The 109043-nt window shown below is 63.5% G+C and carries 131 protein-coding genes, 1 tRNA gene and 2 pseudogenes (1 of these 134 running past the window's edge); 105 read left to right on the top strand and 29 right to left on the bottom strand.

Translation table 11 applies throughout. The features are described 5' to 3' along the window. From H0523_RS02480 to H0523_RS32480, 36 genes are all read left to right on the top strand, one after another. Positions 1-482, top strand: partial view of a hypothetical protein gene (locus H0523_RS02480; protein ID WP_306670180.1) — the 3' portion only. 151 nt of this gene lie to the left of the window's left edge; only the last 482 of its 633 coding nucleotides appear in the window; the start codon falls outside the window, past its left edge; it ends in the stop codon at positions 480-482. Next, positions 479-658, top strand: coding sequence for a hypothetical protein (locus tag H0523_RS02475; protein ID WP_054435391.1), 180 nt, complete (start codon positions 479-481; stop codon positions 656-658). Before H0523_RS02480 ends, H0523_RS02475 begins: the two co-directional genes overlap by 4 nt. Further along, complete coding sequence (locus H0523_RS02470) at positions 655-1029, top strand: hypothetical protein (protein WP_054435389.1); 375 nt, start codon at positions 655-657, stop codon at positions 1027-1029. The genes H0523_RS02475 and H0523_RS02470 overlap by 4 nt, the downstream gene beginning before the upstream one ends. After that, entirely contained in the window at positions 1026-1229 is a 204-nt protein-coding gene (locus H0523_RS02465) for a hypothetical protein (protein WP_180180015.1), read from the top strand. The genes H0523_RS02470 and H0523_RS02465 overlap by 4 nt, the downstream gene beginning before the upstream one ends. Then, the gene (locus H0523_RS02460; RefSeq protein ID WP_180180014.1) at positions 1222-1578 is read left to right on the top strand and encodes a hypothetical protein; all 357 of its coding nucleotides are present in this window, start codon (positions 1222-1224) and stop codon (positions 1576-1578) included. The genes H0523_RS02465 and H0523_RS02460 overlap by 8 nt, the downstream gene beginning before the upstream one ends. 855 nt (positions 1579-2433) lie before the next feature. Beyond that, on the top strand, positions 2434-3000 hold the full coding sequence (locus H0523_RS02455; RefSeq protein WP_054435418.1) for a terminase small subunit: 567 nt from the start codon (positions 2434-2436) through the stop codon (positions 2998-3000). After that, positions 2987-4246 carry a PBSX family phage terminase large subunit gene (locus tag H0523_RS02450; RefSeq protein ID WP_054435412.1) on the top strand — a complete coding sequence of 420 codons (1260 nt, stop codon included), beginning with the start codon at positions 2987-2989 and terminating at the stop codon, positions 4244-4246. Before H0523_RS02455 ends, H0523_RS02450 begins: the two co-directional genes overlap by 14 nt. Positions 4247-4452: 206 nt before the next feature. Further along, positions 4453-5793, top strand: coding sequence for a DUF1073 domain-containing protein (locus H0523_RS02445; protein WP_180180013.1), 1341 nt, complete (start codon positions 4453-4455; stop codon positions 5791-5793). Beyond that, on the top strand, positions 5786-6589 hold the full coding sequence (locus tag H0523_RS02440) for a phage head morphogenesis protein (RefSeq protein WP_197287931.1): 804 nt from the start codon (positions 5786-5788) through the stop codon (positions 6587-6589). The genes H0523_RS02445 and H0523_RS02440 overlap by 8 nt, the downstream gene beginning before the upstream one ends. 235 nt (positions 6590-6824) lie before the next feature. Beyond that, a complete protein-coding gene (locus tag H0523_RS02435; RefSeq protein WP_082385819.1) occupies positions 6825-7160 on the top strand; it encodes a hypothetical protein in 336 nt (111 codons plus the stop codon). Continuing rightward, complete coding sequence (locus tag H0523_RS02430; protein WP_054435408.1) at positions 7157-8527, top strand: DUF2213 domain-containing protein; 1371 nt, start codon at positions 7157-7159, stop codon at positions 8525-8527. Before H0523_RS02435 ends, H0523_RS02430 begins: the two co-directional genes overlap by 4 nt. Further along, a complete protein-coding gene (locus H0523_RS02425) occupies positions 8528-9013 on the top strand; it encodes a structural cement protein Gp24 (protein WP_054435374.1) in 486 nt (161 codons plus the stop codon). 4 nt (positions 9014-9017) lie between these two features. Then, positions 9018-10043 carry a major capsid family protein gene (locus H0523_RS02420; protein WP_054435370.1) on the top strand — a complete coding sequence of 342 codons (1026 nt, stop codon included), beginning with the start codon at positions 9018-9020 and terminating at the stop codon, positions 10041-10043. A 64-nt stretch (positions 10044-10107) separates the two neighbouring features. After that, on the top strand, positions 10108-10446 hold the full coding sequence (locus tag H0523_RS02415) for a hypothetical protein (RefSeq protein WP_054435368.1): 339 nt from the start codon (positions 10108-10110) through the stop codon (positions 10444-10446). A 9-nt stretch (positions 10447-10455) separates the two neighbouring features. Beyond that, positions 10456-10887: a DUF4054 domain-containing protein gene (locus H0523_RS02410; RefSeq protein ID WP_054435366.1), complete on the top strand. Its 432-nt coding sequence runs from the start codon at positions 10456-10458 to the stop codon at positions 10885-10887. Then, complete coding sequence (locus H0523_RS02405; RefSeq protein ID WP_054435365.1) at positions 10875-11327, top strand: hypothetical protein; 453 nt, start codon at positions 10875-10877, stop codon at positions 11325-11327. The genes H0523_RS02410 and H0523_RS02405 overlap by 13 nt, the downstream gene beginning before the upstream one ends. A gap of 612 nt (positions 11328-11939) precedes the next feature. Continuing rightward, positions 11940-12317: a hypothetical protein gene (locus H0523_RS02400; RefSeq protein ID WP_082404828.1), complete on the top strand. Its 378-nt coding sequence runs from the start codon at positions 11940-11942 to the stop codon at positions 12315-12317. Then, positions 12314-12847 (top strand): phage neck terminator protein, encoded by a 534-nt coding sequence (locus H0523_RS02395; RefSeq protein WP_054435360.1) that lies wholly within the window; start codon positions 12314-12316, stop codon positions 12845-12847. The genes H0523_RS02400 and H0523_RS02395 overlap by 4 nt, the downstream gene beginning before the upstream one ends. A gap of 4 nt (positions 12848-12851) precedes the next feature. Next, on the top strand, positions 12852-14330 hold the full coding sequence (locus tag H0523_RS02390; RefSeq protein ID WP_180180012.1) for a DUF3383 domain-containing protein: 1479 nt from the start codon (positions 12852-12854) through the stop codon (positions 14328-14330). Between the two features lie 12 nt (positions 14331-14342). Continuing rightward, on the top strand, positions 14343-14774 hold the full coding sequence (locus H0523_RS02385) for a phage tail fiber protein (RefSeq protein WP_054435354.1): 432 nt from the start codon (positions 14343-14345) through the stop codon (positions 14772-14774). Positions 14775-14796: 22 nt separating this feature from the next. After that, positions 14797-15213 (top strand): hypothetical protein, encoded by a 417-nt coding sequence (locus H0523_RS02380; RefSeq protein WP_231691933.1) that lies wholly within the window; start codon positions 14797-14799, stop codon positions 15211-15213. Between the two features lie 168 nt (positions 15214-15381). Continuing rightward, entirely contained in the window at positions 15382-17067 is a 1686-nt protein-coding gene (locus H0523_RS02375; RefSeq protein ID WP_180180011.1) for a phage tail tip lysozyme, read from the top strand. Next, positions 17067-17705 carry a hypothetical protein gene (locus tag H0523_RS02370; protein ID WP_180180010.1) on the top strand — a complete coding sequence of 213 codons (639 nt, stop codon included), beginning with the start codon at positions 17067-17069 and terminating at the stop codon, positions 17703-17705. The genes H0523_RS02375 and H0523_RS02370 overlap by 1 nt, the downstream gene beginning before the upstream one ends. Continuing rightward, positions 17702-18001: a phage baseplate plug family protein gene (locus H0523_RS02365; protein WP_180180009.1), complete on the top strand. Its 300-nt coding sequence runs from the start codon at positions 17702-17704 to the stop codon at positions 17999-18001. The genes H0523_RS02370 and H0523_RS02365 overlap by 4 nt, the downstream gene beginning before the upstream one ends. After that, complete coding sequence (locus H0523_RS02360; RefSeq protein WP_180180008.1) at positions 17998-18861, top strand: baseplate hub protein; 864 nt, start codon at positions 17998-18000, stop codon at positions 18859-18861. The genes H0523_RS02365 and H0523_RS02360 overlap by 4 nt, the downstream gene beginning before the upstream one ends. Continuing rightward, a complete protein-coding gene (locus H0523_RS02355) occupies positions 18854-19588 on the top strand; it encodes a Gp138 family membrane-puncturing spike protein (RefSeq protein ID WP_180180007.1) in 735 nt (244 codons plus the stop codon). Before H0523_RS02360 ends, H0523_RS02355 begins: the two co-directional genes overlap by 8 nt. Then, positions 19588-19938: a contractile injection system sheath initiator gene (locus H0523_RS02350; protein ID WP_180180006.1), complete on the top strand. Its 351-nt coding sequence runs from the start codon at positions 19588-19590 to the stop codon at positions 19936-19938. The genes H0523_RS02355 and H0523_RS02350 overlap by 1 nt, the downstream gene beginning before the upstream one ends. 7 nt (positions 19939-19945) lie before the next feature. Next, entirely contained in the window at positions 19946-21154 is a 1209-nt protein-coding gene (locus tag H0523_RS02345) for a baseplate J/gp47 family protein (RefSeq protein ID WP_180180005.1), read from the top strand. Then, on the top strand, positions 21151-21828 hold the full coding sequence (locus tag H0523_RS02340; protein WP_054435336.1) for a DUF2612 domain-containing protein: 678 nt from the start codon (positions 21151-21153) through the stop codon (positions 21826-21828). Before H0523_RS02345 ends, H0523_RS02340 begins: the two co-directional genes overlap by 4 nt. Further along, on the top strand, positions 21815-22762 hold the full coding sequence (locus tag H0523_RS02335; protein WP_180180004.1) for a gp53-like domain-containing protein: 948 nt from the start codon (positions 21815-21817) through the stop codon (positions 22760-22762). Before H0523_RS02340 ends, H0523_RS02335 begins: the two co-directional genes overlap by 14 nt. A 15-nt stretch (positions 22763-22777) precedes the next feature. After that, positions 22778-22972 carry a hypothetical protein gene (locus H0523_RS02330; RefSeq protein WP_156351049.1) on the top strand — a complete coding sequence of 65 codons (195 nt, stop codon included), beginning with the start codon at positions 22778-22780 and terminating at the stop codon, positions 22970-22972. Between the two features lie 54 nt (positions 22973-23026). Continuing rightward, a complete protein-coding gene (locus H0523_RS02325) occupies positions 23027-23371 on the top strand; it encodes a putative holin (RefSeq protein ID WP_054461359.1) in 345 nt (114 codons plus the stop codon). Between the two features lies 1 nt (position 23372). Further along, positions 23373-23672, top strand: a complete 300-nt coding sequence (locus H0523_RS02320; RefSeq protein ID WP_054461361.1) for a phage holin family protein — start codon at positions 23373-23375, stop codon at positions 23670-23672. Beyond that, positions 23672-24163: a hypothetical protein gene (locus H0523_RS02315; protein WP_054461362.1), complete on the top strand. Its 492-nt coding sequence runs from the start codon at positions 23672-23674 to the stop codon at positions 24161-24163. The genes H0523_RS02320 and H0523_RS02315 overlap by 1 nt, the downstream gene beginning before the upstream one ends. Continuing rightward, complete coding sequence (locus tag H0523_RS02310) at positions 24160-24561, top strand: hypothetical protein (RefSeq protein WP_054435079.1); 402 nt, start codon at positions 24160-24162, stop codon at positions 24559-24561. Before H0523_RS02315 ends, H0523_RS02310 begins: the two co-directional genes overlap by 4 nt. After that, positions 24503-24661 (top strand): hypothetical protein, encoded by a 159-nt coding sequence (locus H0523_RS32480; RefSeq protein ID WP_476760516.1) that lies wholly within the window; start codon positions 24503-24505, stop codon positions 24659-24661. Before H0523_RS02310 ends, H0523_RS32480 begins: the two co-directional genes overlap by 59 nt. Here the strand turns inward: H0523_RS32480 and H0523_RS02305 are convergent. From H0523_RS02305 to H0523_RS02255, 11 genes are all read right to left on the bottom strand, one after another. Then, positions 24658-24876 (bottom strand): hypothetical protein, encoded by a 219-nt coding sequence (locus tag H0523_RS02305; RefSeq protein ID WP_054435083.1) that lies wholly within the window; start codon positions 24874-24876, stop codon positions 24658-24660. The genes H0523_RS32480 and H0523_RS02305 overlap by 4 nt on opposite strands. Positions 24877-25075: 199 nt before the next feature. Continuing rightward, complete coding sequence (locus H0523_RS02300) at positions 25076-26161, bottom strand: tyrosine-type recombinase/integrase (RefSeq protein WP_054435085.1); 1086 nt, start codon at positions 26159-26161, stop codon at positions 25076-25078. Between the two features lie 202 nt (positions 26162-26363). Next, a complete protein-coding gene (locus tag H0523_RS02295; protein ID WP_054435087.1) occupies positions 26364-26747 on the bottom strand; it encodes a hypothetical protein in 384 nt (127 codons plus the stop codon). Next, positions 26744-27022 (bottom strand): hypothetical protein, encoded by a 279-nt coding sequence (locus H0523_RS02290; RefSeq protein WP_054435090.1) that lies wholly within the window; start codon positions 27020-27022, stop codon positions 26744-26746. The genes H0523_RS02295 and H0523_RS02290 overlap by 4 nt, the downstream gene beginning before the upstream one ends. Next, on the bottom strand, positions 27015-27824 hold the full coding sequence (locus H0523_RS02285) for a hypothetical protein (RefSeq protein ID WP_054435093.1): 810 nt from the start codon (positions 27822-27824) through the stop codon (positions 27015-27017). Before H0523_RS02285 ends, H0523_RS02290 begins: the two co-directional genes overlap by 8 nt. Beyond that, entirely contained in the window at positions 27821-28030 is a 210-nt protein-coding gene (locus H0523_RS02280; RefSeq protein ID WP_054435096.1) for a hypothetical protein, read from the bottom strand. The genes H0523_RS02285 and H0523_RS02280 overlap by 4 nt, the downstream gene beginning before the upstream one ends. Continuing rightward, on the bottom strand, positions 28027-28272 hold the full coding sequence (locus H0523_RS02275) for a hypothetical protein (protein WP_054435098.1): 246 nt from the start codon (positions 28270-28272) through the stop codon (positions 28027-28029). Before H0523_RS02275 ends, H0523_RS02280 begins: the two co-directional genes overlap by 4 nt. Further along, positions 28269-28532, bottom strand: a complete 264-nt coding sequence (locus tag H0523_RS02270; protein WP_156350604.1) for a hypothetical protein — start codon at positions 28530-28532, stop codon at positions 28269-28271. Before H0523_RS02270 ends, H0523_RS02275 begins: the two co-directional genes overlap by 4 nt. A 602-nt stretch (positions 28533-29134) precedes the next feature. Continuing rightward, on the bottom strand, positions 29135-29980 hold the full coding sequence (locus H0523_RS02265; protein WP_156350606.1) for a hypothetical protein: 846 nt from the start codon (positions 29978-29980) through the stop codon (positions 29135-29137). Continuing rightward, a complete protein-coding gene (locus H0523_RS02260; RefSeq protein WP_156350608.1) occupies positions 29977-30699 on the bottom strand; it encodes a hypothetical protein in 723 nt (240 codons plus the stop codon). Before H0523_RS02260 ends, H0523_RS02265 begins: the two co-directional genes overlap by 4 nt. A gap of 104 nt (positions 30700-30803) precedes the next feature. Then, a complete protein-coding gene (locus H0523_RS02255) occupies positions 30804-31211 on the bottom strand; it encodes a helix-turn-helix domain-containing protein (RefSeq protein ID WP_082404805.1) in 408 nt (135 codons plus the stop codon). Between the two features lie 299 nt (positions 31212-31510). Here H0523_RS02255 and H0523_RS02250 point away from each other — a divergent pair, with 299 nt between their 5' ends. After that, positions 31511-32191: a KilA-N domain-containing protein gene (locus H0523_RS02250; RefSeq protein WP_054435104.1), complete on the top strand. Its 681-nt coding sequence runs from the start codon at positions 31511-31513 to the stop codon at positions 32189-32191. Positions 32192-32264: 73 nt separating this feature from the next. Here H0523_RS02250 and H0523_RS02245 read toward each other — a convergent pair whose 3' ends face one another. Next, a complete protein-coding gene (locus H0523_RS02245) occupies positions 32265-32471 on the bottom strand; it encodes an ECs_2282 family putative zinc-binding protein (protein WP_156350610.1) in 207 nt (68 codons plus the stop codon). A 173-nt stretch (positions 32472-32644) separates the two neighbouring features. After that, positions 32645-33295 carry a DUF4145 domain-containing protein gene (locus H0523_RS02240; protein WP_082404808.1) on the bottom strand — a complete coding sequence of 217 codons (651 nt, stop codon included), beginning with the start codon at positions 33293-33295 and terminating at the stop codon, positions 32645-32647. Here H0523_RS02240 and H0523_RS02235 point away from each other — a divergent pair. The 10 genes from H0523_RS02235 to H0523_RS02190 all read left to right on the top strand — a co-directional run bounded on the left by H0523_RS02235 (position 33294) and on the right by H0523_RS02190 (position 39836). After that, on the top strand, positions 33294-33500 hold the full coding sequence (locus tag H0523_RS02235; protein WP_156350612.1) for a hypothetical protein: 207 nt from the start codon (positions 33294-33296) through the stop codon (positions 33498-33500). The genes H0523_RS02240 and H0523_RS02235 overlap by 2 nt on opposite strands. Then, the gene (locus tag H0523_RS02230; protein ID WP_054435113.1) at positions 33497-33757 is read left to right on the top strand and encodes a hypothetical protein; all 261 of its coding nucleotides are present in this window, start codon (positions 33497-33499) and stop codon (positions 33755-33757) included. The genes H0523_RS02235 and H0523_RS02230 overlap by 4 nt, the downstream gene beginning before the upstream one ends. A 100-nt stretch (positions 33758-33857) precedes the next feature. Continuing rightward, positions 33858-34199, top strand: coding sequence for a hypothetical protein (locus H0523_RS02225; protein ID WP_156350614.1), 342 nt, complete (start codon positions 33858-33860; stop codon positions 34197-34199). Between the two features lie 8 nt (positions 34200-34207). Beyond that, on the top strand, positions 34208-35296 hold the full coding sequence (locus H0523_RS02220; protein WP_180180003.1) for a replication protein: 1089 nt from the start codon (positions 34208-34210) through the stop codon (positions 35294-35296). Further along, positions 35293-37071, top strand: coding sequence for a toprim domain-containing protein (locus tag H0523_RS02215; protein ID WP_054435120.1), 1779 nt, complete (start codon positions 35293-35295; stop codon positions 37069-37071). The genes H0523_RS02220 and H0523_RS02215 overlap by 4 nt, the downstream gene beginning before the upstream one ends. Beyond that, positions 37068-37298 (top strand): hypothetical protein, encoded by a 231-nt coding sequence (locus tag H0523_RS02210; protein ID WP_054435123.1) that lies wholly within the window; start codon positions 37068-37070, stop codon positions 37296-37298. Before H0523_RS02215 ends, H0523_RS02210 begins: the two co-directional genes overlap by 4 nt. A gap of 191 nt (positions 37299-37489) precedes the next feature. Then, the gene (locus H0523_RS02205) at positions 37490-37867 is read left to right on the top strand and encodes a hypothetical protein (protein ID WP_054435125.1); all 378 of its coding nucleotides are present in this window, start codon (positions 37490-37492) and stop codon (positions 37865-37867) included. Continuing rightward, the gene (locus H0523_RS02200) at positions 37860-38450 is read left to right on the top strand and encodes a hypothetical protein (protein ID WP_054435128.1); all 591 of its coding nucleotides are present in this window, start codon (positions 37860-37862) and stop codon (positions 38448-38450) included. The genes H0523_RS02205 and H0523_RS02200 overlap by 8 nt, the downstream gene beginning before the upstream one ends. Before the next feature lie 201 nt (positions 38451-38651). Further along, a complete protein-coding gene (locus H0523_RS02195) occupies positions 38652-39707 on the top strand; it encodes a RelA/SpoT domain-containing protein (protein ID WP_082404812.1) in 1056 nt (351 codons plus the stop codon). A 55-nt stretch (positions 39708-39762) separates the two neighbouring features. Further along, a tRNA-Gly gene (locus tag H0523_RS02190) sits at positions 39763-39836 on the top strand. A gap of 721 nt (positions 39837-40557) precedes the next feature. On the opposite strand, the gene H0523_RS02185 is transcribed toward H0523_RS02190, so the two are convergent. The 3 genes from H0523_RS02185 to H0523_RS02175 form a co-directional block, all read right to left on the bottom strand. Continuing rightward, positions 40558-41253, bottom strand: coding sequence for a hypothetical protein (locus tag H0523_RS02185; RefSeq protein WP_156350616.1), 696 nt, complete (start codon positions 41251-41253; stop codon positions 40558-40560). A gap of 303 nt (positions 41254-41556) precedes the next feature. Beyond that, positions 41557-41856, bottom strand: a complete 300-nt coding sequence (locus tag H0523_RS02180) for a hypothetical protein (protein ID WP_054435199.1) — start codon at positions 41854-41856, stop codon at positions 41557-41559. A gap of 132 nt (positions 41857-41988) precedes the next feature. Then, positions 41989-42273 carry a hypothetical protein gene (locus tag H0523_RS02175; RefSeq protein ID WP_054435135.1) on the bottom strand — a complete coding sequence of 95 codons (285 nt, stop codon included), beginning with the start codon at positions 42271-42273 and terminating at the stop codon, positions 41989-41991. An 88-nt stretch (positions 42274-42361) separates the two neighbouring features. Here H0523_RS02175 and H0523_RS02170 point away from each other — a divergent pair, with 88 nt between their 5' ends. The 28 genes and pseudogenes from H0523_RS02170 to H0523_RS32120 all read left to right on the top strand — a co-directional run bounded on the left by H0523_RS02170 (position 42362) and on the right by H0523_RS32120 (position 64414). Continuing rightward, the gene (locus H0523_RS02170) at positions 42362-43051 is read left to right on the top strand and encodes a hypothetical protein (protein ID WP_054435138.1); all 690 of its coding nucleotides are present in this window, start codon (positions 42362-42364) and stop codon (positions 43049-43051) included. A 17-nt stretch (positions 43052-43068) separates the two neighbouring features. Then, positions 43069-43266 carry a hypothetical protein gene (locus H0523_RS02165; protein WP_156350618.1) on the top strand — a complete coding sequence of 66 codons (198 nt, stop codon included), beginning with the start codon at positions 43069-43071 and terminating at the stop codon, positions 43264-43266. Positions 43267-43555: 289 nt separating this feature from the next. After that, positions 43556-44161 carry a hypothetical protein gene (locus tag H0523_RS02160; protein ID WP_054435143.1) on the top strand — a complete coding sequence of 202 codons (606 nt, stop codon included), beginning with the start codon at positions 43556-43558 and terminating at the stop codon, positions 44159-44161. Continuing rightward, entirely contained in the window at positions 44103-46271 is a 2169-nt protein-coding gene (locus H0523_RS02155) for a phage terminase large subunit family protein (protein ID WP_082404816.1), read from the top strand. The genes H0523_RS02160 and H0523_RS02155 overlap by 59 nt, the downstream gene beginning before the upstream one ends. Positions 46272-46282: 11 nt before the next feature. Next, entirely contained in the window at positions 46283-46531 is a 249-nt protein-coding gene (gene gpW / locus H0523_RS02150) for a gpW family head-tail joining protein (RefSeq protein WP_054435147.1), read from the top strand. Beyond that, complete coding sequence (locus H0523_RS02145) at positions 46531-48162, top strand: phage portal protein (RefSeq protein WP_197287406.1); 1632 nt, start codon at positions 46531-46533, stop codon at positions 48160-48162. Before gpW ends, H0523_RS02145 begins: the two co-directional genes overlap by 1 nt. After that, positions 48163-49050 carry a S49 family peptidase gene (locus H0523_RS02140; RefSeq protein ID WP_054435150.1) on the top strand — a complete coding sequence of 296 codons (888 nt, stop codon included), beginning with the start codon at positions 48163-48165 and terminating at the stop codon, positions 49048-49050. Positions 49051-49071: 21 nt separating this feature from the next. Next, positions 49072-49641: a hypothetical protein gene (locus H0523_RS02135; protein WP_156350620.1), complete on the top strand. Its 570-nt coding sequence runs from the start codon at positions 49072-49074 to the stop codon at positions 49639-49641. 33 nt (positions 49642-49674) lie between these two features. Continuing rightward, a complete protein-coding gene (locus tag H0523_RS02130; RefSeq protein WP_054435156.1) occupies positions 49675-50355 on the top strand; it encodes a head decoration protein in 681 nt (226 codons plus the stop codon). A gap of 80 nt (positions 50356-50435) precedes the next feature. After that, entirely contained in the window at positions 50436-51422 is a 987-nt protein-coding gene (locus H0523_RS02125) for a major capsid protein (protein WP_180180002.1), read from the top strand. Further along, positions 51355-51519: pseudogene (locus H0523_RS32470) on the top strand (head-tail joining protein); the annotation flags it as partial. The gene H0523_RS02125 and the pseudogene H0523_RS32470, both read left to right, overlap by 68 nt. After that, positions 51516-52067, top strand: coding sequence for a hypothetical protein (locus tag H0523_RS02120; protein WP_054435168.1), 552 nt, complete (start codon positions 51516-51518; stop codon positions 52065-52067). The pseudogene H0523_RS32470 and the gene H0523_RS02120, both read left to right, overlap by 4 nt. Positions 52068-52076: 9 nt before the next feature. Next, the gene (locus H0523_RS02115; protein ID WP_054435171.1) at positions 52077-52286 is read left to right on the top strand and encodes a DUF2635 domain-containing protein; all 210 of its coding nucleotides are present in this window, start codon (positions 52077-52079) and stop codon (positions 52284-52286) included. Beyond that, positions 52287-53816, top strand: a complete 1530-nt coding sequence (locus tag H0523_RS02110; protein WP_054435174.1) for a phage tail sheath subtilisin-like domain-containing protein — start codon at positions 52287-52289, stop codon at positions 53814-53816. Between the two features lie 62 nt (positions 53817-53878). After that, positions 53879-54247: a phage tail tube protein gene (locus tag H0523_RS02105; RefSeq protein ID WP_054435177.1), complete on the top strand. Its 369-nt coding sequence runs from the start codon at positions 53879-53881 to the stop codon at positions 54245-54247. 1 nt (position 54248) lies between these two features. Continuing rightward, positions 54249-54578 carry a phage tail assembly protein gene (locus H0523_RS02100; RefSeq protein ID WP_054435179.1) on the top strand — a complete coding sequence of 110 codons (330 nt, stop codon included), beginning with the start codon at positions 54249-54251 and terminating at the stop codon, positions 54576-54578. A 138-nt stretch (positions 54579-54716) separates the two neighbouring features. Continuing rightward, positions 54717-56702, top strand: a complete 1986-nt coding sequence (locus tag H0523_RS02095; RefSeq protein WP_054435182.1) for a phage tail tip lysozyme — start codon at positions 54717-54719, stop codon at positions 56700-56702. Then, positions 56699-58123: a DNA circularization protein gene (locus H0523_RS02090; RefSeq protein ID WP_054435185.1), complete on the top strand. Its 1425-nt coding sequence runs from the start codon at positions 56699-56701 to the stop codon at positions 58121-58123. Before H0523_RS02095 ends, H0523_RS02090 begins: the two co-directional genes overlap by 4 nt. Continuing rightward, entirely contained in the window at positions 58120-59238 is a 1119-nt protein-coding gene (locus H0523_RS02085) for a phage baseplate assembly protein (RefSeq protein WP_156350622.1), read from the top strand. Before H0523_RS02090 ends, H0523_RS02085 begins: the two co-directional genes overlap by 4 nt. Before the next feature lies 1 nt (position 59239). Further along, entirely contained in the window at positions 59240-59854 is a 615-nt protein-coding gene (locus H0523_RS02080; RefSeq protein WP_054435190.1) for a phage baseplate assembly protein V, read from the top strand. Then, complete coding sequence (locus H0523_RS02075; RefSeq protein ID WP_054435192.1) at positions 59851-60303, top strand: phage GP46 family protein; 453 nt, start codon at positions 59851-59853, stop codon at positions 60301-60303. The genes H0523_RS02080 and H0523_RS02075 overlap by 4 nt, the downstream gene beginning before the upstream one ends. A gap of 1 nt (position 60304) precedes the next feature. Beyond that, entirely contained in the window at positions 60305-61468 is a 1164-nt protein-coding gene (locus tag H0523_RS02070) for a baseplate J/gp47 family protein (RefSeq protein WP_054435194.1), read from the top strand. A gap of 15 nt (positions 61469-61483) precedes the next feature. Further along, positions 61484-62074 carry a YmfQ family protein gene (locus H0523_RS02065; RefSeq protein WP_231691929.1) on the top strand — a complete coding sequence of 197 codons (591 nt, stop codon included), beginning with the start codon at positions 61484-61486 and terminating at the stop codon, positions 62072-62074. Then, positions 62075-62887, top strand: a complete 813-nt coding sequence (locus H0523_RS02060; RefSeq protein WP_180180001.1) for a gp53-like domain-containing protein — start codon at positions 62075-62077, stop codon at positions 62885-62887. Between the two features lie 9 nt (positions 62888-62896). Further along, complete coding sequence (locus H0523_RS02055; RefSeq protein ID WP_054461173.1) at positions 62897-63094, top strand: hypothetical protein; 198 nt, start codon at positions 62897-62899, stop codon at positions 63092-63094. A 95-nt stretch (positions 63095-63189) separates the two neighbouring features. After that, a complete protein-coding gene (locus H0523_RS02050; RefSeq protein WP_054432480.1) occupies positions 63190-63375 on the top strand; it encodes a phage holin family protein in 186 nt (61 codons plus the stop codon). Continuing rightward, positions 63375-63929: a lysozyme gene (locus H0523_RS02045; RefSeq protein ID WP_054432479.1), complete on the top strand. Its 555-nt coding sequence runs from the start codon at positions 63375-63377 to the stop codon at positions 63927-63929. The genes H0523_RS02050 and H0523_RS02045 overlap by 1 nt, the downstream gene beginning before the upstream one ends. Next, on the top strand, positions 63908-64414 hold the full coding sequence (locus H0523_RS32120) for a lysis system i-spanin subunit Rz (protein ID WP_051429173.1): 507 nt from the start codon (positions 63908-63910) through the stop codon (positions 64412-64414). Before H0523_RS02045 ends, H0523_RS32120 begins: the two co-directional genes overlap by 22 nt. 83 nt (positions 64415-64497) lie before the next feature. Here the strand turns inward: H0523_RS32120 and H0523_RS02035 are convergent, their stop codons facing one another. From H0523_RS02035 to H0523_RS02020, 4 genes are all read right to left on the bottom strand, one after another. Beyond that, a complete protein-coding gene (locus H0523_RS02035; RefSeq protein WP_082404580.1) occupies positions 64498-65049 on the bottom strand; it encodes a type II toxin-antitoxin system VapC family toxin in 552 nt (183 codons plus the stop codon). Then, a complete protein-coding gene (locus tag H0523_RS02030; protein ID WP_155257658.1) occupies positions 65036-65842 on the bottom strand; it encodes a hypothetical protein in 807 nt (268 codons plus the stop codon). Before H0523_RS02030 ends, H0523_RS02035 begins: the two co-directional genes overlap by 14 nt. Before the next feature lie 531 nt (positions 65843-66373). Continuing rightward, positions 66374-66922 (bottom strand): hypothetical protein, encoded by a 549-nt coding sequence (locus H0523_RS02025; protein ID WP_156350172.1) that lies wholly within the window; start codon positions 66920-66922, stop codon positions 66374-66376. Continuing rightward, on the bottom strand, positions 66923-67300 hold the full coding sequence (locus H0523_RS02020; RefSeq protein ID WP_054432477.1) for a hypothetical protein: 378 nt from the start codon (positions 67298-67300) through the stop codon (positions 66923-66925). 594 nt (positions 67301-67894) lie between these two features. Between H0523_RS02020 and H0523_RS02015 the strand changes: the two genes are divergently transcribed. The 7 genes from H0523_RS02015 (at position 67895) to H0523_RS01985 (ending at position 74599) form a co-directional block, all read left to right on the top strand. After that, on the top strand, positions 67895-68440 hold the full coding sequence (locus H0523_RS02015; protein WP_054432476.1) for a hypothetical protein: 546 nt from the start codon (positions 67895-67897) through the stop codon (positions 68438-68440). Positions 68441-69347: 907 nt separating this feature from the next. Continuing rightward, a complete protein-coding gene (locus tag H0523_RS32170) occupies positions 69348-70001 on the top strand; it encodes a tyrosine-type recombinase/integrase (RefSeq protein WP_306670182.1) in 654 nt (217 codons plus the stop codon). Between the two features lie 396 nt (positions 70002-70397). Continuing rightward, positions 70398-70859, top strand: a complete 462-nt coding sequence (locus tag H0523_RS02005) for a GNAT family N-acetyltransferase (RefSeq protein ID WP_082380608.1) — start codon at positions 70398-70400, stop codon at positions 70857-70859. A 321-nt stretch (positions 70860-71180) separates the two neighbouring features. Further along, positions 71181-71489 (top strand): hypothetical protein, encoded by a 309-nt coding sequence (locus tag H0523_RS02000; protein WP_054461144.1) that lies wholly within the window; start codon positions 71181-71183, stop codon positions 71487-71489. A gap of 450 nt (positions 71490-71939) precedes the next feature. Continuing rightward, entirely contained in the window at positions 71940-72272 is a 333-nt protein-coding gene (locus tag H0523_RS32430) for a class I SAM-dependent methyltransferase (protein ID WP_082404578.1), read from the top strand. A gap of 314 nt (positions 72273-72586) precedes the next feature. Then, a complete protein-coding gene (locus tag H0523_RS01990; RefSeq protein ID WP_054432473.1) occupies positions 72587-72877 on the top strand; it encodes a hypothetical protein in 291 nt (96 codons plus the stop codon). Between the two features lie 579 nt (positions 72878-73456). Further along, entirely contained in the window at positions 73457-74599 is a 1143-nt protein-coding gene (locus H0523_RS01985) for a glycosyltransferase family 4 protein (RefSeq protein ID WP_054432472.1), read from the top strand. Between the two features lie 124 nt (positions 74600-74723). Here the strand turns inward: H0523_RS01985 and H0523_RS01980 are convergent, their stop codons facing one another. Next, the gene (locus H0523_RS01980; protein ID WP_054432471.1) at positions 74724-75644 is read right to left on the bottom strand and encodes a glycosyltransferase family 9 protein; all 921 of its coding nucleotides are present in this window, start codon (positions 75642-75644) and stop codon (positions 74724-74726) included. A gap of 121 nt (positions 75645-75765) precedes the next feature. Between H0523_RS01980 and mdtD the strand changes: the two genes are divergently transcribed. Next, positions 75766-77154, top strand: coding sequence for a multidrug transporter subunit MdtD (gene mdtD / locus H0523_RS01975; protein ID WP_054432470.1), 1389 nt, complete (start codon positions 75766-75768; stop codon positions 77152-77154). Between the two features lie 14 nt (positions 77155-77168). On the opposite strand, the gene H0523_RS01970 is transcribed toward mdtD, so the two are convergent. Then, on the bottom strand, positions 77169-78353 hold the full coding sequence (locus tag H0523_RS01970; protein ID WP_054432469.1) for an acyltransferase family protein: 1185 nt from the start codon (positions 78351-78353) through the stop codon (positions 77169-77171). 472 nt (positions 78354-78825) lie between these two features. Here H0523_RS01970 and H0523_RS01965 point away from each other — a divergent pair, with 472 nt between their 5' ends. From H0523_RS01965 to H0523_RS32425, 10 genes and pseudogenes are all read left to right on the top strand, one after another. Next, complete coding sequence (locus H0523_RS01965; RefSeq protein WP_054432468.1) at positions 78826-79056, top strand: hypothetical protein; 231 nt, start codon at positions 78826-78828, stop codon at positions 79054-79056. Beyond that, positions 79053-80480, top strand: coding sequence for a hypothetical protein (locus tag H0523_RS01960; protein WP_054432467.1), 1428 nt, complete (start codon positions 79053-79055; stop codon positions 80478-80480). Before H0523_RS01965 ends, H0523_RS01960 begins: the two co-directional genes overlap by 4 nt. Then, positions 80477-81079 carry a hypothetical protein gene (locus H0523_RS01955; RefSeq protein ID WP_054432466.1) on the top strand — a complete coding sequence of 201 codons (603 nt, stop codon included), beginning with the start codon at positions 80477-80479 and terminating at the stop codon, positions 81077-81079. The genes H0523_RS01960 and H0523_RS01955 overlap by 4 nt, the downstream gene beginning before the upstream one ends. A gap of 245 nt (positions 81080-81324) precedes the next feature. Beyond that, positions 81325-81849: a hypothetical protein gene (locus H0523_RS01950; RefSeq protein WP_054432496.1), complete on the top strand. Its 525-nt coding sequence runs from the start codon at positions 81325-81327 to the stop codon at positions 81847-81849. Further along, positions 81789-82664 carry a Flp pilus assembly protein CpaB gene (cpaB, locus tag H0523_RS01945; protein ID WP_231689966.1) on the top strand — a complete coding sequence of 292 codons (876 nt, stop codon included), beginning with the start codon at positions 81789-81791 and terminating at the stop codon, positions 82662-82664. Before H0523_RS01950 ends, cpaB begins: the two co-directional genes overlap by 61 nt. Then, positions 82661-84022: a type II and III secretion system protein family protein gene (locus H0523_RS01940; protein ID WP_054432464.1), complete on the top strand. Its 1362-nt coding sequence runs from the start codon at positions 82661-82663 to the stop codon at positions 84020-84022. Before cpaB ends, H0523_RS01940 begins: the two co-directional genes overlap by 4 nt. A gap of 4 nt (positions 84023-84026) precedes the next feature. Beyond that, positions 84027-85682, top strand: coding sequence for a TadA family conjugal transfer-associated ATPase (locus H0523_RS01935; protein WP_054432463.1), 1656 nt, complete (start codon positions 84027-84029; stop codon positions 85680-85682). Next, complete coding sequence (locus H0523_RS01930) at positions 85679-86524, top strand: type II secretion system F family protein (protein WP_054432495.1); 846 nt, start codon at positions 85679-85681, stop codon at positions 86522-86524. Before H0523_RS01935 ends, H0523_RS01930 begins: the two co-directional genes overlap by 4 nt. A gap of 12 nt (positions 86525-86536) precedes the next feature. Then, positions 86537-87280, top strand: coding sequence for a type II secretion system F family protein (locus H0523_RS01925; RefSeq protein WP_082385547.1), 744 nt, complete (start codon positions 86537-86539; stop codon positions 87278-87280). Beyond that, a pseudogene (locus tag H0523_RS32425) lies at positions 87220-87510 on the top strand (DUF192 domain-containing protein); the annotation flags it as partial. The gene H0523_RS01925 and the pseudogene H0523_RS32425, both read left to right, overlap by 61 nt. A 6-nt stretch (positions 87511-87516) precedes the next feature. On the opposite strand, the gene H0523_RS32165 reads toward H0523_RS32425, so the two are convergent. Continuing rightward, positions 87517-88320 (bottom strand): BPSS1780 family membrane protein, encoded by an 804-nt coding sequence (locus H0523_RS32165; protein ID WP_054432462.1) that lies wholly within the window; start codon positions 88318-88320, stop codon positions 87517-87519. 65 nt (positions 88321-88385) lie between these two features. Beyond that, the gene (locus H0523_RS01915) at positions 88386-89354 is read right to left on the bottom strand and encodes a homoserine kinase (RefSeq protein WP_054432461.1); all 969 of its coding nucleotides are present in this window, start codon (positions 89352-89354) and stop codon (positions 88386-88388) included. Positions 89355-89539: 185 nt separating this feature from the next. On the opposite strand from H0523_RS01915, the gene dusA reads away from it, so the two are divergent. Then, positions 89540-90556 (top strand): tRNA dihydrouridine(20/20a) synthase DusA, encoded by a 1017-nt coding sequence (gene dusA, locus H0523_RS01910; protein WP_082404576.1) that lies wholly within the window; start codon positions 89540-89542, stop codon positions 90554-90556. 135 nt (positions 90557-90691) lie between these two features. Here the strand turns inward: dusA and H0523_RS01905 are convergent, their stop codons facing one another. Next, positions 90692-91150 carry a CBS domain-containing protein gene (locus H0523_RS01905; RefSeq protein WP_006387928.1) on the bottom strand — a complete coding sequence of 153 codons (459 nt, stop codon included), beginning with the start codon at positions 91148-91150 and terminating at the stop codon, positions 90692-90694. 31 nt (positions 91151-91181) lie between these two features. Then, positions 91182-92495: a YihY family inner membrane protein gene (locus H0523_RS01900; protein ID WP_054432459.1), complete on the bottom strand. Its 1314-nt coding sequence runs from the start codon at positions 92493-92495 to the stop codon at positions 91182-91184. A 17-nt stretch (positions 92496-92512) separates the two neighbouring features. On the opposite strand from H0523_RS01900, the gene H0523_RS01895 reads away from it, so the two are divergent. Beyond that, on the top strand, positions 92513-92884 hold the full coding sequence (locus H0523_RS01895; RefSeq protein WP_054432458.1) for a DUF2069 domain-containing protein: 372 nt from the start codon (positions 92513-92515) through the stop codon (positions 92882-92884). Continuing rightward, entirely contained in the window at positions 92881-94368 is a 1488-nt protein-coding gene (locus tag H0523_RS01890; protein ID WP_054432457.1) for a protein adenylyltransferase SelO, read from the top strand. Before H0523_RS01895 ends, H0523_RS01890 begins: the two co-directional genes overlap by 4 nt. On the opposite strand, the gene H0523_RS32160 is transcribed toward H0523_RS01890, so the two are convergent. After that, positions 94302-94766 carry a hypothetical protein gene (locus tag H0523_RS32160; protein ID WP_231691907.1) on the bottom strand — a complete coding sequence of 155 codons (465 nt, stop codon included), beginning with the start codon at positions 94764-94766 and terminating at the stop codon, positions 94302-94304. The genes H0523_RS01890 and H0523_RS32160 overlap by 67 nt on opposite strands. Between H0523_RS32160 and H0523_RS01885 the strand changes: the two genes are divergently transcribed. Beyond that, entirely contained in the window at positions 94650-95306 is a 657-nt protein-coding gene (locus tag H0523_RS01885) for a response regulator transcription factor (RefSeq protein WP_225856727.1), read from the top strand. The genes H0523_RS32160 and H0523_RS01885 overlap by 117 nt on opposite strands. Here the strand turns inward: H0523_RS01885 and H0523_RS01880 are convergent. Further along, positions 95288-96826, bottom strand: a complete 1539-nt coding sequence (locus H0523_RS01880; RefSeq protein ID WP_054432456.1) for a sensor histidine kinase — start codon at positions 96824-96826, stop codon at positions 95288-95290. The two genes, H0523_RS01885 and H0523_RS01880, sit on opposite strands and share 19 nt — an antisense overlap. A gap of 8 nt (positions 96827-96834) precedes the next feature. Continuing rightward, positions 96835-98808, bottom strand: a complete 1974-nt coding sequence (locus H0523_RS01875; protein WP_231689965.1) for a bifunctional diguanylate cyclase/phosphodiesterase — start codon at positions 98806-98808, stop codon at positions 96835-96837. 533 nt (positions 98809-99341) lie between these two features. Here H0523_RS01875 and H0523_RS01870 point away from each other — a divergent pair. The 8 genes from H0523_RS01870 to H0523_RS01835 all read left to right on the top strand — a co-directional run. Then, positions 99342-100808, top strand: coding sequence for a putative bifunctional diguanylate cyclase/phosphodiesterase (locus tag H0523_RS01870; protein WP_054432454.1), 1467 nt, complete (start codon positions 99342-99344; stop codon positions 100806-100808). Positions 100809-100845: 37 nt separating this feature from the next. Then, positions 100846-101913, top strand: coding sequence for a chorismate synthase (gene aroC / locus H0523_RS01865; RefSeq protein ID WP_054432453.1), 1068 nt, complete (start codon positions 100846-100848; stop codon positions 101911-101913). A 42-nt stretch (positions 101914-101955) separates the two neighbouring features. After that, positions 101956-102795, top strand: coding sequence for a M48 family metallopeptidase (locus tag H0523_RS01860; protein ID WP_054432452.1), 840 nt, complete (start codon positions 101956-101958; stop codon positions 102793-102795). 260 nt (positions 102796-103055) lie between these two features. After that, positions 103056-104459 (top strand): 3-isopropylmalate dehydratase large subunit, encoded by a 1404-nt coding sequence (gene leuC, locus H0523_RS01855; protein ID WP_054432451.1) that lies wholly within the window; start codon positions 103056-103058, stop codon positions 104457-104459. 22 nt (positions 104460-104481) lie between these two features. After that, the gene (leuD, locus tag H0523_RS01850; RefSeq protein ID WP_006394018.1) at positions 104482-105132 is read left to right on the top strand and encodes a 3-isopropylmalate dehydratase small subunit; all 651 of its coding nucleotides are present in this window, start codon (positions 104482-104484) and stop codon (positions 105130-105132) included. Between the two features lie 37 nt (positions 105133-105169). Then, positions 105170-106246, top strand: coding sequence for a 3-isopropylmalate dehydrogenase (leuB, locus tag H0523_RS01845; protein ID WP_054432450.1), 1077 nt, complete (start codon positions 105170-105172; stop codon positions 106244-106246). A 231-nt stretch (positions 106247-106477) separates the two neighbouring features. After that, positions 106478-107608: an aspartate-semialdehyde dehydrogenase gene (gene asd / locus H0523_RS01840; RefSeq protein WP_049075090.1), complete on the top strand. Its 1131-nt coding sequence runs from the start codon at positions 106478-106480 to the stop codon at positions 107606-107608. 251 nt (positions 107609-107859) lie between these two features. After that, the coding region (locus H0523_RS01835) for a type IV pilus assembly protein FimV (RefSeq protein ID WP_180180000.1) at positions 107860-109043 on the top strand (1184 nt) is incomplete at its 3' end.

Genomic DNA, 109043 nt, shown 5'->3' with positions numbered 1-109043 from the left:
CCACGCTGCCGGAGTTCGTGAAGCTGTGCTGCCCCTGGATGGCGCCGGAGGTGGCGTACCACGAGGCGGTGCGCGGCATGTCCGCCCGCAAGCGCGGCGAGATCGGCATCTGGTCGCATCCCGCCGTGTACTGGGCCGCGGTCGGCGTCAGTACCGTAGATCTGCTCTCTAGCACGTACGGCTCGATCAAGGCGCGCTGGGAGAAGACGTTGAGCGACGAGCTGGCGAAGGGCGCGTGGCCGGACATCCCCGAGCCGCGGCAGGCGCTGCCGGCGCCGGGCCAAACCTTGGCCACTAAGGCGGAAGCTGCCGCCGCCCTGAAGAAAATGGGCGCGGATAAGGCGCTGGACCAGACCGGCCGCAACGCACGTCGCTGGATCGAAAAGTGGGACGAACGCATCGCCAAGGGCGAGCAACCCACGCCCGCAATCGCGGCGATGCTGAAGCGCGCCAAGGGCGAAACCAGCGAGGCTTCGGCATGAGCGCTTTCATTTGGGTGGTGCTCACCTTCACCGTGATCGAGATCTTTTGCAAGCTGGTGCTGCTGGCGACCGACTCATGGCGTCGCCCCAGCAGGCTCACCGCGATCTTGGATATCGTGCTCAACATCACCATGTCGGGCTGGGCCTTTGCGCTGCTCGCAAAGGCGGCTGCATGAACCTCGACCGACTGACCATCCGCCTGCCTTGGCCAGACACCAGCCTGATGGCGAACCGCAAGAGCGGGAAGCACTGGGGCTCAACTCATGCGGCGAAGGTGCGCGCCCGCGAATCCGCATTCTTCGCCGCCAAGGAAGCACTGGGCCGGAACAGCCTGGCTTCTGCCGGTCGGCTTCCGGTGTCGATTACCTGGGTAGCGCCCAACCGGATCCGCCGAGATCTGGACGGCCTCCTGCATGCCGAGAAGCCCAGGCTGGACGGCATTGCCGCGGCGCTGGGCATCGATGACAGCCAGTTCAGACCAATGACGCTGGATGGCGCCTTGGACGTGGAGAAGAAGGGCTTCGTGCTCGTGGAGATCGGACGATGACAGTCGACCTGTGCAAATGGCAATTCCGAGATCCGATGCTTGTGCTGATGAGCAAGCAGCAGGCTGCACTGAATCGCTCGTGTACTGGCTGCGCGCACGCCAAGACGATAGAGACGCCTTTCGGCGACACGATCACGCGCTGCTTGAAGGGCAAGCCCTATGGGAAGAAATGCAACCGCTACGAGGTGGCCGATGAATAGCCTGACTGGCGATGACTTGCTTTGGAATTGGAGCCGCTGGGTATGGTCTGGCGCCACGGTCGGGAACATGACCCCCTATGTGTCCTGGGAGGACGACCACCGCCCCATCTTGGTGGATCACGCTCTGGTAGTGGATAGCATGCATGCGGCGTTGCCGTGGCATGAGCGCATGGTGATCATCGCCGAATACCCGCAGAAGCGCCCCATGTTCGGCCACCTTGACGCCCGGGGCCGGGTCAAGGCTGCGCGGGAATGGATCGCCAACACCACCGGCGTGGCGCTGACCGAAACCGAATACAAGCTGTATCTGGGGCTCTTCCGTAGCCGGGTCGAAAGGAGGCTGGCGTGAAGTACGCGCACGAGGTGATTGATCTACTGGGCTGCTACCCGGGTCGCGAATTCCGGATGGCGGAGATTTTGCGCCACGTCAGCAGAGGGATGGCGCAGTCGGAAACCGCGCAGATGGCAATGCGTCGCGGCGTTCTCCGGGTGCTGGACCAGCTCATAGATTCCGGACAGGTGGTCCGCTTGGGTGGATCAACCAAGGCCGCGTTGTATTCCTGGCACCTTCCAGCCAGTCAAATGTCGCAATCACGGCCAGAATTGCGACGGGATATGAGACACTACGTCCGACCTCTTGCGTCTTGAGGAAACGGAGCCCCGGCCATGCGCTGGGGCTTTTGCATTGGAGCTGCCATGTTCTATCGCTGCACCCATGCAGACGGACGAGCCGTCCTGACAGACGAGATCGAAGGCCATAGCGCCTCTCCTGTCCCGGGCGACACATGGCAGGAAGCCCGCGACCGAATTGATATGGGGCGGCTCACCTATGTTCCTGGCCACGGCTGGTACTGGGATTGCTTCCTTCCGCCCAAGTAATACCCCCCCATGAGTCGCCTCAGCAGGCCTGGCGCCCGAGCAGGGGCAAATGCGCGGGACACTTCTTCCGGTCTTGTCGCCGGCGGCCAGCACGACGAGAACCGCCGCGCCCAGCCCTGATGGGTAGCCGGATGAGCGCAACTCTTTCCGATCCAAAGGTGACAGATGGTTCGTCCGATTCAGCGCCCGCGCGGCCCAATGGGCTTCAGCCCGGCGTATGCCGGACTTGGGTGGCCTTCGGACACAACTGCCGAAGATCGTGCGCGCTGGCGCCAACAGTATGAAACGAACAATCTTGGGCCGCTGCCCAGGGCAAGGAATGACGATGGCGCTGACAGACAAACAGCGCCGCTTCGTGGATGAGTACCTCGTTGACCTCAACGCCACGCAAGCGGCGATAAGGGCGGGGTATAGCCAGAAGACTGCTGGCCAGATTGGCGAGCAGAACTTGAAGAAACTTGAAATCGCTGCGGCGGTTCAGGAAGCGCAAGCCGCTCGCGCAAGGCGGACCGAGATCACTCAGGACATGGTCCTGCGCGAGTTGGCCAAGATCGGCTTTAGCGACATCCGGAAGATCGTGCGCTGGGGCAAGACGGAGCTTCGGGTTACGGACGCCGGCGACGATGAGGGTGAGGTGACTGAGGCCTATCACGGCCTTGCACTGGTCAGCGCCGACGACATCGACGACGACACCGCGGCGGCCATCTCCGAAATCTCGGAGGGGCGGGAAGGCCTGAAGGTCAAGTTGCACGACAAGAAGGGCGCGCTGGTTGACATCGGCCGCCACCTTGGCATGTTCAAGGATCGGGTAGAACACTCCGGCCCTGACGGCGGTCCGATTCCCACGATGCCCACCACGATCCAATTGGTTGCTCCAGGTGACGACGGCTAGACTCGAAATCCCCCCGAAGCTGATCCCGGTGTTCTCCGGGCCAGCGCGATACCGGGGGGCTAAGGGTGGCCGTGGTTCAGCAAAGACACGCACTTTCGCCAAGATGACTGCCGTGCGGGCATACATGTTCGCCGAGGCTGGCGTCTCCGGCGTGATCCTTTGCGGCCGGGAGTACATGAACAGCCTGGAAGACTCCTCGATGGAGGAGGTCAAGCAGGCCATTCGCGCCGAGCCCTGGCTGGATGCCTATTTCGATATCGGCGAGCGGTTCATCCGTACCCGCAACCGCAGGGTGTCTTACACCTTCGCTGGTCTGCGCCACAACCTGGACAGCATCAAGTCGAAGGCTCGGATTCTGATCGCGTGGCTCGACGAAGCCGAGAACATCAGCGAGGTTGCATACCAGAAGCTGTTGCCGACTGTCCGGGAAAGCGACTCCGAAGTTTGGCTGACCTGGAACCCTGAGGTGGACGGCAGCCCGACGGATCAGCGATTCGTGAAGAGCCCGCCAGCCGGCGCCAAGATTGTCGAGCTGAACTATACGGACAACCCGTGGTTCCCGGACGTGCTCGAGCAAGAGCGTCTGGCGGACCGGGAGCGGTTGGACGACCAAACATATGCCTGGATCTGGGATGGCGCCTATCGCGAGAACAGCGAAGCCCAGATTCTGGCCAACAAGTACCGGGTCGCAGAGTTCGAGCCCGCGGCTGGGTGGGATGGCCCGTACTACGGTCTGGACTGGGGTTTCAGTCAAGACCCAACGGCCGGCGTCAAGCTATGGGTGCACGACAGCCGGCTATGGATTGAGTACGAGGCTGGCAAGGTAGGCCTTGAGAACGACGATATTGCGGATTTCATGATCGAACGCCTGCCAGGCATCGAGAGGCACGTTGTGCGTGCGGACTCGGCCAGGCCGGAGACGATCAGCCACGTCAAGAGCAGCGGAAACAGCGCGCGAGCCAATCTTCCCCGGATCGTCGGCGTAGATAAGTGGAAAGGGAGCGTGGAGGACGGCATCGCCCACCTGCGCTCCTACAAGGAAATAGTCATCCACCCCCGCTGTACGCAAACCCTACGCGAAGCAAGGCTCTACAGCTACAAGGTCGATCGCCTGAGTGGCGATGTGCTCACCGACATTGTGGACGCCAATAACCACTACATGGATGCGACCCGCTACGCGCTGGGACCGCTCATTAAGGGTAAGCGGCCGATGAAGATCAACCCCGAAGCTATGAGGCGTGCATGAAATTACTCGACTGGATCCTGCGCAGGAATGCCCCCGCGGCACCTGCGCCGGCCCCGGCCGCGCGCCGCGAGCCTGGGATGAAGATCAGCCTGGAAGCTCTGGGGAAAGCGAACATCGCGCCGGCCGAGCCTGTACCCGCGCCGGTGGGCGAGTTCAAGCGCCCCGCGGTCGCTCCCGGCGTAGTCCCCACCACGATGACAAAGGCCATGATGGCCCAGGACTCGGCCATGGAGCCGGTCTACGCCTACGTGAGCGAGGCCTACGCCGGGATGGGCTTCATCGGCTACCCCTACCTGGCCGAGCTGTCCCAGCGCCCCGAATACCGCAAGATGTCCGACGTCATTGCCAAGGAGATGACCCGGAAGTGGATCAAGCTGGAAGTCAAGGGCGAAGACGACAAGAGCGACAAGCTCGAGGTCATCGAGAAGGCCATGCGCCGGCATCGCCTGCGCGCCAAGTTCCGCCTCGCTGCGCTGCAGGACGGTCTGTTCGGCCGGTCGCAGATCTACATCGACGTGAAGACGCCCAGCGGCACGCTGGCCTGGGCTGACCCTGACGAACTGCAGTCGATCCTGGTCAAAAGCCCGGCGAAGATCACCAAGGGCGCCCTGGCGGGCTTCAAGGTCATCGACCCGGTCTGGACCACGCCGTACCTGTACAACAGCGACAACCCGATGCGCCCGGACTTCTACAAGCCGACCTCCTGGTTTGTGTTGGGGCGCCAGGTGCACAGCAGCCGGCTGCTGAACATCGTGTCGCGCGAGGTGCCGGACCTGCTGAAGCCGTCCTATAACTTCGGCGGCATGTCGCTGACGCAGCTGACGATTCCCTACGTCAACAACTGGCTGAAGACGCGCCAGGCGGTGGCCAACCTCATCGACGGGTTCTCGGTGGGGGTCTTCAAGACCAATCTGCAGTCGATACTTTCGGGTGACCCAGGCGACGACGTATTCGCGCGCATCGACGTGTTCAACCGGACGCGGACGAATCGCGGGGTCTTCGCCGTCAACAAGGATGACGAGGAATTCGGGTTCGAGAACGTGCCTCTGTCGGGCCTCGACGCCCTGCAGAACCAGTCGCTGGAGCAGCTGTGCGTGGTGCCTGGCATCCCGCTAGTGAAGTACACGGGCATCACGCCTAGCGGCCTGAACGCCACGGCCGAGGGCGAAATCCGCGTCTTCTACGACGAAATGCTGTCCGCCCAGGAGGCTGTATTCCGCGACCCGCTGCAGCAGTGCCTGGAGGTGATCCAGCTGAGCGAGTTCGGCGAGGTCGACCCCGACATCACATTCAGCTTCGTGCCTCTGTGGCAGATGAGCGAGAAGGAGCTGGCCGAGGTGCGCAAGCTGGACGCGGACACCGGCGCGGTGCTGATCGAGTCCGGCGCCATCAGCCCGCAGGAAGAGCGCGAGCGCGTGGCGGCGGACGAGACGAACGGCTATCACTCGCTGGACCTGGCCGATGACGACGGCGATGGTGTGCCCGACCCGGTGCCCGCCGCGCCGCCACCCCTGGACGACGAACCGGAGGAAAACGCCAATGCCTGACCTCGTTTCCCCTACCGGCCGCGAGGTGCCGCTGCGCCCCGTGCACGCCAACCAGGGGATCGAGGCGGCCTACCGCAAGCGCCTGGACCGCCTGATCGATGAGATGCAGGGGTCCCTGGTGTACTGGCTGACGGCGGCCTATCGGCGCAATGTGCCTGAGATAGCCCAGGACGAAAGCCCGGCCATGGCGCTGACCAAGATGATGCGCCGGTTGGCCAGACAGTGGCAGCGCCGCTTCGACGAGGCAGCCCAGCCGGTGGCCAGCGAGTTCGCCGAAACCTCGATGAGCGCGGCGGATATCTCGCTGCGCAATGCCCTGCGGCAGAAAGGGTTCAGCGTGCAGTTCCAGCTGACCCGAGCGGCCAACGACGTATTCCAGGCCACCGTGCAGGAGAACGTCGGACTCATCAAGTCGATCGCCGCCGAGCATCTGCAGGACGTGCAGGGCATGGTTATGCGGTCGGTTACCCAGGGTCGAGACCTGGAAGGGCTGGTCGAGGATTTGCAGAAGCGCTACGGGGTCACCAAGCGGCGCGCGGCGTTCATCGCCCGCGACCAGTCGAATAAAGCGACCGCCACCATTACAAGGGTCAGGCAAAAAGGCCTCGGCATCACCAAAGCGCGCTGGCTTCATAGCTCTGGCGGAAAGCATCCAAGGCCATCCCATGTCGCTGCCAGTGGGAAAACTTATGACATCGAAAAGGGAATGTATCTCGATGGAAAGTGGGTATTTCCGGGAACCGAGCCGAACTGCCGATGCGTGTCGATCAGCATCATCCCCGGATTCGAGGGCTGACCAGAAGAGATGCTTCAAGTGCGGAGAATCCAAGCCGCTTGAAAGCTTCAGCATAGATCGGTCCAGGAAAGACGGCCGGCATGCTCGCTGCAAAACATGCAGGAAGGCTCATTACGAAGCCGATAAGGACCGTGTAGCTGAGGCGTCGCGCGCGCACTACCTGGCCAACAAAGAGCGGCACGGCGATCTGTCCCGGGCGCACTATCGTGCCAACCGGGAGCATCGCTCCGCGAAGATGGCCGAATGGTATGAGGCCAATAAGGATGTGGTTTCAGCTTCTCAAAAGGCATGGCGCAGCGCGAATCTGCACAAAATTGCAGCTAAGCAGGCAAGGCGTAGGGCGGCAGAAACCAAAGCGACCCCGGCATGGGCAAACCAAGCCTTGATCAGCAGTTTCTACGAACTAGCGCGCGAGGCTACTCAACGAACTGGCATGCCACACCACGTAGACCACATCGTTCCTTTGCGCGGAAAGATAGTGTGCGGTCTGCACGTCGAATCAAACCTCCAGGTGCTGCCCGGCGCGGAGAACCTGTCGAAATCAAACCGGCAATGGCCGGATATGCCATGAACCAGAAGACACCCCACGGCCTGGCTTTCGATCGCGCCACCGTCCGCAAGATCGACGTGGACGGCCGGATGCACGTCGAGATCAGCAACATCAGCAAGGCCACGGTCAACCCTTACCGCGGCAACGAAATCCCGGACTGGGAGACCCTGGGGCTCGACGCCAACCGCATCTATTTCCTCCTGCGTGACCCGCAGGAACTGGAAAAGGCGGCGCCGACCTTCAACAACATCCCGCTGCTGTCCAAGCACATCCCCGTCTCGGCCGCCGAGCCGCAGAAAGAGTTTGTGGTCGGGGCCACGGGTTCGAACGCCACCTACCAGGCGCCGTACCTCAAGAATTCCCTCGTCGTGTGGGACGCCGTCGCGATCGCGCTCATCGAATCCGAAGAGCAAAAGGAGCTTTCGAGCGCCTATCGCTACCGGGCTGACATGACGGCCGGCGTCTATGAAGGCGTCGCACACGACGGGGTGATGCGAGACATTCGCGGCAATCACGTCGCGCTTGTCGAAGTGGGCCGTGCAGGCCCGGACGTCGTCGTAGGCGACAGCAGTACCCTCAACCCTTCGGAGATCCCGAAAATGAAACTGAGCAAAACCGCCGCCGTCGTCGCCGGGGCACTCGGGGCGCATATCCGGCCCCGGCTGGCCCAGGACGCGGCACTGGGCGACCTGACCCCCTTCCTGAAGGGCGTCAGCCGCAAGAACCTGAAGTCCGAGCAGCCGCGCATCATCCGCGCCATGCAGAACCACTTCAAGGGCAAGCTGGCGCAGGACGCCGACCTGGAAGACCTGAAAGAGGTCATCGAGGTGTTCACCGACCCGACCGTCGCGCCGATCGGCGAAGACGAGGACGACGACACCGCCGAACCCAAGCCGGTCGCCCTGGACGACGAGCTGATGGGCAAGATGCGCGAAATGCTCGGCGAGAAGCTGGGCCCGGAAGAAGCCGCGCGCGTCATGGCCGCCCTGGGCGAGCCCGCCGCCGGCGCATCCGACGAGCCGCCGCCCACGCCCAACACGCCGCCGGCGCCGGTGACCAAGCAGGCCATGGACCAGGCGCTGGCCAAGGCCCAGAAGGCCGGCGAGGAAGGCGCCATCGCGCGTATGACCGCGATCCGCACCGCCGAGCAGGAATGCCGGCCCATCCTCGGCGAAATCGTCGCCCAGGACTCGGCCGAGGCGGTCTACAAAATGGCCCTGGACGCCAAGGGCGTCGACCTGACCGATACGCCGCCCTCGGCGTACCGCGCGCTGGTCAAGATGGCCCTGGCACAAGACCAGGCTCCCCAAACCCCGCATGTGGCGATGGACTCGGCTTCGGTGCAGAGTTTCAACCAACGCTACCCCCATCAGCCGAAGGTGATCTAAATGGGCTTCCAGAAACAGGTCTACATCGAACCCGCCGCCGCGGTGGCGGGCGACTTCGCCAGCTCGAACCCGCGCTCGACCGTCCTGGCCGGCCCCGGCGCGCTGGTGGCGGACACCGCCGGCGTGACCGTCGGCCGCTTCGCCTGGGCTGACGCCAACGGCAAGGTCACGAATGCTGGCTCCGGCGTGCCCACGGGCTTCGTGCACCGTGAGCAGCAGGGCGTCATCACCATCTGGCTGGCCGAGGCCACCATGGTCATCCCGGCCGGGCTCGGCGTCACCCTGCACAACCTGGGCGATTTCTGGGCCGCCACCAAGACCGTGGCCACGATCGGCCAGAAGGTATTCGCCTCCAACACGGACGGCACCATCTCCACCGGTGCCGCTGGCGCCACCATCGCCGGTAGCACCGAAACCGACTGGTTCGTTGCCAGCGCGGGGGGCGTCGGCGCGCTGATCAAGATCACCTCCACCAACCTGGGGTAATGACATGAAACGACATCAAGACCTCGCGATGCTGGAGAAGCGCTTCGGCATCGTGTTCCCGGGCGCTCAGGATTACCTGCCCGACGGCTTCCGCGCTGACTACGGCCTGGCCATGGACGCCGCGGGCCCCCTGGTGACGGTCAGCAACTCGGGTATCCCGGGCTACCTGCTGAACTACATCGACCCCGAGCTGACCCGCGTGCTCACGACGCCGATGCAGGGCGCCGTGATCCTGGGCGAGTCGAAGAAAGGCGACTGGACCACCCTGACGGCCACCTTCCTGGTGGTGGAATCCACGGGTGAAGTGTCGTCCTATGGCGACTTCAACAACAACGGCCGCGCCGGCGCGAACACCAACTTCCCGCAGCGCCAGTCGTACCACTACCAGACCATGACGGAATGGGGTGAGCGCGAGCTGGACATGGCCGGCCAGGCGAAGATCAACTGGGCGTCGGAACTGAACATCGCGTCCGCCCTGGTGCTGAACAAGTTCCAGGACAACAGCTACTTCTTCGGCATCGCCGGCCTGCAGAACTACGGCCTGCTGAACGATCCGAACCTGTCGGCGCCGGTGGCCCCGATCTCGGTCGGCGGCGTGACCCTCTGGTCCGGCAAGGACGGCCAGGCGGTCTACGACGACATCGTGAAGATCTACGGCCAGCTGGTGGCGCAGACGCGCGGCCTGGTCACGCGGCGCGACAAGCTGAAGCTGTGCATGTCGCCCGAGATCGAAGTCAACCTGACGAAGACGAACCAGTACAACGTCAACGTCAGCGACATGCTGGCCAAGAACTTCCCCAACCTGACCGTCGAGACCGCCGTGCAGTACGCCACGGGCTCGGGCCAGCTGGTGCAGCTCATCGCCGACTCGATCGAAGGCCAGAACGTGGGCACCGCCGCCTTCACCGAGAAGATGCGCGCCCATGCCATCGTCCGCGACACCTCCAGCTTCAAGCAGAAGAAGTCGCAGGGCACCTGGGGCGCCGTCATCAAGGTCCCGATGGCCATTGCCAGCATGATCGGCGTGTAAGCCAAATCGTCAGTAACAAACAGGGGCGCCCAATCGGCGCCCCTTTTTTATTCGAGGAAGAGAAATGTCGACCGTTACCGTCGCGTGCAAATTGCCCAATGGGCTGATCCTGGACATCCCGGGCGCCAAAGAGCCGGTGCTGCTGAACGGCGCCAATCACCCGGACGCCATCGCAGGCCATGGCCTCACCGAAGTGCCCGCCGACTTCTGGGAAGCCTGGACGAAGCTGTACCCCGACTTCCAGCCGCTCAAGAAGGAACTGATCTTCGCCCAGGGCAGCGAGCGCAGCGCCGTCTCGAAGGCCAAGGAGCGCAAGGACGAGAAATCCGGACTGGAAGGCCTGGACCCCGAGGCGCCCGCGCCCGGCATCAAGCCCGAGAACTACGAAGGCAAGAAGAAATAGGAGCGGCCCATGGCTGTCGTCGTCTTTGATCCCGCTGAGTTCCGGCTGATCTATCCGTCCTTCGCGTCGCTCTCGAATGAGCAGCTCAACCACGCCTTCAGCATGGCCACGCTGTACCTGAGCAACAAGGACACCAGCGCGGTCTGTGACGTCGACGAGCGCAAGGTGCTCCTATACCTGCTGACGGCCCACGTCGCGGCGCTGACCTATGGCGAGAACGGCAAGGGCCCGAGGCCGCTGGTGGGCCGGATCAGTAGCGCCACCCAGGGCTCGGTTTCGGTCTCGGCGGAGTACAACGTCGCGCCGGGCTCGGCGCAGTGGTACGCGCAGACCGGCTATGGCGCCCAGTATTGGGAAGCCACGGCCAAGTACCGGGTGGGCCGCTACCGGCCCGCGCCGACCGGATTTGCTGTCCCTGTGGTGGCCCCATGGCGGCCATGACGTTCAAGGGCGGCGACGCCCTGATGGCGAGGCTGAAGGAGATCGCCGACAAGGCGGGCGACGGCGGCACGCTGCGGGTGGGGTTCCTGGAAGGCGCCACCTATCCGGACGGCACTCCGGTCGCGCTGGTGGCCGCTGTCAATGAGTTTGGCCGGCCGGAACGCAACCAGCCGCCGCGGCCGTTTTTCCGATCGATGATCGCCGAAAAGCAAAAGGACTGGCCGCGCGCGCTGGGCGCTGTGGCCAAGAACAACGACTACGACATCGACAAGACGCTGGGCCAGATGGGCGAAGGCATCAAGGGGCAGCTGCAGGAATCTATCCGAAGCCTGGATAGTCCGCCGCTTGCTCCGGTGACGGTGGCGCGGAAAGGTTTCGCCAAGCCGTTGATCGATTCGGGACATCTCATAGCGTCGGTCGATTATGAAACGGATACCTGACATGCCGAAGCCGATAGACATTACGGGCGAGCGCTATGGTCGCCTCGTGGCGCTGAAACTGCGCGGAACGGACAAGAATGGTGTGCGCCTTTGGCTTTGGCGTTGCGACTGCGGGAGGGAGATCGACCGAGTCGCAACGCCGATTCGATCGGGCCGAGTAGTGAGTTGTGGGTGCCACAAAGATGAGCAAAGCCGATCGCGCGCCAAGCATGGGATGTGGAAGACCCGAACCTACCGGGCTTGGATCGCGATGCGCGCGCGAGTGCGTGGAGTTGATCAGATTTCTATCGAATGTTACCGAGACCGCGGGATCACCGTAGACCCGCGCTGGAGGTGCAGCTTCGAGGCATTCTTGGCCGACATGGGAGAGTGTCCAGCCGGCAAGACGCTTGGGCGCATTGACAATGATGGCCACTATGAGCCGGCCAACTGTCGATGGGAAACTCAGGCGGAACAGTGCAGAAACACGCGGCGCACAGTACGTGTGACAGTCGCTGGAATCGAAATGTGCCTGAAGGATGCTTGTTCGGCGCTCTCGGTGAATTATGACCGCGTTCGGTCGCGTATCCGCTTGGGTGCGTCCGCCGACGCCGCGCTTGCCAGGGGATAACGATGAATCTTCACGGCTTGGCATCCCCGATCATCGCCGCGGTGAACCCGATGATCGACGGCACGCTGCGCGCCAGCGACGGCTATGAGATCGGCGCCGGCCGCAAGCAGGTGCCGAAGTACAAGCCGGATGCCGCCGCGCGGCTCCAGGTGCAGCCGCTGAGTGGCAAGGACGTGGCTCACCTGGAGGCGCAGAACATCCAGGGCGTGCAGCGCAGCGTGTATATGTACGGCGACACCCAGGGTGTCGTCCGTCCACTGGCCAAGGGTGGCGATCTGCTGGTTTTCGGCGGCCAGGTGTGGCTCGTGGAGGTGGTCTTCGAGACCTGGCCCGACTGGTGCAAGGTCGGTGTGACCCTTCAGATGGACGCGTCGCCATGAGCATTCCTGTTTCCCTCACCGAGGACGCGCTGGTCGATGCGCTGGGTGCGTTCGTCCAGGTAATCGTCGGCGACCAGGTCACGGTGGTGCGCGGGCAGCAGAACCGCGTGCCGCCGCCCGCCGGCCGCTACGTGTACATCACGCCTATTCTGGCGCCCGCGCTTTCGCTGCCGCACACAACCTACGCCGACGTGACGAACGCCGGCACCATGACCCTGACGCGGCCGACCCAGTGGACTGCGCAGGTCGACTGCTACGGCGACAGTGCGCAAGACATGGCCCTGGCCATCTGCATCGCGCTGCGCAGCTCCTACGGCTGCGATGCATTGAAGTCGAGCGGCGCCCAGCCGCTCTATACCGGTGATCCGCGGCAACTGCCGTTCATCACCGGCGAGGATCAATACCTGGAACGCTGGTCAGTCGACGCGGTCCTGCAGTTCAACCCATCCATCACCGTGCCGCAGCAGTTTGCGGACCAACTCCACGTAGACCTCACCGAGGTCGACACTACCTACCCTCCGGGAGCTTAAAGCTATGTCCATTCCCGCCAGTGAAATCGTCCAGGTGGTCCCTGGCGTGATCGGCGCCGGCGGATCGGCGCTCGACCTGAACGGCCTGATCCTGACCTCCGATACTGCCGTGCCGGTCGGCACCGTCCAAAGCTTCGCCACCGCGCGCGACGTGCAGCGCTTTTTCGGCCCCACGTCCACTGAAGCGACGTTGGCCGGCATCTACTTCAACGGCTTCGACAACTCGACGCGCAAGCCCGGGAATCTGCTGTTCTCGCAATACCCCACCGCTGCGGTGGCGGCGTACGTGCGCGGCGGCTCGATGGCTTCGATGACGCTGGAGCAGCTGCAAGCGCTGAGCGGCGTATTGACCGTCTCCGTCGATGGCACGCCGAAGACTTCCAGCGCCATCGACCTGTCTGGCGCCACCAGCTTCTCGAATGCCGCGTCGATCATCCAGGCCGCCTTCACGACCTTCGGTGCCTCGTGCACCTATGACGCCCAGCGCGCGGCTTTCATGATCACCTCGGGCACCGACGGCGCCGCCAGCACCATCACCTACGGCAGCGGCACGATTGCCGCGGGCCTGAAGCTGACGCAGGCCACGGGCGCGGTGTTGTCTCAGGGCGCGGTCGCCGGCGTGCCGGCCACGAACATGAGCGCTATCACCGACATCACCCAGAACTGGGCGTCGTTCATGACCACGTTCGAACCCGACACGGACGGCAAGGTGGCGTTTTCGGACTGGACGAACAGCCAGGGCAACCGCTACGTCTACGTCGGCTGGGACACCGATGTGCAGGCCACCACGCAGGGCAGCACCACGAGCTGGGCTGCTCGCATCGCGGCGAACGAATATTCGGGGTCGGTGCCCATCTACCAGGACATCCAGCATGCGGCCTTTGTGCTTGGCACGGTGGCGTCGATCGACTTCGCGCGCACGAACGGCCGGATCACACTGGCGTTCAAGGGCCAGTCCGGGCTGACGTTCTCGGTGACGGACGCCACGACCGCGCAGACGCTGATCGACAACGGCTACAACTTCTACGGCGACTACGCCACCAGCAACGACCAATTCCGCTTCTTCTACCCCGGGCAGATCAGCGGCAACTGGAAGTGGATCGACACCTATGTGAACCAGATCTGGCTCAACGCTGCCTTCCAGCAAGCGCTGATGACGCTGCTCACGCAGGTGAACTCCATCCCCTACAACCTGGACGGCTACACGCTGATCGATGCTGCCTGCCTGGACCCCATCAACGCGGGCGTGAACTTCGGCTCCATCCGCGCCGGCGTGACGCTGTCCGCGCAGCAGAAGGCCCAGGTGAACAACCAGGCGGGCGTGGATATCTCGGAGACGCTCCAGACCCGTGGCTGGTACTTGCAGATCAAGGACGCCACCCCGCAGGTGCGCGAGGCGCGCGGCACGCCGCCGATGACGTTCTGGTACATGGACGGCGGTTCCGTCCAACAGATCACCCTGGCCTCGCTGGCCGTCCTGTAAGGACCCAATGACATGTCTACTCTCACCAGTGCAAACTCCGTCCTCTATCTGGCGGTGGCCGGTGTGTTCCCCGTCGCCCAGAAAATCGAGGGGTACGCCACGGACGACGCCTTCGCGTTCGAGGCGGTTCAGCCCGCTCAGGCAGTGATGGGCGTCGATGGGCGGATGTCGGCCGGCTACACGCCGTTCATGAGCATCCAGACCATTTCCATTCAGGCGGATTCGCCTTCGCTCATCGTGTTCGAGGCGTATCTGGCTGCTATGAAGACCGCGCGCGAGGTCTTCTATTGCAACGGAACCCTGGGCATCCCCTCGACCAGCCGTAAATACGCCATGACCCGCGGCGTGCTCACCCAGATTTCGCCGGCGCCGACTGCCCGGACCATCCTGCAACCCCGGACGTTCCAGATCACCTGGCAAGACGTCTCTCCGGCTCTGGTGTGACATGGCGCGAAAACAGGAAACCGTGACCATCAGCGCCGAGGGGCGCGACAAGGGCAAGGTGTTCGTGCTGACCGAGCTCTCGGCCTACGAGGCCGAGGACTGGGCCGGACGAGCCCTTTTCGCCCTGATGAACGCCGGGGTTCAGATCCCGGACAACATCGCCGAGGCCGGCCTGGCAGGCGTAGCCGCGTTGGGCATGACTGCGCTGACCAAACTGCCCTATGACAGCGCCAAGCCGTTGCTGGACAAGATGATGGAGTGCGTGGAAATCCAGCCCAGCGCCAACGTCACGCGACGGCTTATCCCCGATGACATCGAGGAAGTCGCCACGCTTCTGACGCTGCGCAAGCACGTGCTGGGGCTGCACATGGATTTTTCTATGGCCGCCGCCAAATCGACTTCGGCCTCCAAGCCTGGCACGGCGGCGGCCCGCGGTTGATTCGGTACGGGAATATTCCACCCAACATCGGCGCAGTCATTTCTCGGCACCCGAGCCTATTGCATGATTTGCAAACGGTCTACGGTGCCGAGGATCTTTACAACCTGCTTGAGGTGTTCGCGGTCGACGCGCACAACCAAGAAGCGATAGCGAACGCGAGAAAATAGCATGGCCACCGTAATCGACGCCCTAGTCGTCACGCTCGGTCTGGATGCCAAGGCGTTCAAACGCGGCTCGGCCGAGGCCGACCAATCCCTGAAGAACACCAGGGAGGAAACTGCCCGTACCGCTCGCGACATGGAAGCCCGCGGCAAGCAGGCTGCCATGTTCTTCAGCAAGGTGCGCAACGAGGCGCTGGCGCTGCTGGCGGTGTTTACCGCCGGCATGGGCATCAAGAACTTCGTGTCCAGCACGGTGGAATCCACGGCCAGCCTCGCGCGCCTGTCTGGCAATCTGAACATGAGCGCCAAGGACCTTGCCGAATGGCAGCTGGCGGCAAAGAACGCAGGGGGCTCGGTCGAAGGGATCACGAACCAACTCAAGGAATCTGCCGACCAGGTCGCGAAGTTCAAGCGCGGCATGTCGGCGGAGACGCTGCCGGCGTTCTTCCAGTTCGGCGGCAAGACCGAGGATCTGAAGGACGGCAATACCTACTTGCAGGCTCGGGCCCGCATCGTCGCTGACCTCTACAAGACCGATCGGGCCCGCGCCGCGTTGGCGGCAAACATGATGGGCTTGGATCCCCAGCAGTTCAACCTGTACAAGGAGGGACCTGAAGGGATCGCTCGGCGCCGCCGCGAGCAGTCGGGAGCCGCCGGAGAGCTGGCCGCGGCGTCGGATCGTGCGGAGCAGCTCCGCCAACGGTACGACACCGCCATGAACAAGCTCTCTAGCATTGGCGTGAACGTGCTGACGGCGATGATGCCGGCGTTCGATTTCCTCGTTGAAAAGCTCATTGAGCTGGGCGATTGGATCATCCGCAACCGTGGCGCCATCAACGACGGGATCAAGAGCTTCATTTCCGGCTTCGAACAATTGCTCAAGGCGCTGACGTCGCTCATCGAGAAGCTGGTGCCGAAGGAGGTTCGAGACAAGATCAACAGTTCGAGCGATCCCGTCAAAGCATCAATGGACGCGGCTAAGGATGCGATTACCCCGGAGTGGCTGAAGAGAAAGCCCAAAGCCGACCTGACCCCCGATGCTAAAGACGCGATCGAGAAATTCGAGAAGATGGGCTGGTCGAGGAACCAGGCTATCGGCATCGTGAACAACCTGCAGGCCGAGAGCGGTGGCAGGCTCGACCACCGTGCCATTGGCGACAACGGTACGGCGTTCGGGGTTGCGCAATGGCGCAACGAGCGAGTGGAGATGTTCAAGCGCATTATGGGCGTGGACATCATGAACTCCACGCGCGATCAGCAGTATGCATTTGCTGACTGGGAACTGCGGAATACCCACAAGGGAGCCGGTGACCGCCTGCGCGCATCCAAGTCGGTGGAGGACGCAAGCCGCATCGTGACCACCGATTTCGAGATCCCGGCGAAAAAGGAGATGAGGGCGGATGAGCGTGCCGCCGTTGCGACCGAGCTGGCACGGCTTGCTCAGGCCGATGCGTTGAAGAACAGCGCCTTGGGGGCCGTGAACATGGCCCAGGCCGCGCAGGCCGCCCCTCTTGCTGCCCAGGCCAGCGCCAAGCCTTTCCCCCTCAATACCGAGAACAACCACGAAATCAATATTCATGGTGACGTCAATGTTCACACGCCGGCGACAGACGGCCGCGGTATCGCGAGAGAATTGGGCGCGCTTGGCGGAAGCCAGAACTTGGTGAGCCAAGCCAATACAGGAGCGTTTTGATGCCGCTCATTCCTTTCCCAAATGTGCCGCAGGTGCCTGGTGTCCCAGCGATTCTGCGCGAGACGACAATCCCATCGCTGGGTGAGCTGGCCAATCTCGGCCTCGGCGCCATCGCCGCGTTGATCTTTGGCATCCCGCGCTGGGGACTGTATGACCAGGACGGCCAGCAGGTGCTTCTGTTCGAGACGTTCCTGGGCATCCGCTTTCGCAACGGGTCGCGGATATCGAGCTTTCCGGTGGAGCAGGGCTCGTTCTCGTCGTTCAACAAGGTGGACACGCCGTTCGACGCCATGCTGCGGTTCGCCCTTAGCGGTGATACGGTGTCGCGCGGCACGCTGCTGAACACTCTGGAGGCGTTGAAAGGGAGCGTCGACCTGTTCTCGGTGGTGACGCCGGAGATCGTCTATCCGTCGGCCAACGTCGTGGCCTATTCCTACGAGCGGAATTCTCGTTCGGGGCCCAGCCAGCTGATTGTGGACCTGTACGTCGAGGAAGTGCGGGAGAAGGCGCAGGCGGTCTTCAGCAATACTGCGGAGCCGGACGGCGCTGGCGAGCAGAACAATGGGCAGGTTCAAACCTTCCCGGTGCCCGAGCCCGCCGCGATCGACGCCGCGCCTCTCAATGGGAGTATCCAATGAGGCAGATTCCGCTGCGCGCCGTGCCGGCGCAGGCCTGCAGCGTTGTGCTGGGCGGCCAGAATTGCCAGGTCAGCGTCTACCAGAAGGCCACGGGGGTATTCCTTGACCTGCAGGTGAATCACGAGCCTATCGCCATCGCGGTGCTTTGCCATGACCGCGTACGGCTCATTCGCGAGACCTACAGCGGCTTCGTGGGCGACCTGACCTTCATCGACACCCAAGGGCGCGATGACCCTGTCTACACCGGTTTCGGCGGCCGCTTCCAATTGATATACCGGGAAAGCACAGATCTATGAGCTTCGTCAAACGCCGGATCGACGTCACGATCAACCTGGCCGAGGGGCAGTTCGGCGACAACGCTGGGCCCGCTGTCACGCTGTCCGGCTACCGCGTTCAGGCGGCCGTCGTGGCCTACAACGGGGACTCGCAGGCCCAGCTGCAGTTGCGCATCTTCGGCCTGTCGCAGGACATGATCAACAAGCTGACAGTGATCGGGCCCATCCCGACCGAGAGGCGGAACAATCGCATTCTGGTCGCAGCCGGGGACGTCGGCGGCGATGCCCTGACGGTGGTTTATGAGGGCACCATCTCACAGGCCTGGGCCGACTACAACCAGGCGCCCGAGGTGGTCTTTAACGTCGTGGCGCTTGCGGCGGCATTCGAGGCGGTGAAGCCTACGAATGCCCGCAGTTACAGGGGAGCAATACAGGCGGCAGTCGTTGCGCAGGACCTGGCCAAGGAAATGAACCTTGCCTTCCAGAACAACGGCGTGGATGTGACGCTGTCGAACCCGTACTTCCCTGGAACTGCGTGGGACCAGATGAAAGCTTGCGCTCGGGCGGCACGGTTCAACTACACGGTCGACCGTGGGATTCTGGCAATTTGGCCGAAATCCGGTGCGCGCGCTGATGAGCCTGTTCTGATTCAGGCTGGCGACAACCTGGTGGGCTACCCGAGTTTCACCGGTTGGGGCGTGGAGTTTACCGTCCTGTACACCCCACAATTGGGTCTCGGATACCGCGTACAGGTGATTTCGGTCATCGAGGCGGCTCACGGAGAATGGACGGTAGTGAGCCTCGTGCATCAGCTTGAGGCGGAGGTCCCGGGCGGCGCCTGGGTGTCGAGAATCGTGTGTCAGAGGCCGGTAAATGGCTGATCCTCAATTCGGATATAGCGGACAGGCGACGGTCGCTGATGGCTCCCAGGACTTCGGCGCTATCAGCTTCCTGGTGACGCAGATGCTGAACCGCCTGAACACCTGCACGCTGGTTCGCGTGATCGCGGTGACGAACAGCGGCGGCGTTTCTCCGGTGGGCTTTGTTGACGTGCAGCCGCTGGTGAACCAGCTCGACGGAAATGGGAATGCGGTGCCGCATGGACAGTTGTTCCAGCTGCCGTATTTCCGACTGCAGGGCGGAGCCGACGCCGTGATCCTCGACCCCAAGGTGGGGGACATCGGCATGGCGGCGTTCGCGAGCCGGGACTTGTCGGCGGTCAAGGCCAGCAAGCAGCAAGCGAATCCTGGATCCTGGCGGACCCACGACATGGCGGATGGCCTCTACTTTGGCGGCCTGCTCAACGGCGCGCCAGCGCAGTATGTGCAGTTCACCGAGGGCGGGATCAACGTGGTATCGCCTTCCAAGGTGACAGTGGTGGCGCCCAACGTCGAAGTGAACGCCAGCGAGCGGTGCGCGCTGAATTCGCCGCAGATCGTGCTGAATGGCACTGTGCAACAGGGATCCGGCTCCTACGGCGGCACCTCGACCTGGAAGGGCGACATGGAAACACTCGGCACGCTCCGCAACAACGGCAAGGACGTCGGCTCGACGCACACCCATCCTGGGGTGCAGACGGGCCCCGCGAACACCGGGACACCGAACTGATGAATACCCTTTTGTTGGACCGGACCGTGTGGGATCTTGTCCTGAATGCGGCCGGGAACATCGCGATGGCGTCGAATCCCTACGCCGTGGCTCAGGACGTGGCCAGCGCCATCAAGCTCTTTCGTGGCGAGCTGTTCTATGACACGGGAAAAGGCATACCGTACTGGACCGAGGTGCTTGGCCAGTTGCCGCCGCTGGCACTGGTGCGCGAGCGGCTGCGCGCCGCGGCCTTGACCGTGCCGGACGTTGCCGACGCCGTACCGACTATCACCGCTTTCGAGAATCGCCGCCTGAGCGGCTATGTCGAAGTCACGCTGACCAACGGCACGACGTCGACTATCACTTTCTAGGGACCCCATGGCTACCTCCCAAGTACCGCGCGTGAAATTCACGCCGGAAGGCCTCGTATTGCCTCAAGAATCCGAGATCCTGGATGGCGTGCTGGCGGACATGGATAGCGCCTTCGGCGGCGGCCTGAACAAGAATCTGGAGACGCCCCAGGGCCAGCTGGCCAGCACCACCACGGCCATCATAGGCGACAAGAACAGCGAGTTCGCCTCGTACGTGAACCAGGTGGACCCGGCCTTTGCCGCTGGGCGGATGCAGGACGCCATCGGCCGCATTTATTTCCTGGACCGCAAGCCCGGCACGGCCACCACCGTGATCGGCACCTGCATGGGCCTGATGGGCGTCACGATCCCGGCGGGCGCGCGCGCGCAGGCGGTCGACGGAAATATCTACCTGTGCACGCAGGCCGGCACGATCCCAGCCTCGGGCAGCATTGATCTGCCGTTCTCCTGCTCGGTCAACGGACCGATCAGCTGCGCGGCGGGCACGCTGAACCAGATCTACCAAGCCATCCCCGGGTGGGACTCGGTCTTGAACGCTGACGCGGGTACCGTGGGCAGCAATGTCGAGTCGCGCGCTGAGTTCGAAGAGCGCCGCCGCCAGTCGGTGGCGATCAATGCCCGTAGCTCGCTGCAGTCCATCTACGCTGCGGTTGCAAACCTGGACGGGGTGATTGACGTCTACGTGACGGAAAACAACCTGTCCATCGCCCAGACCATCGGCGGTGTCTCGCTCGTTCCGCACTCCATCTGGGTGGCCGTCGTAGGAGGCGAGGCGGCGGATATCGCCATGGCCATCTGGCGAAAGAAGAGCAACGGGGCTGACTACAACGGCAACACGTCTTATACGGTTGAGGACAGGGACGGCTATGCCTACCCGTACCCATCCTACGTCGTGAAGTGGGAAACGCCCGTCGCACTGCCCGTGGAATTTGCGGTTCAGTTGGCCAACAATCCCTCGCTGCCATCGAACATTGTGGAATTGACGAAGCAGGCCATCGTCGACGCTTTCAACGGCTCCGACGGAGGTCAGCGCGCGCGCATAGGCTCAACCATCTATGCAAGCCGCTTTTACGCGCCCGTGTCGATGCTGGGCGCTTCGGTGTCAATCCTTTCATTGTTGCTGGGTGATGCCACCCCGACGGCGGCGAGCCTGACCGTGCCCATCAATCGGCGCCCGACTGTGTCGGCTGCTGATATCTCGGTGACCTTGGTATGAACGTGCAACCGAAGCCTGGTCTGGTGGCGCGGACCATCATCAGCCAGTACGCCAACAGCCCGACGCTCGTCCAGTTGATCAACAACATGGACGAATACATCAATCCGGACGCCGATTTTGATGCGTTCTACAGCTTCGTCTGGAATGTGGAGACGGCTCAGGGGTTCGGGCTGGATATCTGGGGAAGGATTGTCGATATCGGGAGAATGCTGACCGTTCCGGGCGATGCCAGCTATCTGGGTTACGAAGAGGCCATCAGTTGGCAGCCCTTCAACCAGGCTCCGTTCTTCGCAGGCGAGCAGGCCACCCAGACCTATCGGTTGGCTGACGATGCATATCGACGCTTGATTCTGGTGAAGGCCCTCGCAAATATCAGCGACTGCACTTCACCGAGCCTTAATCGTTTGCTGTCAAACCTGTTCGAAGGCCGTGGTCGCTGTTACGTGTCTGATACCGGAAACATGGAGTTTCGGTACGTGTTTGAGTTTGCGCTCGAGCCCTTCGAGATCGCCATCTTGACTCAGTCCGGTGCTATTCCGAAACCGGCGGCGGTATTGGCAAATGTTCTACAGGTCGATCGCTCCACCACTTTCGGTTTCCACGAAGGGCTTATGCAGCCATTCGGATCTGGCGTTTTCTTCACATCTTCGGGGCTTATAAATGCAAGCCAGTAATGCACCCAGCAAGTCTCCAGTTCCCTTTGCGGAAAGTGGCACCAAGAACACCATCCCGGTGAATTCGCAAATCGGCATTACGCCTGGGGCGGCATCGTTTACGGATGGATTTCCGCCTTTGACGATGACGCCTCTAGCCGCCGGTGGCGTGCCGCCATATGGTGCCGATTTCAATGGCATCTTGAACTTTCTTAGCGAAGGTCAGCGGTGGGCCAATGCGGGGGGGGGATATACATACGATGCGCCATTTGCAACCGCTATCGGCGGCTATCCGAAGGGCGCGTTGATTCTTGGTAATGATGGGGTGACAGTTTGGGTTAGCCAAGCCGACAACAATGCAGTTGATCCCAATGCGGGGGTGTCGGCGGCTTGGAAAGCTCTGGCCTCTCTGACTTCCCCCGCCTTCCTTGGGACACCGACCGCGCCAACGCCTGTCGTAGCGGACAACTCGACGAAGCTTGCGACCACAGCGTTTGTGCAATCCGTCGTCGCTGGCGTTGCCGCGGTTCCGGCAACAACATTGGTTTCTGGGATCTCTCGGCGCGCTACGACGCCGGAGGCTCAGGGGCTCACCAGTAGTGACACGACGCTCAGCCCCGCGTCGCTTCGCGCTGCGTTTCAGGGTACCAACTATTCGGCGACGTTCAATGGATATCAGGTTCTGCCGAGCGGCATCATTGAACAATGGGGAGTTGTTCCGCTCGTCACGTTGCCAGCGAACAGCACGTCAGACGCCGTTGTCACGTTTCCCATGGCATTCGCGGCCAATGCGCTGAGTATCGCTGTATCCGTGGAAACGCCTGCTCCGACGCAGGTTAGCTGCTCTGTGATGACTGATACTTTGACCGCCACCGGGGTGACACTAAGGAGAGGGAACTCGTCCACGTCGACTCCTTGGAATGTTGTGGTTAGGTATCGAGTTATCGGTCGATAGGGGAAGGATATGGATATGCACTACAGCGAGGAAAGAAAAGGCTTTTTTTCCCGGGGGGTTCACGGAGAGAAGGGCATGCCAACCGATGCAGTCAAGCTGGCTGAAGGTGTTTACGAAGGTTGGTGCGAAACCGGAGGAGAGATTGCTGGCGTGACGGCAGCAGGCGTCTTGATCATGGCCCCCCCGCCCGATCCTGTGCCGATTCCTTGACGATTCATCATCGGCCCGCTATCGCGGGCCTTTCTTTTTTGTACTGGAGGGGAAATGGCAGAACCGGCAAGCACGGGGGTAGTGGCGGTAGCTGCCGCGGGCGTGACGCTCGCGGGGCTGTTGCCGGGAATCGATGGAAATGCGCTGATCGGAGCCTTCGCCGGCGCGTCGCTGTTCGTGGTTTCGCGCAAGGAGGGCGGCGCACTGTCGCGCCTGGCTTATTGGGCAATCTCGGTCGTGATCGGCTACTTGGCGGCGCCCGATGTGGTGGGGCTGACGCCGATCAAAGAAACCGCGATTGCGGCGTTTGCCGCCGCCGCGCTTGTCGTCACCGTGGCGCTGACCGCGATCGAGAAGGTCAAGGCGTTGGACTTCTCGGTGTTCAGGAAGGGGAGCTGATATGCAAGCCGCAGCAGTGATCGATTCGGGCCACCACCTGTTGGTGGCCTTTCTTTTTGTCGTGGCGAATGTTGCCTCGGCTGTTCGCCTGCTTCTCTACCGGCGCAACGGCGCGCGGTTCCGGCGCGGTATGTCGTGGGTGGCCTACCTGCTGATCGTCTGCACCGGCGGGCAAGCGCTGGATGTGCTTGTACAGCATGAACAGGTGACTGTGTGGCAGGCCGTGGGGGCGCTACTGCTGGCGGTCCTCGTCTATCGCGCGCAAGGCAATGTCGCGTGCATCGTGAACGTGAGGCAATGATGGAATTGAAGACGATCATAACGAGCGCGATCGCGCCCGCATTGGCGCTGCTGCCGGCGCGCATGGACACGCCGGCGGCGCGCGTCATGCTGCTGGCCATCGGCCTGCAAGAAAGCCGCTTCGTGCACAGGCGCCAGATCGTCGGCCCGGCGCGAGGATTCTGGCAGTTCGAGAAGGGCACGCGCGCAAGCCGCGGCGGCGTGTGGGGCGTGTTCCTGCACGCGGCGAGCAAGGACCGCCTGGCGGCGCTGTGTAAGGCCCGCAGCGTGGCCTGCGACCCTGACGCCATCTATGCCGCGCTCGAGTATGACGACGTGCTGGCCGCCGGCGTCGCGCGGCTGCTGCTGTGGACCGATCCCAAGGCGCTACCGCCCGTGGGCGACGCCAGCGCCGGCTGGGAGCTGTACCTGCGCACCTGGCGGCCCGGCAAGCCGCATCCGCAAACCTGGCCGGACCTCTACCGCCAGGCGGCCGCACAGGTGCAGCCGTGAACCCGTTTTGGCGCATGGCCGCGCCCTGGGTCGGCGGCGCGCTGGTGGTGCTGGTGCTGGGAGCGGGCGTGGTGCTGTACGGCGCCAGCCGCTACAGCGATGGGGTGGCCAAGGCCAACGCCGACCACGCGCTGGCCGAGCTCAACGAGTTCAAGGCCCAGACCGGTCGCCTGGCTGGTATCGCTACGAGCTTCGAGGCGAACGTGGCTGCGCTGCGCGACGCCGAGCCCAAGATCATCGAGAGGTACACCCGTGTCGAAGTCCAAAGCCCTTTGCCTGCTGGCTGCCGTATTGACGCTGGCCGGCTGCAGCACATCAACGAAGCCGGCCGCCTGGCCAATACTGCCGGCCAACCTGGCCCAGCCGTGCCCTCGGGTGCTCGAGGTGACCAGCGATAGCTGGGACGACTTCGCGCGCAGCTACATGGCGCTGGCGGTGCAGTACGGACAATGTGCGGCGCGCCACCGGGCCACGGTTGACGCCTGGCCGAAGCCCTAAACCGCGTCCGCGCGCTGCGCCCGCCAGAACCAATGCGTCGTCTTGGCGCGCCTGGTCTTCTGGCGCTGGAAGGTGACGCGCACCCGGCCGGCGTGCCCGGCGTCGATCTCGACCGGGTAATCGCGGTCCTCGGCGGTGGCCGCCGGCGGTAGGGTTTGCTGGGCCTGGGCCACGTACTGGCCGGGCACCTGCTCCAGGATTCCGTTGTCGTCCATACGCCTTCCCCCCCAAAAAACCGTTCCGCAATGGAAAATCGGTGTTTGATTCTAAAGGGATTTTTCGGCGGTACGCCATTATGATTGCGGAATGGATACCAGCCCGGAACCCGCATAAAACCTAGATTCCTCGGCAGACTCATAATCCGTTGGTGCCGAGTTCGACTCTCGGGGGGCCTACCAAAAAATACCCGGTAAATCAGGTATTTACAGCCGCCAGCAATGGCGGCTGTTTCGTTTCCAGCTCCGACATTGACGTAATCTTGACGTTCTCGGCGTGGTGCGCGAGGTGCGTCGGGGCAAGGTGGGCGTACTTCTGCACCATCTCGATACGTTCCCAGCCCCCCAGTTCTTTCAAGACCATCAACGGCGTGCCAGCCTGCACATGCCACGACGCCCAGGTGTGTCGGAAGTCATGGAAGCGAAAGCCGGTGATTCCGACCTGCTTGCAAGCGCTGGCCAGGATCGACGAATCGATCTGGCTGATCTGGGCGGGTTCACGTCCAGGCCGCGGGCGCCGGCTGAAGACGAGGATGGGGTGAGTTCCGTGCCGGCGTTGCAGCACAGCCATCGCGTCGGAGTTGAGCGGGACGGCACGCGCCCGCTTGTTCTTGGCACGGCCGTGCGTGATCCAGGCGTGACGTTTGCCCATATCGACCTGCGACCACGATAGGGACAGCACTTCTGTTGCCCGCATCCCGGTGGCCACAGCAAATAGGCTGACTTCGCGCATCCAGTCCGTGGACATGGCTTGAATCAGCTGCACGATCACGGCCGGAGGCTCCCAGCGAACGCGTACATCCGGTTCGACGAATTTGCGGAGCTTGGGGGCGCGGTTGAGCCAGCCCCATTCGACACACAGCGACAACACGCGCTGGATGGTGGCAAGATAGCGATTCTTTGCTGCCGCAGTGAGAGGTTTTGCCTTGCGGTGAGCGTGGCTCGTGTGTGTCGGCAGGGCTTGTAGGATGGCCCCGCTTGTTAAAGAACTGACTGCAGTGCTGCCACCCAGGGCGCCACGCCAATATTTGACGTGGCGCACCTTGGTGTCGTAGTCCCGTTGACCTTCCGAAAGCCGGAGCATCTGCAGCGCGGCTTCGTCGAAAGTGTGGGTCGGTTCCTCCCCAAACTTCACCTTTCGCCATGCTTCAGCTTTCAGTCGGTCGTGGTATTCCTGCGCGGCCTTTTTTTCTGTGGTGCCAGAAGAGCATCTAATTCTCGGGATGCCTGGCGAGCAGATGTCGATCTGCCAAACCCCGGATGCTTTGTCTCTGCGGATTGACATGGTGAATCTCCGTCGACCTGCAGCGATAGCCGGGTCACATTGTTGCTTTTCTGCCCCAGCAGGGCAAGTTGGGATGGCCAGACGCGCCAGGCGCGACCGCCCGGCAGTCTGAAGCCGATCTGTTTTCGGCGGGCGAACACGGTTTGGTAGGACAGTCCCAACCGCTTCGCCGCCTCCCGTAGGGAAATGGCGATTTCTTCGGTCATGCCTCATCTGCCTTATTGAAGAGGCTTTCCAGACCGGCTCTCGCTGCCCGTGCGGCCACCGGGTCACGCCGGCCAGGTGGGCGGGCGGTCCGTGGGCCGTGCCCGCTATTTGCCGCAGCGACCGGGACGTCGCTGCCCTCCAGAGGGCTTGCAGCAGCCACGACTCGCCGTGCGTCGTCCATGGCCGCATTCCAACCGCGCACGTAGACCCGAATTTCTGCGTCTACGTGCTTAGGCAGCAACAGGCTCCAGACCACATCGTCCTGCTTCGTGAGCTGGTTGCGCTTCGTGTGGGCGCCGCAACCTGGCCACTGGCGCTCGAGTTCCTGGATGAGTAGGGGGCGCCGGCGTTGGTTGAGGAGTTCGATGATTGTGATCATGTAGTCCTCTCCGTTGCAGGCGGACGCCCAGCCGTGTCGAGCAGGCTTCGCGCCGCGGCGGCACCGGCCTTCAGTTGCGGGTCCGCCGAAGCGTCCAGAATGCGCGTCGTGATCTCGAGCGCGCTTGCCAGTGTGGCGCAGCGTTCACGCATGGCAGCTGCCTCCGCTTTGGCTTCGGAGAGTTCTGCTGTGGCCTTGTCGTACAGGCGCGTATACAGCGCGCGGCCGCGCACGGCCGCCGCCAATTGCTCGGTCGGGGTGCGGACCTTACTCATCGTCCACCTCCAGGGCGGCGAAGGTAGGCACTGCGCCGCCGCCGTCTCTCAAAAGGAGGGATTCGGGCAGGTAGTGTCCGGGGTTCCGCTTAACCTTTGCCTCGTATTCCTGCGCCCGCCGTGTTACTGCCGGCGAGACATCAGGCCCGATCCAGAGAGCCGCGTCGCTGCGTGCGAGCATGCGGAGCGGCACCGCGTGATATCGGCCCGGCTGTACATGGGGCCAGGGGTTGGCGTGGTTGCGCGGCCCTCCGGTGATCCCGTCCAGGTACGCGAGTTCCGCCGCCAGTGCCTCCTGGTGCTCCTGGCCGCGCGCAGTGAGGGGCATTGGCCGGTCGCATACCTGCGACCAAGCCCACCTATCCGCCAGCACTTCGTTGGCATATTCCATGCGGCGCAACGTATCGGCATAGAGCGGATCTTTCCCGAAATGCTTGAACTGATAGGACAGCGTGTTGTAGTTGTTCGCCTTGTGTCCGATCTCGTGGAACAGCCAGAAGCGATACATCTCGGCATCGGTCAGCTTGCTCAGATCGCACTCATAGCGATTTCGCCCGCGCCGACGGACCTCGCCAGCATTGACGCTCGAGCAGAGAAGCAGGAAGGGGGCCTCGACAAGCGATCCGATCTCGCTGCTGGATGTTGCGTCGATCGCAGCGGGGTCGAGGCCACCGACCAATCCGATGATGCGAGCCGGCTGCTCAAACAGGCGCAGCACCATGCCGTTGGCCTTGGCGATTTCCGCATATTCCCGGTATTGGGCCGGGGTGATATGCAGGACGGTATCGGTGCGCTTGCTCATGCGGCACCTCCAGCCTTCAGGGCGTCGATGGCGCCGTCGACTTCTTCCAGGTGCCGGCCGCACAGATCGCGTGCAGCACCAACGAGAATGTCCAGGTCGGCGATGTCGTTCACGGGCAAGTTGTTGGCCGCATCCAGGATGGCGAGTACGTGCAGCAGACCAAGCCGCGCGGACTGCAAGGGGGCGATTGCGTTGGGGGCGCTCATTCAGCACCTCCGTCCTGCGCTGCCAGCGTGGTCCCGGCCATGTGGTTGACTTCGACCATGAGCATGAAAACTTGATGGAGATACGCCTCCTGCAATTCGTCATCGAGCAGCGAAAAGTAGGCGAACCCGTCGCCGGTGACGGTCTCGAGCATCGCACGGCACCGCTGCGAAGTTTCGCGGATGTCGCTCAGAACGGCATTTGCGGCGGTCGACTGTTGGGCGGGGGTAAAGGAGGGGGTCATTGCGACACCCCTTCGGCGAGAGCAGCGATTTCGCGCGCGAGATCTTTGGCTTGGTGGACGTAGGCGTCTTGCAGCGAATCGCTCAGGGTTTGAAAGCTCTGGCGTTCGAGACCCATGAATTGGAGAAGCGCGTGGAGAGACTGCGCTTTGATGGCGATGGTGTTCAAGCCCTCGGCGACGGGCGGGCATTCTCCTGTTGGTATCACATGTGCGGGTGCGCTACTATTGCTCGAGAGCATCGAGCTAGTCTTCTGGGGCATGGCGTGACTCCTGTGCCTTAGGTTTTCGGTGGCGACTGTGTCGCCGTTTGCTCACACGGCCCCTTCCTGGCTGCAATCCAGGTCGGGGCCAAACTTTTTGGGACGTCTCGTACTGGCAAAAAGTTAGACGTATCTTACGTTTCGATTCTTAAGTAGTCAATTACGTCTTACGATTTGGGTGTCAGTTGTGCCGCGCCTGCGGGTTGTGTTTAGATCAGGGTTTGGCGTCCAACCTTGTTGGCGGCCTGCCATGCAACAGGATCAGCCAGCCATGCGCGCACGCGGCCATAGGCCAGGCGCTGTACGCGGTGATAGCTTGACGGGCTTGGGGGAACGGCCCTGGGCGGCCCAGGCGCAAATGGTGGACTTGGCGGCGACACCGCAGACCGCCGACGCGACAGGCAGTCGCAAATAGCCAGCGGCGGGCAATGCGGGGGTTAAGGTGTGTCCTGGCTCGGCAGAGGGTGCGGTACGACCCGATTTGAGAATGGCGGCTTGCATCGCTGCTGTGCTCCTGTGAAGTGTCTACAGGTGCAGTCTGGCGATGAGGGGAGCGGTCTGGGCCTAATTCGGGTTTGGCAAAACCTAATTCGGGTGCTGCTCTATGATTTTTCAGGCTTTTTTGGAAGATGCTCGGCCGCTTCCTGTAGCCGCTTGCGTATTGTGTCCTCTTTTACATCATCTATGCCTATGGTTTGAAAGTCTCGCAGCAATTCGGACACCGTCGACGTTCCTTTTTCTCCGGTGTAGGACTTATAGTTCGCGGCGGTTATCCCGGCAATGATCTTTAGGAGGTTGTTTTTTTCGCGTGAGGACAGGGGGGCTTCGTTCGTCGTGGGAGGGGGTGCTAATGCTTGCTCTAGGCAACGCAATGCTCTGGTCCGTACGACAATCTCGATATCCATCGACAGGCAATCACCATACGATTCAATCTGCCAAAGATCGCCGCTTTCCTCTTGGATGAGCAGTCTGTCTATATCGTACTGAGCAGGTTCTGCAAGTCCGCTCAATTCATCTAAACACTGCAGTAGAAACGCCCGCGAATCGCGAGTAATGGGCAGGTCCACGATCTCACGCCCCGGTTGGTCTCGTGGATACCCAATCGCACACGTTCCCAATTGCAGCACTTCCCCCTTTTCGCAAAATTCCGGTAGGTGCATTACCTTTCCCCCAACTGGTTCTCGCCTCGTGAAGGTCGGCAGTCCCGTGTTCACCCCTTCATTCAAGGGGTATGCGACTTCCTCGTACTCGATTTGGCTTTCCAATTTTTTGTACCACCGGAGCGCATAGACGTGGCTTGCTAACAGGCGGAGAGATAGTCGTAGATGACTGTCTAGCGCCAATTGAATTACATCGGCCTCAGTGACGTGCTCACCAAAAGAGACGGAAAGGTACTTAGCAGCATCGGCCAGCGTCACCCATTGCTTCAAGGTAAACAGCTTGCTCATGCTTTCTTCCTGGTTGCCAAGGCATCTGGGATCTGACTTAAGACCTTTCGCACAGTGTCATCCGAAACTGGCGTTCCGATATCGTGTGTCCGTTGCGCGACATTGGTGGTCGCGCTGCGTTCGTTAAGGTCGATTTCAGAATACTTGCAGAGTGACGCGATGATAATGAGTAGCGTATTGCGCTCGGTCGTCGCCAATTGCGAGGCGTTCTTTTTCAAGGCCTCCAACTCCTTGATTGCAGGTGCGGCCTGTTCCTTCCAGGCTGTTTCAGCTTTTTCAATCCGTGCTTTCAGCGCGTCGCGCTCCACCTGTAGCGCCCGAAAGCTGTCCGCGTTGATAGCCGTATGAGTCGTGCGCTCGATTTCATCAAAGAGGAACGCGGGCTTCTGGCCCGGATAGAAGCTCTCCATCCAGGATTTCAAGTCCGAGTGTCGGATCGTGATGCGATGCTTAGCCACTTGATCGCCCGCGCTAACGGTTCTTCCATCGCGTCCATAAGGAAGCTCGTTATTCAAAGTGGCCTCCAGTATCCGCTCTGCGTTTGCACGCAGGCAGGGCCATCGAGGGAACATGGCCGGACCGGGAACAAGGTCATTGCCTACGGTGGTCAGGATGAGCGCTTCTTGCTCGATCAATCCGCACCAGCGTAACGCTGCTTCTATTGGCCGGTAGTAAGGCTTTTCCAGGGCATTGCAGCTCTTTGTGTCGTATCCACTCATTAGCACTCGTCCGGCGCCGCCCAAGGAATAGGAGCCAGCACCAGGCCGGTGGACGTTCCGGCTTTTCGCCCCGTCGAGTTAGGCGCTGGCAAAAAAATGTCTGATCAAGCCGCTTTTGGATTTCTAGTCGTATCCACGCGCGACGATGCCTCCCACTCATCAATCAATGCGAGGGCACGCCCTTCAATCATTCTTTTTACGGCATCTGGCAGTTGGCTATACCGCGCAGGGTCTATCGCCAAAAACGGCCACTCCGCAGGCGACTGAGTACCCGGATCTTTTTGGGTTAGATCCCCTTGCCGCGGCTCGCCACGGCCGGTGGCCACCCATATCGCGTCCACGTTGCAAGCAGCAGCCAATCTGGACGCGACTTCCGCTGTCAATGTCTTGACGCTCCCATTCCGCCAATCTGAGACGGCCGCCCGACTCACGCCAGCCTGTCTGGCTAGCTCAGCGGCGCTCCAGTGATTCTCGGAGAGCAGGAGGTTAATGCGATCAGGAAGATTGGTCATGGTGTCAATTTATCCTAACAAATGTAAGATGAGGCTTGCATTCTAGTGCAAGGTGCGTCTAACATTACGCATGGAAAGAAATTTGACTCCGGAGCGCGACATGCGCCCCGTACTGCTTGCAATCCTCGCCGCAGGAGTTCGGCAAGCTGAGATCGCCCGAAAACTTGGCGTATCTCGCGCATGCATATCGGATGCCGCTAAGCCGAGCGATAGGCCATGGATGCCCTCATACGCGACGGGCGTGGCGCTGCTGTCCATGCTGGAGGCCAGACCTTGCGATGCCGGGGGAGCGCCAGCCCATGCCTAACGCCCTAATCATCGAACAGTACGAGGGCCTGCCCGTGCAATTCATGGGCGATGGCTGGTTCAACGCCACCGGCCCGGCAAAGCGGCACGGCAAGAAGCCCGCGCACTGGCTCGCGCTGCCCGGCACCAAAAGCTACATGGCGGCGCTTGGTAAGGCCCTCGGCTTTGAGGTCGGATTTCCCGACATCAAACTGATCCGCACATCCAAGGTGCGCGGCCAGGCCGGAACGTGGCTGCACCCGAAGCTGGCCGTGCCATTTGCCCGCTGGCTGTCGGATGACTTCGCCGTGTGGTGTGACCTGAAGATCGACGCCATCGCGCGCGGAGGGAGTGCCCAGCCCGACCCCAACGCCCTAAGCACGGTCGCCGACCGCGAGCCACTGTACCTGCTGGCGATCCAGATCATGGTCAAGCATGGCCTGTCGTTGCCGGTGATCTACCGGGCGCTGGCCCACTTCGCCGGCGTCGAGTCGTTCAAGGCGATGCTGCTGGGTCACATCGCCCAGGCCGGCGGCTTCGGCGGTGCAATCCTGGCCGGTACGGACTCGGGGGCGCAATGGCGCCAGCTCGAATCCAACCGCATCGCCATCACCGGCCATCCCTCCCAATCCAAACTCGACCTCGGGCCGCTGGTGCTCGGGTCTTATCGTGCCCGTGAGGCGGCCCATGCCTAACGCCGACACCACCCTTGTGCTGCGCTTTGACAGTGCCCAGGCTGACCAAGCCCTGGGCACTTTGATGCGCCGTCTACTTGAAGAATTTCCCCAGGCTTCGCTTGAGTTGGTCAGCGATCTGCTTCTTTGCGCTCTCGATAGCGGAGCCATACGTGCCGGCAGCTCCGCATCCCTTGCAGATGATGGTGTCGGTGGTCTTGAGATTTGCCTGGACACCGCCCGGGTAGTCGAATTCCTTGCTTCCACACTTCGCGCAGGACAGGGTAATCGTGTCGCTCATGGTCAGCCCCTTTCGGAATTGATGGATGTTGAGGAACGCCAATCATATCCGGCTGGGGTTGGCCGCCTCATTTCTTACCGCCACATTCCCGGCGACACCCGGACGCCTCCGGCGCCTGGTGCCGTCTGGATCGGCTCGGGGGATGCGTGACTATTGCAATGGTCAATCTGGGCTTAGCCGTGTCGTTCGGCTCGCATTTCGCGCGCTGTGGCAACTTGCGTCGGCAGGGTATAGACGTACGTCAGAGTGAATCGAGCCAATTCATAACCTTGGACGGCCTCTTCTTCGGGAATGCCGTCGACTTCGTGTACGGCGTCGTTACCCAGGAAGCGGAGGCTATGCGCCCAGTCCTTCAGGTTGGGCGTAAGCAGTCCTTCCGCCGCGAGCGCGTCAATACGTGCTGCCAAATTCTTGCCCGCATGCTGTGGCGCCAAGTCTTTCGTAGTGAGCTCGAGCGCCCGTCTAGTCATTGCTCCGGCGGCATCCCAATCGCTCCGTTTGATGGCATTGCTGGCTTGAACAAATGCGCGAGCTACGGATTCCGGGCAGTGGGGCGGGGCTTCAGAAGTCTCCGATTCAGGAATTACCCGCTTCAGTCTCACTCCTGTGGCTTCGGACATCAATCTGAGGTCGCCATGCAGTTTGTGTGGTGGTGTGCCTTTGTTGGACTCGAGCATCGCGATTACCGGCAGATGGCAGTTGTTGCACATGAAGAACGCGTGAAATCGGTACAGGGATTGTGGCAGCGCAATCTCCCCGACCAAAGTAAAGCCGGATTTCACAGTGAAGCAGTGTGGGCAATCAAAGGACAGGGTGGCGGCCATGAATAACTCCAAGGATATCGTGGTCCAAGATTTGGCAATCGTGCAGATTCTAACTGCCTCACGCGGGGCCGCTGCACCGCTGTTGTTTGAACGCTATCGGATATCGGGTCAGGGCCAAGACGCATTTGTTGCTGCCCTGATTGCGCGTCTGTGTATGGCTGAGATTCGCATGCGCCTTTCAAATATCGAGGAGGGCAGCCGATGAGCCATTTCAACGAGATGTCTCTAGCCTTGGTCACATCCCATCCGGCCATTCATGACGTAAGTCCTGTTTTATTGATCCTTCTTTGGATCGCCGCGTCGACGTGGCTTGTGGCGCTCATGGTTGGCATTGTCGTTGGTCTATGGCTGCTGTGGCACCGCCGCGGGCTGCGCAAGTGGATCGCCGACTTCGATCTGGGTCTGGAGCGCGAAGAGCGCATCCGGGCCGCCCTTCAACGCCGCCACCGGTTCAGGTCGTAGGCGGATAACGGTGTGCACACGGCTAGGGTAGCTCCCGAAAAGATGGACTCCTCCACCCATCCTGCCGCCGTGCCTTCCCCAGTGGAGCGATGGAGGTTCTATGACCCCCCGCATGATTGTCCCGCTGCTGCGCTACACGGACGCGCAGGGCAAAGAGCATGAAGTGACGTTGATCCAGGCACAGCACGACCAGCCGCCGCGCATCGTGTCCAGCCGTTGCGACGGCACGACACGGCAGGGCGTGGACGTGTCGCTGGGCGCGCTGTTCGATATCTCGCTTCGTGATGGTCCGATCCGCCAGGCGATCGGCGATGGGCCGGAGTATGCGGAACTGCCGGCCGAACGAGTACGCGACGCAGCCGAATTGGCCCTGCGAGCGCTGCCGCCCACGGCGGGGCGTTTTCGCGTGGTGTGGGTTCCGGACGACGGGCTGCCGTTCTGAGGCGCGCATTGACACACGACAACGCATCGCCGCAGGTCGAAGAGGGCCACACACGCCTCGCAAATGAGTTGCTGGAGGCAATGTGCCGTGCCGGCTTCTCAGCGCGCCAGTGGGCCGTCGTGATGGCCGTGGTGCGCAAGACCTATGGCTACGGAAAGAAGAGCGACGAGATCGGCCTTACTCAGTTGGAACAGATGACTGGAATCGCAAAGACCCACGTAGGAAAGACCGTCCGCGAACTGTGCGCCGCCGGCGTATTGCGCCGCGACACCGGCGTCCATGGCTACCGCTTGGGCGTCAACAAGCGATATGGCCAATGGCAACTCGCTGCCTTATCAGGGGTGACCAAAATGGTCACCGGAGTGACTGAATCAGTCACCCCCAATACAGTGACCAAAACAGTCACCCCAGTGACCGAATCGGTCACTACTAGCGGGGTGACCAAATCGGTCACTGGGGGTGACCAAAACAGTCACGGGGGTGACCAAATCGGTCACAGTGACCAAATTGGTTTTTTAGGGGTGACCGATTTGGTCACCACAAAAGGATATAAAACAAAAGAAAGAAAACACTCTCGTACCATCCTGTCGGATGGCACGTGTGATCAAGCCGTGCCGGCACGTCAAAGCGGTGGGGCAGATGAGCCTTCGCCGGAGTTCATGACGGCGTGGTCAGCCTACCCCAAGCGCGAAGGTGGAAACCCGCGTAAAGCGGCATGGACGGCATGGAAGGCTCGGGTTCGTGCCGGCGACGCTACGGCGCAGGAACTGGTCGAGGCAACTCGCGGCTATGCCAAGTTTTGCGATACCGGGAACAAGACCGGCACTCAATTCGTGCTCATGGCCAGCACGTTCTACGGCCCTGGTGAACACTGGCGCGAATGGTTGCCGTCGACGTCTGACACGGCCGCAAACGCACCTGGTGGGGTTAAGCCGTGGTACGCCGTGGTCGGGTTTTCCAACCAGTGGGAAGCGGAGAATGCCGGCTGCACCGAGGGCAACCGCTGGATGTGGGAAAACCGGCAGCGGGTGCGCACTGAGCAGGATTGGCCCGCTTGGAAGGCCAGCCAGGCTGCTGCACGGGGGGCGTCCGAATGAACGCGCAGGAACTGTCCCGCCGGCTGGCGGACTCGGCCGCAACCGTCGCCGCGTACCTGTTGCCCGGCGGCAAGAAGCACGGACGGGAATGGAAGATCGGCAACGTGTCGGGAGATGCTGGCGATTCGCTGTCCGTTAGCATCAGCGGTGCAAAGGCGGGAGTCTGGTCCGATTTCTCGGCAGGCATCGGCGGCGATCTGTTGGACCTGTGGATGGCGGTGCGGCGTTGTGACCTGCCCGAGGCAATGCGGGAAGCCAAGCAATACCTGGGCGTGCGCGACGACGTTCCGCTGAAACCGCCCAAGCGCGAGCCGTACAAGCTTCCGGCCAAGCCCCAATGTCGGACGCCGAAGGCGCGCGTGCGCGAATGGCTGATGGGCCGCGGCTTGACCGAGGAAACCATCACCGCATTCCGGATCGGCGAACAGGAGCGGCGCGACAAGGTCTACGCGATTTTTCCGTACCTGCGCGACGGCGAGCTGGTCAACACGAAATCCCGCAACCCGGACGAGAAGAAGGACATGCTGCAGGCCGGCGGCGCCGAGCCCTGCCTGTTTGGCTGGCACCTGATTGACCTGAACGCGCGAATGGTCGCGATCTTCGAAGGCGAGATCGACGCCATGACAGGTCACCAGGTCGGCATTCCGTCTCTGTCGGTCAACGCGGGAGCGGGCAATCACCAGTGGATCGAAAACGACTGGGAGCGCCTGCAGCAGTTTAGCGACATCGTGCTGTGCTACGACAACGACGAGGCTGGGCACAAGGGCGCGCGTGAGGTGGCCATGAGACTGGGTCTGGAGCGCTGTCGCATCGCCACCTTCGGCAAGGCCAAGGACGCCAATGAGTACCTGACCGAGTACAAGGCCAGCGGCGAAGACTTCGAACATTGCATCAAGCAGGCGCGAGGGCTGGACCCGGATGAACTCCAGCAACTGGCCGACTTCATGCCTGCCACGCAGGCGATGTTCTGGCCAGCTCACGACGCGCCGGCTTACCCCCAGCTTTCATTCTGTGGCCGGGCCATGGACTGGTGGGAATGGCTGCCGGCGCGCGTCAGCGTGTGGACCGGCATCAACGGCCACGGCAAGAGCCTGATGCTCAGCCAGGCCCTGATTCCCGTGATGCAGGGCGACGTCCCGGTGTGCATGTTTTCGGGCGAGCTGACGCCGGCTCAGCAGCTCAAGCGCCTGGCCAAGCAGATCACGGGCATCGACCGGCCCACACCGGCGTACCTGAGTGCCGTCCAGAACTGGTTGCAGGGCCGCATGTGGATCTTCAACGTGGTCGGCATCGCCGGCCTGGACCGGCTGCTGGAGGTTTTTGCCTACGCCGCGAGTCGCTACGGCTGCGGCCACTTCGTCATCGACAGCCTGATGATGCTCGACGTACCTGAGGACGGCCCGGGCTCCATGACGGCGCAGAAGACGGCGATGCGCAAGATCGTGTCCTTCGCACACGCCACCCAGAGCCACGTCCACCTCGTCGCTCACCCGCGCAAGGCGAGCGACGAAACCAAGGCGCCGGGCAAGCTGGACGTCGCCGGCAGTGGCCACATCACGAACGGCGCCGATAACGTGTTCTCGGTCTGGTCCGCCCAGAAGCCTCCCGGCGAAGACACCGATACGCCCGATGCGCGGCTGGAAGTGCTCAAGGATCGGGATGATGTCGGCCGCCGCAAGATCAGCCTGTACTTCAACCGCAGCACGGGCCAGTACACGCTGGATGATGCCCGCCGCTCATACCAATACCTCAAGTTCAGCCAGGAGGCACGATGAAAGACCTATGGGTGCTGGAATGGTCCCATGAGGCCAACACGTTCCACGTTCAGGAGCTGAAACGCTCGATCGACGGCTGGCGCCGCCATTTCCTTGCGAATTCGGCGCCGAATGACTGGGTGCCGATTTTCGTGGGCACCGAGCAAGAAGTCGATGCTGAGGCAGAACGGCTAGACCAAATCATGGTCGCGCGGGCGCAGATCCGACGAGAACAGAACGGCGCGTAAGTTCGAAGCATTTTTCAGGCCTTTGCCGAAGTGGTGAAAGGCCTACCGAAGTACAACGCCGCCACCCTCGCGGGCTTGGAAGGTGTTGCGCTTTACCGAGGGGGCCGTCCTGGACGGTTCCGCGGTTGAGCTTGTGGCGCGGCTGCTGCGCGTCCCTCCCTACAACCCTGGAATCGTTTGAAGGATAGATCATGCTCGATCAACAAATCGAAGAAGCCTGGATCGAATTGGCCCACCAGCAGCCCGCTGTCGCCCAGGCAATCACGCATTTCGAACGCCCGCGCACGATTGACGGCGCTCGTCCCGCTGCATACGGGTGCCAGTGCTGGCGGTGCCAAGGTGGCTGGATTGCCCTGGCTGATCGTCCGATTCTGGACAAGATCCTCGCCAAGCACCTGATGCGGATGAGCGAGTCCGCCCGCGGCGAGTGGCTTGTGGATTGGGCGGCGCAGCCCAAGCACCGCCTGGAGGATCAGGCCCAGCTGAACGCCTGGCTGCGCATCGTGAGCGGCAGCGGCGAGCCGGCGCCGGCGTATCCGGACCACGTGGGCCGGGGGCGGCATGACTGAACGGACGACACCTTTCCCCCGCCTTGCGGTAGCCCTGGCCTACGCTTTCAGCGACGAGCGGCACACCACCAACCGGCCGGCCATGGCGCGCGCCGCTGACGCCCGGCTGGGCGAGCCTGGTCCGCTGGCGGGTATCGACGGCGCGGCCGAGATTGCCAAGCTCAGGCAGTTCCTGGAGCGCGGATTGGAGCCGCTGCACTTGGCGGTGCTGTACGCCCGCTACGGCCAGCGCAAGACACACTGCAAATGCTGCGGCAGCGAGGGGGAACACCCCGAATGGTCGGGGGCGCTGCATCGTGTCTCGGTGGCGCTGGGTGCCTATCTCTCAATGCGGACCGCGCATAGCGAGCTTCTGCTGGCCCTGGTGCGGCGTCACTACGACACCGGAAACACTCGGACGCTGCAATATCTGGCCGACGAGTACGGGTGCAAGGTGCGCAGCGTCGAGCGCGCCAGCGCCAGGGCGGGAGACTGGCTGCGCGGTACGCGCGAAAAGAAGGGTGCCGAGCCGATCTATGGAGTCGAGCAGGCCGCCCATGCCGCGGCTGAAAAACTGCTACAGGACGGCGGCTTCATTCCTTGATCGTTGACTTGTGCGAAAACGACCGCCATAATCAGCGATAACGGATTTCCTCAGAAGTCCGCCCAATGAAACCCGCCCCGCGAAAGCCGGCGGGTTTTTGCATTTCTGCTCACCCTGTCCTGCGGAGTATGTTGCATCTGATCGACGGTGACACGGTCGACTCCTATATCGGCGCACATCCAGCTTGGAAATCTGTTACAAATGGCCAATGTGAACTATCGCACTCGCGAGAGGCCGAAGATGCCGTATTCGTATGGGGATCCTAGCAAACACTCCAAAAGCGCGGTGAGGCGCGCGGGGGATAACGTGGCGTTGAGGGGCGGAACGCCCGAAGATAAAGAAATAGTACGGAACTGGCGAAATTCGCATGCCTTTGTGCTGACCACGTTTCAAAACACGTTGAGGCGCTATATCAAGACCGAGGATAGGTTCAACGTCGTCTTTGCTCAACGGCTAAAGCGACTGAATACAATTCTCGACAAGCTTAGTTCCGGGCGGGCCAGGGATCTTTCAACAATGCACGACCTTGCCGGCTGCAGATTGATCTTCGATGATATCGACCATCTACGGCAATTTCGCGCTAGGTTCCACCAGACACGCGCAAAGCATAAGCGTGTAGATAACGACAAGTTTGACTACCTCGCCAGTCCTAAGCGAACGGGATACCGGGGCATCCACGATGTGTTCCAGTACAACGTGCCCGAGGGCTCCAGTGGTAGCGTCTATAACGGCCTGAAAGTCGAGATCCAATACAGGACGAAGGCGCAGCACGCATGGGCCACAGCTGTTGAGATTAGCGATTTGCTAGACGGAGCAAGAATCAAGTTTGACGAAGGTGCAAATCCAAAAAGGGAACGACTTTTTGTACTCGCAAGTGAGTTCATCGCAAGAGATCGCGAGGGTATGAATGGGTGTGCCTCGCAACTTTCAGATGCAGACTTGCGCCGAGAGATGCGAGAGCTTGAAGATGAACTGAACGTCATTCGCACGCTTGACGCGGCGCGCCGAAGTCAAATCGACATACCTCAGCAAAAACATGTGGTTCTTCGATTCCACGATGGAGAGTTGGTTGCGACTGGATTTACCAATCCTAAGGATGCGATTTCCTTTCGAGATTCGATGGAAGGCGCTAATCCCGAAGACGATATCGTGTATGTCAGTGCGTCTTCCCCACGAGCTGTAGCTGATGCCTTCAGAAACTACTTCCGTGATGCTGTGGATTTCGTCGAGATGATTCGGCCTGCGTTGATCGCCTAAGCCGACCGTCCTCATACCCCATCAGCCCTAGCCACGCGCTAGGGCTTTTTCATTGGCGGGCTTGGCCGAGTGGTCAGGCTGCGGCCTTCCAAGCCGCCAACGCGGGTTCGATCCCCGCAGCCCGCTCCATCCCTTCCCCCCATAGGGTCCCCGATGAGCGACACACATCAGGCTGCGCACCGCGTTACGCTACGCCTTAAAAAGCTGCTCGGCCCTGGTGGGTCGGAAACTTCCTTTGTACGTACATGTTGACGCCATAGGGCTCGGCGGGAAGCGCCGGAGGGTGCATAGCGAGCCGATTGGCGGATACCTCAGTGATTCGAGCTACGACCGGGTGATTTCGGTTTCGGTGGCCGAGGATTTCGAGCAAGTGTCGGGATTTGAACTGGCTTATCGTGCTGAGCCTGGCGCGAAGGTTGATGTTGCGCTGGTCAGAGACTAGGCTCGCAGGGCTACTATTTGGACTCCCTTAACACTGGAGGCCAAAATGGACTATGAGCTTGACGAAGACAACCCCGGATGGGTGAAGGGGTGGGCGGTGCTTCGGAACTCCCCTTGGGATCTTGCTGGATTCTTTCCCACCGAGGCGCAGGCTCGTGAGCTATTGCCAGAGAAAGGTGCGGGTTACGAGATTCGCTTCGGATCCAAGCGTTTGGCTACTAATGACTTTGTAAGCGAGTAGTCAATTCACATGCATAAATTCAAGCCCGCCGGGAATGCCGGCGGGGTTTTCTTTTCGCGGTGTAGCTCAGTGGCAGAGCGTCGGGTTCATACCCCGGTTGTCGCAGGTTCGATTCCTACCGCGCCATCCGAACTAGCCTGCGTTCATGTGTGCGGCCTCAATTGGAGTTTAGCGATTTCCAAATAGGCGCGCGCCATCGCCGATGTTGGCGATGACGACGTCTTTCCCGTCACGACCAAGTATCACCAGCTCAGCATCTACAGAATCCGCCTTGATACCGCTCGAAAACTCTGTTGCTAGCGCATCAAGGTCCGCACTCGCGGGAGCGTAGGCGCGGACAAGATGGACAAGTTCGTCAGGGTTAGACAGGGCTGCGCTTGCAGTAACGCCCGTGTGGGCTGGCCGCCCATCTTGGCTCTCTCGGTTGCGGTAGCGGATTTGGTAGTCTCGTACCCCGACTCGCTCGCTGAGTTTTAGGAAAGCGTCTTGTGCGTAGCGCGTCCAATCTAGGAGCATGCCGGCCGTGAGGGGCTTGCCATAGTGCCTGGCCGCATCGTATTCGCCGTAGAAGGCCACATTCCCCTGAAGGGCCTGCTCTTCGAATCGACCAGCTGTGTCGGACCGCATTACCAACAATGCGCGTGCACGACGGAAATCGTGTTCACGAAAAGGGCAAGTTGAAGGATCCGCGTGAAACGCGAAACGCAGGCGACCCACCTGGACCAATTTTCTAGAGTAGATATGGTCGAGTGCGGCTCGTCGAATCGCGGGCGGCTGGTCCGCGACACAGTAGCGCTGTAATGCGTCGTCGATATCATCGCCAAACGCTTTTATCAGGACTTTCTCGGGATTCGGGGCCGGCATGTATTCGTCCGATAGAGTTGGAAGTCGGCAGTTTATGCCCAAGCGCTTAACTTGGCGATAAACAACCTTGACATCCGGTCGCTACCGAGAATGTGCAAAGGTCTTACTATCTGGCGACACATCCATTGTTGTCGTTCGCAATAACCAAAAAATCCGCCCTTTCGCTATCAAGGGTCCGCGCGCTGGGCATGGCGCGCGGGATAGGGATCATCGCGCCGGGCGGTGTGCAGTTGGGGGGGGGCACCCGGCACCTTTTTACGTAGACCGAAAAAATAATCAAGGCCGCGTCGCGTCGCTCCTTGCTCAGAAGCCAAGACCGTAGTTGAGTAGGGGGAGATAGTCAAAATTCCCCTTGGTAGCTTTTTCTCTCCGATCTATATCAATTACCACCATACGGTCTTTAGTGGAGTCAAACTTCGTTTCCACATATAGAGTGGTGCACAGGCCGACGGCATTGTCGTCGGCTTGGAATGCGAAGAAAGAAGAGGTTTCATCCCAGGGCGAGAGCTCCGCAATTTCCTTGACCTTGTCGACGAAAGAGTCGTAGCGATCTTGATAGGTCGAGTCGTTCTTGAATCTGAAAGTGACGATGAAATGTGCCATGCGAAATTCCAAAGTGAGGTGAAAGTGAAAGCTCATGTACAACCACTGGTCGCCCCAGTTCTTGATGGTGACCGTGTCGCTCGAGACAACTGGGCCAATCTGCAGCGAATGATGCGACGAGGGCACAGTCCCTCAGTGACAAGTCAGGGTCTTGTTGAGGTTACGGATGATGTCGTTCCAGTGCAGGCTCTGGAAGAAGGCCTTCCATGGCGTGGGGGCAATGAACTTGAATCCATTTCCGTATCGCCAAACCGGGACGACTGTGCCGGCTAATCCTGCTGACTGAGCGCAAAGCTGAAGTTGCTCGATGATGTCTTGTTGGATGCTTGGCGGCTTAGTGCCGAAGGCTGGGTCAAGCGGAACAATGATCATGTCTTGTCCCTGTTGATTGATATGCGCGATCTCGTATTCACCCATATTGGCTCTCCAAGAAGTGGGGACGCTAGGCAACCGTAGCAAAGAATTCTTACAGACTTGTAAGTGATGGGTGTGGGTGAGGTGAGAGATGCTCGAGATAAAGATCACGTCCAACCTGAAAGACGTCCTGCGGCGCATGGATGCATTCACGACCAAGCAGCTGCCGTTTGCGATGGCGCAGGCCATCAACGCGACCGCGGCTCGCGTCCAGGCCGCCGAGCAGGCCAACATCAAGTCGACCTTCGACAACCCGACGCCATTCACGCAGAAGTCGGTCGGGGTCAGCAAGGCTCGCAAGTCGTCACCGGTGGCAGTGGTCTACATCAAGAAGATCGCGGCCGCCTACCTGCTGCCCTACGAGACCGGCGGCGTCCACAAGCTGAACAGCCGGGCGCTGCTGAATCCCAAAGGAGTGAAGCTGAATAGCTACGGCAACCTGCCTCGCGCCGCTATGGGGCGCCTGAAGGCAAGGCCGGACGTCTATGTAGGCTCGATACGCACGCGCAACGGCCAGGCCGTGAATGGGGTATGGCAGCGCGTTGCGCCCAAGCGGGCGCGTGGCGTGAAGGCAGGTGGGCGGCGCCAGGCGGTGACGACCGGTCAGCTGGCAAGCCAGCAGAACCGCGGCGGCCGTTTGAAGCTCCTGATCCGGTTCGGCGACGCCTTGCCCATCAAGAAGCAGCTGAACTTCGGCACGACCGCGCGCGAAGTGGTCGAGCGGCATTTCCCTGGGGACTTCGACGCCGCTTTGGCGCAGGCTCTGAAAACTGCGAAGTGAGAAACCACATGGAAGGTATGACCTCGATCACGACCGCCCAGTTGCGCGCTGCCGTGAATGCTTGGGAGCTGGACGTGCGCGCCGATCGCGACGCATTCGTGCAGGACAGCGAGGCCCGGGCACTCCCGCTTGCGGAGCAGGTGGACGGCGTCGTGACGGCGATCCTCGGATACGCCGCCCGCTTCAACCCCGACGGGTCCCCTCTGGAGGGGTAAGCACCGCGGGCATTGCGCGCTGCGTTTTGTGCCCAGCGCTGGGGTGTTAAAGGTGTTCGCACCCTGTTCGCACCACAGCATAAAACAGGCCTGGAGCGCGTATCTATGCGGCTGTGGCGCATTTTCGGAGTGCGAACACCTGTTTGCACTGGTGTTCGCATTTTGTTCGCGCCGTCCTGTTCGCGCAGGCGGCCGAGACGCAATAACCATGCGGGCTTGCGGTGAGTTTGGCCGTAGAAATTGCGTCTGAAATTGGGGCGCGAACAGATCAACAGGAGGTGTTCGCACCGTGGCAAAAGCGGAAAAGGGTCTGTCGATCCGGGAGTTCGCCCGACGGGAAGGCTGTTCCGACACACTGGTGCGGCGAGCGATCACGCAGGGGCGCCTGAAAGCGAAGAAGGATGGAACCCTTGATCCGGCTCTGATCGGCTCTCCATGGCGCCAGGCCAATGCGACGGCTTCGAAGGCCGCCGCGAAGCCGGCGCGGCCGTCGGCGAATCGACGGCCGAGCGAACCCGAGGTGGGGGCCGACGGAACGGCTGACGACAGCAATTCGCTGGAGGCCGAAGCCGCCCGGATGTTGAGCGAGGGTGAGGGGGTCGACTACGCCGAAGCCCTGCGACGAAAGGAGAACTGGCTGGCGCTACTGCGGCAGCTGGAATACGAACAGAAATCCGGGGCGCTGGTGGAGCTTGCCGTGGCCCAGGCCGTACTTTTCGAAGCCTCTCGGGGGCAGCGCGATGCGTGGCTGAACTGGCCCGCGAAGATTGGTCCGCTGCTGGCCGCCGAACTAGGGCTGGAAGAGGCCGACCGGGTCACCGAGGCTTTGACTGCGCATGTCCACAAACAAATCTCACAACTTGGCGAACCCGCCGCCGACTTCAGCACAGGATAAGCGGGCCGCCTTGCTGCGGGCTGCTCGCCAAGGCTGGACGCCGCCACCGCGGATCAGCGTGCCGGACTGGGCAGACCGCTATCGAAAGCTGGCGAAAGAGGCTGGCAGTACCTCGGGGAACTGGTCGACCAGCACGGTAGAGGTCGCGCGAGGTCCGATGCTCGCGCCCACCGAACCCGGCGTGCATGTCATCACGGCCATGGTCAGTACGCAGATGCTGAAGACAGCGCTGCTGGAGAACATCTTCGGGTACTTCGCGCACCTGGATCCATGCCCGATGCTGCTGTTGCAGCCGAAAGAAGATGCTGCGGAGCAGTTCAGCAAAGAGCGGATCAATCCGATGGTACGGGTGACGCCCGTGCTGCGCGAACTGGTCGGGTCCAGCAAGACGCGGACCGCCGACGAGACGCTGCTATTCAAGTCCTTCCCGGGCGGGTTCTTGGCGCTGGCAGGCGCCGGCAGCCCCGACAACCTGGCTCGCCGTCCGGTGCGGGTGATTCTCGCTGACGAAGTGGACAAGTACCCGGTCACCCGAGAGGGGGACCCGATTTCCTTGGCGGAAGAGCGTACCGCGAGCTTTGGCGCCAACTGGTTGTCGGTGCGGGCTTGCTCGCCGACTGTGCAGGACGAAAGCCGCATCGAGAAAAGCTATTTGGCGTCGGACCAGCGGCGCGCCTCGGTGTGCTGCCCCGGCTGCGGGCATCGCCAGTTCTTGGACTTTTTCCGACACGTCGACTGGAAGAAGCGCAAGGACGAAAAGGGCGTCGTCCAGGAACATTTCCCCAAGACAGCGCGAATTTTCTGTGAGGCGTGCGGAATGGGCTGGTCGGAAGGCGATCGGCTGCGGACTTTGCAGACTGTCCGGTGGCACCAGACGCGGCCATTCAGCTGCTGCGGTCACCGTCATGTCCCGCTCGAAATTTACGACCGAGCCTGGCGCGATGCTGAAGCCGCCGATCCTGGCAGTGGCGGCATCGCCGCGGTGGATGCGGTGTGGGATTGGTGGGCCAGCGATCGCCATGCTGTGTACAGGGTGAAGTGCCCGGAGTGCGGGACCTGGGCCGTTGATAACCAGCATGCCGGTTTCCAGGCCGGCAAGCTGTATTCCCCTTGGACCAAGGATAAGCCGGCGGACATTGCGGCAAAGTGGCTTGCAGCTAAGGATGACGAGGATCTGAAGCAGGCTTGGTGGAACACGCAGATGGGGCTGCCCTACCGTGCGCACAGCGGCAAGGATCTCGATCTGGAGACGCTGGCCGCTCGCGGCGAACTGTGGGCCGCGCAAGTGCCCTTTGGTGTTGGGATTATGACCGCCGGACTGGACGTCCAGCCCGACCGTGTCGAGTGCGAGACGGTTGGCTGGGGCCGGGATGAGGAAAGCTGGTCTATCGACTATGAGGTATTCGAGGGCGACCCGGAAACGCCTGAACTGTGGGCACGCGTCGACGCCTACCTGTTGAAGACGTGGTATCGCCACGATGGTCGGCCATACAACGTTTCGGCAGCATGTATCGACTCCGGTGGCCACAACACGCAGCGCGTGTATGAATTCGCCAAGGCCCGATTGGGGAGACGGATTTACGCCATCAAGGGGGAATCCGCCCGGAACGGGCAGCGCTCGCCGGTTTGGCCCACGAAGGTGCCCAGCCGACGAAACAAGGCCACGTATCGCCCAACCATCATCGGCGTCAACACGGCGAAAGACACGATTCGGAACCGGTTGAACAAGGACACCCCAGGGCCTGGATTCATGCACTTCCCGGCGGACCGCGATCTGAACTACTACGCGCAGCTCACATCCGAGCGGATCGTGGTCAAGGAAGCGAGCGGGCATAAGTTCCGCGTTTGGGAACTGCCGTCGGGTCGAGCCAACGAGGCGTTGGACTGTCGCGTTTATGCATATGCCGCGCTCTGCGCATTGATCCACTTCGGCCTCAAGCTAAATCGAACCGTCGAGGATCTGGCGGAAGTTCTACACGGGGCGCCGCCCTTGCCGGACGGCGAGGTGTCGGTCGCGCCGACGCCCGCGAATGGCTCGGGCCATAGCGGTCCTACGGTACGGGTCAAGTCGGCAGGCTCCGGGCGCTCGCGGGTGAGCAAACTTGCATAACGAGGTACGCCATGAGCGTTTATGACGGAATGAGCAGGGAGGATATGCAGGCGCGGCTGACCGCCCTGAAGGCCGCCTATTTTGAACTCCTGATGGGCAAGCAGGTGGCCGCCGCCAGCTACGCGCAATCCGATGGCTCGAAGTCGGTCACGTACAGGGCCACCGACTTGAGCCGTCTCCAGGGTGAAATCGCCCTCCTGCAGAAATTGCTCGGCATCGTCCCTCGGGCGCGCCGGCAGATTAACTTCGTGATGCGCTGATGGAAAACTCAATTTCTATCCTGGACAGGCACGGTAAGCCGTTGCCCGCGGTTCGCCGCCTTGGGACCATGTTGGCGCCAGGTGGCAACGCGCCATATGACGCGGCTGACCAGCACGGTGGCCACGTTCGCGATTGGCATCCTTATCTATCCTCGCCGGACGGTGAGGTCAATATGTACCGCGACCGCCTGGCGGCGCGGGCACGAGACCTGATCCGCAATGATGGCTGGGCGACAGCTGCGGTGATGCGAACCGTCGACAACGTCATCGGGCCGGATTTTCGACCGATCTCCAAGCCGGACTATCGCTGGCTGCGGACGGTGACCGGCATCAAGGCGTTCGATCACCGCTGGGCGGACGAGTTCGGCCAGGCGGTGGAAGCAAACTGGCGGTCGTGGGCGAATGATCCGTTCTTCTACTGCGATTCAGAGCGCATGCTCTCGTTCCCGCAAATGATGCAACTCGGATTCCGGCACCACCTCATTGACGGTGATGCGCTTTCGATGCTGCATTGGCTGCCTGATCGCATCGCGGTCGGGCGCGCCCGGTACGCGACAGCGGTGCAGATTATGGATCCGGATCGTCTCTCCAACCCGCAGCAGAATTTCGACCAGCAGGCTTTGCGTGGGGGCGTGGAGGTCGATAGCTACGGCGTGCCAACCTGGTATCACATCCGGCGCGCTCATCAGGGGGATTGGTTCAGCGCTGGCGATAGCGTGCGATGGGATCGCATCGCGCGCGAGACGAACTGGGGGCGTCCGATTGTGGTGCATAGTTTCGATCATGATCGGGCGTCGCAGCATCGAGGGGTCGGCTTTCTCACGCCGGTGATCCAGCGGTTCAAGATGCTGATCAAGTACGACAGCACCGAGCTGGATGCGGCCATCATCAACGCATTCTTTGCTGCCTACATTCAAAGCCCGTTCGATACGGATCTCGTCGAGGAAGCCCTGGCGGGGTCGGACAAGGTCAGCGCATACCAGCGCGAGCGCTCGGAATTCCACCAGGAGCGCCGCACTCGGTTGGGCGATGCCGGGGTTACACACCTGTACCCGGGCGAGACGATCGGCACTGTTGCCTCGAGCCGGCCGAGTGGCAACTTTGCTTCGTTTGAAAGCGCCATGTTGCGGCATTTTTCCGCAGGGACCGGACTGGCCGCGCAGCAGATCAGCCAGAACTGGGCGGAAGTGAACTACAGCGCGTATCGGTCTGCGATGCTGGAGGCGTGGAAGACCTTCGCCCGTCGGCGGATTGGCTTCGCGTCCGGTCAGGCCCACCCGATTTATTGCGCATGGCTGGAGGAATCCATGGACGTGGATGACTACCCGATGCCGAGAAACGCCCCGGAATTTATCGAAGCGCGTGCGGCGTATGCGCGCGCCAAGTGGATGGGGCCGGGCCGAGGGTTGGTCGACATCGTCAAAGAGCGTCAAGGCGCGTTGTTGGGCATCGACGGCGGCATGTCCTCGCTTGAGGATGAGTGCGCGGAGATATCCGGCACCGACTGGCGCGACGTGGCCGACCGGCGGGCTATCGAAATCGAACGCTACGAGCGACTGGGCTTGCCCGTCCCGGCAGTGCTTCAGGGGTTGGATTCGAAAGACGCCGCCCAACTACCGGAGGAAAAATAAATGCGTTTTGCGCACTTAGGCCAGCGGCTGTTCAACACGCCGCTGGCGATTCGTCAGGACAAGGCCGAGGTCATCATGGCCGCGCTCGCCGAGCGGCTCGGAGTCAGCCAGATCATGCGGTTGGACGGCGCGAATTTGCGTCCGATGGCCTGGGATGACTATGACGACGAGCTGGTGAAACCGGGTGAGACGATTCGCGACGCTGGTTACGACATGGTGGGAGAAGCCCCTGTTGCCTGCATCAAGGTGCAGGGCACGCTCGTGCAGAAGCTTGGGTCGCTCCGGCCCTATTCGGGCATGACTGGCTATGACGGCATCAGGCAGAGCATTCTGAGCGCCTATGCGGATCCGGCGGTCGAGGCGATCGTGTTGGATATCGACTCGCCCGGCGGCGAGGTCGCGGGCTGTTTCGACCTGGTCGACACCATCTACGGTCTGCGGGGCGATAAGCCCATCTGGGCCATCTTGACCGAGTCGGCCTATTCGGCGGGGTATGCGATCGCCAGCGCAGCTGACCGCATCATCGTGCCGCGCACCGGCGGGGTCGGCTCGATCGGCGTGATCGTGATGCATGTCGATCTGTCCAAGGCGCTGACCGCGTCAGGGGTAGCCGTGACGTTCATCACCTACGGCAGCCATAAGGCGGATTTCCGTCCCGAGCTGCCGCTATCCGAAGCGGCCCTGAGTAGTGTTCAGGCCGAGATCAACACGATGGGCGAGCTGTTCGTGGGAACCGTCGCCCGAAATCGAAATATCGCGCCGGATTCCGTGCGCGACACACAAGCCGCCTGCTTCATGGGGGCGGCCGGCGTCAGCCGCGGCTTGGCAGACGCAGTCATGGCGCCCGACGCCGCATTTCTCGAACTGCTGGACCTGCTGGGCCGGTAAACAACCTGTGAGACTACTGCAATGAAGAAACCTTTCTCTTCTTCCCCCTTTGCCTCGCTGTTGAGCCTGGGTCGCGCTCGTAGCGCCCGTGCCGAACAGGACGACGAGGACGACAAGGACAAGTCCGACGACGAGCGCAAGCAGCGGGAAGGCGAGTCCGACGACGACTATGCAAAACGCATGGAAGAACTCGACCGCGAAGACGACGAGCGTGACGATGTGCTGGAAAACGGGGAAGACCCGGACGCCGAATCCGAAGACGACGGCGACGACAAGGAAAAAGACCAGTCGAAGAAGGCGGCCCGCGCCGCCGAGCGGGTGCGTTGCGCCCGCATCGTGGCCCATGGCCTGCGCCTGGGCGTCGCCCGCCAAGCCTGCGTGTTCGCTTTCGACACGGGCATGTCGTCCAAGGCCGCGATCGCGGCGCTGGACGCTGGCCGAGCGGATCAGGCGCCGCCGGCACGCCGCACCCTGTCCGAGCGCATGCAAGGCACGACCATCCCCAACCCGGGTTCGGGTGGCGGCGACGGCCAGATGACCATGGCGCAGAAGATCGTCGCGGCGGGCAAGAAGCGCCGCGGCGAAGCTTGAACCCCGCAATTCAGATAATCAGGAGCAATACTCATGACGCTTCCCGTCAATCCCGTGGGGAACAGCCCCCAGAAGCCCGGCGTCCGGGCGGATGTCTTCGTCCCCGATCAACTGATTGCGGGCGGTTTGCAGATCGTCTCGCAGCCCATCATCCTCGCGTCCGGCAAGCTGCCGCGCGGGGCGGTGCTGGGCATGATCACGAGCAGCACCGCTGTCGCTACGGCATCCGGCACCAATACGGGCAATGGCACGATCGGCGCCGTCACCGTGGGCGCAGGCGCCAAGCTGGGTAATTACCAGCTGACCGCCACTGCCGCGACCACGTTCAAGGTGGTGGACCCGGAAGGCACCGCGCTCGCAAACGCGGCCGTGGGAACTGCCTACACGCAAGGTGGCCTCGGCTTCACCATCACCGCAGGCGCCACGGCATTTGCTGCGGGCGACACGTTCGTTATCGACGTCAACGACGCCGTCGGCCAGTTCGTCCTGTCGGTGAAAGGCGCGACCGATGGCAGTCAGGTGCCTTCGGCCATCCTCGCTGACTATTCGGACGCTACGAGCGGCCCGGTCAACGCCGGTGCCTATGTGCAGGTCGAGGTCAACGGTCGTGCGCTGTACTACGACCCGAGCTGGACGCTGCCCGCGCTGACCGCGGCCTTGCGCCAGTACGCGATCCACGTCAAGTCCTCGGTGTCGGCGGCCGACCCGACTTAAAGCCGCGCGCAACACGCAGAAGAGGCCCCGCCGAGCGGGGCTTTTTTACGTCCGCCAGAATATTGCTACGGAGATGACGAATGTCTTCCAATTTGGTTTACACCACCATCGACCTGATCCAGGTCGTTCCGAATCTGAAAACCGCTCAGTCCTTCCTGTTGGACCGGTTCTTCCCCAACCTCGTGACCTCGGATAGCGAAGAAGTCGCGATCGACGTTGACATCGGCATGCGCCGCATGGCGCCGTTCGTTTCGCCGCTGGTCGAAGGCAAGCTGGTCGAACAGCGCCGCTTCCAGACCAACACCTTCAAGCCCGCCTACATCAAGGACAAGCGCGCGCCGGATCTGCTCAAGCCGGTGCGACGCATGATCGGCGAGCGCATCGGTGGCGACCTGAAGGGCATCGAGCGCGAAATGGCCAACCTGGAAGCCGAAATGACGGACCAGATTGACATTCTGACGCGCCGCCTGGAATGGATGGCCGCCAGCGCGCTGCGTCTGGGCCAGGTCACCATCGAAGGCGAGGGTTTCGAAACCGTGATCGTGGACTTCGGCCGGGCGCCGGACCTGACGGTTGGGTTGACGCTGGGACGGAAGTGGACTGCCAGCAACATCGCGGCGGGCACTGCCTCTCCCTCCCGCGATATCGACGCCTGGGCGACCCGTGTCCTCAAGCGCTCGGGCGCGACGGTATCGGAGCTGGTGTTCACGCCCAGCTCGTGGGCGGGGTTCATCCTCGATCCGGCGCTGAAGGGGGCAATCGTCTGGCCGGCACAAGCGCCGTTCGGCAACGCGATTAACCCCGGCTCCGAGATCAAGCATGGCGCGGTCTACAAGGGCAAGTGGGGGCAGTTCGACCTGTGGCTGTACAACGACTGGTTCGTGGACGAGAACAACGTCGAGCGGCCGATGCTGTACGACGGTGACCTGATCATGTCTGCCGGGCGTCTTCACCGACGCCTACAAGACGGCATTCCAGGACGGCCAGGGCGGCGTCGGTTGGGTGACGACCGCACCGAGTGCGGGCTTTCGCCTGGCCGATCTGCCGCGGCCGCCTGCGAAGGATGACCACATCACCCGGAAGAAGACGGGCGAATCGTTCCTCGTTTTCGAACAGCAGCCGGATGGAATGGGCTGGGTACATCTGAAATTGAAAAAGCTATGACGACGACAAACCAGCTGCGCGCGTTGGCCGTGCAGGCGCTCACGAACACCACCGACGCAGGTTCGAGGGCATATTCGCCACGCGATCAGGCCACCTGGGATGGAGAGTATCCCGTCCTGTTCGTGCGAACGAACGATGAGGACGGCGTGTCGTTCGGTCGAAGCGGTGCCCCGGCCTTCACAGTGACCTCGGCGCTCGTGGTCGAGGCCCGGGCGAGTCATCCCGGGGAACTGGACAACGCCGGTGCTGCAGCCCTGCAGGTCGCGTTGGAAACCCTCCGGGATCAGATTAAGGCCGCGGTCATCAACTACCCGCCGCTGATGCAGGAACTCAATCAGTTTTCCTACTTCCGCACGCGCATTACGCGGGGACCGGAAGACGCCGGGGATCACCTGGGCGCCGTCCTGGTTGAACTGGGCCTGGAGTTTGTGCAGGGTCCGGAGGACTTCTTCCCCGTTCCCACCAATCCGCTGGAAGGGGTGGATACCCGTGTTCAGGTGCCGGACGGCACAGCTGTGCCCGGCTTGGATCTTGACCTTCCGCAATAGGAGCTTTGCATGTACATCAAACCTCGCCCGGGACTGACGGTGTTCGACCCGGTACGCAAACAATTCATGCCTGAAGAGGGCATGCCCGTGGACGGAAACGACCTGTACTGGGCCGCGCGCTTGCGCGACGGCGACGTGGTCGAAGCGGTCGCCCCTGGCGCCCAAAAGTCGGCCACCAACGAGGTGCCGCCGGCACCGCCCAATAAGGGGGGAAAGTAAATGATCCAGTTTCCCAACATCCCGCAGAATCTGCGGGTGCCGCTGTTCTACGCCGATATCGACCCGAGTCGCGCGAACACCGGTCAGATCAACCAACGGGCGCTGATCATCGGTCAGATCACGGCCGCCGGCACCGCGGTTCCCGGCAAGCCGGCGATTTCCCAGGGCGCCAACGAGGCGAAGGTGCTCGGCGGCCAGGGCTCGATGCTGGCGCTGATGACGGCCGTCTATCGTGCGCGTGATAGCTTCGGTGAGGTCTGGTATCTGCCAGTGGCAGACGATGCCTCGGCCACCGCAGCCACGGGCGCAATCAGCTTCACTTCGGCGGCGACGGCCACCGGTGTGCTGTCCCTGTACGTCGCAGCATTCTCCGGTTCGCCGGTTGTGTCGCTGGTCTGCACGCCGAACATGACGACCGCTCAACTGGCGACGGCGCTGGCGGCGCAGATCAACGCCGCTGCAGATCTGCCGGTTTCGGCCGCGGTGGATGCGGTGTCCACCACGAAGGTGAACCTGACGGCCAAGAACAAGGGGCTGGCGGGCAACGACATCGACGTGCGCCTGAACTTCTACGGCGCACTGAGCGGCGAAGCTCTCCCTGCGGGGCTGGGCGTCACGATCACGCCGATGTCCGGCGGGCAGGTCAATCCGACGCTGACCACTGCGCTGGCGAATCTGGGCGACATGACCTTCGACTTCATCGCCATGCCGTACAACGACGCCGCGTCGCTGAATGCCGTCAAGGCGTTTCTGTCCACGACGACCGGCCGCTGGAGCTGGTCCAAGGGCCTGTATGGGCACGCCTATGGCGGATTCCGCGGCACGCTGGGCGAATGCCATACCTTTGGCGCCACCCGCAACGATGAACATGTGTCGGTCATGGGGTTCAACAATTCGCCGACGCCTTCGTGGATCTTGGCCGCCGATCTGACGGCTGCGGCGGCGATATCGTGCCGCGCAGATCCGGCCCAGCCGATGCAGACCGTGCCGCTGGCGAGCTTCCTGCCGCCGCCGCTGGAATCGCGGTTCCAGCTGACCGACCGCAACACGCTGCTCTACACCGGCATCAGCACCTTCACGGTGGCGGACGACGGCACGGTGGCAATCGAAAACCTCATCACGACGTACCAGCTGAACGCGTTCGGCCAGCCGGACAACAGTTATCTGGAAGTCGAGACGATGAACACGTTGGCGGCGGTCCTGCGGCGCCTGAAGCTGGTGGTGACTTCCAAGTACGCCCGCAAGAAGCTGGCGGCCAACGGCACGCGCCCGGCGCCCGGATCCAACATCGTGACGCCCAGCACCATCCGGGCCGACCTGACCGCGGACTATCAGTCCATGCAGGACGACAGCGGCTGGGTGCAGGGGGCTGACGTGTTCGCCAAGGGCCTGATCGTGGAGCAGAACCGCACCAACCCCAACCGGGTGGACGTGTTGTATCCGGCAATCCTGATCAACCAGCTGCGCATCTTCGCCCTGCTCATGCAATTCAGCAACATCGTGCCGGCCAGCGAGGCCGCCAGCGCGTAGACGCGCGTGGGCTGTGGCATAGCGCCGCCTTCGGGCGGCGTTTTCATTTATAGGAGCCGATTATGGCGAATCTGTTGGCCGGCACCGCGCAAATCACGGTGGACGGCAATTCCTACATGTTGGAAGGGGCGGCGAAGTACAGCCCCTCCACCGTTACCCGCACCAGCCTGGTGGGCCAGGACGGATACCACGGCGTCAAGGAAATGCCGGTCGCTGGCTCGATTTCCTTCACTGCCCGCGATGCGGGGAGTCTGACGGTTTACGACTTCAACCGTATGCGCAATGCGACGGTGGTGCTGCAGCTCGCCAACGGCAAGACCGTGGTGGGCCGCAGCATGGCCTGCGTCGATGCGCAGGAGGTCGACACCACTGAAGCCACCTTCGATGTCAAGTTCGAAGGTCCCCTCGTTTCCGAACAGACTGTGAGCTGATATGCCGAAGAAAGAGATTCCCGACGAACTGACCATCGCCCTGCGCAAGCCTGTCACCCTGGGCCAGGGGGGCGATGCCGAAACCTTCACCGAGTTGGTTCTCCGCGAACCGATCGTGGAGGAAGTCCTGTCTTTCAACAAGGACAGTTCGAAAGACGCCGGCGATGCGCTGCGCAAGCTCATCGGCAAGGTGTCGGGGGTTCCGATTGCGGTGATCAACCGCATCGGGGCGCGCGACTTCACCACGGCGGCCAACTACCTGACTTCGTTCATGGCTGGCGACGAAGACGAGGTCGACGCCGGAGACGAGGATTCCAGCGTGGGAAAGTAGTCCGGCCAGTGCCTGATTGGGGCCTTATGGCGGCGGCTACGGCGAAGTTTTACGCCTGGCCGCCGCGTGACGTCCTGGGGCTACGGCTGAGTGAACTGCGGTGGTGGCACGACATGGCAGAGCGCTTGGAGGCACAACATGGCCAATGAACTGGCATTCCGAATCTCGGCGATAGATAACGCGTCGAAGGTGAGCAACAAGGTCGGGGACTCATTCTCGCGTATCGGGGATAGAGCTGCCCGGATGTCGGGGCGCCTAACGAGTATCGGCAAGACTGGCGCTACCGCGCTTGGAAAGATCACGTCAGGCCTGAATTCGATTTCGCAGGGCGCGCGAGCTGCCGCTGATCGCATTTCCTCGATCATCCCCGGCATGTCGGCGCTTGTCGGCCTGGCGGGCGCGGCCGGCGTGGGAGCGTTAGCACAACGATGGGGCGACTTGGGATCGAGCCTGCAGAGAACCTCGCGCCAGGTGGGCATGTCGACGCGGGGCCTGCAGGCTTGGCACTACGCCGCCAAGCGTGCCGGTGTGACCGCCGAGCAGTTCGACCAGAGCATGCTGTCGTCGCAAAACACTATTCGAGAGGCCGCGTTTGGGGCCAATCCTCAAGCCATGATGCTGTTGTCGCGGCTGGGCGTGAGGATATCCCGGGGGAAGGACGGCCAGATTGACTACGAGCGCACCCAGCGCGACATCATGACCGCCCTGGGGAAGATCAAGAACCCCGCTGGTCAACGTACCGCTGCGGATGCACTGGGTATGGGGTCGTTGTTGCCCATGATCCAGCGGGGAACGTTCGACGCTGATCGGGCCGAGGCCGGAAAGAGGGGTTACATCTTCGGAGAGGAAGCGATCGAGCGCGCCTCGGCCTTCCAGGACAAGATCAACGGTTTGAAGGCCAGCACGGGCGCCCTTGCCAACACGATTGGCGACAAGCTCATTCCAGTCCTGACGCCAATGATCGAGAAGCTGACCTCATGGCTGGATGAGAACCGCGTGAACATCGCGGACCGACTGGCCGAGGCGGTCGGGAAGCTGACCTCGTGGATCACCAGTATCGACTGGGGGGCGTGGTACGACCGCGTGAACAAGATCGCCGACACCTTTGGCGGGTGGGGCAATGTCTTGGCGGGTATTGTGGCAATCAAGTTCGCGGCGACTATGGCCGAATGGGGTGTTTCCCTGGCGGCCTTGGTGGCAAGCCTGACGGCCGCCAAGGCGGCCGCCACCGCCCTCCAGGCGACGGCGGCTGCCGGTGCAGCGGGTGCGGCCGGGGCTGGTGCAGCGGCGGCTGGTGCGCCCTGGTACGCCCGGATCCTGAACCCGTATGCAGTCGGCGCTGGCGCATTGTTCTACAGCAAGGACCTGAACGCGGGTGAAGACGCTACGCTGGCAAGCGCAGGGCGAGCGCAGGGCAAGAGCTATCTGACCCCCGGGGAGTATGCGCCCGGTGGAACGAACGATCCGAAGATCCTGGATATCGCTCAAAAGTTCATGGGCATGGGATGGAGCAAAGAGCAGGCCGCCGGTATCGCCGCGAACATTCTTCAGGAGTCCGGCGGCAATCCCTACAGCGTCGGGGATGGCGGCAAGGCCTACGGGATCGGTCAGTGGCACCCGGACCGTCAGGAAGATTTCAAGCGAGTATTCAAGCGCGATATCCGCGACTCGACACTGGAAGACCAGCTGAAGTTCTTCGACTGGGAGCTGCGCAACGGTCCGGGCCAGCAGCGGGTAGCTGGCGACCTGTTGGCGCGTGCGACCAGCGCCAACAGGGCTGCGGCCATCGTGTCCCAATACCACGAGCGTCCTGCTGACGTGGAAGGGGAAAAGTACAAGCGCGGAATCATGGCAGACCGGATTCTTGGGGCCATGGGCGGCGGCGCCGCAGGATCTACCCAAGCGGCCAATCCCGCACTGGGCGCGGCTGCCGGAGCGCCGGGCATGGGCAACGGTCCGGGCTTCGATGGCCTCAAGGATGCGCTGGATGCTTCTCTGCAGAAGCTGACTTTGCAGGTCAACGTATCGGCGCCACCGGGTACACGCGTCGACACAAACAGTGGTGATGGCGCGGGCATGTCAGCGCGCGTGAACTATTCAATGGGCCTGGGGGCTATGCCATGAAAATCTCGGACGTCGTACAGGTCGCAGGCAGCATTGGCGGCGTTGCGAACGCCGTTGGCGACCTGCTGGGGCCTGGCGCCGGCAGCTGGGAGGCTTCGCTGCAGCAAGCTTCCTATGGGGGCGTTCCGTTCGGTGTGAACGGGGCGCGCCTGCACGCTGGTCGCCGTCAGGCTGTCCATGTGTATCCATATCGGGATGAGGTATGGGCAGAGGATCAGGGGAAGCTTCCCAGGCAGTTCCGGATCCACGGGTTCCTCATCGAGGACAGCGCCATCTATGGGGGAGGCGGCGTAGTCGGCCAGCGTGCAGCCTTTTTGACGGTCTGCGAGACCGCCGGGCCGAAGACGCTGGTTCATCCGACTCTGGGGACTGTCGCGAACGTTGTGTGTCTGGATCTGGAGCTGGAGGAGCGGAAGGATCTGGGGCGCGTATTCGAGTTCACGATGTCGCTGATCGTCAGCGGCGAACGGAAGTATCCGCAAGCCGGTGAATCGACGGGCGACCAGGTGAACAAGGCTGCGGATGCCGTTCGAAAGGGTAGCCTGCTGGACATGGCGCGCAAGGTCGCTGCGGCGATCAGGCAGGGCGTTGCAGTGGTTCGCCAGGTCGTCAACACCGCGGTGCGCTACTACCAGATGACGGTTGGAATTGTCAACGGCGTCCGACGCGTATTCAATGCAGTGTCGAGCCTGCGCGGCAATTTCGGTCGCCTCTTTGGCGGCGGAAATTCGGGCTTCCTGACCTCCAATCGGAAGGCTTCCGGCAGCGCGTCGGCGGCCGATCTGCTAACCGCCAATGTGGCCGCCAGTGCGGCCGTGGTTGCTGCAGGCGTCAAGTTGCAACAGGCGGCCGCGAATATCGTCGATACGTCGGCATATGGCGATGCTGCGAATGCATTTGTGCAGTCTGTTGCCGCGACGGCCGTTGACCCGGCGGATGGCATGGCGATGCTTGGCCGCCTGGCCGTGTTCCAACCCGCCGGCGAATCTACCGAGTCGCCTATCGGGCAGGCCATTGCAACGGCCAACGTCGCATGTTCTGCCCATCTTCGACGCGTGGCAATCGCAGCATTGGCCCAGGCGGCGGCGGACTATCAGCCGTTCTCGCAAGAGGATGCCGCGAGGGTGCAGACGGACGTTGTCGGAATTTTGGATTCCGAGATCCTGATTGCTGGCGATAGTGGTGACGACGCCAGCTATGACGCATTGCGTCAGCTCAGGAAGGCCGTCGTTTCCGACCTTCAGGCAAGGGGGGGCAATCTGGCACAGATGGGGGCGTTTTCCTTCAACGCCTCCCAGCCTGCGCTGGCGCTGGCAAATCGAATCTACCGGGATCCGGCGAGAGCCGGAGAACTTGTGCGCCAGGTCAATCCTATCCACCCGGCGTTTATGCCGCCCCAGTTTGAGGCACTGTCGAAATGAATGGTGATGATCTGACGCTGCGTGTGTCCACTTCGACCCGTGTCGGACGGGGCTATGAGCTGTCCAATACGCGCGTTCTCGGAGGGTGGCAGGAGGTGCGGTTCACGAGAGGAATCGAGCGATGCCCCTCTGATTTCCTGGTGAAGATGACTGATCGCTATCCCATCGCGACGCGGCCGGATATGCAGGTACAGCCCGGGGATTACTGCGAAGTGTTCCTCGGAGAGGACCGCGTTTCCACTGGCTGGGTCGATCGCTTCGTGCCATCGTTCACCGACGGGGCGCATTCGGTCACGTTGGTTGGCCGTAGCAAGTGTCAGGACATCGTGGATTGCGCGGCAGTTTTCGATGGCTTCCAACTCACCAATGCGAGCGCGCTGTATATCGCTCAGACGCTTTGCGCACCGTTCGGGATCAAGGCGAGCGTGGCCGAAGGTACGAACCAAGGCGCACCGATCGAGCAGGTGGTAATCATCGCGGGCGAGAGCGCGTATGACATCCTGGAGCGGGTTTGCCGATACCGTGGCCTCCTGCTGTACGACACGCCATCGGGTGATCTGCTGCTGTCGGGCATTGGGCTACAGGCCGCGGCCAGCGGATTCCAGGAGGGCGTGAACATTGGCTCGGCCGTCGCCTCGTACTCGATGGATCAGAAGTTCAGCGACTACTACGCGATCTATCAGGGGCTGGATCAGTTCAGCGATGTTGGCGGCGCTCCCAACCAGATCGCGCATCTGGTGGATGAAAGCGTGCCTCGATACCGGCCGCGGGTTGTGCTGTCGGAGAACCTCCTGGGCGGAAGCATGGTGGCTGAAGACAGGGCCAAGTGGGAAATGTCTCGGCGGCAGGGGCGGTCCTTCTTTGTTCGGCTGAACACCGACAGTTGGCGGGATTCGGCGGGGGCGCTGTACACGCCCAACACGATGGCTTCCCTTGCGATCCCGTCCTTGAAGTTGGGATCCGAGGCCACGCCTGTTTCGTGGTTGATCGCCGAGACGACCTACAACCGTGGACGCGCAGGTACGACCTGCGACGTGGTGCTGATGCCGCCGCAGGCCTTCTATCAGCAGCCCTTCATCTGGGCTCAATTCGCACCGGATCAAGTGGTGGGGTGATATGGAACAAGCAATCGAAAGGCTGTGGCGCCGGCTTCAGATGATGGTTGGGCGCGGTGTTGTCACGGCCGTGGATGACAGCGGGCCGGTGCAGCTGATGCAAGTGAGGGCCAGCGGGTTGGAAGTGGCGGACAGGCGGGTGCGTCCGCAGGAATTCGGCCTTACGTCGAATCCGCCGGTGGGGTCTGACGCTGCTCTGGCAGCGGTGTCGGGCGACCGATCATCCACCATGGTGGTCGGCGTCAACCATCAAGGGAGCCGGCCGCGCGGCCTGCTGGCCGGTGAAACGAAGCTGTACAGCCAAGACGGAAAGTATGTCTACCTTACCGCCGATGGCGGGATCGTCGTCGAGGTCAAGGGCCAGGATGTGGTCGTGAACAACGCGAACAACGTGACCTGGAACCTGAGCGGAAAGTTGACCATCGTCGCGCCTGGCGGGATCGACCTGCAGACGCCCATGGTGAAGTCGACGGGCGACATGCAGGACAACTACGAGTCGAACAGTCGAACCATGAAGGGCATGCGGGACGTGTTTAACGTCCACCAGCATCCCGTCAAGAACGTCCAGTCGGGCGGATCGACCGTGACCTCTGACAAGCCCGAGGTGCCGCAATGAGCGATATCCGAACAGTTTGGGATGCTGCCGTTGCCCACGGTGATTGGATGTTGTCGGAAGGCGCGCTGCTCACCGGGGCGGATCTTGCAACTGCCATGCTGGTCAGCGTCTTCACCGACGCGATGGCAGCCCCGGATGACGTCATCCCGGATGGAACAGGAGATCCTCGGGGGTGGTGGGGAGACCAGTTCGATCCCGATGCACCCGTGGGCAGCAAGCTCTGGCTCCTGCAGCGCGAAAAGCAGACCCAGACGACGCTCAATCGTGCCTACGACTATCTGGCCGAGGCGTTGAGGTGGCTGATTGATGATGGGGTTGTGGCGCGCTTCGACATCCGCGTGGAGTGGGTTCGAGAGTCTTTTCTCGGCGCCCAGATCATTGCCTATTCGCCTGGCGGTGATTCCCTGCACACAGGGAAGTACCTCTGGGCATGGAACGGAATCAACTGATATGCCATTTTCTCGTCCTACGCTGTCAGAACTGAGAAATCAGGTTCTGGCGGATATCAACGCCACTCTGGATGGCGCGAATGCACTCCTGCGCAAGGCTGTCCTGCGCGTGCTGGGCGTCGCTCAAGCCGGACTTGCCCACCTGCACTTCGGCTATATCGACTGGATCTCCAAGCAAGCCGTCCCATGGACCGCGACAGACGAGTACCTGGCGGGCTGGGGGGCGATGAAGAATGTATTCCGGAAGGACGCCGTAGCGGCCGTGATTTCGGCCCAGTTCACTGGGACGGCTGGAGTCGTCATCAGCGCCGGAATCGAAGTCAAGCGGTCGGATGGTACGGCCTACACGGTCGATGCGACTCAAGCGGTCGGTGAGGACGGCAAGGCGGTTGTCGTCCTGCGAGCGGCAGGGGCTGGAGCTGCGGGGAATTGTCCGGCCGGCACGCCTGTGACACTTTCCTCGACCATCACGGGCCTGCAATCCACTGGCACAGTCGTGGGCGCGATCGCTACCGGGGCGGATGTGGAGTCCCCGGACGCATACAGCGAGCGCGTCATTGCCGCTTATCAGGAGACGCCACACGGTGGCAATGCGGATGACTACGTTCGTTGGGCGCTGGCCGTTCCAGGGGTAAGCCGGGCCTGGTGCTCGCCCAATGGCATGGGGGCGGGGACGGTCGTTCTGCGGTTCATGATGGATACAGCGCAGTCCCAACACGGTGGATTCCCCCAGGGCGCTGATGGGGTGTCGCAGCACGATCAGGGGCCTGATGCCTTGCCGCGCGCCGCAGTGGCAACCGGCGACCAGCTGGTGTTGGCTGACGCGCTGATTGGCCTGCAGCCCGTTACCGCCCTCGTATTTGCGTGCGCGCCGCTGGACAACAGCCTGCATTTCAAGATATCCGGGCTGTCGGGCGCCGGCACGGCGACGCGAAACGCAATCTCTGCCGCGTTGGCTGACGTGCTATTTCGTACAGGAGATGCCCGCGGCGGGACGATCAACCGCAACGATATCGAGGGCGCAATTAACAGCGTTTCTGGCGCTTCAGGCTGGCTTTTGGTCGAGGTGGCCGGGACAGTTAATGGCGTTGTGACGGTATACCCGGGCAACGTCACGAACCTGATCGGGCAGCTGCCAACGCTTGGCGGCGTCACGTACCTATAGGGGCGAGGAATGGGCTTGAAACTACGCGCGGGAGACTTCCTCCAGGCGTTCATGAGCCTCTTGCCGCGGGGGAGGGCCTGGTCGCGGGATGCAAGCAGCGTCCAAAGTCGCGCTTTGCTTGGCTTGGTGACGGTTTACGAGGTCAACACGGCTCGCGCAAATCAACTTCTGGTTGACGCCTTTCCTGGCTCAACCTACGAACTCCTTCCGGAGTGGGAATTGACGCTGGGGCTGCCGGACCCTTGTGCAGGACCGGCGCCGACGATCCAAGCCCGCCGGGCGCAGGTCGTCGCGCGGCTTACGGCCACTGGGGGCCAGTCGATACCGTACTTCACTGGATTGGCGAAGCGTCTTGGCTATGACGTGGCGGTGAGGCAATTCATGCCATCCCGATTCGGAAAGCGCTTCGGCACGCCTTTTGGTGGGGAGGACTGGGCGCACGCCTGGCAGGTGAACGCTCCTACCTTCACCGTAAACCGGCTTCACTTCGGCGACTCGTTTGGCGGCCCCTTCGCCTACTGGAGTAACAACGTTCTGCAATGTGAGCTGCTGGCTTCAAAGCCCGCGCACACATTGCTCAATTTCTCGTATTCGGAGCAGACCTGAATGGACCTTCTGATTGCACCCTACACCGTCACCAAGGAGCAGGCCGATGCGGCTCCTGCCACCGGCACGCCCGGCTGGGCAACCGATGGCAATCCCTCGACGAACAAGCCTGCAACGCAGTGGCCCGCCTACGCATTCAACGCGATGCAGGAAGAACTGGTCGCTTTAATTCAAGGCGGGGGCCAGACATTAAATCGTAACGACAACACCCTGTTGTTCAAGGCGGTGAAGGCACTCATTGAGTCTAATTTGGAGCGCTTCGCACCGTTGGAGTCGCCAGAGTTCACTGGTACACCAACTGCGCCCACGCCTGTTGTTACAGATAACTCGACGAAGCTCTCCACCACTGCGTTTGTGAAATCTGTCGTCGCTGGCGTCGCCGCGGTTCCGGCAACAACATTGGTTTCTGGGATCTCTCGGCGCGCTACGACGCCGGAGGCTCAGGGGCTCACCAGTAGTGACACGACGCTCAGCCCCGCGTCGTTGAGAGCGGCATTTCAGGGTACTAACTATTCGGCCACGTTCAACGGTTTCCAGATCCTGCCGAGTGGGATCATTGAGCAGTGGGGGGTTGTCGCGCTCGTCACGTTACCTGCGAACAGCACGTCAGATGCTGTGGTGACCTTTCCTATGGCATTCACGGCTAATGCACTGAGTATCGCTATATCCGTGGAAACGCCTGCTCCGACACAGGTTAGCTGCTCCGTGATGACGGACACATTGACCACCACTGGGGTGACGCTGCGGCGTGGGAATTCGTCCACGTCGACGCCGTGGAATGTCGTGGTCAGGTATCGAGTTATAGGGCGATAGGGGAAGAAGATGGATATGTACTACAGCGAGGAAAAGAAGGGGTTCTATTCACTGGAGGTGCACGGCCAGGGCGGCATGCCATCCGACGCTGTGAAGCTGGCGCCAGGCGAATACGAGGCGTGGGGCGAGAGTGGCGGCGAGATTGCGGGGGTCACGCCCAATGGCGTCATCCTCATGGCAGAGCCTCGGCCGCCGGTCTCTCTCTGATCGGTTTGATTTGCAAATAGATGCCCGCTTCGGCGGGTTTTTTTTCGTCCACACAACGGGAGGCAGCAATGCAGACCGGCAATAGGAGCAACACGATGCACGAAGACCAGGCAGCGATGGTCAAGATGGGGATTGGCGCAGGAGGGGCGGTGTTTTATGGCCTGACGCTCAACGAATGGGTGGCGATGGCCACGCTGGTGTATCTCGCCATGCAGATCGGGCTGCTGGTGCCGAAATACTGGCGTTTGGTGCGAGATTGGTGGATGGGCAAGGGGGTGTGATGAAACTCGGAACCAAGATCACGGGCGGCGCTGCCGCCCTTGTCGCTTCTGGCTACCTGGCGCTGTTCTCGCCCACGCTGCAATCTTTCCTCGGCAAGTGGGAAGGCGAGGGGCAAAACGTCGTCTATGCCGACAAGCTGGCCGGCGGGTTGCCCACCGTTTGTAAGGGCATCACCAAGCACACCAGCCCCGAACCGCTGGTGGTGGGCGACTACTGGTCGCCCGAACGCTGCGAGCAGGTTGAGCGCTTGGTGGTGAGTAAGGGGCAGCTGCAGCTTGCCGACTGCATCGACGTGGTGGTCAGCCAGCCGGTCTTTGACGCCTTGAGCAGCCACGCTCACAACTTCGGCACGCCAGCTACCTGCGCGAGTCGGGCGGTGGGCCTGATCAACGCCGGCCGGCTGCGTGAGGGCTGCAACGCCCTAGCGCATGCGCCGAATGGATCGCCGGTCTGGTCCTATGTCACCGATGCGAAGGGCGCCAAGGTCTTCGTGCCGGGCCTGTACAACCGGCGCCTGGATGAGGAACGGCTATGTCTTTCGGGTCTGCGCTGATCGGGTGGCGGGGGTACGCTGCCGCGGCGCTGGCCGGCGGGCTTGCGTTTGGGGTAGCTGCATGGACGGCGCAGGGCTGGCGCTATGGCGAGCAGTTGGCGGTCCAGCGCGCGGCCCGAGCAGAGGAAGTGGCTGACGGCCAGCGGCAGGCCCGCGAGATCCTGGCACAGCGGCATGCTGCCGTCGCCGATATCAACGAACGGAATGCGCGTGCCGAGTGGGCCGCCTATGGAGGGTTGCGCAATGCGCAGATACAAGACGAGGGTTTGCGGGCTGATGTTGATGCTGGGCGCCAGCGGCTGCACGTCCGTGCCGCCTGCCCCGCTGCCGGCGGTGGAGTGTCCGAAACCGGCGTCGCCACCCGCGTGGATCATGGAGCCCGCGCCGAACTTGATCCAGCTGCTAGATCGGATTATTTCGCCCTCCGGGCTGGAATCCAGCGAGTGACCGCGCAGCTTGAAGCGTGCCAGGCGAGGCAGCGCTAGGGTTGCCCGTAGTGTTTTTCACGCGAGAACATCGGCCAACCAAAAAGCCACCCGGATGTGGCTGGGGTGGGGCGGATGGTTACTCAGTCCTCGGTATCTGAGGCTTCGTTCCCGGCGGCGGCAAATTGAAACTGAAGCTGTTCCGCCTTGGGAGCGCAAATCTTCAGACGATGGCCCGCAACGTTGCCGTCCAGAGTGATGAGACCGCCCGAGTTACCGCCTTGCCGAGCGCCATCGAATGTATGGAATTCGGTAGCCTCATAATGGACAGCCGTGGCCAGGTGGATGGCGTCTGGAACCCGGACATTTTGTAGGACGCCCTTCTTCGCTGCTGCTTTGTGGAAATTGCGAATTTCGCCAGCTAGCGCCATAACTTTGCTGCCCGCCTCCAATTCGACTATTGATCGTCCTTCGAAGGCCAGCTCCAACTGCTTTTTCTGAGCAGCCGTTAGTCTGAGGTCGAGAATTTCAGCTCGCCACAGTACGGAGATCATAACTATGGCTCGTCCTCGATCAACCATATCGAGGACTTCAGCCAACCCTGCCATTTCTGCGGGGTCTTCCCGCTTCTCGCCGGTGATCCATGCGATCAGCGGTGCCGTGTCCCAATAGAAGCGCGGTTTACCAGTCGCCATTTCTGACCTTGTTTACGTAGTCCTCTGACTTCATACCTTCGCAAGCGCCGGGCGCGAGCCCGCGCAGGCTGGACAGAGAGGGAACCTCAGATCTCTCGGGGAGCACCTCGATGCTGCGGACTTTGATCAGGTGCGGGTGCTTTTCGGCTTTTTTGAAGTGTAGTTGCCCGGAAATGCGGACGGAGCGGTTAATTCCCGCGAGAGCCTCTGCCAACATTCCACTAGGGAAAAAACACTTGACACTGCGCGGCCCGACTATCGGGTATACCTTGAAGTAGTTACGTTGATTGTGTACATCGATCACGTCCAAACTGCCGACAACAGACCCCTCTTCGACTTGATCAGGCCCCAGTATTTCATCAACTCTGACGTTCAGATTTCGAGGCAAATCTATTGGTTGGCCACTGTCGAACTGGAGAATGACCTCAGCGACGTGTTTGCGGAGCGGACCTGATAAGGAGCCATAAGACTCCATCAAATCTAGGCTTGCGCCGGTCGGGCGCTTTCCAGAGATCACCTTTCGGATATCCCTGTCTAACCTCGAGACAACCCGGCGAGCGTAAGAGGGGCCGCTAGTCTTGGAAACCGCCTCTAGCTCAAAAGTTGCCGGGCTATTCATCGTGATTTTCGTTACACGGTAGTACAGGGAAGGGGCCCTGCTGCCGGAGACAGACATGTCGATTTGGTTGAGCGTCTGCTTGAGGGCATTCAATTGGTCGATAAGATCACTGAGGCGAAGGCTGTCACCAGCTTCTTCCCCTTTCATCGTAATCTTGAATTTGCTCGACTTCATGGTGTTCCTCGCCGTCCGTGGCTGTCTCCGATTGTCGTGATCCAGCCGCGGAAGGTCAACCTCTATCACCCAGCACGCAGCGCTAACGGGCCAGTGGCGACCGGCAGCACCAGGTACACGGCGGAGGAACGTTGGGGGAGGAATGTCGCAGCCCCTAATCCACTGCCCGCCTCATCGCCCTGCAGCTTGCCACCTCACTAAAACGAAAACGCCCCAACCCGTGAGGGGGCTGGGGCGAATGCTCTGCGGCGGCCGGCATGGGCGTCGCGAGCGTGATAAAGCTATTGCGCATTAATTACAGCCGTCCATTGCAGTTCGCTGCTTCGCTTCTGCCGGCCCATTTACAGTATTGGTCGCCAACTTTGTACCAGTCTGCCTGAGCGGTGCCCGCGGTGACCAGCGGTAGCTGGGACGACTTCGCCCATAGCTACATGGCACTGTATGGGGAGCGTCCCGCGTCGCAGGGGGGGCTATGGTGCAGGCTTGGCCAAATAAAAAGCCACCGCTTGGGTGGCTCTTGTCTTGTCAACATTATGACGCGGTAGCGGTCGCTTCCGTTAAAGCATGTGGAAAGATGACTTCGTCGCGAAGCCCTTTTGGAGCGGCCAGGACTAGTCGCATCAGCTTCTTAAAACGAGAAACGCAGGCCACTGCCCAGATAACGGGCAGAATGTAGATCCACCAACCAGCCGCGTCAATTGCTGCTGCCTTGATAGACAGTCTGGTCATTCGTTTGCGCAATTGGATAACAGCATCCAATTTGCAGCTATCAAGAGAGTCTAATTTGTCCTGCACGCGCCTTTCCACCTCGGGGTGAGAATCGAGTGCTCGTCTTGCTGCGATCAAATTAAATACCGTGATGCGCCACATATCGGCAATAATAAAATTAACCGAATCTTGTAGGCTATGGAACACTTGATCTGGTAATTCAGTGCCGTATCGCACTTTTAGTTCGCGTAGCTCGTCTCGAAGAGCGAATGCCTGATATCGCAGATGACTGCGCAGCGATGGGATAATCGCTGACTGCAGTACATAGTGATACACGGCGAGGACTCCCATAGCAATTACGATATATTCCATTCAAACCTCACTTGATCGGACATGCTGGCCCAGTTTTGCTTGCTGTGCGGCGGTCTTTGCATCGGCCACACGCTGCATTTCGGTTGCATTGATTCGGCGCAAGAATCGCGCATTGATGCCCCAGCCTATAGCAGTCAGGCCGAACAGGCCCCACCCCAGATACGAGCCGTTGGCCAATCCGTCCATGATGCGGAATACGAAGGCGGACAACTGATCCGGCGGAAGGCGGATGACAACGACGAACAGTACAAGGAATGCACACATTAGCAGGAGCTGACCTCGGGCCATAGCGGCTATAAGGACGTCTCTGACCGCATGATAGAACCCAATTTTGACTATCGGCTTCCCGTTTGCGTTCCCACTCGACTTGCTGGCCATATCTTATTGCTCTCCGGTCTTTTTGTTGTGACAACAAGAAACATTTTGATCAAATCATAGCTCATTGACTTACAGAGTGAATTGTTTTTTTCTATCGGGTAGCATTTGGCCAACAGTCGAGTGCAAGGGTTGCTCCAAAGGTTGTCTTTTGCCGGGATCTGCTGCTTCGGATACAACAGCTATCTTCGGCCGCGTAGCATCTTGGCGCGACGCCTTTTCGCAGCTCGCGCGCGGCTCGTTAGGTAGTTCTAGGCGCCCTTGAGCGCGATCAATCCCCAGGGGCTGGCTGGCCCGCGTCGCTCGTCGCACCTATCCGAGATCAGACCCGGTTTGCCGTTGTCGCCTGACTTTGCTGAATGCACCAGCACCAGATGCTAGTCCATCAATGCGCAAGAGCACTTCACTTCGGAAAGAATCGTCCCTATTATCCACTGCTCAACGGGTAAGCAACGAGGTCGAGCGGTGGCACCGGGCTGTGATGTTGATGTGATGTTTGATAAGTTTCTTCGTAGTTGTCGTGGGGCGTTACGGCGTATTGCTGCTCACACGCGCGGTGAGCACAGCGTGTCAGATGTTGAGGGAGAGGCTTGGCTGTTGGCCGAGGAGCTCAGGTTGGAAAAGGGGCTCACTCCCGAATTCGGAAACCTTGACTATCAAGAGAAGATCCTCAGCTTTCTGTATCACAAGCTCGTGCGGCGGTCAGAACTCAACGTCCGCTACGCCGTTCGGCTTGATCATGCGCCCGCCGGAGCGCCTGACGATGCTGCCCATCCGCTGCTAGAGAAGCTGGCGGCAGACGAAGGGCTTGAGCCGCTTGCCGTGTTGATCCAACGAGAAGAGTCATCGGCCGATAGCGAAGCAGAGCCCGCTTCCTACGAATCACCTGCTGCAGCGTACTTGCAATTGCTGAGGCGCTTCGATAACAAGATGCTCGATGTGGCGACCCATCTGTTGATCTCCCGATCATGGTGCTACCGTCGATTCAACCAAGCCTTGAACCTAGCAAAACTGCAATGGCCGTTGGCCAAAGAGGCGTTTTCCACTGCCGAAGGACTTGAGCCCAGCCCGTGGCGGAAGTTCCGGGCGATACATGTTAGGCGACAGCTTGAGCTGGATATCGACGTGCCAATGCTGATCTAGGCACGGCTTGATCTGCTATGCCTTGAAGCTGTGCTGGTTGGCCAGGATCTTGACGTAATCTTGACGTAAACCAGTCGAATCTCTGGTGAAAAGGTACTAGATCACGATCAAATTGAGGGATGGCTATCTCTGCAAGTCATTGATTTTGAAGTGATCTCTATTTATGCCTTTTTCTAAAACGCCCGACTCATAATCCGTTGGTGCCGAGTTCGACTCTCGGGGGGCCTACCAAAGAAACTCAAGCGGGTCTCGGAGCAATCCGAGGCCCGCTTTGTTTTGCGCGTCGTTTGCGTGGCGCGTGTCGTTCATTCCGCTCCCAGCGGCAATGATGCAGAATGCTTCTCAAGCGACGATCGCAATCGTGTAGCGCGGCGCGTCGTTTGAGACGGATCGGCGCGTCATTTGATACTGCTGGAGCGCGCGAGAACGGCCAGGACGCGGAATCGGGCAATAGGGCGGCCTACCTGCCCGTCGCCTCGGGGCGGGTCTGCGGCAAGGCCGTAAATAGGGGATACTGCCCGGTCTTAACGCTCCTCCCTCCGAGCCATGAAACGCGGGACCCGCCGCCAGCTCCGCCGTAAACCTGCACCGATCCTTGCCGAGGCACTGGACCGCTACCTGGTCGAGGTGTCTGCGACAAAAAAGGGGCGGGCGGGCGAACAGTCGATTGCGCGCATCTAGCGTGCGACCAGGCTGGCCATTCGCCCCGTCGACTGGATACGCAGCTCGGACCTGAAGGAGCTGCGTGACGAATGGCTCAAAGACCGAGCGCCGGCCACGGTTGCACGCCGTATTGCGTTCCTCTCCCATGTTTTCACGGTCATTCGGAAAGGTTGGGGTTTGAGCAGTTGGCCAACCCGGTCCAGCTCGTCCGCCGGCCGGCGGTCGATGACGCACGCGACCGCAGATTGTTCGACCGATTACCCTGCGGGGCATATCCGGCGACGAATGCCCACGGGGTGAGCTTGAATGGATCATCCGGGCGACCAGGTCGGCCGAGCTTCCCACCGTCCTCACCGTTGCCAAGGAAACCGGCAGGCGCCGATCCGAGGTCGTAGGCATTCAGCGGGAGAACCTGGACCTAATGCATGGCGTGGTGCATTTGCCACATACCAAGAACGGCCGCGCGCGGGATGTCCCGTTGACGCCGCTTGCCCGTGAAGCGCTACGCCGTTGGGTCACGGGAAAGCCTATGCGTGGCCGGATATTCACGATGCAGCCAGGCTCTGTTACGCGGGCCTTCATTCGCGCTCGTCGTCGTGCTCGCCAGCGCTACGAAGGTATGTGCTGGCACTACGGTCGCCGCCCCAGTGCCGCGTACTTCCGTGATCTGCGCTTCCATGATCTACGCCACGAGGGCACGTCACAGATTGCCACGGTGTTTGAAATTCATGAGCAGGCCAAGGTAAACGGCAATGTCGATACCCGCATGCTCCTGCGCTACTTCCATCCACATGGCCGCGAGCTGGCCCAAAAGCTGGCGCGCAGCCCGCTGGGCAGGCGGCAGCAAGACCAACTGCGCCGCGCACGGGAAGAAGCGGCCCCTACCCCGGGTAGCTGACCGGACCATCCGCCCCTGGATGCTCGCTGCCAACCGAATACGGCATGCCCGTTTCCACCACCAAAGCGGCGTGGTGCGGTAGTCGTCGACCAGGGCCCAGGCATTGCCTAAGCGCTGCGGCCATTTCCCGACCGGGCCGGGGGGGGGGCATATCCTTGTATGGGCCATAGGGGAAGTTGAATGCGCCAGGCGTCAACGCCAGCTCGTTCGCCATGGACTCGTACAGGAACAAACCATCATCATTGGTTTGAAATACTGCTCTCCTAAAAAATGAAATTTGCACTGCAAGGGAGAAGTTCATGCGTAAGGCCTATCCCATATCGTGTAGACAATTTTTTAAAGCATCCTTATCATATAAATCGGCATTATTAAGTGTTTCCGCTGGAGGTGGCTGCCATGCTAACTGTACGTAACGCAACAATTGGAGATGCAACGATGCTTTATGAGTGGCGAAACGACCCTGCCACTCGTTTTAGTAGCCGCAATTCTGATCAAATATTGCTCGAGTCCCACATCGCATGGCTTACTGCCACCTTGGCCAATCCTGTTCGCCAGTTGCTAATTGCTGAAATTAACGGTGTGCCGGTCGGGACTGTGAGAGTTGATGAAGAGTTAAGCGGAAACGCAGAACTGTCTTGGACTGTGGCGCCTTCCGCTCGCGGACGTGGAATTGCAAAAAAAATGGTGCGACTTGTAGCAGATCAAGTATCCGAGACCTTATCCCTAAGAGCAGAAGTAAAAGCCGGTAATGAGTCATCTATCAAAGTGGCTTTGGCCGCAAACATGCAGCTAATGCGGGAAGTTGATGGTGTCCTGCACTTTTTTCGCCCATCATCACGCCTCCCGAAAATTTTATAAACACCGCATCCCAGCCGAGACGTTACCGCAACCGATGAATGCCCTGGATTGGATAGTTAAGGGGGCATCGCCGCACCCTAAAGGTAATCGTCCAATCGTCCGGCCCTGACCGTGTAGACGCTGGAGGTCCGAAGGGCGAAGATCGCGATTGTGTTGGGCATCTTAAATTTGAGCCCACAAATAGAATTTTTTGGGCACAGCCGATCAAAAGCCCGGCGCATTGCGGCGCAGTCGCCTGCATTCTGGCGTATTCAAGCTCGGTCTGGTCGATTGGGCGGGGCAATCCGGGATATCGGAGCGCAGGTGGCCCGCTAAGCGGGCGTGAACGCCAATCAGGTGTTCGCCTGGATCAAGCAGCACCGTGAAGGAACACTGCGGGTGCAGGGTGAGGTCGGCCCGACGCTATTGGCGGTGCGCGTGGTGGAGTCGGAAGTGGCCTCTGTTACCGCCTCGCCACTTGCTCCGATCCGGCCGGCCGTGGAGGTGTCGAAAGTCCCCGCGGCTGGGGTGGCCATCATGACGAGGCCTTCAGGCACGCTGGCTCTCCAGCAGAAACACGGGGAGCTGAAGATCGAAGGTTCCCCCGATCGGCAGGCGCTGGAGGCGGCGCTGCGATGGCTGACGCGTTGATGGGGCCGTCGATTAACACGCGCGTGTGGGCCGCAGCAGGGGTGACCGACATGTGGTGTGGCTTCGATACCCTGGCGGCTTAGGTGCAGATGGCGTTGGCTGGGGATCCGTTCTCGGGCCGGATTTTCTTATTCCGCGGGGGCGAGTCCACGCCATTGACAGAGACGCATCCAAAGAGGGCCAACACAGTTGGAATTGACGAAATTAACGAATAAATGGGAGTGCCAGAAATGAGATCTATACAGAAATCGGTATTTACAGACGGCCAAGAGGGGGGGTATTCCATCCGTAACGAAGACGCATATGCTCCCATGGAAGAGGGGGGCAGAGTTAAGTGTGCCGAATGCTCTGTACGCAAAATATATTACAGCTGGAACTTCAGTTCTTGAAATTGGAAGTTCCAACGGTAGAAAATTAGAAGCTCTACGCATGGCCACTGCGTGTGTCTGAATTGGTATCGACCCGTCAGTAGAAGCGATCTCTCGGGGTTCCAAGCTATATCCAGATCTGACACTCCGCGTAGGGACCGCTGGCAATCTGGAATTCGATGACAACTCCCGTGGCTTCATACTCTTTGGATTCTGCCTCTATCTTGTGGATAGAGACTTGCTAAGTCGTGTGGTAACAGAGGCAGATCGATGCCTAAAAAATGGCGGGTTCATAGGAATCACAGACTTCGTTCCCGACTTGCCCACAAAGCAGCAATATATACACCGAAAAGATGTCTTCACTTATAAATTTCAGTATGAGCAGATGTTCGTTGCTTTCCCCATTTTTTCATGATTGAAAGGCAGCCCTTTAGCCATTCTGCATCTGGCTTCCATTTAGACCCTCAGGAGCGATTGGCCGCCACTGTTATCTACAAGAATCTCGAAATGCCGAGCTCGACTCTCGGGGGGGCTGCCAAAGAAACTCTCGCGGGTCTCGGAGCAATCCGAGGCCCGCTTTGTTTTGCGTGTCGTTTGCGTGGCGGGCGTCGTTCATTCCGCTTCCATCGGCAATGATGCAGAATGTGCTCCTCAAGCGCCGATCGCGATCGGGGCTGGGGAGGCCCATCTCCCTTACTGCGGATCCCTGTTTCCCGGAAAACGACATCCATGACCGGCTCCCCCTCCATCAAGCCCGGCAATCGCCTGACGATCCTCATCTTCGTGATTCTCGCGGCAGTTGTGCTGTTGCTGATGCGGGTTGACTGGCTGACGGTGGGGCTGGGACCGTATTTCCCGGCGTATTGGACCGCCGTGCTGGTCTGGCTCGTCTGCGTCGTGCTCGTCATCCGGCGGCAGCGACGCTGGTGGGTGCTGGTGACCGCGCTGGTCGTGCTCTATCCGGCGGTCATGGTGGGATACTTCTTGATCGAGTGTTCGCGCAAGGCCTGCATTTTCTGAGCCAGGTTTGCTGTTCCGCCGGATGATCTGATCCGGCGCTTCCGGCGCGCGCATCCGAGCCGCCCATTTCCCTTTCTTCATTTCGCACCATCCGACGGTGGGCGGTCGTTCGCGCGCGTCGGCGTCCTGTCGGTCGGTCAGGCGTCGGCGCGCCCGTTGTTTGTCCGTGACATGAAAGCGGCTTCTGAAGCGCCTTCGAGGCGCTGGCGCGAGTGCCGTTTCGATGGGGGGTGGGCTGGCGTCATTGGTTTGACTTATTTAGTTACATAAATAGTAAAGAAATTAACAATGGTTAAAAGATTTCTCCAACTCTGGTCGTACCGCACGCCTATATTTCTGACTCGTAGCTAAAATTCACAAAAATGGCGTTTCAGTCGGTTTCGACGATGCAACAGCCTCGTCCGGCAAACAATTAGAACCCATCTATTAAGCCGCCGCCCCTGCGATGCTGCCCATTTTTGTTTCCTCGCCGCTCCTGCCGCTGCGCGCCGCTCCCGATATGACTCGGATCCGGCTTCCCATGCATGTCGTTGTCGCCTGCCTGGCGGGCCGGTTTGTGCTTCTCAGTACCTGATTCCCATGCAAATTCTGCACACGCTTTCTGGCCTCAATCTGGGCGGATTGGAGTTTCGCGTCCTGGATCAGTCGCGATGGCTCCAGAAACAAGGCCATTCCGTGGCAATTGCCGCACCGCCCGGGAGCGACACCCTGAAGCTGGCGCGTAGTTGGGGGTTGGCCACGATCGGCATGGATTTCAGTTCCCCCTACTCGTGGTCGGGCGTGCTCACGCTGCGGCAACTCGTGAAGGATCTGCGCATCCAGGTCATTGACGCGCACGGCACGCCTGACGCGAAAGCCAGCGCGCTTTGCCGCGATCTGTGTTCGCTGGTGCGGACCTGGCACTTCTCCAGGCCCCTGCGCACGTCGTGGCGGCGGCGGCTGGAGTGGCGCCTGGGTTGCCATCGCGTCATCACCACCAGCCAGGGCGGCGCCCAGGATATCGTCACGGCGGGTTTTGCCGGGCAGAAGCGTATCAGCGTGGTGGGCGAGTGGGCCGACCACGGATTCTTCGCCGACGTGGACAAGCAGGCGATACGCCATGCCATGCGGCAGGAGCTGAGGCTGGATCCGGCCGCGTTCGTGGTGGCCACCATCGGTATGCTGCGGCCCGACAAGCGGCAGGAGGATCTGTTGCGCGTGGTGCAGGTGCTGCGCCAGCGTGGCGTGCCCGCGCACGCGCTGGTGGTCGGCATGCCAACGCGCGCGACGGCCGCCTATGGCCAAAAGCTGCATGACCTGGTCGCGGAACTGGGGATTGGCGACTACGTGACCTTTGCCGGGCACCGGGAAGATATCTCGAACATCATCCACGCCGCCGATGCGGTGCTGGTGCCGTCGATCAACGAGGCTTGGTCGCGCGTTGTGCCGGAAGCCTACGCGTCGCGTTGCCCGGTGGTGGCCAGCGCGGTCGGCGGGCTGCCCGAGATCGTGCAGCCGGGCGACACCGGCTGGCTGGCGCCGGCGCAGGATGTCGCGAGTTTCGCCGATCACCTGGCCTGGATCTGGTCGCATCCCGAGCAGGCTGCCAGGATCGCCGAGCGGGCTCGCATGTTCGCCGACCGGCACTTGATGCTGTCCCAGAAAATGGCGGAGACGCTCAGCGCGTACCAGGCAGCGATGGAGGATGCGCGCTCGGCCGGGAACGTGGAAGCGATGGCCTGATATTGCGCGCGATCACGCGCGTCGGGAGGGCGGCCCCGGCCGCCACCGCCGTTTCCTGTGGACGGGCCGGTTGCCGATAGGTCGGTAGCCGGCCCGCGTCGTTTCCAGTCCGGGGATATTCCGGTCAGCGATCGCGTCGCCGCACCATGCGGCTGAAGCAGCGCATGACCGCCGCGACCGTGGTGGCTTCGCGCCAGTATTTGCGGCGCAGCGAGCGCAGCGGCAGCCACCAGGGCTGGACCACCACGTTGTCGGCCCAGGCCGGGCGCCAGCGGGGCATGTTGCGGGGGCGGTCGACGATGGTGACCGTCGACAGGCCGCAGCAGGAGGCCAGGTGGCCGATGCCGGAGTCGGTGCCGATGAACCAGCCGGACTCGTAGACCTCGGCGGCGACGCCATCGATGGATGGCGCCTCGACCAGGCCGACATGGGCCTGTTCCAGCAGCGGCAGCCAGTGGGCGCGTTCAGCGGGCGCCAGCACGAAGACCGGCTCGTAGCCCATGGCGCGCAGGCGGCGGGCGACGATCACGTATTTGCCGGGCGTCCAGCAGCGCTCGGCTTCGCTCGAGGTCGGATGCAGGATCACGCGCTTGTCATGGCGGCGGGCTTTGAAGCGGGCAGGGGCCCGCAGGCCGTTGTCGTTGCTCCATTCGGTCAGGCCGAAGGCGTCGACCGAGAAACGGCGGAATTCGTCCAGGATGCCGTTGGGCGAAGCGTGCCTGCGTGGCGCCGCGTGGATCTGGCCCCACTCCTTGGTGCTCAGGAAACGTGGGCAGACGCGGGTGAGGCCGTCGAAGGGGCTGTCCGGATCCATCTGCACGATGGTGTCGTATCCCGCCAGGCTGGCCGTGTCCGCCGGCAGGGGCTGGATGTCGAAATCGGGAAACCATTCGCGCAGGGCGTAGCCATGCACGCCGTACACGGTGATGTCGCGGCCGGCCTTGCGCAGATTGTTGGCGAGCGTCATCTGGTACAGCGAGTCGCCAAGACGGTTGGAGAGGACCAGCGCCACTTTGCCGGTCTGGAAGGAATGAGCGGTGCTCACGTTCGATTCATCCTCGTAGCTTTTGCAGCGGAGAATAACCGATTGTTTCTCCGGTTTTCGGAGGCCGCCTGCTGGCAGGCCTGTCAGCGGCGCGTGGGCTGGCCGGGAGTACGATTTCGGCATGCCTACGCCACCTTCTCAGCGAGCCCTGCTCTGGGTCGTCGCCGCCTGTTTCTTCATGCAGACGCTGGACACCACCATCGTCAATACCGCCTTGCCCGCGATGGCGCGCAGCCTGGGCGAAGACGTGCTGGCCCTCAAGCCCGTGGTGGTGGCCTATACGTTGACGATGGCGATGCTGACGCCCGCGTCGGGCTGGCTGGCGGACCGGTATGGCACGCGCCGCGTCTACCTGGCCGCGATCCTGGTGTTCGCGGTCGGCTCCGTGTTCTGCGGGCTGGCGCAGACCCTGACGCAATTGACGATCGCGCGCGTGGTGCAGGGCGTGGGCGGCTCGATGCTGCTGCCGATCGGACGCCTGGCGGTGCTGCGGCGGGTGCCGGGCGACCAGTACATCTCGGCCCTGGCGTTCGTCTCGATCGCGGGGCAGGTCGGGCCGATCTTCGGGCCGACGCTGGGCGGACTGTTGGTGCAGGTGGCCAGTTGGCACTGGATCTTCATGATCAACGTGCCGATCGGCCTGTTGGGATTGATTGCGGTGCGCCGCTACCTGCCCGAGGATGCGCTGGCCGATGTGGCGCCGTTCGACGTGCTCGGTTGCGGGCTGCTGTCGTTGTGCATGGTGTCCTTTTCCCTGGCGCTGGACCTGCCCGCCGGCGAGGGCCGCATGGCCTGGTCGTCGGCGCTGTTCGCGTTGAGCGCGCTGACCGTGCTGCTGTATGTGGCGCATGCCCGGCGGCGCGACAACCCGCTGTTTCAGCTGCGCCTGTTCCGCGAGCCCAATTTCAGCGTCGGGCTGGTCGGCAACCTGGTGTGCCGGGTCGGCAGCAGCGCGGTGCCTTTCCTGCTGCCGCTGCTGTTGCAGTTGCAGCTGGGCTATACGCCGTTGCAGTCCGGCCTGATGATGCTGCCGGCCGCCATCGCGGGCACCATCTCGAAACCCTGGATCGCGCCGCTGGTGCGGCGCTTCGGCTACGACACCTTCCTGCTGGCCAACACCGTGCTGGTGGGCGCCGCCATCATGTCATTCGCCGCGATCTCGCATGATTGGCCATTGCCGCTGCAGATCGCGCAGCTGGCGCTGTTCGGCGCGGCCAATTCCATGCAGTTCGCGGCCATGAACAGCGTCACCCTCAAAGGCCTGAGCACGCGCGATGCGGGCAGCGGCAATAGCTTGTTCTCGATGGTGCAGATGCTGGCCATCGGGTTGGGGGTGACCATCGGCGGCGGGCTGGTCGGCGTGTTCTCGGGCGCAGACAATGCCATGCTGGGGCGCGCGTTCATGCTGACGTTCCTGTGCGTGGGCGCCATCACACTGCTGTCGGCGCTGGTGTTCCGGCGCCTGGACGCCGAGAGCTTGAACGGCGCCGGCCGGCGCGCGGTTGGCTAGCGCGGCCAGGCCGTTCATCGCGCCCCGGCTCCTATCAGCCAACGGCGCAGGGGCGTCGAGTAATAACGCGCCACCAGTCCGCCCAGCATGGCCGACAGCAGGATCGCCAGCACGCTGGCGGCGGTCAGCGCGCCGGCGCGCCACCAGGTCGAGACGACGCCGCCGGAATTGCGGCAGGACGCGGCGGCCAGCAGCAGGACCGGGAACATGTGCGTCAGGTAGATCTCGTAGCTGTTGTGGCCGGCCCATCGCAACGCGGCGAGCAGCGGGTTGGGGCGGGCCGGGCGAGGGTGGCGGCTCCAGCCGATCAGCAGGCAGGCCACGCCGATTTCCAGCACCGTCACGTTCAGTCCCAGCGCGGTCAGCCCCAGCATGCTGGTGGCCTTGCGCAGGAAGAACACCAGCACGAACAGCGCGGCGCCGACCAGCAGCAGCTTGCGGCCTGCCTGGCCGCAGGCGGGCCGCGCGGCATACAGCGCGGCATACAGCGCGGCCAGACAACCGATGGCGATGCCGTCCATGCCGGCCAGGTAGGCGTGGTCGGCCCAGATCTCGTTGCGGGTGAAAGCGACGCGGGCGAACGGCCCGAGCGCGACGAACAGCAGCAGGGCCAGGAGCAGCGCGCGCTGGCCGGCTGCCAGCGACAACAGGCAGATCAGGGGGAATGCCAGGTAGAAGGCTTCCTCGATGGACAGCGACCACAGCACGTTCCAGGCCGCCGGCAGATAACCGACCTGGGCTTCCAGCCAGTTCAGATGCAGCGTCAGCGCGCTGATGGTGGCGTGCGCCAGGCTGGTGTTCTCGAGGACGAAGCCGGGCATCTCGATCGCGTGCAGCGTGGCCAGGATCGCCAGCAGCAACAGCAGGCAGGGATAGATGCGGGCGAAACGGCGGCGCAGGAACTGGCCCCAGGGCACGGCCTCTAGGCTGCCCCAGCGCTCGATGGCCGCGCGGGTGATGAGAAAGCCCGAGATCACGAAGAAGATGATGACGCCGTAGTAGCCGCTGCGATAGACGATATTGAAGAGGGCGGCGGGCAGCACCTTGCCCAGCAGGCTTTGCTCCTGCGGAATGTGGATCTGCACGTGCAGCAGCACGACACACAGGATCGAGATGCCGCGCAGGGCATCGATGGCGGGGTTGCGGTGGGCGCCCTGCACGGGGCGCGCGGCCCTGGGTGGTGGGGCGAAAGCAGGCATCGGTCAGTCCGGGTATGGAAAGACGCCATGCTAGCCAGCGCCCTGTTAGGGGATTGGGCGACTGTGTATAGATTTTGTAATGCCAGGGGCGAAATCCATCCGGCCCGCCGCGGCCCGCAAATGGAAGAGCGCCCCAGCTCGAGATGAGTCTGGGGCGCTCCTGCCCGGCTTCGCACGCGATGGGTGTCAGACAGCCCGGCAAGTCCAATCTACTGCCGCCCCAGAGGGTCGGCAATAGGGAAAACCCGATAGAAATTAGGGGGTTACAACATTTTCCAGCGTGCCGCTCCCGCTGGGGGCGGCGCGGCGATGACCGCTGCCAGGCGCATCGTCAAGGCCTTGGGATGAATTCATCCAGCTCGGCATCTGCGAATTGTGGCGTTTTTCCCGTGCGCTGACACTGGATCCCTCATTTCATCGCGAGCGGAGATCGGCAGTGTTGGGATACCTGAAGCGTCAAGCCGGACAAGGCATGACGGAATACATCGTGGTCGTGGCGCTGGTGGCGGTTGCGGCGATCGCCGTCTACCAGGCCCTTGGCCAAGTGGTGCGGTCGCAGACGGCGGCCATGGCGCGCGAGCTGGCGGGCGAGGATGGCAGCGCCCAGTCGAACGCCGCGAGACTGGCGGTGCAGAAGGCAGCGGGCCAGACCAAGGCGCGTTCGCTCAAGTCCTTTACCGGCAACGCGGCGGCCGATCAATGACGGGCCCGGTAACGCGCGCCCGGCCGCGCATCACCCAACGCGGCCAGGCGCTGGTGCTGGGCATGATGCTGGCGGCCACGGTCTCGGCGGCGCTGGCCATGCTGTACGCGCTGGGGCGCACGGTCGAGGCGCGGGCGCGGCTGATCCACGCGGCGGATGCCGCGGCCTACAGCGGTGCGCTGGAGCAGGCCCGTCAGTTGAATTTCCTGGCTTATGCGAATCGCACGCAGATCGCCCATCAGATCGCGATGGCGCATCTGGTCACGCTGGGGGCGTCGTTGTCGTTCGAGCGCACACTCGCCGGCCAGCGCCGACGCAACAATCCGCCCGCGCGCTTGCTGTCCTCGCTGTTTGGCCGTGACGTCGCGCTGGCCTATGGCGCGGCGCGCACCGAGCCCGGAGCGCAGGTCGAGTTGATGCGCGCCTACGCGGAACATGATCGTGTCGTGCATGAGGTGCTCGAGGCGGGTGCGGATTCCGCGGTGGCGGGGTTGCCGGCCGCGCGGGAGCGTCTCATGCGGGCAGTGCTGCGGGCAAACTATCCGGCCACCGGCGCGTCGAGGCGGACAGATTCAGCGGCCGCGGCGGCCAACGCGCCGACGATCCGTCTGCTGAGCGATGGCTGGCCGGAATTCCTCCTGCACCGTGCGGCGTTGCCCGGTAGCGCCCTGCGCCTGGCCGTCGAGCGGGCCGCCGGGCGCTACGGCTTTCTCGGCAACCGTGATGGGACGCGCGCCAATCCCACGACCGTCAATGCGCAGTGTCCGCTCGCGCGGCATCGACTGCGTCGCCGTGGCGCGACCTGGCTCGGCGCGGACGGGCGTTGGGGGGCGCTGGATACGCAGTCGTTCCATTCCCAGCGCTTCAACCGTTGGGCGGGATGCTACTACCGGGAATATGCGATGGGTTGGGGCGTGGTGTCGGGGCCGGGATCCGCAGGCCCGGATGGCCTGGAATATGTCGAGAATCCCCCTGGTGATTTCACTTCCCAGGACTTCTGGCAGTGGGTGCGGCGGTCCACCGCCTGGGATGTCCGTGACGGCACGGGCAATCCTCTGGCCAATTCCTACGCCATGGCGCAGGTGCAGCCTTGGCCCGGCTTGGGCTTGCCCGGCTACTACGACGTGGCGAGCGTGCATGGCGCCGATCCGCTGCGATTCGCCTTGGCGGTCAGCGTGGCGCACGATGGGCTTGGCGATACGGTGGCTGCGGGCGCTGCCGCGTCTGTACGCGGGCCTCGCGGCGGGGAAGCGGGTCTGGGCGGGCCGTTGGTGGTCACCAGTGCTGCCGAGACCTACTACGCGCGGCCCGAGCCGCGTGCCGACGGTCGCGAGGAACTGCCGACGTTGTTTCGTCCGTACTGGCAGGCCCGGCTGGCCGCGGTAAGGCCAGAGGAAGCCCTGCGGGCCTGGGAGGCGCCATGAGCATCCTCCGTGCATGGCAACGCGGCCAGGCGCTGGTCGAGGCGTTGGTGCTATTGCCCTTGTTGATCTTGTCCTGCATGGCTGTGGCGTGGCTGGGCCAGTTGCTGTTCATCGCGCAGGCGGCCGGCGTGGCCAGCCGCTCGGCCGCGATGGTCGCTGCTGCGGGTGGGGGCATCCCCGCACGATCTGGCGCGCTGGTGTTGGCTCGGTCGTCCGTCGATGCGGAGGACTCTCGCCTGGCGCCCCGGCTGGCGGAGTGGCTGGGCGCCGATGTCCGTCAGGTGTCGGTCACGGCGCATGCCGAGGTGGCGGGCGCCGGACCTTGGGGGGCATTGCGTATCGAGCGGCGTACCTGCGTCGCGGCCGGCGCCGGCAACGCGGATGGCGATGAGGATGTGAGCCGCCGTATCGGGGCGGCGGCGATTTCCTGGGCGCAAACGGCGCAACGTTCCTTGTCGCTGGCGCGCGAGATCAGCGGTCGAGTGATGGTCGCGGATAGACCCTGGAATCGGCCGGCGCTTTCTCAGGACTGGTTGTCTTCATGGGCCGACGTGGCGCCAGAGCAAGGATTGGCGCGAAACGGGAGGGCGGCGCGATGAATGCGCGGTCATTCTTCGGCGGGCTGCGGCAGAGCCCCTCAGTCCACGGACAGCCGCGCGCGGCGCAGCGGGGCTCTGCATCGCGCGTGCTGGCCGCTTCGGCATTGACCGTGTGGGTGGCGCTGGCCTGGCCGGCGGCCTTGGCTGGAGCTGCCACGCAGGCCTCCCGCGCATCGTCGAGCCCGGTATCTCCGGCCGGATTGCGGTTTCCTCCCGGCTCTCGGGTCGAACCCTTGGCGGATCGCATGTGGCTGAATGGCGCCGCGATGCAGGCATTGATGTTCGATGCGCCCGTCGATGTGCCGGAACTGATCCGGGTTCTGTCGCGCCAGCAGTCCGCGTTCAGCGATCTCCAGATATTGCCGGGGCAGGCGATCCTGTCCGGTTGGGTTGGCGATGCCTTGTGGGTGGCGCGCATGGCCAGCCCCGGGGGCGGCCGTAGCGTCGGCAGCGTGTCGTCGATCACGCCTGCGGCCAAAGCCGTTACCGACATGTCCGCCTGGTTGCCGGCCGATGCGCGGCTGATGCTGGACTTCGCGGTCGAGCAGGCAAGCGGGACCGTGGCCGAGTCGATCTGGTGGCATCTTCTTGCGCCGTCGCGGTTGGCGCCGTTGCTGCGGCAAGGATTGCTGCGCGCGGGTTGGCGGGATCTCGACAGTGATCGGGCCGTGGCCTGGCAATCATGGCGGCGGCGCGACGAGCGCCTGCAATGGATGTTGACGCCGCTCGATGCCGGCAGTGGCCTGTGGATCCGGCGGTGGACGCCATGACGCGCAGGCTCGTCCCCGGCCCACGGCAGATTGCCGTCTTCCTGCTGGCTCTGGCGGCCGGCCTGTTGTCCGCATGGGCGGTGCGTGAGCATGTGCGGCAGCGTGTCGAGACCCTGGAAGCCGAGGGGCGTGTGCCGCTGGTCAGCCGTCTGGTCGCCGCTCACGACCTGGCGGCCGGTACGGTGCTGGAAGACCGACATTTGGCGGTGCGCGACGTGCCCGCGCAATGGGCGCCGGCGAGCAGTCTCGAGCCGGGGGCCGTCGACAGTGTGTTGGGCATGCGACTGGCGGCGGCGCTGCCTGGCGGCGAACTGGTGCTCAATGCCTGCCTCGCGGCCGCTGATCCCATGGCCAAGCCGTCGTTGGCGTCGCGGCTCGAGGCGGGACAGCGCGCCTTCGTGGTGCCGGCCGCCGACCTTGGGAGCCTGGCCGCGGCGTTGCGGGTGGGAGATGCCATTGATGTCTATCTGACGCTGCCGCGTCATGGCCAGGACGCTGTTGTGCCCGTGTTGCGAGGCGTGCGGGTGCTGACCGCGGCCGATGGGCTCCTTCCGATCACATTGGCGGCATCGGTGGATCAGATCACCAGCTATCTCATGGCCAGGCGGGCAGGCGCGTTGACCGCCGTGTTGCGTGATGCTGCAGACGTCTCGGATAGCGCTGCCCTGGCGCCCGCTGAATTGATGTCGTTGCTGAATGGCGATCGCCAGTCCCGGCCCGCGCCGCGGGTGGTCATCCTGTACGGCGACCGGCTGGGTGATCAGGCGCAGGCATCGAGTCTGCCCCCGACGGATCCTGAATCGGAGTTTCCATGAACATCGGAATGATCGCGGCGTGGTCCGCAATGTGCCTGGGGGCAGCCGCGTTACCCGCATGGTCCGCGGGGCAGACGCTCGACATGCAGGTCGGAGAGAGCCGCGTGTTGGCGGCGCCGGGCGTGACGCAGGTGGCCATCGGCAACGGCGAGGTGCTCAGCGCCGTCGCCACCGAGGGCCGCGAGGTCGTGGTCTTCGCGCGCGCCGAAGGCATGTCGTCGGTGCAGGTGTGGGCCGACGGCGGCGTCAGGACCTACTCGGTCGAAGTGGCGCCGGCGGGCGCCCCGCGGTTGCGGGCGGAAATCGAATCCTTGCTGGCGCGCATTCCCGGGGCGCGCAGTTCGGCGGTGGGCGGACGCATCGTGATCGAGGGCGATGACCTGTCCGATGACGACCGCGACCGGATCGCCGCGCTGGCGCAACGTTATCCCGAGGTCGTCGATTTCACGGGCCAGGTGGGCTGGGACAGCATGGTGCTGCTGGATGTGCAGGTGGTGGAAATCCCCTCGTCGAGGTTGCGCGAGATCGGGGTGCGGTGGGATGGCATGACGCAGGGCGGCCTCAATGCGGCGCTGGCATGGGATGCCGGGTCGCTTGGCCGCATCGCGCGGCCGGGTGAACAGGGGGTCGATGCGCCGGGGGCGCTGTCGTCCGCCGCCGGCTATTTCGGCGTCAATGCCCTGTTGTCCGCCCGCATTGCGGCGCTGGCCCAGAGCGGCGAGGCCGTCATGCTGGCGCAGCCGCAATTGCTGGCCCGCAGCGGCGCCAGCGCGACGTTCCTGGCTGGCGGAGAAGTGCCCTATGTCTCGACCGATTCGCGCGGCAATCCCACGACGCTGTTCAAGCCCTACGGCGTATCGCTGCGGATCACGCCGCGCATCGATCGCAACGGCGTCATCCGCTCGCTGATCGAGGTCGAGGCCAGTTCCGTCGACATGGCGCTGACAGCGGCCGGCGGGCCGGCGCTGCGCACGCGCCGGGCATCCACCGAATTCAACGTGCGCTCCGGTGACACGCTGGTCATCGGCGGCTTCCTGTCGCGCGAGCGCGCCGACGATGCCAGCGGCATTCCCGGCTTGAAAGACATCCCCATTCTCGGCGCGCTGTTCTCGTCGCGGCGCTACCAGCTGCGTGAGACCGAGCTGGCCATCTTCGTGACCCCGCGGATCGTGTCGCGTAACGAGTCCGCGATGGCGGATCGGGTGCGGCGCGCGCGCGCCGTGGTCGACGCCGCATTTCCGCAACCGTCCCGGTTGGGAACCTCTTCACTCATGGACGCGGGTTGGAGCACCCGCGCCGGGGCGGGTTCGCAATGGGACAACGACAGGTCGGCGTCGGCGCCGGCCAACCAGGAGTAGCGCCATGCTTGAAATCCAGATGACCCTTGAAGATGCCGCCGTGCGGACCATTGTGGCTGCGATGCCGGTGTTGATCGGCCGCGGCGTCCATTGCGACCTGCGTATCGCCAATTGGCGCGTGGGCCGCCAGCATGCGCGGCTGCGGCGCGAGGCGTCGGCGATCGTGCTCGAGGACCTCGGCGCGCTTGGCGGCACCTTTGTCAACGGCTTGCGGGTGGCGCGCCATGTGCCGGTGGGGCCGGATGACGAGATCCTGATCGGTCCCTGCCGCCTGAAGGTGGCGCCCGCGCGGCGGGACGGCGGGAGCAACGCGGCGCTGCCGGCCGCGCCACCGTCGTTTCCCGTGCAGGAGGTGGCGGCGACCCCGCAGCCTGTCTCGTCGTTGCCCTCCCTGCAATGGCGTCGCCGGCTGCATGCCGCGCTGCTGGGCGCGCTGGACCTGCGCCGGCGCGACGTGGCGGGCATGAGCGACGCGATGCTGCGCGCCGAGGCCGCGCGCCTGTTGTCGCTGATCGTGGCCGACGATGCTGGCTTACCGCTGGCCGTCGACCGGGAGGCCCTGTGCCGCGAGGTGCTGGACGAAGCGGTCGGGCTGGGGCCGTTGGAACCGTTGCTGGCGGCGGCGGACGTCAGCGAGATCATGGTCAACCGGCATGACGAAATCTACGTCGAGCGCGACGGCCGGCTGTGGCGCCATGCCGGCGCCTTCACCGGTGAACAGTCGGTGCGCCGGGTCATCGAGCGCATCGTCACCCCGCTGGGACGCCGCATCGATGAAAGCTCGCCCATGGTGGACGCGCGGCTGCCCGACGGTTCCCGGGTGCACGCCATCATTCCCCCGATCGCGTTGAAAGGCGCGAGCCTGACCATCCGCAAATTTCCGACGCGCCGGCCCGGGATGCCGGATCTATTGGCGACGGGCGTGCTCAGCGATGCCATGGCGCGGTTCCTGACCCGATGCGTGCGCCTGCGCAAGAACCTGGTGATCTCGGGCGGCACGGGGACGGGCAAGACCACGTTGCTGAACGTCCTGTCCAACGAAATCCCGGAAGGCGAGCGCATCGTCACCATCGAGGATGCGGCGGAACTACGGTTGAGCCACGAGCATCTGGTGTCGCTCGAGGCCAGGCCGTCCAACCAGGAGGGGCGCGGGCGGATCGATATCCGCGAATTGGTGCGCAATGCGCTGCGCATGCGGCCGGACCGGATCGTGGTGGGGGAATGCCGCGGCGCCGAGGCCTTCGACATGTTGACGGCCATGAATACCGGGCACGAAGGCTCATTGACCACGTTGCACGCCAACTCCACCAGGGATGCGCTGGCGCGCCTGGAGTCGATGGTGCTGATGGCGGGGCTGGACCTGCCGCTGGCCGTCGTGCGCGAGCACATCGCGGCCAGTATCGACATCATCGTGCAGCAGGCGCGATTGTCCGACGGGCGGCGCGTGGTGGCGTCCGTCGCGGAAGTCACCGGCATGGAGAGCGGGCGCATCCAGCTGCAGGAGCTGTTCCGGCATGAGCGCCATGGCGGATTCGCCGGGTGCGGCGTCGTGCCCAGCTTCGCGCAGGCATGGCAGGAGGCGGGCCAGGGCCTGGATGTGTCCTGGTTCGCCGTTGATCACGTGGCCGCGGGCGCCGGTTGCGCGGCGAGACCGGCGTGATCTGGCTCGCCGCGCTTGCCGCCACGGTGTGCGTCACGGCATTGGCCTGGGGCGCGCAAAGCTGGCTCGCGCCCGCGCTGCGGCGCTACCGCGAGCATTACACGCACGAGGCGGAGGGGCGCCTCGGAGAGTTGTTCCTGTTTGTCGATCCGGCATGGCTGTGGGCGGGGCCGATGGCGCTGTCGGTCCTCGCGGCGGCGTTGGCCTTTATCGCCACATCCAGCGCCGCTGGCGCGGTACTGGCGGTCGCCTTGGCTCTGCGGACGCCACGCGTGCTGATGAACGCCTGGCGGCGACGGCGCATCCGGCGCTTCGAGCGCCAGCTGCCGATGGCCTTGCTGATGCTGGCGTCAGCCCTGCGCGCGGGCATCGCCCTGACGCCCGCGCTGCGGCAGGTGGTGGCGCAGGGCGATTCGCCGCTGGCGCAGGAATTTGAACTGGTGCTGCGCGAGCAGCGGCTGGGGGTGCCCTGGGACGAGGCGCTGGAGCATCTGAACACGCGGATGGCGGCCGACTCGACCACGCTCGTGGTGGTGGCGATGCGTGTCGCCGCGCAATCGGGCGGCGGTCTGGCCGAGGCGCTCGACGGCATCGCGCGGGCGGTGCGGGCGCGGCTGCAGTGGCAGGCGAAGGTGCAGGCCCTGACCTCGCAGGGCCGCATGCAGGCCTGGATCGTTGGCGGGCTGCCGGTGTTGCTGTTGGCGGTGCTGAGCCGCCTGGAGCCGGACGGCATGGCGTTGCTGTGGCATACGAGGCAAGGCTGGATGGTGCTGGCGTTGCTGGCAACGCTGGAAATCGCCGGCATCCTGCTGATCCGGCGCATCGTCCGGATCGATTTCTGAGGGAGGACGGCGATGGGGCTGTATCCGCAAGCCTGGCGCATGCGTCTTGCGGCGACGGCCGCCAGGGCGGGGTTGCCCGCGACCATGCTCGGCGAGGGCATCGTGATACTGAGTCTGTTGGCCGCGATGGCGGGCACCGCACTCGCGGGCCTGGCCGTGTCGTTGTTGCGAGGCAGCGGCATGTTGACCGGGCCATCGCCGACGGATTCAGGGGCCGCTGGCTACGTCGCGTGGGGCGTCGTCGGCGCGCTGATGGCGGGCGCTTTGCCGGGAATATGGCTGCGAGGCCGGATACGGAAACGTCGGCGGCGGATCGAACAGGGCTTGCCGTTCGTCCTCGATCTGATGACCTTGTGCGTCGAGGCTGGCCTGAGCACGCATGGCGCCCTGCGAATGGCCGCCACGAATGGCCCTCCCGGACCGTTGCGCGACGTTCTGGGCGAGGCGCTGGCGGACATGCGGGCCGGCCTGTCCAGGGCCGCCGCCCTGCAGGCCCTGGCGGATCGTTGCGGCAGTCCTCTGGTGCGTCAGTGGACCGCGGCCCTGGCCCAGGCGGACGCCCTGGGTATCAGCCTGGGGCCGGTATTGCGGGAGCAGGGCAGGCTATGCCGCAGCGAACGCGCGTGGCGCGCCGAACGGCTGGCGTTGCAGGCGCCGGTGAAGATGCTGTTGCCGTTGATCGGCTGCATCTTCCCATGCACTTTCATCGTGCTGGCGTTTCCGATTGCCGTGCGATTGCTGCAGGGGGGCTGGTGAGCGCCCGCCTGCCTTTGCCGCGGGCGCGATTGCGGCTGCTGCGGGTCCGGAGCTGGCCGGGCCGGATGCGCGGATTGCTGGGACGCCGGCCGCCGGGACCGCGTTCGGGCCTGTTGCTGGCACCTTGCCGGGCGGTGCATACCTTTGGCATGCGCCATGCCATCGACGTGGTGTTCGTGGCGCGCGACCGGCGGGTGGTGAAGGTGTGCAGGGCGCTGGCGCCCTGCCGGGTGGCGTTATGCCTGGGCGCCGTGGCCGTTGTCGAGGTTCGGGCTGGGGCTGTTGATGCCGAACACGGAGGTATACGACGGATAGAAGCTGCAATAGAACACGCCTGCCGCGGCGATCGTGAACGGGATCTGCAGCGTGCTGGCCAATTGCGGCGACAGGCCGAGAGCGACCAGCAGCCCGGAGCACAGGTCCAGGAACAGGGCGATCAGGACCCAGGTGGCGGCGTAGACCAGGAACGCCCACTTGTTGCGCCAGCAGGCGATGCCGGAAAAGAACAGCGCCTGCGTCAGCCGCAAGCCATGCCAGGCGACCAGCACCGGCGCATACCAGAACAGCGCCGCGATCACGATATAGAGAATCGTGAAAATGATGAGCGGCGCGCGCAAGGCCATCAGGATGGGTTCCATGCTGTTCTCGATGGACGCGATGCGCATGCCTTCGTTGAACGCGGCCGAGAACGGCAGGAAGGTGGCGAGCCCGGCCGCCAGGCTGACGGCCGCGTACAACAGGCCCATCAGGAACAGTTTGCGGAACACCCCAGGCTGCTTGAGTGGCTTGGCCCACATGGAGGGCAGCATGACCCGGTCCGCCTCGACATGCTTGCAGGCCGCCAGGCTCATCAACGTGATCGACGGCATCAGCGCGATGAACAGGATCGGGCCGACGATCTGTGCGGCGAAGGCGAAAATGACCAGGAGACTGTTGACCAGCGCCCAGGTGTACATGGCCAGGGGTTGCTTGCGGAACAGACGGAAGCCGTCTCGGACCCATTGCCAGCCGGAAGACGCGGGTAGGAATGCTGCTTGCATGGCTCTCTTGGGGAGTGATCTCTCAATAAGGGACGTGCTACCCCCAATTATGGGGGGCGTAACGATTACGGCAATACCGGCAGGCCCGGGCGGTGGCGCGCTTGCAACACTCTTTCGAAATGGCGGGGGTCGTGCGGCTTGAGCGTCTGGGCCGGGCGCGGCAGGAAAAAGTCGTACAGGCGCGACAGCCAGAAGCGCAGGGCGGCCGCGCGCAGCATCAGCGGCCAGGCCTGGCGCTCGGCGTCGGTGAACGGGCGCACGCGGGCATAGGCGTCGAGCCAGGAGTCGACCAGTTCGGGGACGAATTCACCGGTGTCGCGTTCGATGCACCAGTCGTTGACGCTGACCGCGACGTCGAACAGCCAGGTGTCGCAGCCGGCGAAGTAGAAGTCGATGATGCCGCCCATGAGCGGATCCTCGAAGGTGCCGGCGAACAGCACGTTGTCGCGGAACAGGTCGCAGTGGGCCGGACCGGCGGGCAGCGTTTGCCAGGCGGGGCTGGCGGCCGCGGCCTGCTGGGCGGCCAGTTCGGATTGCAGCAGCTGCGCCTGGCTGGCTTCGAGGAAGGGCAGGACCTTGGGCGCGGTCTCGGTCCACCAGGACAGGCCGCGCAGGTTGGGCTGCTGGATCGGGAAGTCCCGCGCCGCCAGGTGGGCGCGGGCCAGGGTGGCGCCGGCCAGCGCGCAATGGGCGGCCCCCGGGGCGGGTTCGTAGCCGCCGGGCAGGCGCGAGACGATGGCGCAGGGCTTGCCGTGCAGCGTGGTCAGGCGGGTGCCGTCGCGCAGCGTTTGCGGTTGCGGCACGGGGATGCCGCGGCTGGCCAGGTGGTACATCAGTTCGATGTAGAACGGCAGCTGGGCGTGCGTCAGCACTTCGAACAGCGTCAGCACGTACTCGCCGCGGCTGGTGTACAGGAAGTAGTTGGTGTTCTCGATACCGGCCGTAATCCCGCGCAGCGAGACGAACTCGCCCAGGTCGAAATGCGCCAGCAGGGCGCGTGCGTCGTCATCGGATACGGGGGTGAATACGGCCATTGATCTACGAGAAGAGGGGAGTTGACGGACGTGTGCCACGGACGCGGGCGCGTGCTTGCGCGCGGCGGCGGCGCAATTTTAGACCACATGGCCCGGGGCGGTGGCGCCGTCGTTGGCCAGCTTGCCGGGCAGAATCCCGCCAAGCACCGTAAAATACCGCATCCCCTTGTTTTGACGAGTGATTCTTGGACTCCCCCGACTGGCGGCTGTGCGTCGCCCCGATGATCGATGTGACCGACCGGCATTGCCGCTATTTCCACCGGCTGCTGGCGCCGCGCGCGCGTCTGTATACCGAAATGATCACCACCGGCGCCTTGCTGTACGGCAACGTCGCGCGCCACCTGGACTTCGACGAGGCCGAGCATCCGGTCGCGTTGCAGCTGGGCGGCAGCGAGCCGGATGCGCTGGCGCAGTCGGCCAGGCTGGGGCGGCAGTGGGGCTATGACGAAATCAACCTGAACTGCGGTTGTCCGTCGGAACGGGTGCAGAAGGGCGCGTTCGGCGCCTGCCTGATGGCCGAGCCCGACCTGGTCGCCGACTGCATCAAGGCGATGCAGGACGCGGTCGACATCCCGGTGACGGTCAAGCACCGCCTGGGGCTGGACTATGACGAGTCCTACGCCTTCGTGCGCGATTTCGTCGGCAAGATCTACGACACCGGCTGCCGGGTGTTCATCGCCCATGCGCGCAATGCCGTGCTCAAGGGCCTGTCGCCCAAGGACAACCGCGAGATTCCGCCGCTGCGCTACGACGTGGTGCGCCAGCTCAAACAGGATTTCCCGGACTGCGTCTTCGTGCTGAACGGCGGGCTGGCCGATGCCGGGCAGTCGGTGCGCGCGGCCGCCGATTTCGACGGCGTGATGCTGGGCCGCGCGGCCTGGCATACGCCCCGGGTGCTGTCCGAAGTGTCGCTGCAGCTGTGGCCGTCGGTGCGCCTGCCCAGCGATGCCCAGGTGGTCGACGCGATGATGGAATACGCCGCGCGCCAGGTGGCGCAGGGCGTGCCGCTGCGGGTCATGACGCGGCCGATGCTGGGCCTGGTGAATGGCCAGTCGGGCGCCCGGCGCTGGCGTCGCATGTTGTCGGATCCGGCGCTGCTGGCCGCGAACGATCCTGCCCTGATCTATGACGCCTGGCGCAGCCAGCGGCATGCGCCGCCGGAACGCGGCGCCGCGCTGACGGCGGCGCCGGCGGGCGCCTGAACGCGCATCGTCCCTGAACGCGTATCGCCCCTGAATGCAACAACGCCCAGACGGCCGCGAGGCCGCCTGGGCGTTGTCCATTGGTCGATCGCCGGGCTCCGGCGATGACGCCGCCGCCCGGCAACCGCCGGTGGCTCAGGACTGGGTCGATTCCGCGCTTTCGGCGGGCCAGTCGCGGATGTAGGCCTTGAGCATGTTGTTTTCGAACTGCTGCGCGGCCACGATGGCCTGGGCCATGTCGTAGAACGAAATCACGCCCATCAGCGTCGGGCCGTCCATGACGGGGATGTAGCGCGCGTGCTTTTCGAGCATCAGGCGCTGCACTTCGTCGGCGCTGGTGTTGGGCGACACGCTGACCGGCGCGTCGTCCATGATGGAACGGATGGTGGTTTCGCCCGCGCCGCCATGCGCGTGCATGTGGCGGATGATCTCGCGGAACGTCAGCATGCCGACCAGCGTGCCGAATTCCATGATGACGAGCGAGCCGATATCCTGCTCGCTCATGGTTTGCACGGCCTGGGACACGGGCATGTCCGGCGATGCCGTGTAAAGCGTGTCTCCCTTGACGCGCAGAATCTCGCTGACCTTCAACATCGGTTTCTCCTGGGCGGTGGTGCCCTGATTGCTATTTCTTGTTCGCTTCCAGCTGCAATACCGGGGCGACGCCATTTCCGGTATTTTGCGCTTCTCCGCAGAGTTCTTCCAGCACGGGCGTATTTTCCCGGGAAATCACGGCCGCCGCGACCCGCAGGATTTCGCCGTCGTCGCGCACCCGCGGCTGGCCGCGATCCAGCAGGAAACGGTCGACCACCGGCGCCAGCGAGGTCTCGCGGGCGTCGCAGGTCAGGACCCAGAGGTCGTCCGGGGTGCGTGTGACGAGGTTCATGTCACACAGGGTTTCCAGGACGTCGTTCAATTCATCCTGGTGCAGTTTCAGCTTCGAGGCCAATTGGCTGGCCGGCAGGCCGGGGGGCGTGCGGGACTGGGCGCGGCGCAACGTGCGCAGGACCTCCACCGCGTCGACGAAGGGGGCGCCCGCATAGCGGTTGAATTCCCAGCGTCCCAGGCGGATCAGCGGGGCGCTGGCGGCCAGGGTGGCGCCCAGCAGCACCGCCAGCCAGGACAGGTAGATCCACAAGAGGAAGATCGGCAGCGTGGCGAACGCGCCGTAGATGACGGTATAGGTGGGGAACCGCGTCAGGTAATAGGCGAAGGCGGACTTCATGACCTCCAGCGCGAGCGCCGTCACGCAGCCGCCGATGAGGGCATCGCGCCACAGCACTTGGCGGTTCGGGACCACCACGAACAGGGCGGCGAAGCCCAGGGCCGTCAGCACCAGCGGAATGAACGAAATGGCGACACTGACGATCTCGGGCACGTCGCGCACCAGTCCCAGCGATTCGCGCGCCACGAACGAGGTGGCCCAGAGGCTGGCGCCCGCCACCACCGGCCCCAGCGTGATGACGGCCCAGTAGACCAGCGCCCGCTGCGGCAGCGGCCGCTGCCGCGTGACATGCCAGATGTCATTGAAGGCCGTGTCGATCGTCATGATCAGCAGCAGCGAGGTCACCAGCAGGAACGCGCCGCCGATCGCGGTCAGGCGCGAGGCCTGGCGGGCGAACTGGTTCAGGTATTCCATGATGTTGTCCGAGACGGACGGCGGCATCAGGCTGTTGGCGAGGAAGTCCTCGAGCGCGACCCGGAATTCCTGGAACACGGGAAACGCGGTGAACAGCGACAGCACCACGGCCAGCATCGGCACGATCGCCAGCACCGTGGTGAAGGTGAGGCTGGAGGCGACCTGCAGCAGCTTTTCTTCGTCGGCGCGCTGCGCGGTGAAGACAAAGGCACGCCCGACCCGCACCGCCCACGATGCGCGCGGGGGCGGGGGCTCGGGGGCCGCCGTCGCGGCGGCGGCGGGCTCGGCGGGGCGGTTCATCAGGCGATAATAGCAGCATGAACCCTGAACTCAACCCCCGCTTGCGCCTGGCGGCCTCGCTGTCGCTGTTCGCCCTGATCGTGCTGTGCGTCACCTGGGAAACGCTGGTGGCGCCGCTGCGCCCGGGCGGCTCCTGGATGCTGCTCAAGGCGCTGCCGCTGGCGCTGCCGCTGCGCGGCATCGTGCGCGGCAACCTCTATACGTATCAGTGGGCCTCGATGCTGTCGCTGCTCTACCTGATGGAGGGCGTGGTGCGCGCCATGTCGGATCCGGCGCCGCTGTCGGTGCTGATGGCGTGGGGCGAGATCCTGCTGTCGACGGTGTTCTTCGTCAGCGCCATTTTCTACGTGCGGCCGGCCAAGCGGGCCGCCAGGAGCCAACGCGCATGAGCGCCCATTCCCTGTCCGAACTGCAAGCCGTCAATTCGTTCGCGGCGCTGCCGGCCGCGTTCTACACGCGGCTCGAGCCGCAACCGTTGAACCAGCCGCGGCTGTTGCACGCCAACGCCGAGGCCGCCGCCTTGATCGGGCTGGACCCGGCCGTGCTGCGGACGCCGGAATTCCTGCGGGTATTTTCCGGCGCGCAGCCGCTGCCCGGCGGCGATACGCTGGCCGCGGTCTACAGCGGCCACCAGTTCGGCGTGTGGGCCGGACAACTGGGCGATGGCCGCGCCCATCTGCTGGGCGAAATCCAGGGGCCGGCGGGCGCCTGGGAATTGCAGCTCAAGGGCGCCGGCAAGACGCCGTATTCGCGCATGGGAGACGGCCGCGCGGTGCTGCGCTCGTCGGTGCGCGAATACCTGGCCAGCGAAGCGATGCACGGCCTGGGCATCCCGACGACCCGCGCGCTCGCGCTGGTGGCCTCGGACGATCCGGTGTGGCGCGAAACCGTGGAAACGGCCGCCATCGTGACGCGCATGTCGCCCAGCTTCGTGCGCTTCGGTTCGTTCGAACACTGGTCTTCACGCCGCCAGCCGGACCTGCTCAAGACGCTGGCCGACTACGTGATCGACCACTATTACCCCGAATGCCGGGCCGTGCCCGCCGGCGAAGCGCCGAGCGACACCGCGCCCTACGTGCGCCTGCTGCGCGAGGTCACCCGCCGCACCGCATTGCTGATGGCGGACTGGCAGGCGGTGGGGTTCTGCCATGGCGTCATGAACACCGACAACATGTCGATCCTGGGTCTGACCCTGGATTACGGCCCCTATGGTTTCATGGACGGTTTCCGGCTCGGCCATGTCTGCAACCATTCCGACTCCGAAGGCCGCTATTCCTGGAACCGCCAGCCTTCCGTGGCGCTGTGGAACCTCTACCGCCTGGGCGGCAGCCTGCATACGCTGGTGCAGGATGTCGATGCCCTGCGCGCGGTGCTGGACGAATTCGAGGGCGTGTTCACGCGCGCCTTCCATGACCGCATGGGCGCCAAGATGGGCCTGGCGGCCTGGCTCCCGGCGGATGAACCGCTGCTGGATGACCTGCTCAAGCTGATGGACGCCAATCAGGCCGATTTCACCCTGACCTGGCGGCGGCTGGCGGACGCCGTGTCGGGCAACCGCGCGCCGTTCCAGGACCTGTTCATCGACCGCGAGGCCGCCGCGGCCTGGCTCGACCGCCTGCTGGCGCGCCAGGCGCAGGACGGACGTCCGGCGGCCGAGGTGGCCGAGGCCATGAACCGGGTCAACCCCCTATATGTATTGCGCAACCACCTGGCCGAAGAGGCGATCCGCGCCGCCAAGGCCGGCGACGCCAGCGAAATCGAGACGCTGATGACGTTGCTGCGCGCGCCGTTCACGGCCCGGACTGGCTACGAAAAGTACGCCAGCCTGCCGCCGGACTGGGCCAATGGCATCGAGGTCAGTTGTTCGTCCTGATGTTCGTTGTGCGCGCGTATTGATGGCAAAGCGGCATTTTGAGTGCGGAAAATACGGAAAATTGGCGCATTGAGACGAAAAATCGCGGTTTTTTTCTCTGCAATCATTCGTTTCCATTGTAAAAGTCGTAAGATTGTCGCCTGCGGGACACTCAGGATGGCATGCCTGTCACTGGGGCATTTGTCGACAATTTTCAATATAAAAGCACTCTGAATATGCCTGGCGCAGATGGTTTGCTGTGTATCGGCCTGCTTGAGGATGATGCGGACTTCCGGGAGGAGTTGGCGTTGGGCCTGGGCGGGTACGGTTTCCGTGTGGCGTTCGCCTGTGACAATGCCGCGGCGTTCTACCGCCGCTTGCAGGAACAACCCTGCGATATCGTCATACTCGACGCCCATCTTCCTGGAGAGGACGGTTTTTCCGTGGCGACGCGCCTGCGCGCGCTGAGTCCGGTGGGGATCGTCATGCTGACGGGCCGCAGCGCGCTCGAGGACCGGGTGCGCGGCCTGGAAGGCGGCGCCGATGTCTACATGACCAAGCCCGTCGACCTGCTGGAACTCAGTTCCGTCATCCGCAGCCTGGCGCGCCGCATGCGCTTGGCCAAGTCGCCGCGTCCGGCCGATGCCGAGACCCGCGCGGCGGCGGCCGACACCTCCTGGTCGTTGCAGGATGGCGGCTGGATCCTGGTGGCGCCGGATGGCGCGTCGCTGCACCTGAGCGCCCAGGAACGGACCTTCCTCATGGCGTTGATGGACGCGGCCGGTTCGGCGGTCAGCCGCCAGGCCCTGGCCGAGCTGTTCCTGCCGGATAGTCCGGGCGGGTTCGAATTGCGCCGGATCGACGTGTTGGTCAGCCGGCTGCGCGCCAAGGCGCAGAGCGCGGGCCTGAAACTGCCGGTGCTGTCAGTGCGCGGCCAGGGTTACGTGTTCGCGGCCTGAGCCTGCGTGTCCGGCCCGGGAGGCCGGGCGGGCAGGGTGATGACGAAACGCGTCCCCACGCCCACTTCGCTGTGCATCGCCAGCGAGCCGCCCTGGCTCTGGCAGATGCGCCGCGCCAGATACAGGCCGATGCCCATGCCCTGGGTTTCACGATGGGCCGCGCGGCGAAAGCGCGGCTCGAAGATGCGCGCCTGTTCCTCCACGCCAATGCCGGGGCCGCGATCGGTCACGGCCACCCACGCCATCGGCACACCCTGCTCCTCGGCCTGGCCGGTTTCGATCCGGATCGGCTCGCTGGCGGGCGAGTATTTGACGGCGTTGTGGATCAGGTTGCGCACCACCACGCTGGTCAGCGCGCGGTCGCAATAGACCGGCAGCGCCGCGCCGCTGGTCTGCAGCCGCAACGCGTGGGCGGTATCGGGTTGCATGGCCGCGACGACGTCGCCGGCCAGCTCGGACATGTCGGTCTGTTCGCCGCGCGGGGTCCAGGCCTGCTCGCCGAGCCGGTCCTGGTTGAGCAATTGTTCCATCAGTTCCGTCATGCGGGTCACCGACCGGTGGATCCGCGCCAGCCGGTTGTCGACGGCCTCGCCGCTGCCGGACAGGATCATGTCGAGCGATTGCGCCGCGGCGCTGATGGTGGCGAGCGGGGCGCGCAGTTCGTGTGAGATCAGCGCGTTCATTTGGCGTTGCGCGTCCAGCGCGCCGGTCATTTCCACCAGCCGCAATTCGCCCTGGACCAGTTGCTGGGCGTCATCCGCTTCCTGGCGCGCGGGCTCCGTCTGAACCCGCCGTTCCAGTCCCGCCAGCAGCAGGGTGGCCAGCGCCAGCAGCAGCCGCGCCAGCGGCACCAGCGGACCGCCCTCGGCGGGGGCCGACCAGGCGTCGTGGGCCAGGATCCAGACCGATGACAGATGCACCGCGCCCAGCGCCAGCGTCGCGGCGCGGCGCGGGGAGGGGCGGGCGGCGGCGGCCAGGAACCAGGCCGCCAGCACCGCGCTGGCGGTCGCGCCGGCGCCGGCGATCAGCGTGGGCATCAGGCCGCCATCGGTGTCATAGACGAAGATCAGCGCCAGCGCGGCCAGGCCGGTCAGCCCGATGCAGGCCCAGCGGCAGGCGGTGGCCAGCCGCGCCGCGGCCGGTTGGCCGGCCGTGATGAGGGGCACGGAAAGGGCCAGCAGCGCCGCGTACGAGCCCGCCTGCAGCGCGCCCGCGGGGAACAGCGTGGGTTGGGTGCGCAGGATGCCCTCGACCAGCGCGAAGGCCAGGCCGGCGCCGTAGATCGCGGCGCGGGTGTAGAACCAGGCGATGAGGCAGGCCACGGCGCAGGCCAGCGCGATGCCGGCCGTGAGGCCGATCAGCAGATCGGCGGATGCGTGACCGGGCGCGTCGGCCAGTGCGGCGCCGGGCCACGCCAGCAGGCCTGCCAGCGATCCGGGCCATGCGCGGCGCGCCGCGCGCGGGGCGGCCGCGCGGTCGGCGCGGCGTTGGCGCGAGCGCCAAAGGGTGCGAAGAAACAATCCTTCCGTCAACTAGGAACCCATTGTTGGTCAGGCGCGTGGTCGTGCGCGCGGGCGAAGTTTACGACAGCGCCGCGAATCGCGTGGACCCCGATCTTCTCCAGGGTGGCGCGGGTGGCGTCGTCGGGGACGTCTTCAGCGTACACCGACATGCCGAGCGAGGCGGCGGTCGCCACGACGGTCGCGGCCAGGTGCTGGCTGCCCGGGCTGTGCAGGATGCCGGTAATGAAACCGCCACACAGCTTGACGTATGACAGGGGATATTCGTGCAGGTGTTCCATCGCGCCGAATTGCCGCGACAGGCGCGACAGGCCGACACGGCCGCCGGCGGCGGTGACGATGCGGCACAGCTGGCGCATCTCGTCGCCAAGCTCGACCAGCGCGGCCGCGTCCATCTCGACGATCAGGCGCGGGGACAGGGCCGGCCGGTCGGCCAGCATGCGTTCCAGCCGCGACAGGAACGCGCCCTGCGCCAGGGAAGCGCGCGACACGTGGACCGTCAGCCCGGCGTCGTGGGTGTACAGCCAGTCCAGCCCCAGGCGGATGGCCTGGATGTCGCATTCGGCGGACAGGCCCAGGCGCACCGCGGGCGGCATGAAGATCGCGGCCGGCACCGGATCGGCGCCGCGGCTGTCGTGCAGCGTCAGGCTGGCTTCGTAATGCAACAATGCCCCGCGCACGTCCGCCAGCGCCTGCACCGTCAGCGAGAACCGGTGTTGTTCCAGCGCCGTGGACAGCGCGTCGTGCCAGCTGTATTCGCCGATGCGGGTGCTGTCGGGCGCCTGGCTGGCCGGCGCGATCTGGTCGTCGTCGGCGCTTTCGGCGCACATCAGGGCGTGGTCGAGCCGCGCCAGCGTGTCGCTGACGTTGTCGCCCGGCGTGAAGGCCGCCATCGCCAGCGCCCAGCGGCACCAGCCGTGCTTGTCCATCGGCACGCGCAGCGAGCGCAGTTCATGCCGGATCCGCTCGGCCAGCAAGCCCGCCTGGGGGGCGGAGGTGCGCGGCATCAGCAGGGCAAAGTCGGAACCGCCGATGCGCGCCAGCGTCATGTCGGCGCCGCCGTTGGCGTCCACCAGTTTGCGCAGCCGGTCGGCGGACGAGCGCAGCCACTGGTCGGTGAAGGCGCGCGACAGGTGCCGGTTGATCTGGGCCAGGTCGCGTTGCCGGAACATCAGGATGTGGCCGCCGGTGTCGGCCACCCGGCCGGTCAGCGCCTGGCGGAAATGGTCGATGAAATACTTGCGGTTGGGCAGCCGGGTGACGGCGTCGCGCTGGATTTCGCTTTCGAGCGATTCGATGCGCGCGTTCTGCTGCTGTACCGTGGCGGCGGCCTGGCGCTGGGCGTCGGCCAGCGCCGCGTCGACGCCGTCCGGTTCACGCGCGCGCCGGGCGTTCGCGCCGTCCTCTGCCCGCGCGCGGTCGCGGCCCAGGCCGTCGCGGCTGGTTCGCGCCTCCAGCCAGCGCATCAGGTTGGCGGCGAACAGCGTCCAGAACACGCCGGCGGCCAGGGTCAGGCCGATGACGCGGACGCCGCCTTGCCACAGGGTGTCGCGCGCCAGCCGGGCGTCGGCCTGCACGGTGACCGTGCCCATCCGCCGCCCATCCGGCCCCAGATAGGGGCGGGTGGCGGCCGGCGCGTCCATGGAGAGCCAGGCGTCACGCCAGTCGCGCGGCGCGCCCGCCTGCCTGTTTTGGGCGGGCTCGCGGCGTTCGGCCTGCGTGTCCCCGTTTTCACCGGCGATGCGCACCAATGCATACATGCCGGCCCCGAACAGATCGTCGGCCAACTGCCGCTTGTCCTGCACGCCGCCCGGGTCGTGCGACAGGACCCAGGCCAGCGCGCTGGCGCCAGCCTGGCCCTGCTGGGCCAGCTGGGTGTTCAGATAACGGTGGGCGGCCAGCATCCCCAAGGCCTGTGCGCCAAGCAGGATGAAGGCAATCAGGAGAGCGGTACAGAGGATCAGCCGGCGTAATGTGGACATGGATTAGAGGTTCCCTTCGTGGCCCGCACCGTTGCCGGTGCCGTGCAATGCCGGCCTGCCAGTGAAAGGGGAGACGTCGGGCAGCGCAAGTGCCCTGACGGGAAAAATGCTGGATAAGAAACGTGACACACGTTACTAATACCTCAGTGTCGCCGCGTACGCTGTAATTCCGCATGTCACAGAACATACAGAATATTACGAAATCACCTGCGATATCAGACAACCTGTGCAATTATTTCGTTCGTGATAATTGCCCGGATGATAACTATTGAGACAGGCCGTATTAATTTTCCGGTTCCGGCTGTCGTAGTAAGGGCACGGCATGGCGCAAAGGACCGGCCAGCGACTGCTATCCAAGGACCGTCATGACCCCCAACGAGCAACCAGATCAGGGCAGGAATCGAAGGAAAGGGAGCGCGTTGCTCCTGAAGTGTGGCGTTTTTTTGCGAAAATAATGCATAATTTAAAAAATGTTACAGCCCTTGGGTTTCTTTCCGGACCACAACGCCAAGGGTTTCTAGATAGGGGGCTCCGTGCGTGAGAGTTACCTGCTCGCACTGTGCCTGACGCTCGTGGGCGCACTTGCAGCGATAAGTTTGTTTTTCGTCCGCCGGGAACGCGTCCTGCGCGGGCGATTGACGCGTGATGAATTGACCGGCGTCCTGAGCCAGCGGGAGCTGCATCGCCGCGCGCGCGCGTGGTTGAACCAGGCTGAACGACAGTCCGGCAGGGGCGCGTTCGGTCCTGGCGGACCGGTGCAGGATAACCAGGAATCCCTGGGCATTGCGCGCGCCCGCTCGGGCACGCGCGGCATTGGCGCGTTTTTCCTGGTCAGTTTTGACCAGTACGCCGAGATCAGCGCGATGCTGCGGGCCGGCGAAGACCAGACCTTGCTGGTGATGGTGGCCGACCGCCTCAGCCTGCTGACCCGCGCGCTGGGCGGCATGGTCGCCCGCACCGGCACCGACACCTTCACCGTGTGCATTCCGGACGTGGACGAGGAGGGCGCCGCCCAGGTCTCGGCCAAGCTGCTCGAAGACCTGTCCGTGCCCTACGAACTGGGCGGCCGGCCCCTGATCGCGGTGTTCCGCGTGGGCGCGGCGTTGTATCCGGACCACGGTCGCAGCGTCGAGGAACTGCAGCGTTGCGTGCAGGTGGCCATGGTGCCGCTCAAGGAGCGCGGCGGCCCCGGCTGGAACATGTTCGACTTCCGCATGCTGGCGCGCCAGCGCGACCAGCAGGGCCTGGAAAACGACCTGCGGCTGGCCCTGACGACCGCGTCGATGGACCAGTTCGAGTTGTACTACCAGCCGGTCTGCGACAGCGGCACGGGCGTGGTGCAGGGCTGCGAGGCGCTGTTGCGCTGGCACCATCCCGAACTGGGCAGCGTGTCGCCGGCCGTGACCATCGAGCTGGCCGAACGCAGCGGCCTGATCGTGCCGCTGGGCGCCTGGATCCTGGAGCGCGCCTGCTCGCAGGCGGCCTTGTGGCCGGCGGCGTGGCGCGTGCACGTGAACCTGTCGGTCAAGCAGATGAACGAGGACGGCCTGGTGCAACTGGTCTCCGACGTGCTTGCCTCGACCAAGCTGGCGCCGCGCAAGCTGGTGCTGGAGATCACCGAATCGATCTTCATCCTGCACTACGAGCGCCACGTGAAGATCCTGAACACCCTGCGGGCCAAGGGCATCGGCGTGGCGCTGGACGATTTCGGCTGCGGCTATTCCAGCCTGAACCATCTGCGGCACCTGCCCATCGACTGGGTCAAGATCGACCGCAGCTTCATTTCCGCGCTCGAGTCCGACGCCGGCAGCCGCGAGGTGGTGTCGGCGCTGTTCGGGCTGTGCCAGGCGATGCACCTGCCGGTGGTGGCCGAAGGCGTCGAGACCGAAGGGCAGCGCGAGATCCTCAAGTCGCTGGGCTGCCGCGTGATGCAGGGTTTCCTGCTGGGACGTCCCGCGCCCGCCGCGGAAATTCAGGCTTTGGCGTCGGCGGTGTCATAATCGGGGTTGCTCGCAAACCCCCACCTGTTGACTTCCTATGCCCGGCAATACCCTTGGTACTCTGTTCACCGTCACGAATTTTGGCGAATCCCACGGGCCGGCCATCGGTTGCGTCATCGATGGCTGTCCGCCCGGGCTGCCGCTGGAAGCGGCCGACATCCAGCACGAGCTGGACCGCCGCCGTCCCGGCACCTCGCGCCACGTCACCCAGCGCCAGGAAGCCGACCAGGTCGAGATCCTGTCCGGCGTGTACGAGGGCCTGACCACGGGCACCCCCATCGGGCTGCTGATCCGCAACACCGATGCGCGCAGCAAGGACTACTCCAACATTGCCGACACCTTCCGGCCGGGCCACGCCGACTACGCCTACTGGCGCAAGTTCGGCCTGCGCGACCCGCGCGGCGGCGGCCGGTCGTCGGCGCGCCTGACCGCGCCAACGGTGGCCGCGGGCGCCGTGGCCAAGAAATGGCTGGCCGAGCAGTACGGCGTGAAGGTGCGCGGCTACATGAGCCAGCTGGGCCCGATCCCGATTCCCTTCGTCTCGTGGGACGAGGTGCCGAACAACCCGTTCTACGCGCCGAATGCCGACGTCGTGCCCGAACTGGAAGCCTACATGGACCAGTTGCGCCGCGATGGCGATTCGGTCGGCGCGCGCATCGAGGTGGTGGCCGAGAACCTGCCGGCCGGCTGGGGCGAGCCCATCTATGACCGCCTGGACGCCGACATCGCGCACGTGATGATGGGCCTGAACGCGGTCAAGGGCGTTTCCATCGGCGCCGGTTTCGACTGCATCGCGCAGCGCGGCTCCGAACATGGCGATGAACTCACCCCCGACGGCTTCCTCACCAATCACGCCGGCGGCGTGCTGGGCGGCATTTCGACCGGCCAGCCGGTGACGGTGTCGCTGGCCATCAAGCCGACCTCCAGCATCCGGGTCGAGCGCCGTTCCGTGAACCGCGCTAACGAGCCGGTGATGGTGCAGACGCTGGGCCGCCACGATCCCTGCGTCGGCATCCGCGCCACGCCGATCGCCGAAGCCATGCTGGCCCTGGTGCTGATCGACCACGCCCTGCGCCACCGCGGCCAGTGCGGCGATCCGGCCTGAGACCCGCGCACGTCCCGTTGTTCCTGACTGTTGGAGGCTGGCATGAGCCGTAATCGCTATCCCTTGCGCCGCGTTGTGGCCGTCCTGTCCCTGGCCGCCCTGGCGGGCTGCACCGGGATGAACACCACCCAGTCGGGCGCCATCGGCGTCAACCGGACGCAGTACATGTCCAGCATGGTGCCGTCGCAGGCGCTGGAGCAGGAAGCGAACCAGCAGTACGCCGACATCCTCAAGCAGGCCCAGGCCAAGAACCTGCTGGACCGCGACGCCCAGCTCGTGTCGCGGGTGCGCGCGATCTCGCAGCGCCTGATCGCGCAGACCGGCGTGTTCCGCCCCGACGCGTCCAACTGGAAGTGGGAAGTGCACGTCCTGACCAGCGACGAGGTCAACGCCTGGTGCATGCCGGGCGGCAAGATCGCCGTCTACACCGGCCTGGTCAACAAGATCAAGCCGACGGATGACGAGCTGGCGGCGGTGCTGGGCCACGAGATCTCCCACGCGCTGCGCGAGCACGCGCGTGAACGCGTATCGCAGCAGATGGCCACCAATCTGGGGCTGCAGGTGCTGTCGATCGCGACCGGTTCGAGCGCCGCGTCGGACCTGGGCGGCAAGCTCAGCGACGTGATGTTCACGCTGCCCAACAGCCGCACCCACGAAACCGAGGCCGACCGCATGGGCGTGGAACTGGCCGCGCGCGCCGGCTTCGATCCGCGCGCCGCGGTCACGCTGTGGCAGAAGATGGGGGCCGCCGACAACGGCAACGCGCCGCCCGAGATCCTGTCTACCCACCCGTCGGCCGCCTCGCGCATCACCGACCTGCAGGCGGCGGCGCAACAGGTGCTGCCGCTGTACGAGCAATCCAAGGGCCGCGCGGCGCGCTAGGCGGGGCCGCCCCGGGTCCAGCCGCACGCCGTCCGTGGCGCAGCTCCCTTTTTGAGACCGTCTTCCTGCCTCGATGCCGCGGCCGCTTGCGGCCATTCCAGCCGTTCACCATGGTAGTGGTAGTACTAGTATATTGGGTGTAGTTGTACTAGGTTCAGAGGCTGGGCATAATCCTTCACATGCCGCAGCGGCCGGCGTGGAAGCGATGGATTCGCCCCACGCGAGGCACGAGCCGGATTGTCTATTTGCAGAGCGCATCCATGGCCCAAACCCTTTACGACAAACTCTGGGACGCCCACATCGTCCACCAGGAATCAGACGGCACCTGTCTGCTCTATATCGACCGCCACCTGCTGCACGAAGTGACCAGCCCGCAGGCGTTCGAAGGCCTGGCCATCGCCCAGCGCAAGCCGTGGCGCAACGGCGCCAACCTGGCGGTTGCCGACCACAACGTGCCGACGATGAATCGCGCCCAGGGCATCGATGATCCGATCTCGCGCCTGCAGGTCGACACGCTCGACGCCAACTGCGACAAGTACGGCATCACCGAATTCCGCATGAACGACCTGCGCCAGGGCATCGTCCACGTGATCGGACCGGAACAGGGCGCGACCCTGCCGGGCATGACCGTGGTCTGTGGCGACTCGCACACCAGCACGCACGGCGCGCTGGGCGCGCTGGCGTTCGGCATCGGCACCTCGGAAGTCGAACACGTGCTGGCCACGCAGACGCTGCTCATGAAGAAAGCCAAGAGCATGCTGATCAAGGTCGAAGGCGAACTGCCGTTCGGCTGTACGGCCAAGGACGTCGTCCTGCACATCATCGGCATCATCGGCACCGCCGGCGGCACCGGCCACGCCATCGAATTCGCCGGCAGCACCATCCGCGCGCTGTCCGTGGAAGGCCGCATGACGGTCTGCAACATGGCCATCGAAGCCGGCGCCCGCTCCGGCATGGTCGCGGTTGACGACAAGACCATCGAATACTTCCGCGGCCGTCCGTTCGCGCCGTCCGGCGTGCTGTGGGACCACGCCGTGGCCTACTGGCGCACGCTGCGCACCGACGAAGGCGCCAAGTTCGACACCGTGGTCGAAGTCAATGCCCGCGACATCAAGCCGCAGGTCACCTGGGGCACCTCGCCCGAAATGGTGCTGCCGGTCGACTCGCGCGTGCCGGACCCCGACCGCGAAAAAGACGACGTGCGCCGCAGCGGCATGGAACGCGCGCTGGAATACATGGGCCTCAAGCCCAACACCCCGCTGACCGACATCCGCGTGGACCGCGTCTTCATCGGCTCCTGCACCAACTCGCGCATCGAGGACCTGCGCGCCGCCGCCGTCGTGGCGCGCGGCAAGCACGTGGCCTCCAACGTGCGCCAGGCCATGGTGGTGCCGGGCTCCGGCCTGGTCAAGCAGCAGGCCGAGCGCGAAGGCCTGGACAAGATCTTCATCGAGGCCGGTTTCGAATGGCGCGAGCCGGGCTGCTCGATGTGCCTGGCCATGAACGCCGACCGGCTCGAGCCGGGCGAGCGTTGCGCCTCGACCTCGAACCGCAACTTCGAAGGCCGCCAGGGCCAGGGTGGCCGCACCCACCTGGTGAGCCCGGCGATGGCCGCCGCCGCCGCCGTGGCCGGCCATTTCGTCGACGTCCGCACGTTCCGTTAAGCGCCCACCGAGTACCGACATCATGCAAGCATTCACCACTCACGAAGGCCTGGTGGCTCCGCTCGACCGCGAAAACGTCGACACGGACCTCATCATCCCCAAGCAGTTCCTCAAGTCCATCAAGCGCACCGGCTTCGGCCCGAACCTGTTCGACGAGCTGCGCTACCTGGATCATGGCGAACCGGGCATGGACAACAGCAAGCGTCCGCTCAACCCCGATTTCGTGCTGAACCAGCCGCGTTACCAGGGCGCCTCGGTGCTGCTGGCGCGCAAGAACTTCGGCTGCGGTTCGAGCCGCGAGCACGCGCCCTGGGCGCTGACGCAGTTCGGCTTTCGCGCCATCATCGCGCCGTCCTACGCCGACATCTTCTTCAACAACAGCTTCAAGAACGGTCTGCTGCCGATCGTGCTGTCCGAGCTCGAAGTGGCGCGCCTGTTCGACGAAGTGAAGGCGTTCCCGGCCTACAAGCTCAACATCGACCTGGACCGCCAGGTGGTGGTGGCGGCCGACGGCCGCGCCATGAAGTTCGACATCGAGCCGTTCCGCAAGTACTGCCTGCTCAACGGCTTCGACGACATCGGCCTGACGCTGCGCCACGCCGACAAGATCCGCGCCTTTGAAGCCGAGCGCCTGGCCCGCCATCCCTGGCTGGAAAGCCGGCCGATCGCCTGACCCGACCTTTCCTATCGACCACAGGACCGTTTTTTCCATGACTCACAACATCGCAGTCTTGCCGGGTGACGGCATCGGCCCCGAAATCATCGAACAGGCCGTGCGCGTCCTGAAGGCGCTGGACGTGCCGTTCGACATCAAGCAGGCCGCCGTTGGCGGCGCCGCGTTCGACGCGTTCGAGCATCCGCTGCCCCCGGCCACGCTGAAGCTGGCCAAGGAATCGCACGCCGTGCTGTTCGGCGCCGTCGGCGACTGGAAGTACGACAGCCTGCCGCGCGAGTTCCGCCCCGAGCAGGCCATCCTGGGCCTGCGCAAGGCGCTCGGCCTGTTCGCCAACCTGCGTCCCGCCATCCTGTATCCCGAGCTGGCCAGCGCCTCGTCGCTCAAGCCCGAGATCGTGTCCGGCCTGGACATCCTGATCATCCGCGAGCTGACCGGCGACATCTATTTCGGCACGCCGCGCGGCGTGCGCTCGTCGCCGGACGGCGCCTTCAGCGGCGAACGCGAAGGCTACGACACGATGCGCTATGCTGAATCGGAAGTGCGCCGCATCGCCCGCATCGGCTTCGAATCCGCCCGGAAGCGCAACAAGAAGCTGTGCAGCGTCGACAAGGCCAACGTGCTGGAGACCTCGCAGTTCTGGCGCGACATCGTCATCGAAGTGGCGCGCGAGTACCCGGACGTCGAGCTGTCGCACATGTATGTCGACAACGCCGCCATGCAGCTGGTGCGCAACCCGCGCCAGTTCGACGTGATCGTCACCGGCAACCTGTTTGGCGACATCCTGTCGGACGAAGCCGCCATGCTGACGGGTTCCATCGGCATGCTGCCGTCGGCCTCGCTGAACGCCGGCGGCCAGGGCCTGTACGAGCCCAGCCACGGTTCGGCGCCCGACATCGCCGGCCAGGGCATCGCCAATCCGCTGGCGACCATCCTGTCGGCCGCCATGCTGCTGCGCTACTCGCTGAATTTGGCGCCGCAGGCCGACCGCATCGAAGCCGCCGTGCGCCGCGTGCTGGCCGATGGCCTGCGCACCGCCGACATCTTCGAACCCGGCACCACCAAGGTCAGCACTTCGGGCATGGGCGACGCCGTCCTCAAAGCCCTGGCCTGATGCCTGCAAGGGACGCGCCCTTGCGGCGCGGTCCCGCTTCCAGGGGGCCGCCCGCAGGGCGGCCCTTTTTCATGCCGATGTTGCCGCGGCGCCGCGAAAGCGGGGCGGCTTTGATTGTGGCCCCGTTTTTTCAAGGTGCGCCGCAACATCTATGCGTGCATTCTGATAAATTGTTGGGTTCTTGCACGTTTTTTCACCACACCTTGTCCCCACCTTTAAAGAGCGATTGAAATGAATCAAGCAGTAGGCCTTGTCGGCTGGCGCGGTATGGTCGGCTCGGTGCTCATGCAACGCATGCGCGACGAGAACGACTTCGCACTGATCGAACCGGTGTTTTTCTCCACCAGCAACGCTGGCGGCGCCGCCCCCACTTGGGCGACTGGCGCGGGCCCGCTGCAAGATGCCTACAACATTGACGCTCTGAAAAAACTGCCGATCATCGTGACGGCGCAAGGGGGCGACTACACCTCCGAGGTCTACCCGAAGCTGCGCGGCGCGGGCTGGAACGGCATCTGGATCGACGCCGCCAGCACGCTGCGCATGGCCGATGACGCCATCATCGTGCTGGACCCGGTCAACCGTCCCGTGATCGACGCGGCGCTCAAGCGCGGCGTGCGCAACTTCATCGGCGGCAACTGCACGGTCAGCTGCATGCTGATGGGCCTGGCCGGCCTGTTCAACAACGACCTGGTCGAGTGGATGACCACCATGACCTACCAGGCCGCTTCCGGCGGCGGCGCGCAGCACATGCGCGAACTGCTGACCCAGTTCGGCGAGCTGAACCACGCCGTCAAGCCGCTGCTGGACGACCCGGCCTCGGCCATCCTGGAAATCGACCGCGGCATCCTGGCCAAGCAGAAGGACGCGGCGCTGCCCCACGAGCACTTCGGCGTGCCGCTGGGCGGCAGCCTGATCCCCTGGATCGACAAGGACCTGGGCAACGGCATGTCCAAGGAAGAGTGGAAGGGCGAGGTCGAGACCAACAAGATCCTCGGCCGCGGCGCCGCCTTCGGCACCGCCGCCACCCCGATCGACGGCCTGTGCGTGCGCATCGGCGCGATGCGCTGCCACAGCCAGGCGCTGACCATCAAGCTCAAGCGCGACCTGCCGCTGGACGAGATCGAAGCGCTGATCGCGCAAGGCACGCAATGGGCCAAGGTGATCCCCAACACCAAGGAAGAGACCATCCGTGAACTGACCCCGGTCGCGGTCACGGGCACGCTGGACATTCCGGTGGGCCGCCTGCGCAAGATGTCGATGGGTCCGCAATACCTCAGCGCCTTCACCGTCGGCGACCAGCTGCTGTGGGGCGCCGCCGAACCGCTGCGCCGCATGCTGCGCATCGCGCTGGCCGAAGCCTGAGGCCCGGCGGGCGGCGCAGGCCGCCCGGTCGCGAAGGCAGGTTGGACAAAGGCACCCGCGGGTGCCTTTGTCGTTTGCAGCGTGTCGGACTGGGCGCCAATGTGCCCGCCAGCCAACGCCGATGCGCCTTTCAGGTTTGTGAAACGCGCTCGATCCATTACACTTTTCGGGTGAATTGAGGCTTGTTCTCACGTGATCGCCACGAACAGGCCCCCGCCCGAAAATCGACGATAAGAACGGAATTCCAGCTTATGACCCAGCGTTCGCGCCAAGTGAAGCATGCCCGCCGTTTGAAGGCCCTCCAATGGGCGATCGCGCTGGCGATCGGCGCGGGCGCTTGCAGTCCGGCGTTGGCGATGCGGGTGGGGCATTCGCGGGTGGTGTCGGCGCCGGGCACGCCGCTGCAGGCGTTGGTCGGGCTGCAGGAGCTCACGCCCGACGAAGTGTCGTCGCTGCGCGTGTCGGTGGCCGACGAGGCCGCCTGGCAGCGCGCCGGCCTGAAACCGCCGGCGCCGCTGGCCAGCCTGGTGGTGCGGGTCGAGGACGGCATGGATCCGACCCGCAAGAACCTGCGGGTGCGGTCGACGCAGGCGCCGGTCAGCGGCGCGGTCGATCTGCTGCTCGACATCAGTTCCAGTTCGGGCCAGCGCCAGGTGCAGGTCAGCATCCTGGTGCCGCTGCGCGGCGCGGGCGCCGACGTCACGCCGGCCGCGGTGGGTACGCCCGGCCGCGCGGGGGGCGTCGCCGGGTCGGTCAACGTCAAGTCGGGCGACACGCTGTTCGCCATCGCCCAGCGCAATGCCGTGCCGAACGCCTCGATCTACCAGATGCTGGTGGCGCTGTGGCGCGCCAACCCCGAGGCCTTCATCCAGAACAACATGAATCTGGTGCGCGCGGGGCAGAAGCTGGTGATTCCTGATGCGGCCACGGTCCGCGCGGTGGATCCGGCCGAGGCGCGCCGCATCTTCAACGAACATGCCGAGGCGTTTGCCCGCTACCGCGCGCGCATCGGCGCGGCGGCCGGCGCCAATCCGTCGGTGGTCAAGGGCCAGGACGCGGCGTCCGGCACGGTGACCAAGCCTGGCGACGCCGGCGTGGCCAGCGCCTCGCAGCCGCAGGACCGGGTGCGCCTGTCCTCGGGCCAGGCCCAGGATGGCGCGGCGGCGCAGGCCGACGCGCAGGCGGATCAGCGCACGTCCAACCAGCGCGCCATGGCGGATGCCGAAGGGCGCGTGAACCAGTTGCAGAGCAACGTCGATGAATTGAACAAGGCCGTGGGCGGGCAGGGCGCGTCCGGGTCGGGCGCCGGTGCAGCTGGGGCCTCTGGCGCTGCGGGTGCATCGGGCGCCGCCGGGGCGACCGGCGCTTCCGGGGCCACGGGTGGCGCCGGAGCGGCTGGCGCTGCGGGTTCGCCGGGTGCAACAGGCGCAGCGGG

This window comes from Achromobacter insuavis (assembly GCF_902859645.1).
Taxonomy (GTDB): Bacteria; Pseudomonadota; Gammaproteobacteria; order Burkholderiales; family Burkholderiaceae_B; genus Achromobacter; species Achromobacter insuavis.
The sequence above is the reverse complement of the archived record's forward strand: the minus strand, read 5'-3'. Positions and strand labels throughout refer to the sequence as shown.

Excerpts from the sequence above, each read along its gene's own strand:
- H0523_RS01935 (WP_054432463.1), top strand. The coding sequence starts at position 84,027 with ATGCTTGAAATCCAGATGACCCTTGAAGATGCCGCCGTGCGGACCATT.
- H0523_RS02250 (WP_054435104.1), top strand. The coding sequence starts at position 31,511 with ATGCCTAACGCCCTAATCATCGAACAGTACGAGGGCCTGCCCGTGCAA.
- H0523_RS02095 (WP_054435182.1), top strand. The coding sequence starts at position 54,717 with ATGGCCAATGAACTGGCATTCCGAATCTCGGCGATAGATAACGCGTCG.
- H0523_RS02365 (WP_180180009.1), top strand. The coding sequence starts at position 17,702 with ATGAGGCAGATTCCGCTGCGCGCCGTGCCGGCGCAGGCCTGCAGCGTT.
- H0523_RS02140 (WP_054435150.1), top strand. The coding sequence starts at position 48,163 with ATGCGTTTTGCGCACTTAGGCCAGCGGCTGTTCAACACGCCGCTGGCG.
- H0523_RS02185 (WP_156350616.1), bottom strand. The coding sequence starts at position 41,253 with ATGCCGGCCCCGAATCCCGAGAAAGTCCTGATAAAAGCGTTTGGCGAT.
- H0523_RS02425 (WP_054435374.1), top strand. The coding sequence starts at position 8,528 with ATGGGCTTCCAGAAACAGGTCTACATCGAACCCGCCGCCGCGGTGGCG.
- H0523_RS01900 (WP_054432459.1), bottom strand. The coding sequence starts at position 92,495 with ATGAACCGCCCCGCCGAGCCCGCCGCCGCCGCGACGGCGGCCCCCGAG.
- H0523_RS02340 (WP_054435336.1), top strand. The coding sequence starts at position 21,151 with ATGAACGTGCAACCGAAGCCTGGTCTGGTGGCGCGGACCATCATCAGC.
- H0523_RS02345 (WP_180180005.1), top strand. The coding sequence starts at position 19,946 with ATGGCTACCTCCCAAGTACCGCGCGTGAAATTCACGCCGGAAGGCCTC.
- H0523_RS02410 (WP_054435366.1), top strand. The coding sequence starts at position 10,456 with ATGGCTGTCGTCGTCTTTGATCCCGCTGAGTTCCGGCTGATCTATCCG.
- H0523_RS02060 (WP_180180001.1), top strand. The coding sequence starts at position 62,075 with ATGGACCTTCTGATTGCACCCTACACCGTCACCAAGGAGCAGGCCGAT.
- H0523_RS02285 (WP_054435093.1), bottom strand. The coding sequence starts at position 27,824 with ATGAGCAAGCGCACCGATACCGTCCTGCATATCACCCCGGCCCAATAC.
- H0523_RS02145 (WP_197287406.1), top strand. The coding sequence starts at position 46,531 with ATGGAAAACTCAATTTCTATCCTGGACAGGCACGGTAAGCCGTTGCCC.
- H0523_RS02420 (WP_054435370.1), top strand. The coding sequence starts at position 9,018 with ATGAAACGACATCAAGACCTCGCGATGCTGGAGAAGCGCTTCGGCATC.
- H0523_RS02175 (WP_054435135.1), bottom strand. The coding sequence starts at position 42,273 with ATGGGTGAATACGAGATCGCGCATATCAATCAACAGGGACAAGACATG.
- H0523_RS32160 (WP_231691907.1), bottom strand. The coding sequence starts at position 94,766 with ATGGGCGTCGAGTATGACGATATCGCAGGGTTGTTCCTGCAAGCGGCG.
- H0523_RS02035 (WP_082404580.1), bottom strand. The coding sequence starts at position 65,049 with ATGGCGACTGGTAAACCGCGCTTCTATTGGGACACGGCACCGCTGATC.
- H0523_RS02320 (WP_054461361.1), top strand. The coding sequence starts at position 23,373 with ATGCAAGCCGCAGCAGTGATCGATTCGGGCCACCACCTGTTGGTGGCC.
- H0523_RS02390 (WP_180180012.1), top strand. The coding sequence starts at position 12,852 with ATGTCCATTCCCGCCAGTGAAATCGTCCAGGTGGTCCCTGGCGTGATC.
- H0523_RS01990 (WP_054432473.1), top strand. The coding sequence starts at position 72,587 with ATGACCGGCTCCCCCTCCATCAAGCCCGGCAATCGCCTGACGATCCTC.
- H0523_RS02045 (WP_054432479.1), top strand. The coding sequence starts at position 63,375 with ATGAAACTCGGAACCAAGATCACGGGCGGCGCTGCCGCCCTTGTCGCT.
- H0523_RS02415 (WP_054435368.1), top strand. The coding sequence starts at position 10,108 with ATGTCGACCGTTACCGTCGCGTGCAAATTGCCCAATGGGCTGATCCTG.
- H0523_RS02205 (WP_054435125.1), top strand. The coding sequence starts at position 37,490 with ATGCTCGATCAACAAATCGAAGAAGCCTGGATCGAATTGGCCCACCAG.
- H0523_RS02435 (WP_082385819.1), top strand. The coding sequence starts at position 6,825 with ATGGCCGAATGGTATGAGGCCAATAAGGATGTGGTTTCAGCTTCTCAA.
- H0523_RS02440 (WP_197287931.1), top strand. The coding sequence starts at position 5,786 with ATGCCTGACCTCGTTTCCCCTACCGGCCGCGAGGTGCCGCTGCGCCCC.
- H0523_RS02105 (WP_054435177.1), top strand. The coding sequence starts at position 53,879 with ATGGCGAATCTGTTGGCCGGCACCGCGCAAATCACGGTGGACGGCAAT.
- H0523_RS02070 (WP_054435194.1), top strand. The coding sequence starts at position 60,305 with ATGCCATTTTCTCGTCCTACGCTGTCAGAACTGAGAAATCAGGTTCTG.
- leuB (WP_054432450.1), top strand. The coding sequence starts at position 105,170 with ATGACTCACAACATCGCAGTCTTGCCGGGTGACGGCATCGGCCCCGAA.
- H0523_RS02080 (WP_054435190.1), top strand. The coding sequence starts at position 59,240 with ATGGAACAAGCAATCGAAAGGCTGTGGCGCCGGCTTCAGATGATGGTT.
- H0523_RS01965 (WP_054432468.1), top strand. The coding sequence starts at position 78,826 with ATGACGGAATACATCGTGGTCGTGGCGCTGGTGGCGGTTGCGGCGATC.
- H0523_RS02225 (WP_156350614.1), top strand. The coding sequence starts at position 33,858 with ATGACCCCCCGCATGATTGTCCCGCTGCTGCGCTACACGGACGCGCAG.
- H0523_RS02295 (WP_054435087.1), bottom strand. The coding sequence starts at position 26,747 with ATGATCACAATCATCGAACTCCTCAACCAACGCCGGCGCCCCCTACTC.
- H0523_RS02240 (WP_082404808.1), bottom strand. The coding sequence starts at position 33,295 with ATGGCCGCCACCCTGTCCTTTGATTGCCCACACTGCTTCACTGTGAAA.
- H0523_RS02030 (WP_155257658.1), bottom strand. The coding sequence starts at position 65,842 with ATGAAGTCGAGCAAATTCAAGATTACGATGAAAGGGGAAGAAGCTGGT.
- H0523_RS02200 (WP_054435128.1), top strand. The coding sequence starts at position 37,860 with ATGACTGAACGGACGACACCTTTCCCCCGCCTTGCGGTAGCCCTGGCC.
- aroC (WP_054432453.1), top strand. The coding sequence starts at position 100,846 with ATGCCCGGCAATACCCTTGGTACTCTGTTCACCGTCACGAATTTTGGC.
- H0523_RS02430 (WP_054435408.1), top strand. The coding sequence starts at position 7,157 with ATGAACCAGAAGACACCCCACGGCCTGGCTTTCGATCGCGCCACCGTC.
- H0523_RS02125 (WP_180180002.1), top strand. The coding sequence starts at position 50,436 with ATGTCTTCCAATTTGGTTTACACCACCATCGACCTGATCCAGGTCGTT.
- H0523_RS02245 (WP_156350610.1), bottom strand. The coding sequence starts at position 32,471 with ATGAGCGACACGATTACCCTGTCCTGCGCGAAGTGTGGAAGCAAGGAA.
- H0523_RS01950 (WP_054432496.1), top strand. The coding sequence starts at position 81,325 with ATGTGGCTGAATGGCGCCGCGATGCAGGCATTGATGTTCGATGCGCCC.
- gpW (WP_054435147.1), top strand. The coding sequence starts at position 46,283 with ATGAGCGTTTATGACGGAATGAGCAGGGAGGATATGCAGGCGCGGCTG.
- H0523_RS02170 (WP_054435138.1), top strand. The coding sequence starts at position 42,362 with ATGCTCGAGATAAAGATCACGTCCAACCTGAAAGACGTCCTGCGGCGC.
- asd (WP_049075090.1), top strand. The coding sequence starts at position 106,478 with ATGAATCAAGCAGTAGGCCTTGTCGGCTGGCGCGGTATGGTCGGCTCG.
- H0523_RS02270 (WP_156350604.1), bottom strand. The coding sequence starts at position 28,532 with ATGCCCCAGAAGACTAGCTCGATGCTCTCGAGCAATAGTAGCGCACCC.
- H0523_RS02385 (WP_054435354.1), top strand. The coding sequence starts at position 14,343 with ATGTCTACTCTCACCAGTGCAAACTCCGTCCTCTATCTGGCGGTGGCC.
- H0523_RS02230 (WP_054435113.1), top strand. The coding sequence starts at position 33,497 with ATGAGCCATTTCAACGAGATGTCTCTAGCCTTGGTCACATCCCATCCG.
- H0523_RS01940 (WP_054432464.1), top strand. The coding sequence starts at position 82,661 with ATGAACATCGGAATGATCGCGGCGTGGTCCGCAATGTGCCTGGGGGCA.
- H0523_RS02090 (WP_054435185.1), top strand. The coding sequence starts at position 56,699 with ATGAAAATCTCGGACGTCGTACAGGTCGCAGGCAGCATTGGCGGCGTT.
- H0523_RS02280 (WP_054435096.1), bottom strand. The coding sequence starts at position 28,030 with ATGAGCGCCCCCAACGCAATCGCCCCCTTGCAGTCCGCGCGGCTTGGT.
- H0523_RS01915 (WP_054432461.1), bottom strand. The coding sequence starts at position 89,354 with ATGGCCGTATTCACCCCCGTATCCGATGACGACGCACGCGCCCTGCTG.
- H0523_RS01860 (WP_054432452.1), top strand. The coding sequence starts at position 101,956 with ATGAGCCGTAATCGCTATCCCTTGCGCCGCGTTGTGGCCGTCCTGTCC.
- H0523_RS02215 (WP_054435120.1), top strand. The coding sequence starts at position 35,293 with ATGAACGCGCAGGAACTGTCCCGCCGGCTGGCGGACTCGGCCGCAACC.
- H0523_RS32120 (WP_051429173.1), top strand. The coding sequence starts at position 63,908 with ATGTCTTTCGGGTCTGCGCTGATCGGGTGGCGGGGGTACGCTGCCGCG.
- H0523_RS02470 (WP_054435389.1), top strand. The coding sequence starts at position 655 with ATGAACCTCGACCGACTGACCATCCGCCTGCCTTGGCCAGACACCAGC.
- H0523_RS01875 (WP_231689965.1), bottom strand. The coding sequence starts at position 98,808 with ATGTCCACATTACGCCGGCTGATCCTCTGTACCGCTCTCCTGATTGCC.
- H0523_RS02375 (WP_180180011.1), top strand. The coding sequence starts at position 15,382 with ATGGCCACCGTAATCGACGCCCTAGTCGTCACGCTCGGTCTGGATGCC.
- H0523_RS02305 (WP_054435083.1), bottom strand. The coding sequence starts at position 24,876 with ATGGACGACAACGGAATCCTGGAGCAGGTGCCCGGCCAGTACGTGGCC.
- H0523_RS02165 (WP_156350618.1), top strand. The coding sequence starts at position 43,069 with ATGACCTCGATCACGACCGCCCAGTTGCGCGCTGCCGTGAATGCTTGG.
- H0523_RS02445 (WP_180180013.1), top strand. The coding sequence starts at position 4,453 with ATGATGGCCCAGGACTCGGCCATGGAGCCGGTCTACGCCTACGTGAGC.
- H0523_RS32165 (WP_054432462.1), bottom strand. The coding sequence starts at position 88,320 with ATGCAAGCAGCATTCCTACCCGCGTCTTCCGGCTGGCAATGGGTCCGA.
- H0523_RS02050 (WP_054432480.1), top strand. The coding sequence starts at position 63,190 with ATGCACGAAGACCAGGCAGCGATGGTCAAGATGGGGATTGGCGCAGGA.
- H0523_RS01970 (WP_054432469.1), bottom strand. The coding sequence starts at position 78,353 with ATGCCTGCTTTCGCCCCACCACCCAGGGCCGCGCGCCCCGTGCAGGGC.
- H0523_RS02260 (WP_156350608.1), bottom strand. The coding sequence starts at position 30,699 with ATGAGTGGATACGACACAAAGAGCTGCAATGCCCTGGAAAAGCCTTAC.
- H0523_RS02085 (WP_156350622.1), top strand. The coding sequence starts at position 58,120 with ATGAATGGTGATGATCTGACGCTGCGTGTGTCCACTTCGACCCGTGTC.
- H0523_RS02290 (WP_054435090.1), bottom strand. The coding sequence starts at position 27,022 with ATGAGTAAGGTCCGCACCCCGACCGAGCAATTGGCGGCGGCCGTGCGC.
- H0523_RS02055 (WP_054461173.1), top strand. The coding sequence starts at position 62,897 with ATGGATATGTACTACAGCGAGGAAAAGAAGGGGTTCTATTCACTGGAG.
- cpaB (WP_231689966.1), top strand. The coding sequence starts at position 81,789 with ATGGATGTTGACGCCGCTCGATGCCGGCAGTGGCCTGTGGATCCGGCG.
- H0523_RS02325 (WP_054461359.1), top strand. The coding sequence starts at position 23,027 with ATGGCAGAACCGGCAAGCACGGGGGTAGTGGCGGTAGCTGCCGCGGGC.
- H0523_RS01925 (WP_082385547.1), top strand. The coding sequence starts at position 86,537 with ATGGGGCTGTATCCGCAAGCCTGGCGCATGCGTCTTGCGGCGACGGCC.
- H0523_RS02360 (WP_180180008.1), top strand. The coding sequence starts at position 17,998 with ATGAGCTTCGTCAAACGCCGGATCGACGTCACGATCAACCTGGCCGAG.
- H0523_RS02005 (WP_082380608.1), top strand. The coding sequence starts at position 70,398 with ATGCTAACTGTACGTAACGCAACAATTGGAGATGCAACGATGCTTTAT.
- H0523_RS02025 (WP_156350172.1), bottom strand. The coding sequence starts at position 66,922 with ATGGAATATATCGTAATTGCTATGGGAGTCCTCGCCGTGTATCACTAT.
- H0523_RS02235 (WP_156350612.1), top strand. The coding sequence starts at position 33,294 with ATGAATAACTCCAAGGATATCGTGGTCCAAGATTTGGCAATCGTGCAG.
- H0523_RS02210 (WP_054435123.1), top strand. The coding sequence starts at position 37,068 with ATGAAAGACCTATGGGTGCTGGAATGGTCCCATGAGGCCAACACGTTC.
- H0523_RS01955 (WP_054432466.1), top strand. The coding sequence starts at position 80,477 with ATGAGCATCCTCCGTGCATGGCAACGCGGCCAGGCGCTGGTCGAGGCG.
- leuC (WP_054432451.1), top strand. The coding sequence starts at position 103,056 with ATGGCCCAAACCCTTTACGACAAACTCTGGGACGCCCACATCGTCCAC.
- H0523_RS01985 (WP_054432472.1), top strand. The coding sequence starts at position 73,457 with ATGCAAATTCTGCACACGCTTTCTGGCCTCAATCTGGGCGGATTGGAG.
- H0523_RS02315 (WP_054461362.1), top strand. The coding sequence starts at position 23,672 with ATGGAATTGAAGACGATCATAACGAGCGCGATCGCGCCCGCATTGGCG.
- H0523_RS02330 (WP_156351049.1), top strand. The coding sequence starts at position 22,778 with ATGCACTACAGCGAGGAAAGAAAAGGCTTTTTTTCCCGGGGGGTTCAC.
- H0523_RS02455 (WP_054435418.1), top strand. The coding sequence starts at position 2,434 with ATGGCGCTGACAGACAAACAGCGCCGCTTCGTGGATGAGTACCTCGTT.
- H0523_RS02400 (WP_082404828.1), top strand. The coding sequence starts at position 11,940 with ATGAATCTTCACGGCTTGGCATCCCCGATCATCGCCGCGGTGAACCCG.
- mdtD (WP_054432470.1), top strand. The coding sequence starts at position 75,766 with ATGCCTACGCCACCTTCTCAGCGAGCCCTGCTCTGGGTCGTCGCCGCC.
- H0523_RS01905 (WP_006387928.1), bottom strand. The coding sequence starts at position 91,150 with ATGTTGAAGGTCAGCGAGATTCTGCGCGTCAAGGGAGACACGCTTTAC.
- H0523_RS02300 (WP_054435085.1), bottom strand. The coding sequence starts at position 26,161 with ATGTCAATCCGCAGAGACAAAGCATCCGGGGTTTGGCAGATCGACATC.
- H0523_RS02335 (WP_180180004.1), top strand. The coding sequence starts at position 21,815 with ATGCAAGCCAGTAATGCACCCAGCAAGTCTCCAGTTCCCTTTGCGGAA.
- H0523_RS02180 (WP_054435199.1), bottom strand. The coding sequence starts at position 41,856 with ATGGCACATTTCATCGTCACTTTCAGATTCAAGAACGACTCGACCTAT.
- H0523_RS02460 (WP_180180014.1), top strand. The coding sequence starts at position 1,222 with ATGAATAGCCTGACTGGCGATGACTTGCTTTGGAATTGGAGCCGCTGG.
- H0523_RS02350 (WP_180180006.1), top strand. The coding sequence starts at position 19,588 with ATGAATACCCTTTTGTTGGACCGGACCGTGTGGGATCTTGTCCTGAAT.
- H0523_RS01890 (WP_054432457.1), top strand. The coding sequence starts at position 92,881 with ATGAGCGCCCATTCCCTGTCCGAACTGCAAGCCGTCAATTCGTTCGCG.
- H0523_RS02155 (WP_082404816.1), top strand. The coding sequence starts at position 44,103 with ATGTCCACAAACAAATCTCACAACTTGGCGAACCCGCCGCCGACTTCA.
- H0523_RS02120 (WP_054435168.1), top strand. The coding sequence starts at position 51,516 with ATGACGACGACAAACCAGCTGCGCGCGTTGGCCGTGCAGGCGCTCACG.
- H0523_RS02100 (WP_054435179.1), top strand. The coding sequence starts at position 54,249 with ATGCCGAAGAAAGAGATTCCCGACGAACTGACCATCGCCCTGCGCAAG.
- leuD (WP_006394018.1), top strand. The coding sequence starts at position 104,482 with ATGCAAGCATTCACCACTCACGAAGGCCTGGTGGCTCCGCTCGACCGC.
- H0523_RS02265 (WP_156350606.1), bottom strand. The coding sequence starts at position 29,980 with ATGAGCAAGCTGTTTACCTTGAAGCAATGGGTGACGCTGGCCGATGCT.
- H0523_RS02195 (WP_082404812.1), top strand. The coding sequence starts at position 38,652 with ATGGCCAATGTGAACTATCGCACTCGCGAGAGGCCGAAGATGCCGTAT.
- H0523_RS02135 (WP_156350620.1), top strand. The coding sequence starts at position 49,072 with ATGAAGAAACCTTTCTCTTCTTCCCCCTTTGCCTCGCTGTTGAGCCTG.
- H0523_RS02020 (WP_054432477.1), bottom strand. The coding sequence starts at position 67,300 with ATGGCCAGCAAGTCGAGTGGGAACGCAAACGGGAAGCCGATAGTCAAA.
- H0523_RS02115 (WP_054435171.1), top strand. The coding sequence starts at position 52,077 with ATGTACATCAAACCTCGCCCGGGACTGACGGTGTTCGACCCGGTACGC.
- H0523_RS02275 (WP_054435098.1), bottom strand. The coding sequence starts at position 28,272 with ATGACCCCCTCCTTTACCCCCGCCCAACAGTCGACCGCCGCAAATGCC.
- H0523_RS02255 (WP_082404805.1), bottom strand. The coding sequence starts at position 31,211 with ATGACCAATCTTCCTGATCGCATTAACCTCCTGCTCTCCGAGAATCAC.
- H0523_RS02355 (WP_180180007.1), top strand. The coding sequence starts at position 18,854 with ATGGCTGATCCTCAATTCGGATATAGCGGACAGGCGACGGTCGCTGAT.
- H0523_RS02465 (WP_180180015.1), top strand. The coding sequence starts at position 1,026 with ATGACAGTCGACCTGTGCAAATGGCAATTCCGAGATCCGATGCTTGTG.
- H0523_RS02405 (WP_054435365.1), top strand. The coding sequence starts at position 10,875 with ATGGCGGCCATGACGTTCAAGGGCGGCGACGCCCTGATGGCGAGGCTG.
- H0523_RS02370 (WP_180180010.1), top strand. The coding sequence starts at position 17,067 with ATGCCGCTCATTCCTTTCCCAAATGTGCCGCAGGTGCCTGGTGTCCCA.
- H0523_RS01895 (WP_054432458.1), top strand. The coding sequence starts at position 92,513 with ATGAACCCTGAACTCAACCCCCGCTTGCGCCTGGCGGCCTCGCTGTCG.
- H0523_RS01960 (WP_054432467.1), top strand. The coding sequence starts at position 79,053 with ATGACGGGCCCGGTAACGCGCGCCCGGCCGCGCATCACCCAACGCGGC.
- H0523_RS02130 (WP_054435156.1), top strand. The coding sequence starts at position 49,675 with ATGACGCTTCCCGTCAATCCCGTGGGGAACAGCCCCCAGAAGCCCGGC.
- H0523_RS02395 (WP_054435360.1), top strand. The coding sequence starts at position 12,314 with ATGAGCATTCCTGTTTCCCTCACCGAGGACGCGCTGGTCGATGCGCTG.
- H0523_RS02110 (WP_054435174.1), top strand. The coding sequence starts at position 52,287 with ATGATCCAGTTTCCCAACATCCCGCAGAATCTGCGGGTGCCGCTGTTC.
- H0523_RS02475 (WP_054435391.1), top strand. The coding sequence starts at position 479 with ATGAGCGCTTTCATTTGGGTGGTGCTCACCTTCACCGTGATCGAGATC.
- H0523_RS02075 (WP_054435192.1), top strand. The coding sequence starts at position 59,851 with ATGAGCGATATCCGAACAGTTTGGGATGCTGCCGTTGCCCACGGTGAT.